The organism is Tardiphaga sp., from assembly GCF_028290495.1.
In the GTDB taxonomy this organism is placed as follows: domain Bacteria; phylum Pseudomonadota; class Alphaproteobacteria; order Rhizobiales; family Xanthobacteraceae; genus Tardiphaga.
Genome location: NZ_JAQGJT010000019.1, coordinates 1 through 89,854, shown reverse-complemented (window position 1 = coordinate 89,854; position 89,854 = coordinate 1). Strand labels below are relative to the sequence as shown.

At 63.7% G+C, this 89,854-nt stretch carries 77 protein-coding genes, 2 tRNA genes and 3 pseudogenes; 39 read left to right on the top strand and 43 right to left on the bottom strand.

What is annotated here, in order from left to right:
• The 4 genes from JWQ24_RS03250 to JWQ24_RS03235 form a co-directional block, all read left to right on the top strand.
• Positions 1-910 (top strand): FAD-dependent oxidoreductase (locus JWQ24_RS03250; protein WP_299804280.1); only part of this gene is annotated, 910 nt, incomplete at its 5' end.
• 99 nt (positions 911-1,009) lie between these two features.
• The gene (gene rsmG / locus JWQ24_RS03245; protein ID WP_299804295.1) at positions 1,010-1,726 is read left to right on the top strand and encodes a 16S rRNA (guanine(527)-N(7))-methyltransferase RsmG; all 717 of its coding nucleotides are present in this window, start codon (positions 1,010-1,012) and stop codon (positions 1,724-1,726) included.
• Positions 1,723-2,571, top strand: coding sequence for a ParA family protein (locus JWQ24_RS03240; RefSeq protein ID WP_299804277.1), 849 nt, complete (start codon positions 1,723-1,725; stop codon positions 2,569-2,571). The genes rsmG and JWQ24_RS03240 overlap by 4 nt, the downstream gene beginning before the upstream one ends.
• A 102-nt stretch (positions 2,572-2,673) precedes the next feature.
• Entirely contained in the window at positions 2,674-3,561 is an 888-nt protein-coding gene (locus JWQ24_RS03235) for a ParB/RepB/Spo0J family partition protein (RefSeq protein ID WP_299804275.1), read from the top strand.
• A gap of 77 nt (positions 3,562-3,638) precedes the next feature.
• Here the strand turns inward: JWQ24_RS03235 and holA are convergent, their stop codons facing one another.
• The 4 genes from holA to JWQ24_RS03215 form a co-directional block, all read right to left on the bottom strand.
• The gene (gene holA / locus JWQ24_RS03230) at positions 3,639-4,667 is read right to left on the bottom strand and encodes a DNA polymerase III subunit delta (RefSeq protein ID WP_299804272.1); all 1,029 of its coding nucleotides are present in this window, start codon (positions 4,665-4,667) and stop codon (positions 3,639-3,641) included.
• Positions 4,668-4,818: 151 nt separating this feature from the next.
• Positions 4,819-5,379, bottom strand: coding sequence for an LPS assembly lipoprotein LptE (lptE, locus tag JWQ24_RS03225; protein WP_299804270.1), 561 nt, complete (start codon positions 5,377-5,379; stop codon positions 4,819-4,821).
• Positions 5,366-7,975, bottom strand: coding sequence for a leucine--tRNA ligase (gene leuS / locus JWQ24_RS03220; protein WP_299804267.1), 2,610 nt, complete (start codon positions 7,973-7,975; stop codon positions 5,366-5,368). The genes lptE and leuS overlap by 14 nt, the downstream gene beginning before the upstream one ends.
• Positions 7,976-8,109: 134 nt before the next feature.
• Positions 8,110-9,807, bottom strand: a complete 1,698-nt coding sequence (locus tag JWQ24_RS03215) for a diguanylate cyclase (protein WP_299804265.1) — start codon at positions 9,805-9,807, stop codon at positions 8,110-8,112.
• 118 nt (positions 9,808-9,925) lie between these two features.
• Between JWQ24_RS03215 and JWQ24_RS03210 the strand changes: the two genes are divergently transcribed.
• Positions 9,926-10,612 (top strand): YggS family pyridoxal phosphate-dependent enzyme, encoded by a 687-nt coding sequence (locus JWQ24_RS03210; protein WP_299804292.1) that lies wholly within the window; start codon positions 9,926-9,928, stop codon positions 10,610-10,612.
• A gap of 167 nt (positions 10,613-10,779) precedes the next feature.
• Here the strand turns inward: JWQ24_RS03210 and JWQ24_RS03205 are convergent, their stop codons facing one another.
• Positions 10,780-11,349 (bottom strand): L,D-transpeptidase family protein, encoded by a 570-nt coding sequence (locus JWQ24_RS03205; RefSeq protein ID WP_299804262.1) that lies wholly within the window; start codon positions 11,347-11,349, stop codon positions 10,780-10,782.
• Between the two features lie 204 nt (positions 11,350-11,553).
• Here JWQ24_RS03205 and JWQ24_RS03200 point away from each other — a divergent pair, with 204 nt between their 5' ends.
• Both JWQ24_RS03200 and JWQ24_RS03195 read left to right on the top strand, forming a co-directional pair.
• Positions 11,554-12,240, top strand: coding sequence for a response regulator transcription factor (locus tag JWQ24_RS03200; RefSeq protein WP_299804259.1), 687 nt, complete (start codon positions 11,554-11,556; stop codon positions 12,238-12,240).
• Positions 12,241-12,308: 68 nt separating this feature from the next.
• Positions 12,309-12,758, top strand: coding sequence for a cyclic nucleotide-binding domain-containing protein (locus JWQ24_RS03195; protein WP_299804256.1), 450 nt, complete (start codon positions 12,309-12,311; stop codon positions 12,756-12,758).
• A gap of 163 nt (positions 12,759-12,921) precedes the next feature.
• On the opposite strand, the gene JWQ24_RS03190 is transcribed toward JWQ24_RS03195, so the two are convergent.
• The 4 genes from JWQ24_RS03190 to JWQ24_RS03175 form a co-directional block, all read right to left on the bottom strand.
• On the bottom strand, positions 12,922-13,737 hold the full coding sequence (locus JWQ24_RS03190; protein ID WP_299804253.1) for an exodeoxyribonuclease III: 816 nt from the start codon (positions 13,735-13,737) through the stop codon (positions 12,922-12,924).
• 127 nt (positions 13,738-13,864) lie between these two features.
• Positions 13,865-14,776, bottom strand: coding sequence for an outer membrane lipoprotein carrier protein LolA (locus tag JWQ24_RS03185; RefSeq protein ID WP_299804250.1), 912 nt, complete (start codon positions 14,774-14,776; stop codon positions 13,865-13,867).
• Positions 14,777-14,958: 182 nt separating this feature from the next.
• Complete coding sequence (locus tag JWQ24_RS03180) at positions 14,959-17,460, bottom strand: DNA translocase FtsK (RefSeq protein ID WP_299804247.1); 2,502 nt, start codon at positions 17,458-17,460, stop codon at positions 14,959-14,961.
• A gap of 25 nt (positions 17,461-17,485) precedes the next feature.
• Positions 17,486-18,709, bottom strand: a complete 1,224-nt coding sequence (locus JWQ24_RS03175) for an aminotransferase class I/II-fold pyridoxal phosphate-dependent enzyme (RefSeq protein WP_299804244.1) — start codon at positions 18,707-18,709, stop codon at positions 17,486-17,488.
• Positions 18,710-18,875: 166 nt separating this feature from the next.
• On the opposite strand from JWQ24_RS03175, the gene JWQ24_RS03170 reads away from it, so the two are divergent.
• Both JWQ24_RS03170 and JWQ24_RS03165 read left to right on the top strand, forming a co-directional pair.
• On the top strand, positions 18,876-19,112 hold the full coding sequence (locus JWQ24_RS03170) for an AbrB/MazE/SpoVT family DNA-binding domain-containing protein (protein ID WP_299804242.1): 237 nt from the start codon (positions 18,876-18,878) through the stop codon (positions 19,110-19,112).
• Positions 19,109-19,516 (top strand): type II toxin-antitoxin system VapC family toxin, encoded by a 408-nt coding sequence (locus tag JWQ24_RS03165; RefSeq protein ID WP_299804239.1) that lies wholly within the window; start codon positions 19,109-19,111, stop codon positions 19,514-19,516. The genes JWQ24_RS03170 and JWQ24_RS03165 overlap by 4 nt, the downstream gene beginning before the upstream one ends.
• Before the next feature lie 152 nt (positions 19,517-19,668).
• On the opposite strand, the gene JWQ24_RS03160 is transcribed toward JWQ24_RS03165, so the two are convergent.
• From JWQ24_RS03160 to JWQ24_RS03150, 3 genes are all read right to left on the bottom strand, one after another.
• Positions 19,669-21,111 carry an ammonium transporter gene (locus tag JWQ24_RS03160; protein WP_299804236.1) on the bottom strand — a complete coding sequence of 481 codons (1,443 nt, stop codon included), beginning with the start codon at positions 21,109-21,111 and terminating at the stop codon, positions 19,669-19,671.
• A 52-nt stretch (positions 21,112-21,163) separates the two neighbouring features.
• Positions 21,164-21,502 (bottom strand): P-II family nitrogen regulator, encoded by a 339-nt coding sequence (locus tag JWQ24_RS03155; RefSeq protein ID WP_299804234.1) that lies wholly within the window; start codon positions 21,500-21,502, stop codon positions 21,164-21,166.
• Between the two features lie 410 nt (positions 21,503-21,912).
• Positions 21,913-22,251 carry a P-II family nitrogen regulator gene (locus tag JWQ24_RS03150; RefSeq protein WP_299804232.1) on the bottom strand — a complete coding sequence of 113 codons (339 nt, stop codon included), beginning with the start codon at positions 22,249-22,251 and terminating at the stop codon, positions 21,913-21,915.
• Positions 22,252-22,489: 238 nt separating this feature from the next.
• On the opposite strand from JWQ24_RS03150, the gene JWQ24_RS03145 reads away from it, so the two are divergent.
• Positions 22,490-23,341, top strand: a complete 852-nt coding sequence (locus JWQ24_RS03145) for a GYF domain-containing protein (protein ID WP_299804231.1) — start codon at positions 22,490-22,492, stop codon at positions 23,339-23,341.
• Between the two features lie 20 nt (positions 23,342-23,361).
• On the opposite strand, the gene tesB is transcribed toward JWQ24_RS03145, so the two are convergent.
• Positions 23,362-24,237 (bottom strand): acyl-CoA thioesterase II, encoded by an 876-nt coding sequence (tesB, locus tag JWQ24_RS03140; protein WP_299804229.1) that lies wholly within the window; start codon positions 24,235-24,237, stop codon positions 23,362-23,364.
• 119 nt (positions 24,238-24,356) lie between these two features.
• On the opposite strand from tesB, the gene JWQ24_RS03135 reads away from it, so the two are divergent.
• The gene (locus JWQ24_RS03135) at positions 24,357-25,577 is read left to right on the top strand and encodes a ubiquinone biosynthesis hydroxylase (protein WP_299804227.1); all 1,221 of its coding nucleotides are present in this window, start codon (positions 24,357-24,359) and stop codon (positions 25,575-25,577) included.
• Positions 25,578-25,743: 166 nt separating this feature from the next.
• Here JWQ24_RS03135 and JWQ24_RS03130 read toward each other — a convergent pair whose 3' ends face one another.
• The 3 genes from JWQ24_RS03130 to trxA form a co-directional block, all read right to left on the bottom strand.
• Positions 25,744-25,941, bottom strand: coding sequence for a Trm112 family protein (locus tag JWQ24_RS03130; RefSeq protein WP_299804224.1), 198 nt, complete (start codon positions 25,939-25,941; stop codon positions 25,744-25,746).
• Between the two features lie 87 nt (positions 25,942-26,028).
• Entirely contained in the window at positions 26,029-26,703 is a 675-nt protein-coding gene (locus JWQ24_RS03125) for an LON peptidase substrate-binding domain-containing protein (RefSeq protein ID WP_299804222.1), read from the bottom strand.
• Between the two features lie 32 nt (positions 26,704-26,735).
• Positions 26,736-27,653 (bottom strand): thioredoxin, encoded by a 918-nt coding sequence (gene trxA, locus JWQ24_RS03120; protein ID WP_299804221.1) that lies wholly within the window; start codon positions 27,651-27,653, stop codon positions 26,736-26,738.
• 317 nt (positions 27,654-27,970) lie between these two features.
• Between trxA and JWQ24_RS03115 the strand changes: the two genes are divergently transcribed.
• From JWQ24_RS03115 to JWQ24_RS03095, 5 genes are all read left to right on the top strand, one after another.
• Positions 27,971-28,045: transfer RNA gene (locus tag JWQ24_RS03115), tRNA-Gly, on the top strand.
• Between the two features lie 140 nt (positions 28,046-28,185).
• Positions 28,186-28,632 (top strand): hypothetical protein, encoded by a 447-nt coding sequence (locus tag JWQ24_RS03110; protein ID WP_299804219.1) that lies wholly within the window; start codon positions 28,186-28,188, stop codon positions 28,630-28,632.
• Positions 28,629-29,567 carry a DUF5996 family protein gene (locus JWQ24_RS03105; RefSeq protein ID WP_299804216.1) on the top strand — a complete coding sequence of 313 codons (939 nt, stop codon included), beginning with the start codon at positions 28,629-28,631 and terminating at the stop codon, positions 29,565-29,567. The genes JWQ24_RS03110 and JWQ24_RS03105 overlap by 4 nt, the downstream gene beginning before the upstream one ends.
• A 310-nt stretch (positions 29,568-29,877) precedes the next feature.
• On the top strand, positions 29,878-31,134 hold the full coding sequence (locus JWQ24_RS03100) for a PQQ-dependent sugar dehydrogenase (protein ID WP_299804214.1): 1,257 nt from the start codon (positions 29,878-29,880) through the stop codon (positions 31,132-31,134).
• A 158-nt stretch (positions 31,135-31,292) separates the two neighbouring features.
• Positions 31,293-31,871, top strand: a complete 579-nt coding sequence (locus JWQ24_RS03095; protein WP_299804212.1) for a c-type cytochrome — start codon at positions 31,293-31,295, stop codon at positions 31,869-31,871.
• Between the two features lie 174 nt (positions 31,872-32,045).
• Here the strand turns inward: JWQ24_RS03095 and panE are convergent, their stop codons facing one another.
• From panE to JWQ24_RS03075, 4 genes are all read right to left on the bottom strand, one after another.
• Positions 32,046-32,966 (bottom strand): 2-dehydropantoate 2-reductase, encoded by a 921-nt coding sequence (gene panE / locus JWQ24_RS03090; protein WP_299804209.1) that lies wholly within the window; start codon positions 32,964-32,966, stop codon positions 32,046-32,048.
• A gap of 149 nt (positions 32,967-33,115) precedes the next feature.
• The gene (locus JWQ24_RS03085) at positions 33,116-33,853 is read right to left on the bottom strand and encodes an SDR family NAD(P)-dependent oxidoreductase (RefSeq protein WP_299804206.1); all 738 of its coding nucleotides are present in this window, start codon (positions 33,851-33,853) and stop codon (positions 33,116-33,118) included.
• 11 nt (positions 33,854-33,864) lie between these two features.
• Positions 33,865-34,479, bottom strand: a complete 615-nt coding sequence (locus JWQ24_RS03080; RefSeq protein ID WP_299804204.1) for a 2-hydroxychromene-2-carboxylate isomerase — start codon at positions 34,477-34,479, stop codon at positions 33,865-33,867.
• A gap of 69 nt (positions 34,480-34,548) precedes the next feature.
• Complete coding sequence (locus JWQ24_RS03075) at positions 34,549-35,169, bottom strand: DUF2239 family protein (RefSeq protein ID WP_299804201.1); 621 nt, start codon at positions 35,167-35,169, stop codon at positions 34,549-34,551.
• 127 nt (positions 35,170-35,296) lie between these two features.
• Between JWQ24_RS03075 and JWQ24_RS03070 the strand changes: the two genes are divergently transcribed.
• Positions 35,297-35,962, top strand: coding sequence for a glutathione S-transferase (locus JWQ24_RS03070; protein ID WP_299804198.1), 666 nt, complete (start codon positions 35,297-35,299; stop codon positions 35,960-35,962).
• 1 nt (position 35,963) lies between these two features.
• Here JWQ24_RS03070 and JWQ24_RS03065 read toward each other — a convergent pair whose 3' ends face one another.
• The 3 genes from JWQ24_RS03065 to ggt all read right to left on the bottom strand — a co-directional run bounded on the left by JWQ24_RS03065 (position 35,964) and on the right by ggt (position 39,972).
• Complete coding sequence (locus tag JWQ24_RS03065) at positions 35,964-36,863, bottom strand: amidohydrolase family protein (RefSeq protein WP_299804195.1); 900 nt, start codon at positions 36,861-36,863, stop codon at positions 35,964-35,966.
• A complete protein-coding gene (locus JWQ24_RS03060; protein ID WP_299804192.1) occupies positions 36,850-38,154 on the bottom strand; it encodes an MFS transporter in 1,305 nt (434 codons plus the stop codon). The genes JWQ24_RS03065 and JWQ24_RS03060 overlap by 14 nt, the downstream gene beginning before the upstream one ends.
• Positions 38,155-38,223: 69 nt before the next feature.
• The gene (gene ggt, locus JWQ24_RS03055) at positions 38,224-39,972 is read right to left on the bottom strand and encodes a gamma-glutamyltransferase (protein ID WP_299804189.1); all 1,749 of its coding nucleotides are present in this window, start codon (positions 39,970-39,972) and stop codon (positions 38,224-38,226) included.
• A 102-nt stretch (positions 39,973-40,074) separates the two neighbouring features.
• Between ggt and JWQ24_RS03050 the strand changes: the two genes are divergently transcribed.
• Positions 40,075-41,475, top strand: coding sequence for an MFS transporter (locus tag JWQ24_RS03050; RefSeq protein WP_299804186.1), 1,401 nt, complete (start codon positions 40,075-40,077; stop codon positions 41,473-41,475).
• Here JWQ24_RS03050 and JWQ24_RS03045 read toward each other — a convergent pair.
• The gene (locus JWQ24_RS03045) at positions 41,472-42,038 is read right to left on the bottom strand and encodes a thermonuclease family protein (protein WP_299804183.1); all 567 of its coding nucleotides are present in this window, start codon (positions 42,036-42,038) and stop codon (positions 41,472-41,474) included. The two genes, JWQ24_RS03050 and JWQ24_RS03045, sit on opposite strands and share 4 nt — an antisense overlap.
• A gap of 215 nt (positions 42,039-42,253) precedes the next feature.
• The gene (locus JWQ24_RS03040) at positions 42,254-42,493 is read right to left on the bottom strand and encodes a DUF1674 domain-containing protein (RefSeq protein ID WP_299804181.1); all 240 of its coding nucleotides are present in this window, start codon (positions 42,491-42,493) and stop codon (positions 42,254-42,256) included.
• 183 nt (positions 42,494-42,676) lie between these two features.
• Between JWQ24_RS03040 and JWQ24_RS03035 the strand changes: the two genes are divergently transcribed.
• From JWQ24_RS03035 to purH, 3 genes are all read left to right on the top strand, one after another.
• Entirely contained in the window at positions 42,677-44,017 is a 1,341-nt protein-coding gene (locus JWQ24_RS03035; RefSeq protein WP_299804180.1) for a transcription antitermination factor NusB, read from the top strand.
• Positions 44,018-44,232: 215 nt separating this feature from the next.
• Positions 44,233-45,948: a heparinase II/III family protein gene (locus tag JWQ24_RS03030; protein WP_299804290.1), complete on the top strand. Its 1,716-nt coding sequence runs from the start codon at positions 44,233-44,235 to the stop codon at positions 45,946-45,948.
• A 112-nt stretch (positions 45,949-46,060) separates the two neighbouring features.
• Entirely contained in the window at positions 46,061-47,653 is a 1,593-nt protein-coding gene (purH, locus tag JWQ24_RS03025; RefSeq protein ID WP_299804179.1) for a bifunctional phosphoribosylaminoimidazolecarboxamide formyltransferase/IMP cyclohydrolase, read from the top strand.
• A gap of 73 nt (positions 47,654-47,726) precedes the next feature.
• Here purH and JWQ24_RS03020 read toward each other — a convergent pair whose 3' ends face one another.
• A complete protein-coding gene (locus JWQ24_RS03020; RefSeq protein WP_299804176.1) occupies positions 47,727-48,242 on the bottom strand; it encodes a L,D-transpeptidase in 516 nt (171 codons plus the stop codon).
• A gap of 388 nt (positions 48,243-48,630) precedes the next feature.
• Positions 48,631-50,580, bottom strand: a complete 1,950-nt coding sequence (acs, locus tag JWQ24_RS03015; protein WP_299804173.1) for an acetate--CoA ligase — start codon at positions 50,578-50,580, stop codon at positions 48,631-48,633.
• A gap of 212 nt (positions 50,581-50,792) precedes the next feature.
• Here acs and JWQ24_RS03010 point away from each other — a divergent pair, with 212 nt between their 5' ends.
• On the top strand, positions 50,793-51,938 hold the full coding sequence (locus tag JWQ24_RS03010) for a DNA topoisomerase IB (RefSeq protein WP_299804171.1): 1,146 nt from the start codon (positions 50,793-50,795) through the stop codon (positions 51,936-51,938).
• Here JWQ24_RS03010 and JWQ24_RS03005 read toward each other — a convergent pair.
• From JWQ24_RS03005 to tsaD, 4 genes are read right to left on the bottom strand one after another with little or no spacing between them, the layout of a single operon-like run.
• Complete coding sequence (locus JWQ24_RS03005; RefSeq protein ID WP_299804168.1) at positions 51,907-52,587, bottom strand: 50S ribosomal protein L11 methyltransferase; 681 nt, start codon at positions 52,585-52,587, stop codon at positions 51,907-51,909. The two genes, JWQ24_RS03010 and JWQ24_RS03005, sit on opposite strands and share 32 nt — an antisense overlap.
• A gap of 31 nt (positions 52,588-52,618) precedes the next feature.
• Positions 52,619-53,032: an EVE domain-containing protein gene (locus JWQ24_RS03000; RefSeq protein ID WP_299804166.1), complete on the bottom strand. Its 414-nt coding sequence runs from the start codon at positions 53,030-53,032 to the stop codon at positions 52,619-52,621.
• Positions 53,033-54,013 (bottom strand): NAD(P)H-dependent glycerol-3-phosphate dehydrogenase, encoded by a 981-nt coding sequence (locus tag JWQ24_RS02995; protein WP_299804163.1) that lies wholly within the window; start codon positions 54,011-54,013, stop codon positions 53,033-53,035.
• An 11-nt stretch (positions 54,014-54,024) separates the two neighbouring features.
• Positions 54,025-55,098, bottom strand: a complete 1,074-nt coding sequence (gene tsaD / locus JWQ24_RS02990) for a tRNA (adenosine(37)-N6)-threonylcarbamoyltransferase complex transferase subunit TsaD (RefSeq protein ID WP_299804287.1) — start codon at positions 55,096-55,098, stop codon at positions 54,025-54,027.
• A gap of 130 nt (positions 55,099-55,228) precedes the next feature.
• Here tsaD and JWQ24_RS02985 point away from each other — a divergent pair, with 130 nt between their 5' ends.
• The 4 genes from JWQ24_RS02985 (at position 55,229) to JWQ24_RS02970 (ending at position 59,238) form a co-directional block, all read left to right on the top strand.
• The gene (locus JWQ24_RS02985; RefSeq protein WP_299804160.1) at positions 55,229-55,987 is read left to right on the top strand and encodes a uroporphyrinogen-III synthase; all 759 of its coding nucleotides are present in this window, start codon (positions 55,229-55,231) and stop codon (positions 55,985-55,987) included.
• Positions 55,988-56,040: 53 nt separating this feature from the next.
• Positions 56,041-57,240, top strand: coding sequence for a hypothetical protein (locus JWQ24_RS02980; protein ID WP_299804155.1), 1,200 nt, complete (start codon positions 56,041-56,043; stop codon positions 57,238-57,240).
• Between the two features lie 7 nt (positions 57,241-57,247).
• On the top strand, positions 57,248-59,014 hold the full coding sequence (locus tag JWQ24_RS02975; protein ID WP_299804152.1) for a heme biosynthesis HemY N-terminal domain-containing protein: 1,767 nt from the start codon (positions 57,248-57,250) through the stop codon (positions 59,012-59,014).
• A 148-nt stretch (positions 59,015-59,162) separates the two neighbouring features.
• A tRNA-Thr gene (locus tag JWQ24_RS02970) sits at positions 59,163-59,238 on the top strand.
• Here the strand turns inward: JWQ24_RS02970 and JWQ24_RS02965 are convergent.
• The 5 genes from JWQ24_RS02965 to JWQ24_RS02945 form a co-directional block, all read right to left on the bottom strand.
• On the bottom strand, positions 59,209-59,508 hold the full coding sequence (locus tag JWQ24_RS02965; protein WP_299804150.1) for a hypothetical protein: 300 nt from the start codon (positions 59,506-59,508) through the stop codon (positions 59,209-59,211). The genes JWQ24_RS02970 and JWQ24_RS02965 overlap by 30 nt on opposite strands.
• Positions 59,498-59,725, bottom strand: a complete 228-nt coding sequence (locus JWQ24_RS02960; RefSeq protein WP_299804148.1) for a hypothetical protein — start codon at positions 59,723-59,725, stop codon at positions 59,498-59,500. Before JWQ24_RS02960 ends, JWQ24_RS02965 begins: the two co-directional genes overlap by 11 nt.
• Positions 59,726-60,050: 325 nt before the next feature.
• Entirely contained in the window at positions 60,051-60,584 is a 534-nt protein-coding gene (locus JWQ24_RS02955) for a tail fiber protein (protein WP_299804146.1), read from the bottom strand.
• 104 nt (positions 60,585-60,688) lie between these two features.
• Entirely contained in the window at positions 60,689-61,222 is a 534-nt protein-coding gene (locus JWQ24_RS02950) for a tail fiber protein (RefSeq protein WP_299804143.1), read from the bottom strand.
• Between the two features lie 103 nt (positions 61,223-61,325).
• The gene (locus JWQ24_RS02945; RefSeq protein WP_299804142.1) at positions 61,326-61,856 is read right to left on the bottom strand and encodes a tail fiber protein; all 531 of its coding nucleotides are present in this window, start codon (positions 61,854-61,856) and stop codon (positions 61,326-61,328) included.
• 440 nt (positions 61,857-62,296) lie between these two features.
• Between JWQ24_RS02945 and JWQ24_RS02940 the strand changes: the two genes are divergently transcribed.
• Positions 62,297-68,188: an IPT/TIG domain-containing protein gene (locus tag JWQ24_RS02940; RefSeq protein WP_299804141.1), complete on the top strand. Its 5,892-nt coding sequence runs from the start codon at positions 62,297-62,299 to the stop codon at positions 68,186-68,188.
• A gap of 585 nt (positions 68,189-68,773) precedes the next feature.
• Here JWQ24_RS02940 and JWQ24_RS28530 read toward each other — a convergent pair.
• Positions 68,774-69,118 (bottom strand): annotated as a pseudogene (locus JWQ24_RS28530) (DUF2399 domain-containing protein).
• A gap of 49 nt (positions 69,119-69,167) precedes the next feature.
• Here JWQ24_RS28530 and JWQ24_RS02935 point away from each other — a divergent pair.
• Positions 69,168-69,368 (top strand): annotated as a pseudogene (locus JWQ24_RS02935) (ATP-binding protein); the annotation flags it as partial.
• Positions 69,369-69,597: 229 nt separating this feature from the next.
• Positions 69,598-70,839 carry a patatin-like phospholipase family protein gene (locus JWQ24_RS02930; protein WP_299804139.1) on the top strand — a complete coding sequence of 414 codons (1,242 nt, stop codon included), beginning with the start codon at positions 69,598-69,600 and terminating at the stop codon, positions 70,837-70,839.
• A gap of 46 nt (positions 70,840-70,885) precedes the next feature.
• Here JWQ24_RS02930 and JWQ24_RS02925 read toward each other — a convergent pair whose 3' ends face one another.
• Positions 70,886-74,245 (bottom strand): adenylate/guanylate cyclase domain-containing protein, encoded by a 3,360-nt coding sequence (locus tag JWQ24_RS02925; protein ID WP_299804138.1) that lies wholly within the window; start codon positions 74,243-74,245, stop codon positions 70,886-70,888.
• 209 nt (positions 74,246-74,454) lie between these two features.
• On the opposite strand from JWQ24_RS02925, the gene JWQ24_RS02920 reads away from it, so the two are divergent.
• From JWQ24_RS02920 to JWQ24_RS02875, 10 genes and pseudogenes are all read left to right on the top strand, one after another.
• Positions 74,455-76,137 (top strand): methyl-accepting chemotaxis protein, encoded by a 1,683-nt coding sequence (locus tag JWQ24_RS02920; RefSeq protein WP_299804136.1) that lies wholly within the window; start codon positions 74,455-74,457, stop codon positions 76,135-76,137.
• Positions 76,138-76,233: 96 nt separating this feature from the next.
• Positions 76,234-77,526, top strand: coding sequence for a glutamate-5-semialdehyde dehydrogenase (locus JWQ24_RS02915; RefSeq protein ID WP_299804133.1), 1,293 nt, complete (start codon positions 76,234-76,236; stop codon positions 77,524-77,526).
• Between the two features lie 60 nt (positions 77,527-77,586).
• On the top strand, positions 77,587-78,198 hold the full coding sequence (locus tag JWQ24_RS02910; protein WP_299804284.1) for a nicotinate-nucleotide adenylyltransferase: 612 nt from the start codon (positions 77,587-77,589) through the stop codon (positions 78,196-78,198).
• A gap of 398 nt (positions 78,199-78,596) precedes the next feature.
• The gene (gene rsfS, locus JWQ24_RS02905; RefSeq protein WP_299804130.1) at positions 78,597-78,968 is read left to right on the top strand and encodes a ribosome silencing factor; all 372 of its coding nucleotides are present in this window, start codon (positions 78,597-78,599) and stop codon (positions 78,966-78,968) included.
• Between the two features lie 168 nt (positions 78,969-79,136).
• A complete protein-coding gene (gene rlmH / locus JWQ24_RS02900) occupies positions 79,137-79,619 on the top strand; it encodes a 23S rRNA (pseudouridine(1915)-N(3))-methyltransferase RlmH (protein WP_299804128.1) in 483 nt (160 codons plus the stop codon).
• A gap of 29 nt (positions 79,620-79,648) precedes the next feature.
• A complete protein-coding gene (locus JWQ24_RS02895) occupies positions 79,649-81,031 on the top strand; it encodes a peptidoglycan DD-metalloendopeptidase family protein (protein WP_299804126.1) in 1,383 nt (460 codons plus the stop codon).
• On the top strand, positions 81,028-82,407 hold the full coding sequence (locus JWQ24_RS02890) for a S41 family peptidase (protein WP_299804124.1): 1,380 nt from the start codon (positions 81,028-81,030) through the stop codon (positions 82,405-82,407). Before JWQ24_RS02895 ends, JWQ24_RS02890 begins: the two co-directional genes overlap by 4 nt.
• 121 nt (positions 82,408-82,528) lie before the next feature.
• Positions 82,529-83,728: pseudogene (locus tag JWQ24_RS02885) on the top strand (divergent polysaccharide deacetylase family protein); the annotation flags it as partial.
• Between the two features lie 84 nt (positions 83,729-83,812).
• A complete protein-coding gene (locus JWQ24_RS02880; protein WP_299804282.1) occupies positions 83,813-84,316 on the top strand; it encodes an RNA pyrophosphohydrolase in 504 nt (167 codons plus the stop codon).
• Positions 84,317-84,318: 2 nt separating this feature from the next.
• Positions 84,319-84,813: an RNA pyrophosphohydrolase gene (locus JWQ24_RS02875; protein ID WP_299804122.1), complete on the top strand. Its 495-nt coding sequence runs from the start codon at positions 84,319-84,321 to the stop codon at positions 84,811-84,813.
• 145 nt (positions 84,814-84,958) lie between these two features.
• Here the strand turns inward: JWQ24_RS02875 and JWQ24_RS02870 are convergent, their stop codons facing one another.
• The 5 genes from JWQ24_RS02870 to JWQ24_RS02850 all read right to left on the bottom strand — a co-directional run.
• The gene (locus JWQ24_RS02870) at positions 84,959-85,366 is read right to left on the bottom strand and encodes a F0F1 ATP synthase subunit epsilon (protein WP_299804119.1); all 408 of its coding nucleotides are present in this window, start codon (positions 85,364-85,366) and stop codon (positions 84,959-84,961) included.
• 88 nt (positions 85,367-85,454) lie between these two features.
• On the bottom strand, positions 85,455-86,894 hold the full coding sequence (gene atpD, locus JWQ24_RS02865; RefSeq protein WP_299804117.1) for a F0F1 ATP synthase subunit beta: 1,440 nt from the start codon (positions 86,892-86,894) through the stop codon (positions 85,455-85,457).
• A gap of 60 nt (positions 86,895-86,954) precedes the next feature.
• Positions 86,955-87,836: a F0F1 ATP synthase subunit gamma gene (locus tag JWQ24_RS02860; RefSeq protein WP_299804114.1), complete on the bottom strand. Its 882-nt coding sequence runs from the start codon at positions 87,834-87,836 to the stop codon at positions 86,955-86,957.
• A gap of 144 nt (positions 87,837-87,980) precedes the next feature.
• Positions 87,981-89,510, bottom strand: a complete 1,530-nt coding sequence (atpA, locus tag JWQ24_RS02855) for a F0F1 ATP synthase subunit alpha (protein ID WP_299804112.1) — start codon at positions 89,508-89,510, stop codon at positions 87,981-87,983.
• Positions 89,510-89,854, bottom strand: a 345-nt coding sequence (locus tag JWQ24_RS02850; RefSeq protein ID WP_299804109.1) for a F0F1 ATP synthase subunit delta, incomplete at its 5' end; no start/stop codon positions are given. The genes atpA and JWQ24_RS02850, both read right to left, overlap by 1 nt.

The window sequence follows — 89,854 nt, the reverse complement described above, 5'->3', positions numbered from 1 at the left end:
GGCGACGATTCCGGGTCTCGAGCGGGTTCGAATGGTGCGGCCGGGCTATGCCATTGAGTACGATCACGTCGACCCACGCGAACTCGATCCAACCTTGCAGACCAAGCGCTTGCCCGGACTGTTCCTGGCCGGGCAGATCAACGGCACCACCGGCTATGAAGAGGCGGCGGCGCAGGGACTGGTCGCAGGGCTGAACGCGGCTCTGGCCGCCAGCGGCACTGAGATGGTCGTGTTCGACCGCGCCGACGGCTATCTCGGGGTAATGGTCGACGATCTCGTCACCCGCGGGATCACCGAGCCGTACCGGATGTTCACCTCGCGCGCGGAATATCGCCTGACGTTGCGCGCCGACAATGCCGACCAGCGCCTCACCGACATGGGCATTGCGCTCGGTTGCGTCGGTGAAGCCCGTTCGACCCGCCACGCCAGCAAGATGGCGTCATTGGCATCCGGCAAGGCTATGGCGCAGGCGCTGTCGATCACGCCGAACGAGGCCGCCAGGCACGGGCTGGCCTTGAACCATGACGGCCAGCGCCGCACCGCGTTCGAGCTGCTGGCCTATCCCGATGTAGGCTGGGCCGAGGTCAGTGCGATCTGGCCGGAGTTGACAGCCATCGATCCTTCGATTGCGGTGCATCTGGAGATCGACGCGAAATACGACGTCTATTTGAAGCGCCAAACGGCGGATGTGGAATCCTTCCGTCGAGACGAGGGCCTGATCCTCACCGACATCGATTATGCCTTGGTGCCCGGGCTCTCGAACGAAGCCCGAGCCAAGCTTGAGGCCGCGCGTCCGCGCACGGTCGGGCAGGCGGGCCGGCTGGACGGCATGACGCCGGCGGCACTGGCGATTCTGGCGGCCTACCTGCGCCGCGAGTCGCGTAAGCGGCCGGCTGCGGGCGGCGCCTGACGTTTCACGTGAAACGTCGGCGCTATTGTTTTGCGCAAAGTCATAGATAGGTAAGGTCCGTCGGCGTAAGACATGACCCTCTCCATTGCAGACCGATTCATGGCCCAACGCTCGCAAAAACCCGCCCCGGCGCCCCGGCTCGTCACCGATAAATCCGCAGCGCTTCGCCTCACCCCTGTTTCACGTGAAACAGAAGCGAGGCTGGATCGCTATGTCGATTTGTTCGTGCAGTGGCAGGCCAAGACCAATCTCATCTCGCCGTCTACCTTGCCGAACCTCTGGACCCGGCATATCTCGGATTCGCTACAACTGCTGAGCCTCGCGCGGTCGGCAAAGATTTGGCTCGATTTCGGTAGCGGCGGCGGGTTTCCCGGCGTGGTGTTGGCCTGCGCGATGGGAGACGTCGAAGGCGGCCATGTTCATCTGGTCGAGCGCAACGCCAAGAAGGCCGCCTTCCTGCGCGAAGCACTACGGGTAACGCAAGCCCCAGGTACGATTCATCTGGCGGACATTGGGGATAACGTGGACAGTTTTCCGCGGGAGGTCGATTGCATCACTGCCCGTGCGGTGGCTCCGCTACACACCCTTATCGGCTACGCGGAACCGTTGATGAAAGCAGGCACGAAGGCCTTGTTCCTGAAGGGTCAAGATGTAGATGCAGAATTGACCGAAGCTACTAAATATTGGAAAATTCAACCGCGCTTGCACGCCAGTCTTACCGGTGGACAAGGCTGGATTGTCGAACTCGATTCCATCGAGCGGCAGATCCCGTCCGCCCCAGCCTCCGCTGGTTCAACCGATGGCACCGCCGAATGACCGTTATTGATGAAAATTATCAAGAAGTTAACGGTGCATCGGGGCATCCGCGGATTCTCGCGCTGGCGAACCAGAAGGGCGGCGTCGGCAAGACCACCACGGCGATCAATCTCGGCACCGCTCTGGCCGCTATCGGGGAGCGCGTCCTGATCGTCGATCTCGACCCGCAGGGCAACGCCTCGACGGGTCTGGGCATCGACCGTCGCGACCGCAGCTCCTCGACCTATGACGTGCTGATCGGCGAAGTCGCCCTGCGCGAAGCGGTGGTGCCGACGGCCGTGCCGCGGCTGCACATCGCGCCCTCGACGATGGATTTGTCCGGCCTCGAACTCGAACTCGGCTCGACCCGCGACCGCGCCTATCGGCTGCGTGACGCGATCGCCGCGCTGAACAGCGACGCGGCCGCCGGCGAGGACTACACCTACGTTTTGATCGACTGCCCGCCGTCGCTTAACCTGCTCACAGTCAATGCGATGGCCGCGTCGGATGCGATCCTGGTGCCGTTGCAGTGCGAGTTCTTCGCGCTGGAGGGTCTGTCGCAATTGCTGCAGACCGTGGAGCAGGTGCGCTCGACGTTGAACCCGAACCTGAGTATCCACGGCATCGTGCTGACGATGTTTGACTCGCGCAACAACCTGTCGAACCAGGTCGTCGCCGATGTCCGCCAGTTCATGGGCAAGAAGGTCTACGACACCATGATCCCGCGCAACGTGCGGATCTCGGAAGCGCCGTCCTACGGCAAGCCGGTGCTGGTCTACGATCTGAAGTGCGCCGGTTCTGAGGCGTATCTCAAGCTCGCCACTGAAGTGATCCAGCGCGAGCGCGAGCTGCGCACCGCACATTGAGTGTGAGGGCGGGGTGGGCAAAGCGAAGTTGCCCAAGCTGCAAAATATCTGAGTTCAAGTGTCTAACGCGGAGTAGCGCGAGTGAGTCCAAGGGAGCTGGCCATGGCCGATGAAGCACGTTCGCGATTGGGCCGGGGGCTCGCAAGCCTGATCGGCGATGTCGGTGGTGAGGCCGCCCATGTCGATCGGCCGCGCGCGCAGCGCAAGGTGCCGATCGAATTTCTGAAAGCCAATCCGCACAATCCACGGCGCACCTTTTCTGACGCCGAGCTCGGCGAACTCGCCGCGTCGATCAAGCAGCACGGCGTGATCCAGCCGATCGTGGTCCGCGCCGTCAAGGGCACGCATGATCGTTTCGAGATCATCGCCGGCGAGCGCCGCTGGCGCGCGTCGCAGATCGCTGGCCTGCATGAAGTGCCGATCGTGCCGATCGAGGTCAGCGATGCCGACGCGATGGAAATCGCGATCATCGAGAACGTGCAGCGCGAGGACCTCAACGCGATCGAAGAAGCGCTGGGCTATCACGCGCTCGCCACTGCCTTCAAACGCAGCCAGGAAGATATCGCCAAGACCGTCGGCAAGAGCCGCAGCCATGTCGCCAACATGATGCGGCTGACGAAACTGCCGGAAGATGTGCAGGCGTTGATTTCCTCCGGCGAACTGTCGAATGGACATGCGCGTGCGCTGATCAGCCTGCCGGATCCCTCGGCGGCTGCGAAGCGCATCATCGCCGAAGGCCTCAACGTTCGTCAGACCGAAGCGCTGGCGCATGAAGAAGGCGTGCCGGAACGCGCGCCGCAGAAGCCCCGTGCTGCTGCCGGCAAGGTCGCCAAGGATGCCGACACCGTGGCCCTGGAAAAGCGTGTCAGCGACGCGCTCGGCCTCAAGGTTTCCGTGGAGCATCGCGATCCCGGTGGTGTGGTGCAGATCAAGTACCGCGACCTCGATCAGCTCGACGAGATCATCAGGAAGCTTGAACTGGAAGTGTAGGGCGCCGCGCGCACTCAGCCGTCATCCTTCGAGGCGCGCAAATGCGCGCATCTCAGGATGATGAGAGTGGTGGACCCCTATCCCCGCCGCCGTGCATTCACGGCGATTGCCATCAGCGCGCGCTGCGCGATCACGGCGCCGAGCACATTCTGCTTGCGGACATCCAGCGCCGCGACGGCCAGCTGCTCGATGATCGCCAGCAGCCGTGTTGTCGAGAAATTCCGCAAGGCTGCTTCCACCGTGCCCTTGCGGGAAAAATGCAGCCGCGGAAATCCGCTCTCCACGGCAGATGAGGCCGACGCGCCTTGCTCGATGGCGAGGCTGGCCTTGTGCAGCAGGGCGGCCTGGCGTTGCGCGGCCATCATGATGACGCCCGGATAGGTGCCGGCGATCATCGCCTTGTTGAATTCAACTTCCACCACGGCAGGATTTCCCGCAAAGGCGCCATCGACGATCGGGTCGATCTTCAGCTCGGAGGCGTCGGCCACCACCGCCATCACATCGTCGAGCGTCACTTCGCCGGTGCCGTGGGCGTACAGCGTCAGCTTGCGGACTTCGTTGCGTGAGGCTTGGCGGTCGCCACCGAGCAGCGCCATCAGGGACGCCCTTGCATCCTGCGCAATGCGCAAATTCGAAGCGCGCAGCTCGTCATCGATCAGCTTGGCGAGATCGCGCTCGGTGTCGGGATAGCAGGCGATGGCGACGGCAGTCTTGGCGCGTTCGCAGGCTTTGCGCAAAGGCGATTCCGGGCGCAGCTCGCCGGCCTCGATCACGATGCGGCAATTCTTCAGCGGCGAATCGGCGAGCACGTCGACGCCGCTGGCAAAGTTCTTGGAGCCCGCGCGGACGCGGATGGCGCGGCGGCCGCCGAACATCGGGATGGTCATCGCTTCCTCGACCAGGCGTGAGGGCTCGGCGGCGAGGTCATCGCCGTCCATTCGGACCAGCGAGAAGGGATCGGAGGGATCGTCGACCGCGGATTTCACCAGCGCTTCGGCGCGCTCGCGCACCAGCCCGGCGTCGGCGCCGTACAGCAGGATGATCGGCCGCGCCGGGTCCGGCCGGGCGAGAAAGGAATCGATCTCTTTTCCGCGCAGCGCGACCATGACCGCTCCTGAAATTCAGTGCTCAGTTGAAGGATACACCGCCCTCATGGTGAGGAGGCGCCGTGGGCGCCGTCTCGAACCATGTGTGATGCGGCACATCCTTCGAGACGCGGCCAAGAGGCCGCTCCTCAGGATGAGGGGTGTCGCAGGCTCAGGTGCCGGCGAAGAAGAACGACGCCAGGCGGGTGTTGATGTTGTCGGCGATCTCCACGGCAGCGCGATCCTCGGCGTCGCGGAAGGCGCGGGCGCGGGCGAAACGCTGGAAGCCGGGGATGTCGTAGGTGACGCGGGCAAAGGTATTGCCGGTCAGCACCTGCTTGCCGGTGACGACTTCGATCAGGGCGTAGTTGGCGTCGATGCCGTAATTCTCGCTGGTCGGCAACGCGGTGGCGGGGTCGATGATCAGCGAAGTCTTGCTCTGATTGAAGCGCAGCACCAGTTTGTAGGTCGGCGGCAGGCCGGTGGCCGAGCCGTACAGCTTGAACTGCAGCGCGTTGCGGATTGCGACGCCGACGCGGGCCTGCGGCGAACCGTTCGGGTAGGACAGCGGCGGCACTTCGACGCCAAGCAGCTTGTCGCGCAGGCCGGGCTTGCCGTCGCTACGTTCGGCGTACATCGGCTGGAAGCAGCCGGCCGTCAGGGCCGCCAAAGTGGCGACGACGGCGAACCGGGCGACGATGCGGGATTTTGCCCCAAACCTAGCCGACGACATTCACGATCCTTTGCGGCACGATAATCATCTTGCGGACGGGCTTGCCATCCAGCGCCTGTTTTACTGTATCGAGCGCCAAAACGGCAGCCTCAATTTCGGAATTCTGCGCGTCGCGGGCCACCACGACTTCGCCGCGCTTCTTGCCATTGACCTGAACCGGCAGGGTCATGGTGTCTTCAACCAGCAAATTGGGCTCGATTTGCGGCCATAGCGCCTCCGAAACCATGCCCGGTTGACCCAGCACGGTCCAGCATTCCTCGGCCAGATGCGGCATCATCGGCGCAAACAGTTGAACAAGGATGACCGCGGCCTCGTGCAGCGCCCAGCACATGTCGGGGGCAGGCGTGCTCGGCCGGGCCAGCGCCTCGCCCAGCGCATTCGAGAATTCCCGTATATGGGCCAGGCAGACGTTGAAATGCAGTTTTTCGATACCGGTCGTGACCTTGTCGAGCGCGCCATGCGTGGCCTTGCGCATCGCCAGCGCGTCCGGGCCGAATTCAGCTGGCCGGGTGGCGGGGGCGGATTTGCCGTGGTCGGCTGATTCGCCGACCAGACGCCACAGCCGCTGCACGAAGCGCGAGGCGCCCTGAACGCGTTCCTCGCTCCAGATCACGTCGCGGTCCGGGGGGGAATCCGACAGCATGAACCAGCGCGCGGTATCGGCGCCGTAAGTGGCGATGATGTCGTCGGGATCGACGGTGTTGCGCTTGGACTTCGACATCTTTTCGATCGGACCGATCGCCACCGGCGACTTGTCGTCGAGCATGGCCGCACGCCGTGCATCGCCGTCGCCGGTGATCGCAATCTCGGCCGGCGAGGCGAAGCTGCCGTCTTCCTTCTTGTAGGTCTCGTGCACCACCATGCCCTGCGTGAACATGCCGGCGAACGGTTCGTCGAAGCCGACGTGGCCGGTGGCCTTCATCGCCCGGGTGAAGAAGCGGCTGTACAACAGATGCAGGATCGCGTGCTCGACGCCGCCGATATACTGGTCGACCGGCATCATGCGGTTGACCACGTCGGGCGTGGTCGGCGCATCCGCGTTCCACGGATCGGTGAAGCGCGAGAAGTACCAGGACGAATCCACGAAGGTGTCCATGGTATCGGTCTCGCGGCGCGACGCGCCGCCGCATTGTGGGCAGGCGATGTGCTTCCAGGTCGGGTGTCGGTCGAGCGGATTGCCGGGGCGGTCGAACTCGATATCGTCGGGCAGCTCGACCGGCAGGTTCTTGATCGGCACCGGCACCACGCCGCAAACTTCGCAGTGGATGATCGGGATCGGGCAGCCCCAGTAGCGCTGCCGTGAAATGCCCCAGTCGCGCAGGCGGAAGTTGGTTTCGCGCGTGCCCCAGCCGGCCTTCACGAAGATGTCCAGCGATTGCTTCATCGCGGCTTCGCATGTCATGACGCCGGGTTCGCCGACCCAGCGCACGTACTTTACCTTTTCGGTCTTGAGCGGCGAATAGGCAACGTCGGTGACGGGTGCGTCGCTGTCGAGCGGCACGAACACGTCGAGCACGGGCAGGTCGTACTTGCGCGCGAAGTCGAGGTCGCGCTGGTCATGCGCCGGGCAGCCGATAATGGCACCGGTGCCGTAATCCATCAGCACGAAATTGGCGATGTACAGCGGCAGCTCCCACGAGGCGTCGGCGGGATGGGTGACCTTGATGCCGGTGTCGAAGCCGAGCTTTTCCGCGGTGTCGATCTCGGCCTGCGAGGTGCCCATGTGGCGGCATTTTTCGTTGAACGCCGCGACCTCGGCATTGCTCTCCGCCAGCGCCTTGGCCAGCGGATGATCGTGCGCGATCGCCGCAAAGGTCGGGCCGTACATGGTGTCGGGCCGGGTTGTGAACACCGGCAAGGTATCAAAACCCTTGGGCGCGCCGACCAGGCCGAACTCGAAGCGCAGGCCTTCCGACTTGCCGATCCAGTTGCGCTGCATGGTGCGCACCTTGTCGGGCCAGCGGTCCAGCCCATCCAGCGCGGACAACAGCTCGTCGGAGTACTTGCTGATCTTGAAGAACCACTGCGTCAGTTCGCGCTGCTCGACCTCGGCGCCGGAGCGCCAGCCGCGGCCATCGATCACCTGCTCGTTGGCGAGCACGGTCATGTCGATCGGGTCCCAGTTCACCTTGGACTGCTTGCGCTCGACCAGGTCGGCATTCATGAAATCGATGAACATGCGCTGCTGGTGTTTGTAGTAGCTGGGGTCGCAGGTCGCGAATTCACGCGCCCAGTCCAGCGACAGGCCCATCGACTTCAGCTGCTTCTTCATCGAAGCGATGTTCTCGTAGGTCCACGCCTTGGGATGCACCTTGTTGGCCATCGCGGCGTTTTCCGCGGGCATGCCGAAGGCGTCCCAGCCCATCGGGTGCAGCACGTTGAAGCCCTTGGCGCGCATCGTTCGCGCCACCACGTCGCCCATCGTGTAGTTGCGCACGTGGCCCATATGGATGCGTCCCGACGGATACGGGAACATCTCAAGCACGTAATATTTCTGCCGGGGATCGTCGTTCTTGGTGGCGAAGATCGCTCTGTCGTCCCACAGGCGTTGCCAGCGCGGTTCGGTTTCGCGGGCGTTGTAACGTTCGTTGATCATGCGATTTGGCAGTCTGTTCCGGGGCTTAAGGCCGGGGACTAGGCCATAGATGACCGTGCGGGGTCAACGCTTTAAGCGCTGACACGGGGCGCAGGAGGGTTGTGGCATCCGGGGCGGTCGGGCCCCGGGGTGGTTTACCCCGCCAGCGACGTCAGCGTTCCGTAGGCCCGGATGAAGCCGTGCTCGACCACGGCGTTGCGGCCGCGGTGCTTGGCGGCGTAGAGCGCGGCGTCGGCGGCTTCGACCAGGTCCATCGGCCGTTGCAACGCAGCCGGGGCTGCCGAGGCGACGCCGACACTGACGGTAACCTGCCGGTGGGCGCTGGTCATGTGCGGGATACTCATTCCCGAGATCGCGATGCGCACCTTTTCGCCGACCCGCATGGCACGGGCGGCGTCGCTGCCCGGCAGCAGCAGGCAGAATTCCTCGCCGCCGTAGCGGCCGGCAAAGCCGGACGTCTCGTTAGCCAAGGCCGCCAGCGCCTCGCCGATCCGTGCCAGGCAAGCGTCTCCTTCGGGGTGGCCGTAGGTGTCGTTGAAAAGCTTGAAATGGTCGACGTCGATCATGAGCAGCGCCACCGCGTCGCCGGATTGCTCGGCCTTCAGCCACTCGAAATCGAGCCGGTTCTGGAAGCCGCGGCGGTTCGCCAGCCCCGACAGCATGTCGATTGAGGCCAGCACGGTAAGCTGCTGGTTGCTGGCGCGCAGCTCGCGCTCGCGGCCGCGCAGTTTGGTGGCCATGCGATACAGCGCGCGGGCCAATGGCACGAACTCCGCCGGCAAACGGTTGCGCGTGGCCCGCACCGACCAGTCGCCGTGGCCATAACGCTGCGCCATGCTTTGCAGCATCTGGATCGGTTTGATGATCAGGCGTTCTGCCGCGACCAGCGCGCCGAGCAGCACGAACAGGCAGACCAGGCCGAGCTGCAGATAGGCGGTGCGGATCTCATGGTTGGCCGTCGCGGACATCACTGTCTCGTCGATGCTGACGATCAGCTCCGCACCGGTGCCAGCAAGCGCGGCGAACGACACCGAGCGCTGTGCGCCGTCTTCGGCGGTAAAGGACAGCGAGCCGGACTGCCGGACGGAATTCAGCCGTTGTGTGGCAATCAATTTCAGCAATGCCAGATCCGGCATGGGTTTGCCGATCTCGGCGGCCTGATCGGACGGCGCTGACAGCACCATGCCGGTGCGATCGACCAGCACCGCGCTGACGCCAGGCCGGCCGCCCAGGTTGTTCATGATCTTCGACATCCAGCCGAGATTGACCGCAGCCAGCACAACGGCGTCGTCGCTGGCGTTGATCCCCGGCGCCAGATAGGCCGCCATCACGGTGGGCTGGTTGGTCATGCGGCTGAAGAGGTAGTCGCTGACGACGAACTCGCCGGTGGCGAGCGCCTCCTGGAAATAGGACCGGTCGGCGAAGTTCAGGCCATGCTCGACGGCGTCGGACCAGGTTGAACATTGTGCCGTGCCGTCCTTGCCGGCGACCGTCAGGCTGCGGATCCACGGCATGTCGCCGCGAAGGCTGGCGCGCATGATGGCGCAGCTGCGATTGACCTGGGCGGCGGTGGTATAAATGTAGGCCGAGGATTTCAGCACGGCCTCGACGGAAGCGAACACCTCGCTCTGGGCGGAGGCGCTGTGCCGGGCGAGGCCGGCGAAATCCTCTGCGGCCGCGGCGATCTGCCGGGAGCGGTTGACTTCGAGCGAGCGAATCCGCTCGGCCATCAACGGGCCGACCACAACCAGCGCCAGCAGCACAAGGCGTGCACGGATGCCGAGCAGCTCTCCCAGCCTCGCTTTGTTGCGGTTAATTCCGATGCGTGACATCTTCCACCCCTGAGCCCCGCGGACATAGATAGTTCAAAGGGTTCAAAAAGCCTTTCCCGGAATTGCTAAAATTTGACGGATCTCACCGAAAGTTCGCGCCTTGGTTGAAAATAATGCAGTGCAGAAGGCGGCGGACGTAACGCCCTCTTTGCCCAATGACGGCCTCTCTTCTGTTGAGTACGATATCTTCCGCGCCTGCAACGAAGCCCGACGCGATCGGGCTTCCGTGACGCTGATTGCGGTCTCCAAGACCTTCGAGGCGGACGCCATCCGGCCGGTGATCGCCGCCGGGCAACGGGTGTTCGGCGAAAACCGCGTCCAGGAGGCTAGGTCCAAGTGGCCGGCGCTGCAGGAGACTCAACCGGGAATTGCGTTGCATCTGATTGGGCCGTTGCAGTCCAACAAGGCGAAGGAAGCGGTGGTGCTGTTCGACGCGATCCACTCGGTCGACCGGCCCAGCATCTGCGAAGCGTTGGCCAAGGAGATCGCAGCGCAGCAACGGACGCCGCAGCTGTTCGTGCAACTCAATACCGGTGAGGAGCCGCAAAAGGCGGGCATTGCGCCCGGCGACGCCGATGCGTTTCTCGCACGCTGCCGCGACGGCTATGGACTGACGATTTCCGGCCTGATGTGCATTCCGCCGGTCGATGACGCCCCGGCGCCGCACTTCGCCCTGACCGCAAAGATTGCCGCCCGCAACGGCCTCGCCGGCCTGTCGATGGGGATGAGCGCCGATTTCGCCATCGCGATCCAGTTCGGCGCCACGCATGTGCGGGTCGGTTCGGCGATTTTCGGGAAACGATAGCCTAAATCACTTCGACCCCGGCAGCCCGATCGGGGCTGCCTGTGGCGGCGATGAGCTTCGCGGCCTTTTTGACGAGGGTGCCTGAGACTTCGCCGGCCGCCACGTACAGGCATGACATGCATTCTCGTCCGGGAAGGACGTAAGGCAATCAGCCTTTTCCTTCACGTTCACCCGATCACGATCCTGGTGCGCACTCCGATCCGCTTCAGCAGCTGCAGCATCGCTGGCTTCTTCATCGCCACGCAGCCTGCGGTGGGCGCGTAGCCCGGGCGCGCCAGATGAAGAAACACCGCGCTGCCGCGGCCGGCGATGCGCGGCCTGGTGTTCTGGTCGATCTCGATGATGAAATCATAGAGGTGGTCGTCGCGACGCAGCCGGTCGGCGCCGGTATTATTGTTCAGCCGGACCGGTCGGTTGTAATGGCGATCGGCCGGATCTTCGCACCAGCCGTCGTCCGGCGTGATGGCGCGGATCGGCAGGAGTGTCTGCGGTCGCGGGTGCCGGTCGGCGCGCCACCACAGCCGCAGCGGGTGAAATGTGCCGCGCGGTGTGGCGCCGTCGCCTTCGCGCTTATTCGCCTTTATCCCGCCACGACCTAGCGCCACGGGTAGTACCCGATCGTCGAGGATCAGCCAGCCGCGCCGCGGATTACCGGCAGATGCGCGGACATGAATCATCGAAGCCGGCCGATCACGCAAGCGTGTTCGATAAGTAACTGTAACTCCAAAGCTTTCCATGCGAATTGCCAAGTCTGTATTGCTCTATTCACCGCAAGTGTTCTATTTCGCGCCGCACGGCACATTCAATGAAGTTGCATTCATGAATACTGCTGGTTTTGCGTTAGGATACGCGGCCATCTGGAACTTCGTCACGACTTCTGACTGATTTGGCCAGCCGGTCGGACAACATTTACCGCAACAGCCGTCCAAAGGATTGTCGCAATGCCCAATGCCCGCAAAATCCTGATTGTGGATGACGATACTGATTTGCGCGAGGCGCTGGTCGAGCAATTGTCGCTGCATGAAGAGTTCGAAGCTTCCGCTGTCGATACCGGCGCCAAGGGCGCGCTGGCTGCCAAGACCAATGCACCGGACCTGGTGCTGATGGATGTCGGTTTGCCCGACACCGATGGGCGTGAAGTTGTGCGCAGCCTGCGCAAGGGCGGCTTCAAGGCGCCGATCATCATGCTGACCGGCCACGACACGGATTCCGACACCATCCTCGGCCTGGAATCCGGCGCGAATGACTACATCGCCAAGCCGTTCCGCTTCGCGGTGCTGCTGGCGCGAATCCGCGCCCAGTTGCGCCAGCACGAGGCCAGCGAGGACGCCGTGTTCACCGTCGGCCCGTACAGCTTCCGGCCGGGTTCCAAGATGTTGACCGGGGCCAATGCCAAGAAGGTACGGCTGACCGAGAAGGAAACCGCGATCCTGCGCTTCCTGTACCGAGCCGGGCAGTTGCCGGTGTCGCGCGAAACGCTGCTGCAGGAAGTCTGGGGCTACAATTCCGGCGTCACCACCCACACGCTGGAAACTCATATCTACCGGCTGCGCCAGAAGATCGAGAAGGACGCCGCCAACCCGGAAATCCTGGTCACCGAAGCCGGTGGCTACAAGCTGGTGCCGTGATACGGTCCGAAGGCCGATTCGCTGGTGCTGTCGGCCTTTGTTAATGCGTCACGCTCTCACGGTTCTGCATGTCGATCGATGATGATGTTGCCCTGCTCGAGCGCGTCCCGACATTGCGCCTGTTGGGCGATACGGCGTTGCGTGTGCTTGCGATCGGCTCCGAGCAACTGGAATTTTCGCGCGGCTCCGTCCTGTTTCGCGCTGGCGACGATTCCGATTGCGGCTTCATCGTCATGCGCGGTTCGTTTCGTATCAGCCTCGATGACGGCACGGGCTACGAGACGACCGCCGGGACGGGCGCGCTGATCGGCGAACTTGCGTTGCTGGTGGCGATGCCGCGGCCCTCGACTGCGGTGGCGCAGGAATTCTCCACCGTTATCCGCATCACCCGCAGCGTATTTCAGCGGGTGCTCGAGAGCGACCCCGCGGCCGCGCGCCGCCTCCGCGACGATATGGCTACCCGCGTCAGCCAACTCGCCAGCGATGTCATGCTGGTGGGTTCGAAACTGAGTTTGTAGTCCCCTTGCTGTCGTTCCAGGGCGCGAGCAGCGATAGCTGCGAGCGAACCTCAACCACTCCAATTGGAGTGGCGGGGAACCTTGACATGGTGATGAACTTCCCTGGATTCCGGGCCTGCGCCATCCGGCTTTGCCGTCTGTCACATCCCGGAATGACAGTGAACTACAGTTCCAGCACCGTCGTTACCGGGACGTGGTCGGACGGCCGCTCCCAGCTGCGTGCGTCGCGGGTGACGGTGTAGTCGCGGATCATGTCCTTCATTGCCGCCGACACCCAGATGTGGTCGAGGCGGCGGCCGCGATCGTTGGCCGTCCAATCCGCGGAGCGGTAGCTCCACCATGTGTAGATCTTTTCCGTCAACGGAATCCGCTCGCGCGCGACGTCGATCCAGTTGCCCTCGCTCTGCACAGCGAGAAGCTTCTCGCATTCGATAGGCGTGTGCGAGACGATCTTTATCAGCTGCTTGTGCGACCAGACGTCATTCTCATGCGGCGCGACGTTGAGATCACCAACCAGGATGTGGCGGGCCTCGCCACGCGGATGCAGTCCTTCGCAGGCCTTCATCTCGTCGAGGAACATCAGCTTGTGGGCGAACTTCGGATTGGCGACCGGGTCGGGAATGTCACCGCCGGCCGGGACGTAGAAATTATGCACGACCAGCGGCACCGACATTCCGGCTTTCTCGCCGAACGAAACCGAGATGTGGCGCGAGTCGGTATTTTCGCAGAATACCCGGACGTCGCTGCTGTCGAACGGCAGTTTCGAGATGATGGCGACGCCGTGATAGCCCTTCTGGCCGTGGATCGCGATGTGCTCATAGCCAAGCTGCTTCAGCCGCTTCAGCGGAAACGCGTCATCCGGCGTCTTGGTTTCCTGCAGGCACAGTACGTCGGGCTGCACCTCTTCCAAGAACTTGGCGACAAGCTCGATGCGCAGCCGCACCGAATTGATATTCCAGGTCGTCAGGGTAAAGCGCATGCGGGACCAGATGTGTTCTTTCCGTCTCCCCGCGCGCAGCGGAGCTGCGCCAGGTGGGGGAAGGGGATCGCACCCGCGAAGCGGGTTTGAGACGGGGGGAGAAGGGAAGAAAGAAGGAGCGCCGCTGTTAGTTCGCGCCGCTGGTGGGATACTTGGTGAAATCGATCTTGAACAGGCCGGCGTCCGGCTTCTTCGTGGTGTCGAGGTTGTAGATCGCCACGGTCGTATCATAACCCTGCGGATCGGTAACGGTCCATTGTTTGAGCTGGCCGTCCTTGGTGCCAATCATCAGCATCAGCCGCGAGGTGCCGACCAGAGCGTTCTTCTCCTCGATGGTGACCGAGGTGTAGAGGTCGTCGCCGGTAATCGCGACCACATTGGTGTCGCGCAGCAGGTCGATGCGATCGGACAGCAGATACCGCAATGGGGTTTGTGACAGCGGGTAGATGTCCTGCGTCGCCAGCTTGGTGTCGCGCACCGCCAGCGACGAGCCGTCGGCGACCATCGCGATGGTGGTCGGCGCGTCATATTCGAACCGCACCTTGCCGGGCTTCTGGATATAGAAATCGCCCTTGGTGCGGCTGCCGTCGGGGCCGACCTGAACGAAATTTCCGACCAGCGTGTTGAGCGACGACAGATAGGCGCTGACCTTGCCGGCCTGCGCCTTCTGGGTGGCGTCGAAGCTGGCGAAGAAATTCGCCGGCACATTGCGCCGCGGATCGGGAATGATCGGGTTCGGCGGTGCTGAATTGGTGGTCGCGGCGGCGATCGTCATCGGCGCTCGGGGCGTCGGGGCCGCCGGAACGGCTGGCGCTGCTGTGACCGCCAGAGCTGCTGTCGCAGCCGGGGGTTCCGAGGCCGAGACCTGGAAGCTTGCGCCGCGTGCCTTCGGCGCCGGACGCGGCAGCGGGATCGTTTCGCCAAATGCCGAAGGCACCAACAGGCCGGTGACGAATGCTACGACAAGCCCGGTCGCGCCGATGCGCAGGCCGCCCTGGAGGCTGAGCCGGTCTGCGGCGTGATGGGTGGCGGGTCTCATCAGGGCGTCGTCCTGTTCGGCGTCAATGGCCCATTTTACCGCGCTTTGCGCCAAAAGGGGTATCGGTTTTACGGTCAGATCGCCGGCGGGTTCTGCCGTGGCGGAGGTGAGCGCTGGCGCTAACCCGGCGCTGTGGCGATTTCGCGACTCTGTCCCCGGATTGTCATGGACGGGCTCGCGCGTCAAAAGCCGCTCTCTTCTTCCTCGATCAGGATCTCGCGCTTGCCGGCGTGGTTGGGCTGGCCGACGATACCTTCATTTTCCATCCGTTCCATCAGCGAAGCCGCCTTGTTGTAGCCGATCTGCAACCGGCGCTGGATGTAGCTGGTCGAGGCCTTGCGGTCGCGCTTGACGATCGCCACCGCCTGCGAGAACAGGTCGCCCGCACCGCCGCCATCGGCGCCCATGCCGGTGGCGTCGAACACCGCGCTGCCTTCTTCGCCTTCGGCCGGCTCTTCCGCCGTGACAGCTTCAAGATATTCCGGCTGGCCCTGGGTCTTGAGGTGGCGGACCACCTTCTCGACTTCCTCGTCAGAGACGAACGGGCCGTGGACGCGGCTGATGCGCCCGCCGCCGGCCATGTACAGCATGTCGCCGCGGCCGAGCAACTGCTCTGCGCCCATCTCGCCGAGGATGGTGCGGCTGTCGATCTTCGACGTCACCTGGAAGGAGATGCGGGTCGGGAAGTTCGCCTTGATGGTGCCGGTGATGACGTCAACCGACGGGCGCTGCGTCGCCAGGATGACATGCAGGCCGGCGGCGCGCGCCATCTGCGCGAGGCGCTGCACCGCGCCCTCGATGTCCTTGCCGGCGACCATCATCAGGTCGGCCATTTCGTCGACGATGATGACGATGTAGGGCAGCGGCTCGAGGTCGAGCTTCTCTTCCTCATAGACCGCCTTGCCGGTTTCCTTGTCGAAGCCGGTATGCACGGTGCGGCTCAGTTCCTCGCCTTTGCCCTTGGCCTCCAGCAGGCGCTGGTTGTAGCCGTCGATGTTGCGGACGCCGAGCTTGGCCATGCGCTTGTAGCGCTCTTCCATCTCGCGCACCGCCCATTTCAGGGCAACGACAGCCTTCTTCGGATCGGTCACGACCGGCGTCAGCAGATGCGGGATGCCGTCATAGACCGAGAGTTCGAGCATCTTCGGGTCGACCATGATCAGTCGGCACTGGTCCGGCCGCAGCCGGTAGACCAGGCTGAGGATCATGGTGTTGATGGCGACCGATTTGCCGGAGCCGGTGGTGCCGGCGATCAGCATATGCGGTGTGCGGGCGAGATCGATGATGATTGAATCGCCGCCGATGTTCTTGCCGAGGCACAGCGGAAGCTTGATGCTGCCGTCGTTGGTGTCCTTCGCCGTCAGCAATTCGCGCAGGTAGACATTCTCGCGGTGGGCGTTCGGTAGCTCGATGCCGATGGCGTTACGGCCGGGAACCACGGCGACGCGCGCCGACAGCGCGCTCATGGAACGCGCGATGTCGTCGGCAAGGCCGATGACGCGCGACGACTTGATACCAGGGGCGGGTTCGAGTTCGTACAGCGTCACCACCGGGCCGGGATGCGCCTTGACGATTTCGCCGCGGATGCCGAAGTCGCTGAGCACGCCTTCCAGCGCGCGCGAATTGGCTTCCAGCTCGGCCTTGCTGAGCGGCTGGCGATCGGCGGCGCGCGGCGCGGTGAGCACCGATACCGAGGGCAGCTCGAAGGTGCCGGAGGTGTTCTTGCGCGAGGACTCCTTTGCGGCAGGCTTCTTGCGCGGTGCTCGCGCGACTGGGGCCTGCTCGATCTCTTCTTCGTCCTCGTCGTATTGTTCTTCATCGTCGCCGTGATGATGGTCTTCCTCTTCCTCGTCGTCGCGGCCCTGCGGCGCGATCGAGGGGCTGGAGCGGCGGCCGCCGAGATTGGGCTCCTGGCGCTCATACGAAGCGGCGCGGGCATCCGGCGCTGATGTGACGAACTTGGCGTAGAGGAGTGCGAGCAGGCGACCGATCCGCGCCTTGGTGCTCATCGCGGCGTGAACGGCCCAACCCAGCGAGACGGATCCGCGGTCGCCGTCTTCTTCCTCGAACGGCGCGTCGTCTTCCTCGATGGGATCGAACGCTTCCTTCGGCTTCGAGCCGAGCCCGCAGGCGATCAGGAAGGTCGCGATCATCGCACTGCACAGGATTGCGCCGAGCACGAAGCGATAGATAAATCCGACCGGGCCGAACACCACGGCAGGCGCGCGGAAGAGGGCATCACCGACCACGCCACCGACGCCTGTCGGCAGTGGCCACGAACCGCCATGCTGCCAGCAACTGGCGAAGCCCGCCGCGATCACCGTGCATAGGATCCAGCACGCGATGCGCAGCGCCTCGCGGTCGAAATGCCGGTGCGTCATCATCCGCCAGCCCCACACCGCGACCGGCAGGATCAGCATGATCGAGCCAAGCCCGATAATCTGCATCAGGAGATCGGCGCCGATCGCGCCGGGATAGCCGGCGATATTGCGGATCGCCCGTGCGGTAGCGTGGCTGAGGCTCGGATCCTGCACCGACCAGGTCATCAGCGCCGCCGCGGCGATGCCGGCGACGCCGATCAGGCCGAAGCCGGCCAGTTCGCGCAGCCTTCGTGCCAGCATCTCGCGGATTGACGCGGGGAGCTGGCCGACCAGGGGAATGACACGTTCGATCGTGGTGCTCATATCGTGGTGCTCAAGGCCCTTGCGATCAATCTAGAATCTGGACGAGCCGGCGCAACGCCTCGGCTGTGGTTTCGCTGTCTTGCACCAGCGCCAGCCGCAGATAGTCGTCGCCGGGATTACTGCCGTCGGCCTGCGCGCGCGCCAGATAGGAGCCGGGCACCACGCGCACGCCGCCGTCGCGATAGAGTCGGATGGTCGCGTCTTCGTCGCCGCCATGCGCGGAGACGTCGAGCCACAGGCAGAAGCCGCCGGCCGGCCTGACATAGCCGTAGCGGTGGCCCAGGATCTGGTCGGCGAGATCGAATTTCAATCCGTACAGCCGGCGGTTCTCTTCGACATGCGCCTCGTCGCTGTAGGCGGCGACGGCGACGTGCTGCAGCGGCACCGGCACCTGGGGCGCGGCGACATTGCGCAGCTCATGGAACATGGCGAGGAACTTCTTGTCGCCGGCCACGAAGCCGACCCGCATGCCAGGCAGGTTGGAGCGTTTCGATAGCGACTGGAATGCAACCACGTTGGCAAAATCGGGTCCTGCGACTTCCAGCATGCTGCCGGGGGCGGTGCCGGTGTAGATCTCCGAATAGCATTCGTCGGACAAAACGATGAAGCCAAAGCGCAGCGCCAGTTCGTGCAGGCGCTTGAAGTAAGCGGGCGTTGCCACCGCGCCCTGCGGATTGGCCGGCGAGGCGATGTACATCGCCACCGTGCGTGACAGTGTCGCCTCGTCGAGCGCGTCGAGATCAGGCAGGAAGCCGTTGGCCACCGTGGTCGGCATGAACACTGCTTCGCAGCCGGCAGCGCGGGCGCCGGCGCCATAGGCGGGATAGAACGGGTTGGGCAGCAGGATCGCCGGCTTGCCATTGCGCGGGCCGACAAAGCGCGCCGCGGTGATGGCGGCGAAGAACAGGCCCTCGCGGCTGCCGTTCAGCACCAGTAGTTCGGTGTCGGGATCGAGCGGCCGCGGCAACTTGAAGCGCTTGCCCATCCAGGTCGTAGCGGTGCGGCGGAACGGTTCGATGCCCTTGGCAATCGGATAACGGCCGAAATCGGCGATGTGTTTCGCCAGTACGGGCCCGACGAAATCCGGCACCGGATGCTGCGGCTCGCCGAGCGATAGCGTGATCAACGGTTGACCTGGCTGGTACGGCGCCAGCAAATCGGTCAGCCGTGCGAACGGCGAGCGCTCGCTGTCGCGGCCAGCGGAATGGCTCGCACCGTGTGCCGCGCGGGAAGAAGCGGTCATTGCCATCCTGGGACGCCAGTTTACGGGAGCGGCCGACCGCCCTGCGATCGACCCAAACATGATCAAACCACCATATGTACGGCGAGGTTAAGACGCGATTAACCATCGACTTTTGGGTGAATTTTGCATAGTGTTACCACGGTAAAATGAAGTGTTACCTCGGGAGCTCGGTATGGCGACGACACTCACCTCCAAAGGTCAGGTCACGGTGCCAAAGCCTGTTCGCGACCATCTCGGCATCGGCCCCGGAAGCCGCGTGGCGTTTCGCATGGCTGACGATGGCAGCATTGTCCTGGAAAAGGACGAGGGGAGCCGACCGAAAAGCCGATTTGCGAAGGCCATTGGTAGCGCCGGACCCGGAATGTCGACCGACGAATTGATGTTGCTGCTGCGCGGCGAACCCGAATGACTATGGTCGACGCCAACGTTCTGCTCGATATTTTCACGGCAGATCGTGAATGGCTGGCCTGGTCGCTTGCTCAGCTTGAGAAAGCAGCCCTCAACGGGCCTCTGTTGATCAACGACGTAATCTACGCGGAGGCCTCGACACGCTATCGAGAGGTTTCGGTCTACGAGGACGCGCTGAGAGAGGTGGGCGTCGCTGTGGCGCCGATCCCGCACGGAGCGCTTTTTCTGGCGGGCAAAGCTTTCGCTCACTATCGGGACGCGGGAGGTGTTCGCACCGGTGTATCGGCTGATTTCTTCATAGGAGCGCACGCGGCCGTCGAACATATCCCCCTTCTGACTCGCGACGTGCGCCGTTACCGAACGCATTTTCCTACGCTGCAGTTGATCTCGCCTGTCGTGAGTTGACGCTCACAATAGAGTCCACCGCCTCTCAAAAGGTGAAGGGCCCCAAGCTTGCGCTGGAGCCCTTCGACGGGTGGAGCATTGCCGGGTATCTGCCCCAACCGATCTCGGAAACCTGGCTGCGGACGACCGGGAGGCCGTCCGCAGCGTGGCGCTTACATGTTGTAGGCGCGTTCGGTGTGCTCGGTGACGTCGAGGCCTTCGCGCTCGACTTCAACGTTGACGCGCAGGCCGACGATGACGTCGACGACCTTGAACAGGATTGCCGAGCCGACGCCGGACCACACCAGCGTGGTCGCGACAGCTTTGCACTGCGAGATCATCTGGGTGACCAGGTCGTAGTCGCCGACCTTGCCGGCGACGTAGTCCATGACGCCCGTGCCGCCGAGGGCCGGGTTGACCAGGATGCCGGTGGCAAGCGCGCCGAGGATGCCGCCGACGCAATGGACGCCGAACACATCGAGCGAGTCGTCATAGCCGAGAGCGTTCTTGATCACGGTGCAGAAGAACAGGCAGACGACGCCTGCGACCAGACCGAGAACCAGCGCGCCCATCGGACCCGAGTATCCGCAGGCGGGCGTGACGGCGACGAGGCCGGCAACCGCGCCGGAAGCGGCACCGAGCAGGGACGGATGACCCTTGGTCATCCATTCCGCGAACATCCAGGCCATGGCCGCCGCAGCGGTGGCAAGGAAGGTATTGACCATCGCCATGCCGGCGGTGCCGTTAGCTTCGAGGTTCGAACCGACGTTGAAGCCGAACCAGCCGACCCACAGCAGGGAAGCGCCGATCATGGTCATGGTCAGCGAGTGCGGAGCCATCAGCTCCTTGCCGTAGCCAGTGCGCTTGCCGATGATCAGGCAGCCCACGAGGCCCGCGATGCCAGCGTTGATGTGCACCACGGTGCCGCCGGCGAAGTCGAGAGCGCCCCAGAGGAACACCTGGCCGGCATCGGCCATGACTTCTTCCAGCTTGGCCTGCGCTGCGGTCTTGGCGGCAGCGTCCGTCGCGGCTGCAACTGCCTTGGCGGCGGCCACGATGGCATCCGGTCCAGCCCAGTACCAAACCATGTGTGCTATCGGGAAGTAGATCAGCGTCACCCAGAGTGGGATGAACAGCGCGATCGCCGCGAACTTGGTACGCTCGGCGAAGGCGCCGACGATCAGGCCGGGGGTGATCGCGGCAAATGTCATCTGGAAGCAGAAGTAGATCAGCTCCGAGATGTTGACGTCAGCGGAGAAGGTCGCGGCCATCGAATCGCTGGTGATGCCGGACATGAAGGCCTTGGAGAAGCCGCCGATGTAGGCCGAACCGCCGGTGAAGGTGATGCTGTAGCCGTAAAGGGCCCAGATGATCATCACGATGCAGGTCGTGTAGAACACCTGCATCAGCACCGAGAGCATGTTCTTGGAGCGGACCATGCCGCCGTAGAACAGCGCTAGGCCCGGAATGGTCATCAACAGTACCAGCACCGTCGAAGTCATCATCCAGGCGTTGTCGCCTTTATTGATCGTTGGATCGGCATAGGCCGCCGTTGCGGCAAACAGGCCAACGGCGAGTGCCGCCAATCCCGCGCCAGAGGGACGCTTAAACGTCATTTGTTTGACTCCTGATTGAATGTGGGTGAGCGCGAAATCCAAGATGCTCGACTTACAGGGCTGCGGCATCGGCTTCGCCGGTGCGGATGCGAACCGCATGGTCGAGGCCAATGACGAATATCTTGCCGTCGCCGATCTGGCCGGTCTTGGCCGCGGTCGTGATGGCTTCGATGGTTTTTTCGACCTGGTCCGAGGCGACAGCCACCTCGATCTTGATCTTGGGCAGGAAGCTCACCGCATATTCAGCGCCGCGATAAATTTCCGTGTGGCCCTTCTGCCGGCCATATCCTTTGACTTCCGTCACCGTCAGACCATGAACGCCAATGGCGGTCAGGGCATCACGGACTTCCTCAAGCTTGAATGGCTTGATGATCGCCATAACAATTTTCATGGGTCCTATCCCCGCTGGGGCCCGGCCGAAAAAACGGTCGGGCGATCTCGACTGAGGTTCACCACGCGGAGAAGTTCACTACGCGGGCACAGCCAGCCCAGATAGAATCAAATGCCGTGCCAGATCGGTGGAATTCTGTAACGGTTTATGAATCCCCACCTTTTCGGGCTTTTCGCGCAATGCAGCGAGATGTGCCATTCCGTCGCGCCCAAAAATTAGACAGCGCCGCTCAAAACCAGCGCATGACAGGCTCTCGACATAATCTTGCTTATGAGGAAGGCAGGGAAGAGGTGCTCAGGTGAGCAAAAACCGACTCAGTTGCCGGGATTTGCGCAAACTGGAGGCCTTCCAACTCCCGCGCGAAACGCGGCGCCCCACAACTGTTGGACGGTGCGCGCGGGCAGGGGTGGCTACAGCGCGTCGCTGTCGGTCTCGCCGGTGCGGATACGCAGCGCGTGCTCGATCGGAGTCACGAAGATCTTGCCGTCGCCGATCTGGCCGGTGCGGGCTCCCGATGAGATCACCTCGACCGCCTTGGCGGCGAGCTCGGCGCTGACCGCGATTTCGAGCCGCAGCTTGGGCAGGAAGTTCACCACATATTCGGCGCCGCGATACATCTCGGTGTGGCCCTTCTGACGACCATAACCCTTCACCTCGGTGACGGTCATGCCGTGCACGCCAATAGCCGTCAGGGCCTCGCGCACTTCGTCCAGTTTGAAAGGTTTGATAATCGCAACGACAAGTTTCATGAGAAGCCTTCGTAAGGTGTTCGATCAAGCCGTCACGCCGCCCGGACGCGACGCCGGACCTTGCCATCTTTCTGAGCAAGTGGGCGAAAAAAGATGGAGGCTGCGTGGAAAGTCATTGCTGCAACCTGTGGTAATTCTGTAGTCCTATCGCCGGGGGCGGTATCCAGACGCGTGGCTACGAACATCGCGGGTGTGATGCGAGCCGGCGCGACCGACCTCCCGGATGTTGGGGGAAGTCATGGCACGATCCTGGTTTGTTGCTGCAGGCGGTCAACAGGATGGCCCTTACGCCGAGCCCCAGTTTCGCGACTTGATTACGCAGGGGCGCGTCACGCCGGATACCTTTGTCTGGTGCGACGGCATGCCGGACTGGCAGCGCGCCGGCGATGTTCCGGGCCTGTTTTCGAACGGCGCCCAGCCGCCGGCCATGCCTCGCCCCGGCATGTCACAAGCAGTGGTCGGCGGTCCGGTCGAATTGCAAGCCGGCATCTGGGGTCTGCTCGGCCGCGGCCTTTTGTTCATGATCGGCATATTGCTGGTGATCCCCGCGCCATGGGTGGCAACGGGGTTCTATCGCTACGTCGTCGAGCGGCTGCGCGTGCCGGGCCGCGGCAATATCGGTTTCACCGGCCAGCCCGGTGATATCTGGTACGTGTTTGTGGCGTTGGGGCTCTGCACTTATGTCTCGGCCAGCGTGGACTACGGTTTTCTGATGATCCCGGCCCAGGGCTTCCTGTCCTGGCTGACGCTGCGCTGGGTCACGTCGCATATCAGTTCGGAAGGTCGCGGCGTGCCGCTAACCTTCACCGGCGACATGTGGGCCTATATCGGCTGGTTCGTGCTGATGAACATATCCTTCATCACCATCATCGGATGGGCGTGGGTGATCACGGCGTGGACGCGGTGGATCTGCCGTCATATTTCGGGCAGTCGGCGCAATATCAGCTTTATCGCCAGCGGCCTCGACGTGTTGTGGCGCACGCTGGTGTTCGCCATCGCGTCGGCCTTCATCATCCCGATCCCGTGGGTGCTCGGATGGTATGCGCGCTGGTTTGCTTCACAATTCGTGCTGACGCCGCGGACTGTCTAACGTCGGCCTGAACGCCGGGCTCAGCCCGGCGTTGGCTTCTGGCGACGCTCGCGCATCGAGCCTTCTTGCGCCACCGAGGCCACCAGCGTGCCGTCGGGCTTGAAGATCAGACCGCGGGCGAGGCCGCGGCCACCCTGCGCGCTCGGGGAGTCCTGGCTGTACAGCAGCCATTCGTCGGCGCGGAACGGGCGGTGAAACCACATCGCATGGTCGAGGCTGGCGGCCATCACGCGGCCATCGAAAAGCGTGCGGCCATAGCGCGCCATCACCGAATCCAGCAGCGAGAAGTCTGAGGCATAGGCCAGTGCGCACATGTGCAGCGCCGGATCGTCCGGCAGCTTGGCCGCGGTACGGATCCAGATGTTGATCTTGCCATCGGGAATTTTGGTGCCGAAATAACGCTGGAACTCGACCGGGCGCAGCTCGATCGGCCGGTCGGATTCATAATAGCGCCGGATGAAGTCCGGCATTTCGATCGTGGGGTGCTTCGCCAGTTCTTCCGCGCTGAGCTTTTCTGGCGGCGGGACGTCGGGCATCTGGTCCTGGTGGTCGAACGAATCCGGCTCTTCGACGTGAAACGACACCATCATCGAGAAGATCGCCTGGCCATGCTGGATCGCGGTGACGCGGCGGGTCGAATAGCTCTTGCCGTCGCGCAGCCGCTCGACCTCGTAGATGATCGGGATGGCGGGGTCGCCCGGCAGGATGAAATAGCAGTGCAGTGAATGCGGAAAGCGGCCCTCGACGGTGCGGCATGACGCCACCATCGCCTGGCCGATCACCTGGCCGCCGAATACCCGCTGCCAGCGCGTCTTCGGACTGGTGCCGCGGAACATGTTCACCTCAAGCGTCTCGAGGTTGAGAATATCCAGCAGGTCGATCAGGCTCTTGGACATCGAAGGTCTTTCCGTCGGCGGCGGCACGGGCAATCGGGCCGCGCCTCGCGGCGCCGCCCTTGTTTCCGTTCCTGTTTCGCCCAGCTATAAGCGCGAGGCAACAGCGGGTACGGAACATCATGGCGGCACAACGAGGCATTGTCATTGGCGGCGGCGCATTTGCCGGTCTGGCTCTGGCGCTGGCGCTGCGCCAGGGCCTTGGCGAGGGCATCCCGATCATCGTTGCCGACCCCGCGCTGGCGTCGCAGCCGAGCCGCGATCAGCGCGCCACTGCCATCGTTGCCGCATGCCGCCGCCTGTTCGAGGCAATTGGCGTGTGGGATGCCGTGTCGGCGCAGGCGCAGCCGATCCTTGACATGGTGGTGACCGACTCCAAGGTCGAAGACGCGACCCGACCGGTGTTCCTGACCTTCGCCGGCGAGGTCGAGCCGGGCACGCCGTTCGCGCACATGGTCGAGAACCGGCTCCTGATCGACGAACTGGTCGTGCGCGCCTCCGCCGCCGGCATCGACCTGCGCGCCACCCCGGTAACAACTTACAAATCCCGGCCCGACGGCATCAGCGTTACGCTCGGCGACGGCAGCGTGATCGAAGCCAGCCTTCTGGTTGCCGCCGACGGCGCGCGCTCGAAGCTGCGCGAACGCGCGGGGATCGCCACCCATGGCTGGGACTACGACCAGTCCGGCATCGTCGTCACGGTGGGCCATGAGCGCGACCATCACGGCCGCGCGGAAGAACATTTCCTGCCGGCAGGCCCGTTCGCGATCCTGCCGCTGACCGGCAATCGCTCGTCGCTGGTCTGGACCGAGAAGCGCGCCGAAGCCACGCGCATGGTCGCGCTGCCGGAGGAGGAGTTTCACGCCGAGCTCGAGCAGCGCTTCGGCCTGCATCTCGGCGAGGTCAAGGTTCTGGACAAGCCGCGCGCGTTTCCGCTCGGCTATTTCGTGGCGCGCTCCTTCATCGGCGAGCGTCTCGCTTTGATCGGCGACGCCGCCCACGTGATTCATCCGATCGCGGGGCAGGGCCTCAACATGGGCCTCAAGGACGTCGCGGCGCTGGCGGAAACCATTGTCGATGCCGCGCGGCTCGGCGTCGATTTCGGCCAGACCGACGTGCTGGAGCGCTACCAGAGCTGGCGCCGCTTCGACACCATGGCGATGGGCGTCGCCACCAACGCGCTCAACCTGCTGTTCTCGAACAAGTCGCCGGTGCTGCGCAGCATTCGCGACATCGGGTTGGGGATCGTCGATCGCCTGCCGCCGCTGAAGAGCGTATTCATCAAACAGGCCGCCGGATTATCCGGCGAAATCCCGCGGCTGCTGAAGGGCGAGGCGCTGTAGCAACGACAAACTGTCGTTCCGGGATGTAGCAGACGGCGAAGCCGGCTGACGGAGGCCCGGAAGCCCGAGATGACGATCACCATCTCCAGGTTCTCCGCCACTCCAACTGGAGTGGCGGAGGTTCGCTCGCAGCTTGCGCTGCTCGCCCCCCCGGAATGACAGAGTGTTAGTCGATCTTTCTGGCTTCTTCCGGCAGCATGATCGGGATGCCGTCGCGGATCGGGTAGGCGAGTTTGGCCTTGCGGGAGATCAGCTCCTGCCGGTCGGCGTCGAATTCCAGCGCGCCTTTGGTGAGCGGGCAGACCAGGATTTCCAGCAGCTTGCGATCGACGCTGGCTTCGGGGCGTTCGGCGGCGGTGGTCATGGCAGCTCCGGCAGGTCGACGATCAGGAAGGTAATTGTAGCAAGGGAAGGCGATGCGGCACAATTGCCGCGGGCATTGGCGCCGCTGCTATTGCAGGCCGGTTTCGCCGCTGTTGCGCTTCTTGGCGAGGTCCATCTCGGTTACCGCGATCAGGATCTCGGCGCGGGTCTTGAGGTCCGGAGCCTCCAGCATCGCCTGCTTCTCCGGCGGGCCATAGGGCGACATCATGGCGAGCGCGTTGACCAGCGCCTCGTTCGGCGCGTTCTCTATGCCGTCCCAGTCGACCTTCAGGTTATTGGCCTCGAGGAAGTCGGTCAGCACCGCCAGCAATGCCGCGCGGTCGACCTGTTCCTCGCCCTTGCGCGCCGTGAAGTCGTCGAGGAACGGGAAATAGTCGACTTTGCACTGCCGATACGCGGTCAGCACCACCAGCTCCTCCTTCACCTGGAAGCGGGCGACGCCGGTCAGTTCGAGGATGTAGCGGCCATCGCCGGATTCGGCGAGCTGGGTGATGCGGCCGACGCAGCCGACGCGGAATAACGCGGGCTTTTCCTCGTCCGGGGAATGCGACGCGTCGGGCTGGATCATGCCGATCAGCCGATGACCGTCGCGAAACGAATCGTCGATCATCGCCAGATAGCGCTGTTCGAACACGTTGAGCGGCATCTGGCCGCGCGGCAGCAGCAGCGCGCCCGGCAGCGGGAACACCGGGATCACCTCGGGGAGGTCTCCGGGCCCGCGATAATCGGCATTGATGGGCATGTCCGGTTCCGTTTCCTGCGAAGTGAAGGCTGTTACGAGAACAGGATCGTCGAGAGACGCTTGCGGCCGTCGAGCGTGGCTTCGTCGGTCGGTCCCCACGCTTCGAAAAACTGCACCAGCTGCTTGCGGGCGCCGTCCTCGTCCCACTTGCGGTCGCGCTTGACGATTTCAAGCAGGTGATTGGTTGCCTCCGCGCGCTGGTTGGCGGCATTCAGCGCAGTGGCGAGGTCGAAGCGGGCCTGATGGTCGAGCGGGTCGGCGGCGACCTTCTGTTCCAGCTCGGTGATCGGGCCGAGCGCGGCGGCCTGCTCGATCAGGTCGATCTTGGCCTGCACGGCCTTGACCACGGCGTCCTCGCGATTGGCGGCGGGCACCAGCTCCAGCGTCTGCCTGGCCTGCTCGATAGCGCCAGTCTCGACATAGCAGCGCGCCAGCCCGGCCAGCGCCGGGATCGAGGCCGCGTCGGCCGCGATGATCTCGGCATAGATGGCAGCCGCGCCGGCCGAATCGCCCTCGGCCAGCACGCCTTCGGCTTCCTGCAGCAGTTCGGCGGTGGTCGGCTCGGCGCCGGGCATGCCGGCGGTCAGCTTGTCGATGAAGGCGGTGACCTGGCTCTCCGGCACCGCGCCCATGAATCCGTCGGCCGGCTGGCCGTTCACGAAGGCGATCACGGCCGGGATCGACTGGATGCCCATCTGGCCCGGGATCTCCGGATATTCGTCGATATTCATCTTGACCAGCTTCACCTTGCCGCGGGCGGCGGTGACGGCCTTCTCGATAATCGGCGTCAGCGTCCGGCACGGGCCGCACCACGGCGCCCAGAAGTCGATCAGCACCGGCTGGCGCTTGGATTCCTCGATCACGTCCTTGACGAAGGTCTGCGTGGTCGTTTCCTTGATGAGATCGCCCGCTGCCTGCGGTGCTGCGCCGCTTTGTTCCAGAATGGTCACGTGAACCTCACCTGATGTCGAAATGTTTGAAAAAATTTGTGCCGCGTCCGTCCGGCGTGATGCTTAAATGGCGCTCGTGGCAGCAATTTGCAATCGGGCGAAATCGCCGCAAACGCGTCGATGGTGTCGCAACGGTGCGGTTTTGCCGTTTTCGGGGCGATTCGCGGTCGATTCGGCGCCGCGAGCGGGGTTAATGGCGATTAACCCCGTAATTCCCCGGGGAAGTCTTTGGTGAAGTCTTGCTGTTGCATTCGGCTCCGGCATTTGGCATAGGTCTGCGCGTTGGCGGCGCGCAAGCGGCGCCCTACTTCTCGGATGCGGGTGTAGCTCAGTGGTAGAGCACGACCTTGCCAAGGTCGGGGTCGAGGGTTCGAATCCCTTCGCCCGCTCCAGAATTTCTTGGCTCTATGTTTGGCACTTCGATGACAGGCCGCCGCAAGGCGGCCTTGTCGTATCTGGGGTGCAAGCGCTCGCTTGAAATCGCCGGGCGTTGGGCAGACAATCCCGGCGCTCACTGGGTGCGGGACTGACGATGCCGGCTAAAACGGATTCCAACCTCGAAATCGCCAGGCGTGCCAATGACGAGGCGCGCGCCGACTTTGCTACCTGGTTGATGATGGCCAAGCTCAACAGCATCGACGCGCTGCCGCAGGAATCGCAAGGCTTCTTCGCCGGCTATCGTGCGCTGGCCGCGCGCGGCAAGTCGTCCGAGGCGACCGCAGCCGAGACCACCATACAGCTCGTGTACCGGAGCTATTATTCCCGCATGGGCGGCACCGGCACGGCCCCCATCATCAAGACCGCGCCGAAAGCCCGAATCATGTCTGACAACCTTGGCGGCGACAACGTCACGCCGTTCCGCAAGATCAAGCCGACCCCGCCGCCGCGCGAAAAGAAGAAGCTGCCCGTGGCGCTGATCTTCATCGGTTTGGTCGCCCTGGCGGTGCTGTACAATTATCTCACCAAGGGGACGCTTTGAGCGCAGCCGCATGGCCTGAGCTGAATTATCCGGCTTGGCGCGAAAGCGCCGAGACGCTGCAGCTATGGACTCAGATAGTAGGCAAGATACGGCTGTCGAAAACATCGTGGCTCAATCACTCCTGGCATGTCGTGCTCTATGTGACGACGCGCGGGCTGACGACGTCGTCGATCCCTGACGGCGCCGGAAGCTTCGAGATCGCATTCGACTTCATTGATCACGTGCTGCGCATCGACACCTCCGACGGCGCGCGCCGGCAACTGCCGTTGCGGCCGCAATCGGTAGCTAGCTTCTATGCCGAACTGCAGGTGGCGCTCGCCGAACTCGGTATCGCCGTCGAGATCGATGACCTGCCGAACGAAGTCGCCGCGCCGATCCGGTTCAGCGAGGATCACAGCCACGCCAGCTATGATGCCGACGCCGTCGGCCGCTTCGGACAGTTGCTGCGGCAGGCCGACCGGGTGTTCAAACAATTCCGCACCGGCTTTCTCGGCAAGGCCAGTCCGGTACATTTCTTCTGGGGCAGCTTCGATTTCGCGGTGACGCGCTTCTCCGGACGCCCTGCCCCGCCGCATCCCGGCGGCGTGCCGCATTTGTCCGATGCCGTCGCGCGCGAGGCCTATTCGCACGAAGTGAGCAGCGCCGGCTTCTGGCCCGGCGGCGGCGCGATCGATTATCCCGCGTTCTATTCCTACGCCTATCCCGCCCCCGAGGGCTTTGCCGACGCGCGCGTGCAGCCGGAAGCCGCGTTCTTCAGCAAGGAGCTCGGCGAATTCATTCTGCCGTATGACGCTGTACGAACCGCCGCCGATCCGGACGCCGTGCTGCTGCAGTTCCTGCAAAGCACCTATGAGGCCGCGGCTACTCTGGCGAAGTGGGATCGCGCCGCGCTGGAATGCACGATGGGAGAACCCGGACGGCCGCGCCCATCGTAGTTCCACTCGCGATATCTGCTGCGCGCCGCCCGAGGGTTCCTGCCTGACTTCGCCAAGATTTGCCAAGACATGGATCGATGGCTGTGTGTGCGCGCCTGACTCGTACCAGCGGATGCGATGAGAAGCTATCCGTTGTCGCAATGCAGCGGATGGCCGCACTATCACTTTGCGTTGCACGCCCTACGCAGCACTTGGCGCGGCAAAAACATGTGGTAGCATTTGACGTCTGCTCAACCGCCGACCAATAAAATCGTCTCGTAGGTTCAAACAAGACATCGCAGCCGCAACGAGCTGCACAGGGAGTGACACGATGACATCGATGTTTCGTCGATCCGTGCTCGCATGCGCCACCGTCCTCGCCATCGCCGGGATAGGTCACGCCAGCGCTCAGGAAAAGCTCAAGAGCTACAAATCCGACACCAAGGACTTCTGGACCAACCCGCCCGATGACTGGTTCCTCGGCGATGAGACCGAAGCCCAGAAGGGGCTGGCGCCGCCGTCCGGGCCGCCGACCGGCGCGTCCGACGCCGAACTTGCGGCGATGATGAAGAAGATCAAACTTCCGGAAGGATTCAAGATCGAGGTCTATGCCTCCGGCGTGCTCGCGGCGCGGCAGATGGCGTGGGGCGATAACGGCACGCTGTTCGTCGGCTCGTTCGGTCTCGGCAACGTCTATGCGATCACCGACAAGGGCGGCAAGAAAGAGGTCAAGACCGTCATCAAGGGCTTGAAGATGCCGACCGGCATCGCTTTCCAGGGCGGCGCGCTCTACGTCATCGATATCGACAAGCTGATCCGTTACGACAACGCCGAAGCCAATCTCGACAAGCTTGGCGCCGGCAAGGTGGTGTATGACGACATGCCGTCTTACGCCGCGCATGGCTGGAAGTATCTGGCGCCGGACAAGGACGGCTGGTTCTACGTGCCGTTCGGACCTCCCTTCAACATCGGCATCCCGCCGACGTCGCTTTCGCAGATCCGCCGCGTCGATCCGAAGACCGGCAATGCGGAAATCGTGGCGCTCGGCGTTCGCAACAGCGTCGGCGGCGACGTCGATCCGCGCACCGGCAAGTACTGGTTCACCGAGAATGCCCGCGACTGGATCAGCGACGACATGCCGAGCGACAAGCTCAACATGATCTCGAAGCTTGGCGAGCATTTCGGCTATCCGCATTGTCATCAGGGCGACATGCCGGATCCGAAGTTCGCGATGGGGCACCAGTGCTCGGAGTTCACGCCGCCGGTGTTGAACCTCGGCGCGCATGTCGCTCCCTTGGGGATGAAGTTCTATACCGGCGATCAATTCCCCGCCGCCTACAAAAACAACATCTTCATCGCCGAGCACGGTTCCTGGAACCGGCATAAGTACCAGGGTGCACGCATCAAGCGCGTGATCGCCGGTCCCGACGGCAAGAACGCCAGGCAGGAGATCTTTGCGTCCGGCTGGATCGAGGGTGACCAGGGCTATCTTGGTCGTCCCGCCGATATCGTGCTGGCCAAGGATGGCTCGTTGCTGGTGGCCGACGACTGGGCGGGTGCGGTGTACCGCATCAGCTACAGCAAGTAAGGCTGCGCACGTGACGTCGGAGAGGCGGCGCACTGCTCTCTCCACGTCATTGCGAGCGTAGCGAAGCAATCCAGTGCTTTCTTCACCTGTCGCCTGGATTGCTTCGTCGCTCTGCGCCTCGCAATGAAGGCCGATGGGTCGGAAATGGAATGCGTATGATGAGATTGCTGTCTGCCGTCGCACTCTGTTTCTTATTTTCGAGTGTGCCGGCGTCGCACGCCGCCGACCTAGCCGCCGGCAAGGAGAAGGCCGAACTTTGCAGTGGCTGTCACGGCGAGAACGGCAATTCGCAGATCGAGAATATTCCGTCGCTGGCGGCGCAGCCCGACGCGTTCATCCAGTGGCAGCTGGTGTTTTTCCGCAGTGGCACACGGAAGAACGAGCAGATGCAGCCGGTCGTGGAGCCCCTGACGAATGACGACATCCGCAATCTCGCGGCGTATTTTGCGTCGCTGCCGCCGCCGCCAAAAAAGCCGGATGACAACCCCGATCTCTCGGCAAAGGGCGCGCAGGCCGCCGTCGGCCGGCGTTGCGCGTCATGCCACGGAGAATCCTTTGCCGGCACCAAGGCGGTGGCGCGCATCGCCGGCCAGCGCGAGGAATATCTCGTCAAGGCGCTGCACGATTACAAGTCCAGCGCCCGCTCCGGCGGCGGCATGGCCGCGATGGCCGATGTCGCCTTTCCGTTGAGCGAAGAGGAAATCACCGCAATGGCGCATTACTTCGCGCATCTGTGAGCTTCGCCAAGCGCTGTCGTCCCGGACAAGTGAGCAAAGCGAACGCCGATCCGGGACCCATACACGCTGGAAAATGTGCTGCGCGGTTGCCGCCTCTGACTAACCATTGCGGACGGAGGTTATGGGGCCCGGCTTGCGCTTGCGCTGATGCGCGAGCTTGCCGGGACGACCACGCTACGCGCGCGCGTTCTCATACGTCTTGAGGTGCGTATAGATTACCCGCAGCTTCGGCACCGGCATTTTGGCGGCGTCGGCGCGGGCGATCAGGTCGCCGATGATCTGGTCGGCCTCGATCGGTGCGCCGATCAAAATGTCGCGGAACATCGAAGCGGTGAGCTTGGAGCCCACTGCAGTCAGCATGCCTACGGTGCGTTCGAGAAACGCGGCGCGCGGCGCAAAGCCGTTGGCAGATGCCACCGAGGCGCATTCGTCGCGGACGCCGAGGATGAAATCACGGCCGTCGGGGGCTGCAATGATATCGCCTATGGCCGCGCGCATCACGCTGGTGGCGCCTGCGATGGTCGCCAGGAATACCCACTTCTCCCACATGTCATGCAGGATGGTGGTGCTGGGCTTGCCGTCGAAATTTCCGGACGCCATGACGGCGGCGAGTTTCTGTAACCGCGCCGACATTGAGCCGTTGCGCTCGCCGAAGCTCAGCGCCTGCATCGGCGTCATCTGCACCACCTCGCGCTGCGCGTTCAGCGTCGCGGCGATCTGGCACTGACCGCCCATCACATGGGCTGCGCCGAACTTCTGCTCCAGCACGTCGAGGTGCCGCATGCCGTTGAGCATCGGGATAATCGCGGTGTCGGGTCCGACCGCGGGCGCGAACGACGCGATGGCGTCGTCGAGATCGAACGCCTTGCAGCTCAGCAGCACGGCATCGAATTTTTCCGTGAACGCGCCGGCCTGCAGCGTCGGCGGATTCTTCAGCGTGATATCGCCATGCGGGCTCTTGATTACCAGACCTGCGCCGGCCAGTTCGGCAGCGCGCTTTGCTCGCACCAGGAAAGTGACGTCATTGCCAGCCTGCAGCAGCCTGCCGCCGAAGTATCCGCCGATCGCACCGGCGCCGACCACGAGAATACGCATGGGTAATGTCCTTGATGGTTAGTTGAAACGATCTTGGCTACGCCCTCATCCCGAGGAGCGGCCACTTGGCCGCGTCTCGAGGGACGCGGGATGAACATCCTCATGGTTCGAGACGGCGCAAGGGCGCCTCCTCACCATGAGGGCATGCACTACCACTTCTCCCCGAACGGGCGAATTTCCAGCTCGAATGTCCAGGCGCTGCGCGGCTGCTGGTAGAGCTGCCAGTAGGATGCGGCGACCGAGGCCGGCGGCATCAGCAGGTCGGGATTGTCGAGCGCCTCCTTGCCCCACATCGCCTCGCGGCGCTCGCGCACCCAGGCGGTATCGACGCCGGAATCGATGATCAGATGCGCGACGTGAATGTTCTTCGGCCCGAGCTCGCGGGCTATCGATTGGGCGATCGCACGCAGCCCGAACTTGGCGGCGGCGAAAGCGGCAAATCCCGAGCCGCCACGCAGACTGGCGGTGGCGCCGGTGAAGAAGATATTGCCCTGCCCGCGCGCCAGCATCAGCCGCGCCGCCTCGCGCCCGGCGAGGAAGCCGGAATAGCACGCCATCTCCCAGACTTTGCGGAATACCCGCTCGGTGGTCTCCAGGATCGGGAAATTGACGTTGGCGCCGATGTTGAAGATGCAGACTTCGAGCGGCGCGTGCGCATCGGCGTCGTTCAGGAAGGCGGTGACCTCCTCCTCCTTGCGCGCATCCAGCGAGCGCGCCACGATGGTGCCGCCCATCGCCTCGATCTCCGCGACCAGAGGCGCCAGCTTGTCGCCATTGCGGCGACCGGCGAACACCGTGAAACCTTCGGCGGCAAATTTTTTGGCGATCTCCGAGCCGATGAAATCGCCGGCGCCGATCACAGCGACCGTGGCGTTGCGTTTTTGCACGGGGTGCTCCGTCATTTGCCGGCGCCGGAAAACAGATCCTCGATCTCGCGGAGCTGTTCCTTGCCGTAATACATTTCGTTGCCGACGAAGAAAGTGGGAGAGCCGAACGCGCCGCGCTCAACGGCGTCCTGCGTGTTGACGACGAGTTTCGCTTTCACCTCCGGCTCCTGCGCGCGCGTGAACAATCTGGCGGCATCAATGCCCGACGAATTCAGCGCGGCAAGCGCGATCTCCGGATCGTCCATCTTTTTCGGCTCGCGCCACATGTGATGGAACGCCGCCTCGACGTACTTCTTGAACACACCTTCGATCTGCGCGGCGATCGCCGCGCGCATCAGGTTCAGCGTATTCACCGGGAAGAACGGGTTCATCACATAGGGGGCGACCTGGAAGCGCTTGACGAAGCGCTCGGTCTCCAGCGCGTGGAATTCGCGCTTGTTCTTGATGCCGGCCAGTGATTCCGCCGGCGACTTGTTGTTGGTGGCCTTGAAGATGCCGCCGAGCAGCACCGGCACGTATTCGAACTTCGCGCCGCTGCGCGCTTCGATCGCCGGGATCGCCTCATGGCTGAGGAAGGCGTTGGGGCTGCCGAAATCGAACAGGAATTGCGGGGCTGGTGCGGTCACGAAAGGCTCCCTTGAATGCCGGCAGCCTCTTCCGGGCAGCCTTATATGACAAGTGTCATTTCAAGGAGCCTATCGGCTCGATGCGGCGGGATCAACCGGCTGTCGCTGCAATGTGATGGCGGAAGTAAGCCGCAAGAGGTGCGCGCGGATATCGCCCGGCCAGTCGGCGATCAGCGCCGCAAAGCGTGCTTCATCGCCGGCAAACAGCGCGCGCGCGGCTTCCTCGAAGTGTGGCCGGTCGCCGGCCATCGCCGACATGAAATGATAGGCGGCATCGCGGGCCGCGCGAATCCGGTCGGCGTCGGCGTGAACGCGCCGGGCCTCTTCGACCAGTTTGCGTAGCGCCACCGACGCGCCGCCGGGGCGTGCATTGAGCCAGTCCCAATGCCGCGGCAGCAGCGTCACCTCGCGCGACACTACGCCGAGCTTCGGCCGGCCGCGGCCGCGCGGCGCAGTCTCCACGGCGCTTTCCAGCGGCGGCTGAGGCAGGCGGGCGACGATCTCGCGGTGGCTGCCGCGAAGGTCCAGGTCGATCGCGCGGCCTGTGCGGTCGTCGAAGATCAGAATCGGCGCGGCAATGGCGCCGCCGGATGCCATCTTCACCGCAATTGCCACCTCGGCCAGTGGTCCGGTCGCCAGCAATCGGTCGCCGGCGAATGCACTAAAGCCGATCGAAAGAGTTCTGGTCATGGTCTGCACCTGTTGTCTAATGACGGTAATAGAGATGCTTATTTATGCCCGGGTAATATTATTGTCAATAATACCCGGGTGATAATATTGCCTGCCGAAACGCCCTTCCCCGAACCTGAGGACCGCCATGCTCACTGTCCATCACCTCAATAATTCCCGTTCGCAGCGGGTGCTGTGGCTGCTCGAAGAGCTAGGCGTGCCCTATGAGATCGTTCGCTACCAGCGTCTGCCGACCATGCTGGCGCCGCCGGAATTGCGCGCGATCCATCCGCTCGGCAAGTCGCCGGTCATCACCGACAACGGCAACACCATCGCCGAGTCCGGCGCCATCATCGAATATATCGTCGGCACTTACGGCGAAGGCCGGCTGATCCCGCCGGTGGGCACGCCGGAGCGGCTGCGCTTCACCTATTGGCTGCATTACGCCGAAGGCTCGGCGATGCCGCCGCTGCTGATGAAGCTGATCTTTGGTTTCATGCCGAAGCGTGCGCCGCTGCTGCTGCGTCCGCTGGTCAAGGCGATCTCGGCCAAGGCGCTGGATACGATGGTCAATCCGCAGCTCAAGCAGCACATGGCATTTTGGGAAGGCGAGCTCGGCAAGAGCGAATGGTTCGCGGGCGGGGATTTCACCGCGGCGGACATTCAGATGAGCTTCCCGCTGGAAGCTGCCGCCGGCCGCGCGGGGCTTGCACAGGGGCATCCGAAGGCGATGGCATTTCTGGCGAAGATCCACGCCCGGCCCGCCTACCAGCGTGCGCTGGAAAAAGGCGGGCCGTACTCGGTGGGCCGCTAGTTCAGACGGCTGGAAAACCGAACAGTTTTTGCGGATTGGTGGTGAGGATGCGGTTGCGAACCGCTTCGTCAGGCACCCAGTCTGCGAGCAGGTCGAGCAGTTCGTTTACACCCATCATGACGTCCCAGTTGGCGACATGCGGCCAGTCGGATCCCCAGACGCAACGGTCCGGATTGGCTTCGACCAGCAGCCGCGCGAAGGGGATCGTGTCGCTGTAGGGCGGCCGGCCTTCGACGCTGGTGCGATAGGCGCCGGACAGACGCACCCATGCGCCGTCACGCACCACGCCGAGCAGGGCCTGGAAGCCCTGATCGTCCACGCCACGCGAGGTTGGGAAGTGACCCATGTGGTCGATCAGGAACGGCACCGGCAGCTTCGCAAAGCGCGACGCCAGCGGCGGGATGTCCTTGGCATCGATCAGGAACTGGAGATGCCAGCCCATCTCGCGACAAAGCGCTGCGTAGTCTTCCAGCTGCGAGAAGCCCACGCCGCCGCCGTACAGCACGTTGATGCGCAGGCCGACTACGCCGGCCTCCTTCAGCGCTGCCTTGTCCTTCTCCGGACAATCCAGCGGAATCACGGCGATGCCGCGCAGCCGCTGCCGGTTGGCGCTGAGCGCGTCGACCAGCAGGCGGTTGTCGGTGCCGTGCACGCTGACTTGCGTCAGCACGCCGTAGGTCGCGCCGGTGGCGTCCAGCATCGACAGATAGGACGCTGCCGTCGCTTCCGGCGGCGTGTAGCTGCGTTCGGCCACGAACGGATATTCCGGCGGCAGGCCGATGACATGGGCGTGGGTATCGACGGCGCCGCGCGGCACGGTGAACCGTGTCGCGCCGCGCTGGATCGGTTGCGGCCCCGGGCAAGCCCGGGGTTCGCCGTGGGATGAATCAGGCGTCTGCATAAAGAATACGTCCGCGCGTTTCAGGCAGCGCAAACGCTGCAATGAAGAACAGGCCGTAGGCCAGCACCGCGAAGATGGCGATGGCATTGCCGAGGCTGGTGGTGGTGGACAGGGCGCCGACCAGGAACGGGAACAGCGCACCGACGCCGCGGCCGAAATTGTAGCAGAAGCCCTGGCCCGAGCCACGCAGACGGGTCGGATAGAGCTCGGTCAGGAACGCGCCCATGCCCGAGAAGTAGCCCGAGGCGAAGAAGCCGAGCGGGAAGCCCAGGACCCACAGCATTTCGTTGGTCAGCGGCACCTGCGTGTAGACCAGGATCACGGCGATGGCGCCGAGCGAGAAGGTCAGGAACAGGTTGCGCCGGCCGATACGATCGGCGAGCCAGGCACCGACCAGATAGCCGACGAAGGAGCCGACGATCAGAGCGGAGAGATAGCCGGTCGACGACACGATCGACAGCTTGCGCTCGGTGGTGAGAAAGCGCGGCACCCAGAAGGTGATCGCGTAGTATCCGCCCTGACAACCGGTCGCGGCGAGCGAGGCCAGGATCGTCGTCTTCAGCATCGGGCCGGCGAAAATCTCGCTCAGCTTCGGCCGGTCGCCGGTCGCCTTCTGTCGCGCGCGGGTCTCGACGGAGATCTTCGGCTCTTCCACGTAGCGACGCAGATACAGCACCAGCAAAGCCGGCAATGCGCCGATCGCGAACATCCAGCGCCATGCGATTTCCGGCGGCAGATAGGAGAACAGGATCGCTTGCGACAGCACGGCAAGACCCCAGCCGATTGCCCAGCCGGATTGCACCGAGCCGACCGCGCGGCCGCGATACTGCGGACGGATCGCCTCGCCCATCAGCACGGCGCCTGCGGCCCACTCACCGCCGAAGCCAAGGCCGAGCAGTGCACGGGCGACCAGCAGCTGGTCGAAGTTCTGCACGAAGGCGCAGACCAGCGAGAAGAACGAGAACCACAGGATGGTGATCTGCAGGGTGCGGACGCGGCCGATGCGGTCGGCAAGATAGCCGCCGAGCCAGCCGCCGATCGCGGAGGCGAGCAGCGTGACAGTGCCGGCGAGGCCGGCGGTGCCGGGATCGACTTTCCACATCACGATGATGGTGCCGATCACCAGCGGGTAGATCATGAAGTCCATGCCGTCGAGCGCCCAGCCCGTGGCGCAGGCCCAGAACGTGCGCCGTTCCGGCTGGTTCATGTCTCGATAGAAAGCAAGAAGGCTGGTGTCTTCGATCTCTGCGCGCTCAATCGCGCCGGGATCGGCCGGTCTGTTATCGCTCATAATAATGTTTCCCCCGTAAGCTGTTGGTGGCCCTACGGCTATTGCCGGGACCTGTAGGATCAACGGACGTCAGTATCCTGATGCCTCTGCGCCACGCGTACGCGGATCAGGTGCGCCGAGCAAGCCGTCAGGTATCACGGCAATCGAATTTGCCGACGTCTGGCCCATCGGCTCGATGACCCGATGGCCCATCACTTTCAACGCCGTCAGCGTCTCCTCGGAAAATCCGCGCTCGATGCGCACCTCGTCCGGCAACCACTGGTGATGCAGGCGTGGCGCGGCAACGGCTGATGTAACGTCAAGGCGATAGTCTAGCACGTTGACGATGACTTGCAGCACGGTGGAGATGATGCGGCTGCCGCCGGGCGAGCCCGTCACCAGAACAGGATTACCGTCCTTCAGCACGATGGTTGGCGACATCGATGACAGCGGCCGCTTGCCCGGACCCGGCAGGTTGGCTTCAAAGCCGACCAGGCCGAAGGCGTTCGACGCGCCGGGCGCGGCGGTGAAATCGTCAAGCTCGTTATTGAGCAGCACGCCGGTGCCCTCGGCGACGAGGCCGACGCCGTAGGGAAAGTTCAATGTGTAGGTGTTGCTCACCGCATTGCCGGCGGCATCGACCACCGAATAATGCGTGGTGTTGCTGCCTTCGCGCGGCGGCACCGCGGACAGCGCATCGGTCCACGGCGTCGCGTGCGCAAGGTCGATCGAGGCACGCTGCTTTGCGGCGTAGTCCTTCGACAGCAGCGTGATGATCGGCGCGTTGACGAAGGCGGGATCGCCGAGATAGCGCGCGCGGTCGGCGTAAGCCCGCTTCATCGCCTCGATCAGGAGATGCAGCGATGGCGCGGCGCCCTGCGTCATCTCCCCCATCGGAAAGCCTTCGAGGATATTCAGCGTCTCGACCAGCACCGTGCCTCCGGACGACGGCAGCGGCATCGAGACGATGTCGTAGCCGCGGTAATGGCCACGTACCGGCGGGCGAATGACCGGCTGGTAGTTCTTCAGATCATCGATCGTAAAAATCCCGCCGGCCGCCTTGATGCCATCGACCAGCTTTTCCGCGACAGGTCCTTGATAGAAACCGCGGGGTCCCTGTGCCGCGATCGCGGACAATGTCGTCGCCAGATCGCCTTGCACGAGCGTGTCGCCGGGACGCAGCGCGGTGCCGTCGGCGCGCGTGATCATGCGTAGCGACTTCGGCCAGCGCGACAGTCGGCGGCGCCAGTCCGGCAGGGTGTCGGCCAGATCGTCCGCCAGCACGAAGCCATCGCGCGCGAGCGCAATCGCCGGCTGCAGCATGTCGGAGAGCGTGAACTTGCCGGAGCCGTATTTCTCCAGCGCCAATGCGAGGCCCGCGACCGTGCCGGGAACGCCGATGCCGAGCGCGGAGTCGCGCGACTTCGCGATGTCCGGCTGGCCGTCTGTGCCCAGGAACATATCGCGCGTCGTCGCGGCCGGGGCGGTTTCGCGGTAATCGATGGCGATGTCCTCTTGGCGGTCGGCGGAGTGGATCACCATGAAGCCGCCGCCGCCGATATTGCCGGCGCGCGGATAAGTCACCGCCATCGCAAAGCCGGTCGCCACCGCGGCATCCACGGCGTTGCCGCCGCGCGCCATCACGTCGGCGCCGACCTTTGCCGCGATCTTTTCCTGCGCGACAACCATGCCGTGTTTGGCCGCGGCCGCACGCGCGTTGCTCGCTGGCGCCGGCGTGTAGATGCTGCGCTGCTCCTGGGCGTGGGCAGTTGCGTAATCGACCACGACGAATAGTGAAGCAGCCATCAAGACGCGGCGGAAAGACATCAATCGGATCATAGGTCGCTCCTGACGGCGGCCGTCTTGATCGCGCCGCCTTGGTGAATCCTATATGCATTGCGAACGAACTGGCACAATCGTGTGATTCGCGGAGACCCCTTGATGGCCATGGCCGCCGCTGCACACGCTACCGATGAATTGCCCGCGACCTACCCGCCGCGTTCCGCGGTGGTCGGTTGGATGTTTTTCGACTGGGCTGCGCAGCCCTATTTCAGCCTGATTACCACCTTCGTGTTCGCGCCCTATTTCGCCACTCGCGTGGCGGCGGATGCGGCTTCCGGGCAATCGATGTGGGGCTTCGCTACCGCCGCAGCCGGGCTGGTGATCGCTTTGGCCTCGCCGGTGCTCGGCGCCATCGCGGATGCCAGTGGCCGCCGCAAGCCGTGGATTGCTGCATTCGGCGCGATTTTCGTGATCGGCGCCAGCATCATGTGGATCGGCAAGCCGGGAAATCCCGATGTCATCCTGCCGCTGTTGATCGCCTACGGCTTTGCGACCATCGGCGTCGAATTCGCGACTGTGTTCAATAACGCAATGATGCCGCAACTGGTGCCGCCTGACAAAATAGGCCGGCTGTCCGGCTCCGGTTGGGCGCTGGGGTATGTCGGCGGCATTCTCAGCCTGATTGTGGTGCTCGGCTTCATGGCCGCCAATCCCATCACCGGCCGTACGCTGTTCGGGCTGATACCGATCCTCGGCCTCGACCCCGCGAGTTTCGAGGGCGACCGGATTACCGGGCCGCTGAGCGGGCTGTGGTTTGTGGTCTTCGTGCTGCCGATGTTCCTGCTGACGCCGGATTTTCCCGCCAAGCTGTCCGCGCGTCGCGCGCTTCAGGAAGGACTGGGCGATCTCCGGGAGACGTTGCGCGAATTGCCGCGGCATCGCTCGATGATGGCGTTCCTGATCGCCAACATGATCTATACCGACGGTCTGGTGTCGTTGTTCGCGTTCGGCGGCATCTACGCCGCCGGCACCTTTGGCTGGAACACAATTCAGATCGGCAGCTTCGGTATCACGCTGGCGGTGGCCGGCACGATCGGCGCCTTCATCGGCGGCCGGCTCGACGATGCGCTGGGACCGAAGCGCGTGATCGCCGGCAGCATGTCGCTGCTGCTGCTCTCGATCGTTGGCATCCTGATGATCGACAAGACCACGATTTTGTTCTGGAGCGTGACGCCGCCAGTGCCGGGTGGTGGATTGTTCGCGGCCCCTGCGGAGAAGGCCTATCTGCTTTTGGGATGTCTGATCGGCATGGCCGGCGGCCCGTTACAGGCGGCGTCGCGCACGCTGCTGATCCGCATGGCGCCGCAGGACCGCATCGCGCAGTTCTTTGGGCTGTTCGCGCTGACCGGCAAGGTCACGTCCTTCATCGGCCCGCTGCTGATCGGCATCGTCACCGCTGTCACTGCGAGCCAGAAGGCCGGCATGGCCGTGCTGGTGTTGTTCTTCGTGGCCGGGCTGGTGTTGCTGGCCCGGGTGCGCGAAGAGCCCGTCGAAATCTAGCTGCGCGCGCCGCACCAGCCACTGCGCCGGCCACCGGTGTAGCCGCGGGCATGGCCGCTGCCGAGCAGCGCTGCTGATACGTTCGGCGAGCGCTTCGTCGCGACATCGGCAACCACGCGGCCGGGATATTTGTCAGGTCCGATATTGTAGATCGTCACCGCGCCCTCGCGTAGCAGCGTGTTGAGCGCGTCTCCTGCTGCTTCCGCGAGCCGTATTTCCTGCGCGCATTGCCCCTTCAACTCCGGCGCGTCGATGCCGCGCAGGCGAATTCGTGTGGTGAGGTTGATGCCGGGCTCCAGGTGCACGCGTGCGGCAAAGGTGTCGCCGTCGATGCCGTAGAGGACGTCGACCGGATGCCGCCCGCTGGCGTTGCCGGTGCGTTTCACGATGGTCTCGGCGTCGCGCGCTTCCGGCGTATTCCATTCCCCGGCGGGTGGCCAGTTCACCCAGCGCTTGATCGGCAACATCGTGCCGGCGGCCATGCCCAGCACGAACACCCACGGCAATGCGGCAGAGAACCTCCTGCGCCACGGCGACGACGAATGGATGTGTGTTCGAGCCATCGTCACAGCATCAATGTGAGTCGCGGTGCGGTGCAAGCGATTGTTGTCGTCATTCCGGGGCGCGAGCAGCGAAGCTGCGAGCGAACCTCAGCCACTCCAATTGGAGTGGCGGGGAACCCCGAGATGTTCATCGTATCATATCGAGGTTCCGGGCCTGCGCCATCCGGCTTCGCCGTCTGTCTCATCCCGGAATGACAGACAGTTCTCTCTCTCTCTCAAAAATCCGATGCGATGCCCTTGCGTTCCCAGTCGCCGAATCGGGTCGGCTCGAGACCGTCGGGGCCCTGAAACTCTTTTGCCGTGGTGGCAGTATTTATGGCCGCAGCGGTGCGGCGCGCGTCAGCCTCGGCGAGTGCGCGCTGGGCGGCGGGCGACAGAATTTTTTTCGGTGCCAGCGCAGGCACGACCGCCGGAGTTGCCGGGTCGGCGGACGGTTCAAGGGGAATCTCGCTCATATCGTTTCCTGCTGCACGCTGTGCGTGGAATTATTGCGGCACTGATTTGATAAGACCAATGCGGATGATGAGTATATAAAATCGATTCTTACATTTGGCATATTCGCGTGCGAGTAAATTTTTTGCCCGATGGCGCGCGCAAGCCGGCCGCGCCGACGATGATCCTCTTTCGTGAAGTTTCCCATGTCGCAAGTCAGATACGCCCCGCCCACCGAGGTGCCCGGCCTCGCCGCGCGTCGCATTGCGGCCGATATTCTGGATGGCGTGTTGCACAAGCGCCGCACCCTCGACGATCAGCTTGAAGGCGCCGCCGCGCATCCCGGCCTGAAGGCGCTGTCCGACCGCGACCGCGCGCTGATGCGCCGGCTGGTGGCGACGATTCTGCGCCGCATGGGCACGCTCGGTCATGTGCTGTCGCGTCTGCTCGATCGTGGCGTGCCGACCGACGCGCCGCGCGCGCAGAGCGCGTTGCTGATCGGCGCCGCGCAAATTCTCTGGATGGATGTTCCTGATCACGCCGCCGTCGACCTGTCGGTGCGAATGGTACAGTCCGACCGTCGTGCAGCGAAATATGCCGGCCTCGTCAACGCCGTGCTGCGCCGCTGTGCCCGCGAGGGCCAGCCCCTGATCGACGAGGTGGCGTCGCAGACGCTCGACGTACCGGCATGGCTGATGACGCGCTGGAACGCGAATTACGGCGAAGCGACCGCGCGCGACATGGCGCTGGCGCTCGGCCATGAGCCGTCGCTCGATCTCACCGTGAAATCCGAAAACGATGCCTGGGCGACGCGGCTGCACGGCGAGGTGCTGCCGACCGGCTCGGTGCGGACCTTGCTGCAGGGCTCGGTGACCATGCTGCCCGGCTTCTCCGACGGCCAGTGGTGGGTGCAGGACGCCGCCGCCGCCTTGCCGGTGCGTTTGTTCGGCGACATCAAGGGCAAGCGCGTGCTCGACCTCTGTGCCGCGCCCGGCGGCAAGACCGCGCAACTGGCGCAGGCCGGCGCAGAGGTTACCGCGGTGGACCGTTCGCAGAACCGGATCGCCCGGTTGCGCGAAAACCTCGCCCGGCTGTCATTGCAGGCCGAGACCGTAATTTCCGACGGGGTCGAATATCCCGGCGAAGGCTTTGACGGCATTCTGCTCGACGCGCCTTGCGCCTCGACCGGTACAATTCGCCGCCATCCCGACGTGGCTTGGCTGAAGCAGGAATCCGACATCATGCTGCTGACGACGCTGCAGCGCCGGCTGCTGCAGAAGGCCGTGACCATGTTGAAGCCCGGTGGAACCCTGGTTTATTGCACCTGCTCACTGGAACCCGAAGAAGGCGAACAGGCTGTCGCCGCCCTGCTGGCCGGCGATTCCGGAATGAAACGCGCACCGGTGGACGCCAGCGAGGTCGCGGGCCTGTCGGAGATCATTAACGCCGACGGCGACCTGCGCACCCTGCCCTGCCACCTCCCCCATGCCGATCCGCGGCTGTCCGGGCTCGACGGCTTCTATGCCTCGCGGCTGGTTAAATCCTGATTCTGCAGGATTTTTCGTCGATTTAGGCGTCTTCCACAGCCGACCGGCTTATAGTGTGCGCTTGGCGCGTTTCCGGATAAAAGGATTCGCTACACTTTTAACCGTTATCCAAGAATTCTTGGTCCAAGAATCTCTGGTTCAAGAATCCCTGGTGCAAGAATCCTTGCCTAAAGGCGCGCGTGGTCGCTCATCGCAGACGTATCTCGAAGCTGATCCTGCGCCGCTTCGCGCGGACGGCGCTGTCGCGCGCCACCGGCGGCTCGGTGGCGCTGTCGCGGCTGTGGCCGGGCCGCACCGATCGATTGATCATCGCGCCACATGACCTGCGTACCGCCGACGCCACCCGCGCCGCTGAAATCTATGCCGGCCGCTTCGTGTTCGCCGGCAAGATCGTCACCTGCCATGGCCGCTCGATCTTCGATCTGGAGCCGCCGTCGGAAGACTGGGAAGTGGCGCTGCTCGGCTTCGGCTGGCTGCGCCATCTGCGCGCCGCCGATACCGCGATCACCCGCGCCAATGCGCGCTCGCTGGTCGACGACTGGATCTCCAACCCGTCGCGCAGGCGCCCGGTGGGCCGCCGCGCCGATGTTACCGCGCGCCGCGTCATCTCGCTTTTGTCGCAGGCACCTCTGGTGCTCGGCGACACCGACGGCAAGTTTTACCGTCGTTATCTGCGTGCCCTGACCCGCGAGATCCGCGGCCTGCGCTACACATTGTCGGATGTGCCGGACGGTGTGCCGCGGCTCCAGGTGCTGATTGCGCTGTGCTACGCATCCTTATGCCTCGCCAACCAGGCGCGCCACATCCGCACCGCGACGAAAAAACTGTCCGACGAATTGCAGCGCCAGATATTGCCCGACGGCGGCCACATCTCGCGTAATCCCGGCGCGCTGATCGAACTGCTGATCGACCTTTTGCCGCTGCGCCAGACCTTTGCCGCGCGCAACATCGCGCCGCCGCCGGCGCTGCTCAATGCGATCGATCGCATGATGCCGATGCTGCGCTTCTTCCGTCACGGCGACGGCAGCTTCGCTCTGTTCAATGGCATGAGCAACGCGCCCTCGCATCTGCTGGCGACGCTGCTGGCCTATGACGACACCCACGGCACGCCGATGGTGAACATGCCGCATACCGGCTTCCAGCGGCTCGACGCCGGGCCGATGACTGTCATCGTCGATACCGGCCCGCCGCCGCCGGCGAAGCTCAGCCCGGAGGCGCATGCCGGCACGCTGTCGTTCGAGCTCTCTGCGGGCCCGAGCCGCATCGTGATCAATTGCGGCATGCCCGCCACTGGCCGCGACAACTGGCGCGTTTTTGCGCGCGGCACGCCGGCGCATTCCACCGTGACCTATCACGAGACCTCGTCGTGTCGCTTCGTCGAGCGTTCGTCGATGAAGAAGTTCCTCCTCGGCTCGCCGATTGTCGACGGGCCGCGCGTGGTCGAGAGCTACCGCGAGATCAGCGAAAACGGCACCGTGCTGACGACCTCGCATGACGGCTACCAGAGCCGCTTCGGCGTGGTGCATCGCCGGGTGCTGATGATGGCCGAGGACGGCTCGCGGCTGGATGGCGAGGACACGCTGCAACTGGCGCCCGGCGCCCGCCTCAAGGGCAGCAATACCGACTATGCGGTGCGTTTCCACCTGCATCCCTCGGTGAAGGCCAGCCGGCTGTCCGACGCCCGCGGCGTCATGCTGGTGCTGCCGAACCGCGACGTCTGGACCTTCGAGGCGCTCGACGACAAGGTCGAACTTGAGGACAGCGTGTTCCTGGCCGGCAATGACGGCCCGCGCCGTACCGCGCAGATCGTGATCAAGCAGAACTCGAAAAATACCGCCAGCGTGCGCTGGAGCTTCGCCCGCTCCGCCTCGTCGCCCGCGACCACCAATGCCCGCCGCAACGCCCGCAAAGAGCCGGAATTGCCGCTTTAGGTCTGCCCCGCGGACCCGCTTCCTGTGGCCAACAGCCATGCGCGGCTTCTCCCAAGGTTCCGCGAGACGCCAAAGCGTGCTACGCGGCGGCCTTGCTCACAGGATCCATCTCATGACCGACCATTCGCGCCCGATCACCCGGGCTTTGCTGTCCGTTTCCGACAAGACCGGACTGATCGAATTCGCGCGCGCGCTCGCCGCCCATGGCGTCGAACTGGTGTCGACCGGCGGTACCGCCAAGGCGATCGCGGCGGCCGGGCTGAAGGTCTCGGACGTCTCCGACCTCACCGGCTTCCCGGAGATGATGGACGGCCGTGTCAAGACGCTGCATCCAAGGGTGCATGGCGGGCTGCTGGCGATCCGCGGCAATGCCGAGCATGTGCAGTCGATGAAGCAGCACGGCATCAAGCCGATCGATCTTTTGGTGGTGAACCTCTATCCGTTCGAGGCGACCGTCGAGAAGGGCGCGTCCTACGAGGACTGCATCGAGAACATCGACATTGGTGGCCCCGCGATGATCCGCGCCGCCGCCAAGAACCACGACGACGTCGCGGTGGTGGTCGAGGCTTCCGACTATCAATCGGTGCTCGACGAACTCGCAACCAACAAGGGCGCGACCACGATAGGCCTGCGCCGCCGTCTTGCCGCCAAGGCCTATGCGCGCACCGGGGCCTATGACGCCGCGATCTCCAACTGGTTCGCCGCGCAGCTCAAGATCGAGGCACCGGATTTCCGCAGCATTGGCGGCAAGCTGGTCGAGGCCTTGCGCTACGGCGAAAACCCGCACCAGAGCGCTGCGTTCTACCGCACGCCCGAACTGCGGCCCGGTGTTGCTTCGGCGCGCCAGGTACAGGGCAAGCAATTGTCCTACAACAACCTCAACGACACCGACGCCGCCTATGAGTGCATCGCCGAGTTCGATGCCAGGCGCACGCCGGCCTGCGTCATCGTCAAGCACGCCAATCCCTGCGGTGTCGCCGAGGGCAGCGATCTGGTTGAAGCCTATCGCAAGGCGCTGGCCTGCGATTCCACCTCGGCGTTCGGCGGCATCGTCGCGCTGAACCGCACGCTGGACGCGGAAGCCGCGCGCGCGATCACCGAGATTTTCACCGAAGTGATCATCGCGCCCGACGCCACCGACGAGGCGATCGCCATCGTCGCGGCGAAGAAGAACCTGCGCCTGCTGCTGGCCGGCAGCCTGCCCGACCCGCGCGCGCCCGGCCTGACCTATAAGACCGTCGCCGGCGGTCTGCTGGTGCAGAGCCGCGACAATGCGGTGGTCGATGACATGACGTTGCGCGCAGTGACCAAGCGGCAGCCGACCGAGGCGGAATTGCGCGACCTGAAATTCGCGTTCCGCGTCGCCAAGCACATCAAGTCCAACACCATCGTCTACGCCAAGAACCTCGCCACAGTCGGCATCGGCGCCGGCCAGATGAGCCGGATCGACTCCGCGCGCATCGCGGCGCGCAAGGCGCAGGACGCGGCGCTCGAGATGAAGCTCGCCGAGCCGATGACCAAGGGCTCGGTGGTGGCGTCGGACGCTTTCTTCCCGTTCGCCGATGGCCTGCTGGTGGCGATCGAAGCCGGCGCCACCGCGGTGATCCAGCCCGGTGGCTCGGTGCGTGACGATGAAGTGATCAAGGCCGCCGACGACGCCGGCATCGCCATGGTGTTCACCGGCGTCCGCCACTTCAAGCACTGAGTCCGGTACCTGCCGCACTGACAAAAAAGCCGCGCATCTGCGCGGCTTTTTTTTATAAGTGCAAGGGGACGGCTCAGCGTTGCGTCACGACCACGGGGGTGCCGACGGGGACGCGGCCGAACAGGTCGCTGATGTCCTCGTTGTACATTCGCACGCAGCCATAAGAGACGAAGCCGCCGATCGAGCCCGGCCGGTTGGTGCCATGAATGGCATATTCACCGCCGGCCAGCGTCATTGCTGCCACGCCCATCGGGTTGGACGGCGAGCCGCCGGCGATCACGTCGGGAATTCGGGGATTGTCGCGCTTCACTTCGGCCGGAGGCGCCCAGGCCGGCTCGCGATACTTGCCGTCGATCTTGGTGACGCCGGCCCACTGCTTGCCGGGCTTGCCGACGCCGACCGGGTAGCGCATCGCCTGGCCCTGCTCGAGTACCAGATAAAGCCGGCGTTCGCTGGTCTTCACCACGATGGTGCCGGGCGCGTAATCGCCGTGGAAGCCGACGAGCGCTGGGCTGGCTTGCGCCGGATGCGAGGCCAGCGTCCCTGTTGCGAGTGTGGCGGTTAGCGCGACAGCGAGTTTCAACGACATCCAACTCTCCAATGAACCAGTACCGACGGCCTCGGAACTATCAACCGATAGCCTTAAGCATCCGGTAGCACCTGGAGCGGGCGGCGACCGAACGGCCGCATCAAGGGGAAATCCCGCGAACAAAGTAAATGACTTGGAAACAACACAAGCGGCGAAACCGCCCGGAGGGGCGGCTTGGCGACTGATACTTGTGTGAGGATGCGCGAACGGCCATTACGCCAGCGTAAAGGCCTCATGCAGGGCCCTGTCTCCACGTCATTGCGGGGAGCGAAGCGACGAAGCAATCCAGTCTTCGTTTGATTTCTGGATTGCTTCGCTCAACGAAATTGGATCTGCCAATTTCGCCAGGGGCTCGTAATGACGGCTGATAATCTGCCGTGCGTCGCCTCTACGCCACCGGCCGCTTGTTCTGCCGGTGCTCGACGAGATCATCGACGACGGCGGGATCGGCCAGCGTCGAGGTGTCGCCCAGCGTGCCCGGTTCGTCCTCGGCGATCTTGCGCAGGATGCGGCGCATGATCTTGCCGGAGCGGGTCTTGGGCAGGCCCGGTGCGAACTGGATCAGGTCTGGCGAGGCGATCGGGCCGATGTCCTTGCGGACCCAAGCCACCAGTTCCTTGCGCAACTCTTCGGTCGGCTCGGTGCCGGTCATCAGGGTCACGTAGGCGTAGATGCCCTGGCCCTTGATGTCGTGCGGATAGCCGACCACCGCGGCTTCCGAGACCTTGGCATGCGCCACCAACGAACTCTCGACCTCGGCGGTGCCCATGCGGTGGCCGGAGACGTTGATGACGTCATCGACGCGGCCGGTGATCCAGTAGTAGCCATCGGCATCGCGGCGGCAGCCGTCGCCGGTGAAGTACTTGCCGGGATAGGTCGAGAAATAGGTCTGCTCGAAGCGGTCGTGGTCGCCATAGACGGTCCGCATCTGGCCCGGCCAGGATTTGGCGATGCACAGGTTGCCCTGCGTCTCGCCGGTCTGGACCTTCCCGTCGGCATCGACGATCTCCGGCTGCACGCCGAAGAACGGCCGCGTCGCCGAGCCGGGCTTCAGTCTTGTTGCGCCGGGCAGCGGCGTGATCAGGATGCCGCCGGTCTCGGTCTGCCACCAGGTATCGACGATCGGGCAGCGCCCGTCGCCAACCACGCGGTGATACCATTCCCAGGCTTCGGGATTGATCGGCTCGCCGACCGAACCGAGCAGTCGCAGGCTGGCTCGCGAGGTGCGCAGCACGGGATCGTCACCGGCCTGCATCAGGGCACGGATCGCGGTCGGCGCGGTGTAGAAGATGTTGACCTTGTGCTTGTCGATCACTTCCCAGAACCGCGATGTCGACGGATAGGTCGGGATACCCTCGAACATCAGCGTGGTCGCGCCGTTGGCCAGCGGCCCGTAGAGAATGTAGCTGTGGCCGGTGACCCAGCCGACGTCGGCGGTGCACCAGTAGATATCACCCTCATGATAGTCGAACACGTAGTGGTGCGTCATCGAGGCGAACAGCAGGTAGCCGCCCGAGGTGTGCAGCACCCCCTTGGGCTGGCCGGTCGAGCCCGAAGTGTACAGGATGAACAGCGGATCTTCGGCGTTCATCGGTTCGCACGGGCATTGGGTGGTGACCATCTCGGCGGCTTCGCGGTACCAGAAGTCGCGCACCGGATCCATGTTGATCGCACCGCCGGTGTGCTTGACCACCACGACCCAGTCGACATTGCCGGCCTTTTCGACGGCGGCATCGACATTGGCCTTCAGCGGCACCTTCTTGCCGCCGCGCAGGCCTTCGTCCGCGGTGATGACGATCTTCGACTGGCAGTCGGTGATGCGCTGCGCCAGCGAGTCCGGCGAGAAGCCGGCGAACACCACCGAATGGATCGCGCCGATCCGCGCGCAGGCCAGCATCGCGTAAGCCGCCTCGGGGATCATCGGCAGATAGATGGTGACGCGGTCGCCCTTCTGGACGTTGCGAGTGCGCAGGATGTTGGCGAAGCGGCAGACCTCGTCGTGCAGTTCCTGATAGGTGATGTGGCGCGATTGCGAGGGATCGTCGCCCTCCCAGATGATAGCGGTCTGGTTGGCGCGCGCCGGCAGATGCCGGTCGATGCAGTTGTAGGCGACGTTGAGTACGCCGTCCTCGAACCATTTGATCGAGACATTGCCCGGCGCAAACGAGGAGTTCTCGACCTTGGTGAATTTCTCGATCCAGTCGAGGTTTTCTGCCTGCTCGGCCCAGAACGCATCGGAATCGCTGACCGATCGCGCGTACATTTTGGTGTATTTGGCGTCATCGACGAAGGCGCGCGTGGTCCACTCGGCCGGCACGTCGTAAATCTTCTCGGACATCGTCCCCTCCACCATCTGCGACCGCTGCGGCGTATTTGCCGCACCGGTTCTCGTTGTTCCCGCGATTATGCGCTTGTGGGGGGTACCGGGACAAGCCGGCCGGGGCTAGGCCTTTTGTCGACCTGCCGCTCGCTGTCGACAATTCCGACCGGAACCAACTCATAGCCATCGGCATTACAGAGAGGAAATCGCGCGAGGCGGGTAACGTTATGATGGGACAGCCAAATCTTGCACCTGCCCGGCGCAGGCCCGCGCCCGTTGACGTCGCGGCGCGAGGCAGCAAGCTCTCGGTCGCCACGGTGGAAGCGCTGGCCCGTGATCTTGGCCTCAAGCTCGGCGATCAGTCCGAACTGACGATCCGCCGGCGCAAGCGCGGCAAGTCTTATTCTTTCATTCGCGCCAACGGCACCGCGATCCGCCATGCCGGCACCATCAAGCGGCTGAACGCGATGGCGGTTCCGCCGGCCTACGAAGAGGTGCGCTACGCCGTCGATCCTGCCTCGCATCTGCAGGCGGTCGGCCGCGATGCCGCCGGCCGGCTGCAATATCGCTACCACGCCGATTGGGAGAAGGTGCGCGAGCAGCGCAAGGCGCGTCGTCTCGCTCGCCTCGTGGGGGCGTTGCCGAAGATCCGACGCAGCGTGTCGATGCACCTGTCCGGCAAACTGCCGACCCGGGAATTCGCGCTGTCGGCGGTGATCGAGCTGATCGCACGGACCGCGATCCGGCCCGGCAACGAATCCTGCATGAAGCTCAACGGCACGCGCGGCGCCACCACGCTGTTGAAATCCAACGTGCTGCTGGAGGACGATTGCCTGATCCTGACCTTCAAGGCCAAGGGCGGCAAGGCCGTGCGCAAGGAATGCGACGCCGCCCGTCTGGTCCGCGCCATCGGCATCCTGCGCACGGTGCCGGGCAGGCGCATGTTTCAGTATCAGGACGAGGCCGGGCGCGCTTACAATGTGAATACTGCGGCGGTGAACGCGTTTCTGCGCGAGATCGCCGGCCTCAAGATCTCGCTGAAAGACTTTCGCACGTTGATGGCCTCGGCCGTCGTGCTGGAGTCGCTGTCGCGCATCACGCCCGCCGAAAGTGTCCGCGGTCGCAGGAAGCAGGTGCAGGACGCGGTGCGCTCGGCCGCGGATGAGCTGTCCAACACACCGGCGATCTGCCGCAAAAGCTACGTCTACGACACCATCGTCACGGCGTTCGAGGACGGCATTCTGGAACGCTTTGCGGAAAAAATGACCGGCTATCGCTCGCAGTCGAAGCGCGAGCAGCTGCTGGCGCAGGTGGTAGCAAGTCCTCCTCGCGATGATGAGCGTCTCAAATCAGTGTCCACACCGCAGTCTTCTTGATGTCGGTATCCTCAAGCTCGCGCGAGACAGGCACGCTGTATTCGGCAATCTTGCGCAGTCTGTCCCTTGGCAGGAAGCTGCGGCCGGGATCGCCGATCAGCACGCTCGCGCCTTGAGCAGCTTTGGCGCTCAGGAAGTCGAAAGCCCGCTGTGCGGTATCGCGCTCGTAGAAAATATCTCCGGCCAGAATAACCCCGGCCACCGGCGCTGCGGCTCCGGCCAACAGGTCATCGCCGCAAGCCTCGATCGTCACGCCGTTTTCGCGCGCATTCAGCAGGATCGCCGTGCGCGCAAAGCCATCGATGTCGTAGGCGATGACGCGGCTGGCGCCGGCTTTCATCGCGGCGATGCCGACCAGGCCCGATCCCGAGGCCAGATCGATGACGGTTTTTCCGGCAACGCTCAACGGGCGATCGAGAATGTAGCGGGCCAGCGCCTGACCGCCCGCCCAGGCAAAGGCCCAGAACGGTGGCGGCAGGCCGATTTCGTTGATTTCGTCTTCGGTCTTGCTCCACAGCGGCACGGCCTCGCAGGCGACGTGCAACAGGATTTCGTGCGCCAGCGGCACGGGCAGCAACAGGGTATTGGCAATGATGAAGGCGGCCGGATCGCCGGCGGCCGGTAGTGTGGGCGCGTCCGCGGCGCTCACGTTGAACGATGAAGCGTGCGGGATCGCACGCTCACAATCCGCCGAGCTTGCAGATCATCTTCCATTCTTCTGATGTCACCGGCTGCACCGAGAGTCGCGAATATTTCAGCAGCGCCATTTCCGAAAAACGCAGATCGGCCTTGATCGCCGCCAGCGTCACCGGCGTCTTCAGCGGCTTGTCGGCCTTGATGTCGACGCATACGAACTTTGCGGATTCATCGGTCGGGTCCGGATAGTGCTCCTTGATGATCTCGGCGATCCCGACGATCTCCTTGCCCTCGTTGGAATGATAGAAGAACGCGCGGTCGCCCTTCTTCATCTTCATCATGTATTGCTTGGCAGTGTGGTTGCGCACGCCGGTCCAAGCTTCGCCCTTGGCGCCCTTGGCGACCTGCTGATCCCACGACCAGGTCGAGGGCTCCGATTTAACCAGCCAGTGTGCCATCTATCCCTCTGCCTTGAACGGCCGCGTCAGCAGGCCTTCGATTGCCTGGTCGATCGTCGCCGCGCCGCTGAGAATAGCGGCGACGGCATTGGCGACCGGCATATCGACATGTTTGGAAGCCGCCAGTTCGACCAGGACCGGGGCTGTGAATTCGCCCTCGGCGAGCTTGTCGCGCGGAGGCGTCTCGCCGCGGCCGAGCGCCGCGCCGAGCGAAAAGTTGCGCGACTGCGCGCTGGAGCAGCTCAGGATCAGGTCGCCGAGCCCCGACAATCCCGACAGCGTCTCGTTGCGCGCGCCGCAGGCGCGGCCGAGCCGCAGCAATTCGCTGAAGCCGCGCGTCGTCAACGCCGCCAGCGCGGAGGCGCCGAGCCGCTTGCCGGCGACGATGCCCGCGGCAATGGCCAGCACGTTCTTGGCGGCGCCACCGATCTCGACGCCGCGCACGTCGGTGGTGTGATAGGGCCGGAACGTCGCGGAGCCCAAGGCCTGCACGAGATCAATCGCGACGGCCTCGTCGGCGCAGGCCAATGTCACCGCGGTCGGTAATCCCCGCGCGACGTCTTCGGCAAAGTTCGGTCCCGACAGGATCGCTGCCATCGCTTCGGGCGCGACGTCCTCGATCACTTCGGTCATGAACTTGTGCGTGCCATGTTCGATGCCTTTGGCGCAGGCGACCACCGGCTTGCCATCGGCCAGCAGCGGCGCCAGCGCGGTCAAAGCGGCGCGTAACTGCTGCGAAGGCACGGCGAGCAAAATGATATCGGCGCGTGCCGCGAGCGCCAGATCGGCGGTGACGAACACTGCGGCATCGATCGCTACGCCCGGCAGCCGCGGGTTGTCGCGCGTGGTCTGCATCTGTTCAGCGGCTGAAGCGGAGCGCGCATAGAGCACGACCTCGCGCCCCGCGCGCGCGGCGACATCGGCCAGCGCCGTGCCATAGGCACCCGCGCCGATCACCGCCACTGAACTGTAGTTCGCCATTGGCTCCGATCCTAATACGCTGCGCGGGTCTTGCCGTAGCCGGCGGGCGCTGTAGCCGAGGCGTCGAGCAGCCAGCGCGCGCGGGGCGCCGCTTCCATCGTGTCGGTCAGGCCAAGCGCCATCCGCTCGGCGCCGGCCCATGCGATCATCGCGCCGTTGTCGGTGCACAGTTCCGGCGGCGGCATGATCAGGATGGTGCCGGCCTTCGCCGCCACTTCCAGCAGCGCGCCGCGGATGGCTTTGTTGGAAGCGACGCCGCCCGCGGCGACCAGCGCCTGCGGCTCGCCAAAGCGTTCGTGGAACAGCCGCAGCCCGACGCTCAGGCGGTCCGCGGTGGCGTCGAGCACGGCGGCCTGGAATCCGGCGCAGAGATCGCTGACGTCCTGCGGCTGCAACGGCGCGATGCGGCCGGCCTCGTTGCGCACGGCAGTCTTCAGTCCCGACAGCGAGAAGTTGGCGTCCGGGCGGCCCAGCATAGGGCGTGGAAACGCGAAGCGCTTGGCGTCGCCATCCATTGCGGCGCGCTCGACCTGCGGGCCGCCGGGATAGGGCAGGCTGAGCATCTTGGCGACCTTGTCGAAAGCCTCGCCCATCGCGTCATCGACGGTGGTGCCGAGCCGGACATAGTCGCCGACGCCGAGCACGGCGACGATCTGGGTATGGCCGCCCGACGCCAGGAACAGGCAATAGGGAAACGACAGCGCGTCGGTCAGCCGTGGCGTCAGTGCGTGCGCCTCGAGATGGTTCACCGCGATCAGCGGCGTATTGTGCACCATCGCGATCGCCTTCGCTGTGGTGAGGCCGACGATGACGCCGCCGATCAGGCCGGGGCCGGCGGCGGCGGCCACCGCGGAAAGATCGGCAAATTTCGTATCGGCATCAGCCATCGCGCGGCGAATGATGCCGTCCAGCAGGTCGATATGGGCGCGCGCGGCGATCTCCGGCACCACGCCGCCATAGGGCGCGTGGTCGGCGATCTGCGAATGCACGATGTTGGAGAGGATGCGTCCGCTGCCGTCGGCCCGGCGTTCGATCACGGCCGCAGCGGTCTCGTCACAGGTCGTCTCGATCCCCAGCACGCGCATCGGTTCGTTCGTCAAAAATTCAATCCTTGCACAATCCGCCAGACCGGGCTTTCCCTGCCCCGGCGTAGCATTGCGGGGTTGCACGGTGCAATCTCCCCGGCTCTGCCGACGCCCCGGAGCGCATACCTGCATGGCTGTTCTCGTCACCCGCCCGCAGCCCGACAATGACAGCACTGCCGCGGCGCTCCGCGCGCGCGGATTCGACGTGCTGTCGGCGCCGATGTTGCGGTTCGAGCGGGTGATGGTGCAGGACGATCACGAGTTTGAGGCGGATTCGTTCTATGGCGCGGTGATCGTCACATCGGCCAATGCGCTGCGCGCGATCGATGGCCAGCCGATGCAGGCAGCCCTGCTGAAGCTGCCGCTCTACACGATCGGCGAGCGCACGGCGGAGGCCGCGCGCGCGGTCGGCTTCACCAAGGTGATCTCTGCCGATGGCGACGCCAACGCGCTGCGCGACCTCATCGTCGAGCGCGTCAGGGCGAAGAAACTCAAGAAATCCGCCCCGCTGCTGTATCTGGCGGGGGCGGACCTCGCCCGCGATCTCGCCGGCGAACTCGGCGAGCGCGGTTTCAGCGTCGTCACCCACACCACCTACCGGATGGTGCCGGTCCTGCATCTGCCCGCCGAGGTCTCCGAGGGCTTTGCCGCGGGCGGCATCGAGGCCGTGCTGCATTACTCGCGGCGCAGCGCGCGGGCCTTCTTTGCGGCGGCGCGCGTCGCGGGCGTCGAGATCTCGGCGCTGGCGGTTCCCCATGTCTGCCTGTCCGATGCGGTGGCCGGAATCGTCCGCGACGCCGCCGCGACGCAGGTGCTGCTGGCCGCCACGCCGGACGAAATTGCCCTGTTCGCGGCGCTGGACCGTGCCATCGCGCCGTTATCGCGCTAAGAGAGGGCGGCGAATCCGACAAGGCTTCGCGGTTGCCAGGAGGAACGCGCGCAATGGTCGATGACAGCACGACTGGTCCGCAGGACCCCAACCGGCCGCGCCGCGCGCCGCCGACCATCGATCTGCCGGCATCCGACGTAACCAGCGCGACCTCTGGCCCGGAGGTCTCCGAACCCGCCGAAGAAACGGCCGCATCGGCTGAGCTTCCCGAAGAAACCGCGGCTGAATCGATTGCCGATCCGGTTTTGCCCGATCAGCCGCAGCCCGCCCGCGAGAAGCGCCCGTCCGTGTTGGTTCCCGCGGCGACGGGCGCGCTGGCCGCGGCGCTGCTGCTCGGGGTCGCTTCGTTGGCCGGCTGGCCCGGCCAGCCCGCGCCGCAGCCGCCGGATACGGCCGCGCTCGACGTGCTGTCCGCCCGCTTGGCCAAGGTTGAAGCCCAACCGGCCCCAACGCCGGCCCCGTCAGCGCCGGCCGTCGCCGGGCCCGATCCCGCAATGGCCGCCCGCCTGGATACACTGGAGAAATCGCTGGCAGCGCTGCGCGGCGATCTCGCGGCAGCGAAAACCCAGTCAGAACGCGCGAATGCTGCCGTCGTCGAACTGAAATCCGCACCGCGCGAAGCCGTCGCCGCGGTCGATCTGTCGCCGATCACCGAGCGGCTCGGCCAGGTTGAACGCGCCGCCGGCGCCCTGAAGACCGAGGCGGCGCAGCAAAGCGCCAAACCGGCCGATGACAGACCCCTGCGCCGCATTGTCGCCGCCTCGCTGCTCGACACCACCGTCCGGCAGAGTGAGCCCTATGGCGCGGCGCTGGCTGCCGCAAAGCCGCTGGCGGACGACGCCAACCGGCTGAAGCCGCTCGAGGCCTTTGCCACGACCGGCGTGCCGAATGCCGCGACGCTCAGCCGCGAGTTGCTGGCGCTGTTGCCGAAGCTTGCGCCTGCGGCCGAGCCGGCCGCAACCACCGGCGGCTTCGTCGATCGCCTGCAGGCGGGCGCCGCCCGGCTGGTACGCATCGAGCGCACCGATGCGGCGGCCGGCGATGATCGCAGCGCCATTGCGTCGCGCGCGGCGGCTGCGGTGCGGCGTAACGATCTCGCCGAGGCGAAGCGCGAACTCATGACCCTGCCGGCGGCGGATCGTGCCGTCGTGCAGCCGTGGCTCGACCGCGTCGACGCCCGCGATGCGGCGCTTTCCACTTCCCGTCAGTTCGCTGCCGATGCGATGGCGGCGCTCTCCAAACCGGCGCCATAGGAAATCAATGCTGCGTATCATTTCGTTTCTCGTGTTGATCGCGCTGGCTGCCGCCGGCGTGGCCTGGGTTGCCGAGCAGAGCGGCGACGTCGTGCTGTCGTGGGGCGGCTGGCGTGCCGCAACCTCGCTGCCGGTGTTCGTGCTGGTGCTGGGCCTCGTCCTCCTCGTGGCGATGCTGGTGTGGTCGCTGCTGCGCGGCGCGTGGCGGATGCCGGCGCGGGTGCGCCGCAACCGTCGCGAGAAGCGCCATGCGCGCGGTCGCCACGCCGTCACCCAGGGCCTGCTGGCGATCGGCCACGGCGACGGCGCCGCCGCGCGCAAGCACGCCGATGCGGCGCGCCGGCTGGTCTCGAACGATCCGTTGGCGCTGCTGCTGCAGGCGCAATCAGCGCAGCTCGAAGGCGACCGCGACGGCGCCAACTGCGCATTTCGCGCAATGGCGGAGCGTGAGGACACCAGGCTGCTTGGCCTGCGCGGCCTGTTCATCGAGGCGCAGCGCAGCGACGATCCGGTCGCGGCCGTGACGATCGCCGAGGAAGCGCTGAAACTGGCGCCGGGCTCGACCTGGGCGTCGCAGGCGCTGCTCGGTTTCCGCTGTGCGCAGGGCGACTGGAACGGCGCGCTGTCGATCCTCGACAACAACCTGTCGTCCGGCCTGATCGACCGCGCCGTATTCCGCCGCCAGCGCGGCGTGCTGCTGACGGCGCGCGCCCAGGAACTGGAAAACATCGATCGCGATCTCGCCCGCGAAAGCATCGCAGAGGCCGTCAAGCTGGCGCCCACTCTGGCGCCGGCCGCGGTGCTCGCCGCGAAATTCCAGAGTGAGGCACAGCAGATCCGCCGCGCCATCAAGATTATCGAGACCGCCTGGCTGGCACAGCCGCATCCCGACCTCGCGGACGCCTATGCCCACGTGAAGCTAGGCGATTCCGCCCGGCAGCGGCTGGTGCGGACTGAGACGCTGGCGGCCAAGGCCCCCGGCCATATCGAGAGCGCGCTGGCGGTCGCCCGCGCGGCGATCGACGCCTCGGAATTCGGCAAGGCGCGGGCGGCGCTGGCGCCGTTTACCGCCGATTCGACGCAGCGCGTGGCCATGCTGATGGCCGAAATCGAGCGCACCGAGAATGGCGACAGCGGCCGTGCCCGCGCCTGGACGATCCGTGCGGTGCGCGCGCGGCATGACCCGGTGTGGACGGCTGATGGCTATGTCTCGGACCGCTGGCGCCCGGTGTCGCCGGTGACCGGACGGATCGATGCGTTCCAGTGGCAGACACCGCTGGCGGCGTTGCCGTCCGACAAGATGTCGACCATCGAAGCCGACGTGCTGCGGGAAACCGTGCTGGCGCCGCCGCCGCGCGCGATGCCGCGCCCGGCCGGCCCCGCGGAGGCGTTGCCGGCCGAGGTCGCGTCGCCCCAGCCCGGACATGCCCTTGAAGTCGTGCCGGAGCCCGGATCGGCGGCTTCGACCACCCCGGTGTCCGCGGTCGTTTCGGAGCCCTTGGCCAAGGCGGACGAAGCGTCTGGCGTCGATTCCGGGCGTGACCCCGCCATCGAGCCGCCGCGGCCGGCGCCGCCCGCTGCGCCTGTGCCGTTGTTCCGCGCCCGGCCGGATCTCGCCGGCAAGCCGCAGCCGATACCGGCGGTGATCCCGATCCTGCGTGCGCCTGATGATCCCGGGGTCGATGAGGAGGACGTCCGCGACGAATTCGCCGAGCTGAATGCCGGGCAACAGGCCGGCGGCTGGCGCGGTTTTCTGGGTCGCTTCGGCGGCTGAGCGCCGGTTTTCGCCGAAAACCGGGCCCCGGCCGGCACCGGCCCTTCATTTGCACGCTGATCGGCTCGGGGTTCTTGCAAAGCGCCGCCCCGGACGATATCAGATGCCCCAGCGTTTCCGGCCGCAAAGCCGAATCGCCGCTTGGTTCGCCGCAATAGCTCAGTTGGTAGAGCACGTCATTCGTAATGACGGGGTCACAGGTTCGAGTCCTGTTTGCGGCACCATTCATGAACAGATTTACGAACCACATGCGTGGGTCGGCCATTTAGGCCAAGAGCCGCCCGGATATTGTCATTTGAGCCGATGATGCGGATGGTGGTGTCGGATACGACGATCGTATCGATGATGGCACTCAGATAGGCCTTCCGGGCCGTAACGTCGCCGGATACGAGCTGTTCACGCATCAAACGGGTAAAGCGTTCGATGGCGACTGGATCAATCTCGACGGGCAGCACGCTGGAGTTTTTGGCATATTCGAGGGCCTCAAGGGTCAAGGGCGCGGTTTCGGGTCGCCTTCAGGCCGGCCACGCGTTCTTTCAGCGTTGGGTCCGTGCCGTCGATGGTGCCGGTCTCGATCGAGGCGTAGAGGCGCGACAACCGCTCTTTGGTATCGGAGACCTGCCGGGGCCAGATCGCATGTTCAAGGCTGTCGAGGCCATCCGTGCCGATACCGCGTCCGCGGGCCGGGACCGATAGAAGAATATCGATCACATGCAAGGTTTTGGCTGTCGCAAAATGCCGTCACCAGCTGGCCGACGGCCGTGCCGGCATTTGCGATGATATGGTCGGCGTCGGCAAAGGCGTGACGATAGGCCGATTGTTGCGCTCGAAATTGCTGATCAAACAGCATGTTCAACAACCCATCGTCGAGGTTTAACCACGCAAATTCCGCGCCACGTTCCTCATGAAACAAGGCTCGGCAGAATGCCTGATCTGATCCGGTGATCGGGTGGACGGTGATATCCGGACGGACGAACGCCAGCAGCCCGGCGATCGAACCCTTGCCGGATCGGCCGATGACGGCGTCCGCGATGCGTCAGGCATCGCCGAAGCTGGGGAAGATGCCGTTGACGCAGATGCAATAAATCATCGCCAGCGTCGGCTGCGCGTTGGGATGCGGCTGCGAGTTGCCTGCCATGGTGACGGCATTTTTCGCCAGTGTCGTCAACACGGGCGGTGGCATGAAGCCGTTAAAGCCAGGATCGATCGCCACATTCGATGTCGCCGATGGTCCGGGCGTGCCGTTCGGCGATGTCTTGTTGCCCAATTGCAGACCATGCGAATGCGACGGCATCTCATTGAGACCGAGGGTTACGGTCATTTCGCCGGGCGCATCTCCCACGCTGTGTGACGGAAGACCCGGTCCAGAACCCTGGTTCATGGCGACGCGGCCAACAAGGTTCGGCATTAGGAAGGTTGTCGTGCCGTCGCCGCCATAGGATGTGCCGATCAGACTATAGAGTGCCGCATTTTGCCTGATTGCCATCGGGCGTCCGTCGCATGGCAACCAGTTGTTTGGATAGTAGCCAAAGGCGAAAGCCTGGATTTCGCCGAGATAGGAATCCGTCATGACAATCTCCCGAAGGCAATACGTGTTGTTTTGTTCTTGAACCCTCGACTTCGACAGGCCAGCGGCGCGAAGGAAAAAGCCGGAATGACACGAAGCGGATTGACTTAGCCGGGCGAGGGATAACTGCCAGAATAGGCGATACAATAGTTGCAGGTCAGCGTCGGCATCATATTGTCATGGTGCAAGCTGTCGCCACTGCTGTGGAGCGAGGGTGCCATGACGCTGTAGCCCGAAACACCGGCCTGCGGTGCGTAAAGCGGTTTGGTGCTGGTACTGGAGGTGGCGAGATGAACGGACTGGGCCGGCGTCGCGGTCGTACCTGGATTGGTTGTCGAAAGCAGCGCATGGCTGTGGGACGGCATTTCGGTCGAGAGCAGGGTATGGGTCGCTTCGCCGAAGGATTGTCCCATCACGCGCGGCGTCAAGTTGGGGCCGTTGCCCTGCGAGAGCGGTACCCGCCCGCGCAGGTCCGGTATTCCGAACGTGCTGATACCGTCGCCGCCAAAGGCCGTTCCTATCAGCGTATAGAGAACGTCGTAGTTCGCGATGGATTGCAGCGAGCCATTGCAAGCGAGCCAGCCGTCGGGGATTCGCGGAAAGCCAAAGAGACGTATCTCGCCGATAAATTGATCTGACATCAGACTCCCCTTTGGGCCTTACGCTTGTGGCAGCGGCTTTTTTTGACGAATGAGCCGATCTGAAGAATGAACTCACGAGTGAGCCGCGCCGGCAGATCTATCGTTACGGACGTGACGGAAAGATCCCCGTCAGCGCGATCATGTAGCTGATCACAAGAGACGGCTGCATGTTGTTATGCGGTTGACCGCCGCCGACGTTGGTCACGTTCGTACCGATCGACAAACCGATCTCCGAGAAGCCGGCCAGTCCAAAGATATACTCGTCGGCCGGCGCTGTGTTTTGTGCAAAGAGGTTGTTTGCGGGTGATCCACCTCGTCCTGCTCCCGGCTTCACCGTCGCCTGAACGATGTGATTGTGGCTGGGCAACTGGGTGGTTGTCACCGTCGCGGTTTCCGAGCCGCTGACCTGCCCCCATGGCACTGTCGCGAAGTTACATCCCATGACAGCGCGGCCGCGTAAATCCGGCACAGCGAATGTGTTGCGACCGTCGCCGCCGTAGGCCGTCCCGAGCAGTGAGAACAGCGCCTGATTGGTACTGATCGCGTAAAGCGCGCCGTTGCAGGGAGCCCATCCCTTCGGAATGACACCGAAGGCCGCGGGCATGATTTGTCCGACGAAGGGAGTGACGGGCATGGGTGTCCTTATGGGTATGGAGGACGACAATCATCCATAGGTTCCATCTCGGGCGGCCGTCAAGTAAATACAACTACAGAGAAAAGATATTTGTTTCACAACCTCCCAGCCGCGGCGATGTTTCGCCTACAGATTGTAGTTACCAAATTGTTACACTTTCCCGGTTTCTTTTTGGTTGAGCTTAACCGCGCTTGCAATCTTGGCTAAATGCCGCCCACCTTGAGAAAATTGCATGAGGCGGCCGCCGCAGTTGTCCCTCACTCTTTTTATTTGCCCCATTGGTCACAGCTTATTTCGGGTCTCGGATGTCAGCTTTGGTAGGACACGGCGCAAGGCGATGCGATGCGGCGTGTGGCGAGAGCAGCTGCGCTGCCGCGCTTCAGGGCCGAGAATGTGCTGCGGTATTTCAGTTCGGAATGGGCGGCGCCATCATTGCGAGGATGGCGCGGTTTGCAACCGCGCAGATGTACAACAGCCTTTGCCTGCTTATTGGCCTGGTGATGTTGATGTTCGTCGCGGCCGGCAGCGCTTTCGCATGCACCGTGCCGAGCACCGGCAGCGGCACTAGCATTGCATTCACATCCGTGGGCCAGACCATCTCCATCTGCATCACCGACGATCAAGCTAAATGGGGGCTGTTTCCGCAGTTGAATGTCCAATCCAATTTCAATTACCCGATAGGCAATACGACGGGCACGAAGAGCAATTCGCTCTTTAGCTATGCCGACTATACGTACACGACATCAAAAGCCGTCTATTTGCTGCACCCGGTTCAGGGGGCGGCGTTCGCCGGTGCAGATGAAGTCAAGGTGACTTTGCAGTCGCTGTCCGGTACCGGATCGGAGTCGCTAAGCCTGTATTCGTCCTCATATTGTACCGATGTGGGTAATTGCACATCCGGGCCGCAGGACACCGGAACTTACATCGGTCCGACCGATACGCTGTTCGCCATCGGGGTGACGTTGCCCATTCCGCCGACCCTGGCATCGATCGCGCCGACCAGCGGCACGACGGCGGGCGGCACGACAGTCACCTTGACCGGTACCAATTTCGTGACAGGGACGACGGTGACTATCGGCGGTGTCGCGGCCACGGGCGTCACAATCAACAGCGCCACATCGATCACGGCGACCACGCCGGCCTACGCGTCCGGCGCGCTGGCAAAAGACGTTGTTGTGAACAACGGGGCTGGCACGGCAACGCTTACTGGCGGCTTCACCTATACGGCGGCAGCACCGACGTTGACAGCGATCTCGCCGACCAGCGGCACGACGGCGGGTGGCACGACAGTGACCCTCACCGGTACAAACTTCGTGCCGGGGACGACCTTGACCATCGGCGGTATCGCGGCCACGGGCGTCACGATCAACAGCGCCACATCGATCACGGCGACCACGCCGGCCTACGTGTCCGGGGCTCTGGCGAAAGACGTTGTGGTGAACAACGGCACTGGCACGGCGACGCTCACCGGTGGCTTCACCTATACGGCGGCGGCGCCGACGCTGACGTCAATCTCGCCGACCAGCGGCACGACGGCGGGCGGCACGATTGTAACCCTCACCGGCACCAGTTTCGTGCCCGGCACCACAGTGACCATCGGCGGTGTTGCTGCTACGGGCGTCACGATCAACAGCGCCACATCGATCACGGCGACCACGCCGGCCTATGTGTCCGGCACGCTGGCGAAAGATGTTGTTGTGAACAACGGCGCTGGTACGGCGACGCTCACCGGTGGCTTCACCTATACGGCGGCAGCGCCGACGCTGACGTCAATCTCGCCGACCAGCGGCACGACGGCGGGCGGCACGACAGTCACCTTGACCGGTACCAATTTCGTGACAGGGACGACGGTGACCATTGGCGGCATCGTAGCCACGGGCATCACGATCAACAGCGCGACCTCGATCACGGCGACCACGCCGGCCTATGTGTCCGGCGCGTTGGCAAAAGACGTTGTGGTAAACAATGGCGCTGGCCCGGCAACGCTTACTGGCGGCTTCACCTATACGGCGGCAGCATCGACGCTGACATCGATCTCGCCGACCAGTGGCACGACGGCGGGCGGCACGTCAGTGACCCTGACCGGCACAAACTTCGTGCCCGGCACCACAGTGACCATCGGCGGCGTCGCGGCCACGGGCGTCACGATCAGCAGCGCTACATCGATTACGGCGACCACGCCGGCCTATGTGTCCGGCGCGTTGGCAAAAGACGTTGTTGTGAACAACGGGGCTGGCCCGGCAACGCTTACTGGCGGCTTCACCTATACGGCGGCAGCACCGACGTTGACAGCGATCTCGCCGACCAGCGGCACGACGGCGGGTGGCACGTCGGTAACCCTGACCGGTACTAATTTTGTGCCTGGGACGACGGTGACCATTGGCGGTATCGCGGCCACGGGCGTCACGATCAGCAGCGCCACTTCGATCACGGCGACCACGCCGGCCTACGTGTCCGGGGCTCTGGCGAAAGACGTTGTGGTGAACAATGGCGCTAGTACGGCGACGCTCACCGGTGGCTTCACCTATACGGCGGCAGCGCCGACGCTGGCATCGATCTCGCCGACCAGTGGCACGACGGCGGGCGGCACGACAGTGACCCTGACCGGTACAAACTTCGTGCCCGGCGCCACAGTGACCATCGGCGGTATCGCGGCCACGGCCGTCACAATCGGCAGCACCACATCGATCACGGCGACAACGCCGGCCTATGTGTCCGGAGCGCTGGCGAAAGACGTTGTTGTAAACAACGGCACTGGCACGGCGACGCTCACCGGTGGCTTCACCTATACGGCGGCAGCGCCGACGCTGGCATCGATCTCGCCGACCAGCGGTGCGATGGCAGGCGGCACGACAGTGACCCTCACCGGTACGAACTTCGTGCCGGGGACGACCTTGACCATCGGCGGTATCGCGGCCACGGGCGTCACGATCAGCAGCGCCACATCGATCACGGCGACAACGCCGGCCTATGTGTCCGGCGCTCTGGCGAAAGATGTCGTCGTCAATAACGGTGCTGGCCCGGCGACGCTCATCGGTGGCTTTACTTATTCGGCAGCAGCGCCGACGCTGACATCGATTGCGCCGAACACTGGCCCGACGATGGGTGGCACATCAGTGACCCTGACCGGCACCAATTTTGTGCCGGGGACGACGGTGACCATCGGCGGCGTCGCGGCCACGGGCGTCACGATCAACAGCATCACGTCGATCACGGCGACAACGCCGGCCTATGCCTCCGGCGCTCTGGCGAAGGATGTCGTCGTCAATAACGGTGCTGGCACGGCGACACTCACCAACGGCTTCAACTATACTGCGGCGGCGCCGACGCTGACATCGATCGCGCCAAACGCCGGCGCGACGGCAGGCGGCACGTCAGTGACTCTGACCGGAACTAATTTTGTACCGGGGACGACGGTGACCATCGGCGGTGTTGCTGCGACAAGCATTGTTGTTACGAACGTCACGACCATCACGGCTGTGACGCCGGCCTATGTCTCCGGTGCTCTCGCGAAGGATGTTGTCGTCAACAACGGCGTCAGCAACGCGACGCTCACGGGCGGCTTCACCTACATTGCGGCGGCGCCGACGCTGACGTCGATCACACCGAACACCGGCACGACGGCGGGCGGCACATCGGTCACCTTGACCGGCACTAGTTTCGTGCCGGGGACGACGGTGACCATCGGTGGCGTCGCGGCCACGGGCATCACGATCAACAGCGCCACGTCGATCACGGCCACGACGCCGGCCTATGTCTCCGGTGCTCTCGCGAAGGATGTTGTCGTCAACAACGGCGTCAGCAACGCGACGCTCACGGGCGGCTTCACCTACATTGCGGCGGCGCCGACGCTGACATCGATCGCGCCGAACACCGGCACGACGGCGGGCGGCACGTCGGTGACCCTGACCGGTACCAGTTTCGTACCGGGGACGACGGTGACCATCGGCGGTGTCGCGGCCACGGGCGTCACGATCAATAGCGTCACGTCGATCACGGCGACAACGCCGGTCTATGCCTCCGGCGCTCTGGCGAAGGATGTCGTCGTCAATAATGGCGGCGGCAGTGCAACGCTCACCAACGGCTTCACCTACATTGCGGCGGTGCCGACGCTGACATCGATTGCGCCGAACACCGGCTCGACGGCGGGCGGCACGTCGGTGACCCTGACCGGTGCCAACTTCACGCCCGGGGCCACGGTGACCGTTGGCGGTGTGGCGGCGACCAGCGTCGTCGTCGTCAGTGCAATCTCCATCACCGCTGTAACGCCGGCAGGATCGGCCGGCGCCAAGAGTGTGCTGGTGACGGCGTCTGGCGGCACCAATGCAGCAAATACCCTGTACACTTACGTGGCGCCACCGCCGACAGTCACGGCGGTCAGTCCTAATTCCGGGCTGACAGCTGGCGGCACCAGCGTGACGATCACTGGCACCAATTTCACCGGTGCGACGGCCGTCACGATCGGCGGAGCTTCGGCGACGGGCATCAGCGTCGTCAGCGCGACCACGATCACCGCCGTCACGGCAGCCCATGCCGCAGGCGTGGTGGATGTGGTGGTGACGACACCTGCCGGCAGCGGGACGGGCATCGGGCTCTTCACCTATTCGTCCGTGCCGACGGTTGTCTCGATCACACCGAGCACCGGCACCGGGGCAGGCGGCACAAGCGTGACGATCTCGGGCACTAATTTCACGGGTGCGACGGCCGTCACGATCGGCGGAGCTTCGGCGACGGGCGTCAGCATCGTCAGCGCGACCACGATCACCGCGGTCACACCGGCGCATGGTGCGGGCGTGGTCGATGTAGTGGTGACGACGCCGGGCGGCACCGGCACGGGATCCGGCCTCTACACCTATGCCGTGCCGGCCACAACGACCGCGGTGGCATCCTCGAAGAATCCAAGCGAGGTCGGACAAGCCGTCACATTCACGGCGACCGTGAGCAGCAATGCGGGCACCCCCATCGGCACGGTGGTCTTCAACGATGGCGGCACGGCGCTCGGAACTGCGACCCTGGCCGGGGGCGTTGCGACGCTGACGACATCGGCGCTGACGCTCGGCGCCCATACCATCACGGCGGTGTTCACCGGCAATAGCAGTTTCTCCGGCAGTACGTCGTCTGCCCTGCAGCAGGCAGTCAATACGCCGCAAGACAGTTTGAATCTGCGGGCCTTGCAGATAGCGGCCACCAAGACGATCGCGCAGAATTCCGGCGCCGCGATCACAGGCGCGATCGACACGGCGATCTCGGACGGCTTCAGCGGCGGCAGCAGCAGCTTCATGACGCCGTCCGCGGGTGGCATGCGCTTCAACTTCTCGGCCGATCCGGATCAGTCGGCTTCGCCGACATCGGGGCCGACGATGAGCAACGCCATCCGTGACCGCGCGACGGCGATGAACGGCAATGGTCAGTTCGGACGCGGTCGCTCGTCGGGTGACAAATCCCGTGTCGATGATGCCTTCGCTGCGATCGACCGCAACGCGCCGCCGACCAAGGCACCGCCAAAGCGCGTGAGCGAGCCGCCGGACTGGCTGTTCTGGGCTGACGTCAAAGCCACGGGGGTCGGGCGCTGGGGATCGGCAAATGCCGGGCCGTCGCCGCTGTATGGCAACCAGTTCAACTTCCTGATCGGCGCCACGCGCCGCGTCACGCCGAATTTGGTGATTGGTGCGGTCGGCGGTTATGAAACCTTCGATTACAGGTCCGATACGTTGAACGGGCGTCTCAAGGGAGACGGCTGGACGATCGGCTCCTATCTCGGCTGGAAATTCGCCGAAGGCCTTCGCTTCGATGCGGCGGCGGCCTATTCGGGGATCGGTTATGACGGCACCTCCGGCAGCGCGAGCGGCAATTTCAGCGGCCATCGCCTTCTGGTGTCGGGCGGTCTGATCGGCAACACGAAATTCTATGGGCTCGACATCGAGCCTTCCGCGAAGGTTTATGCGCTGTGGGAAAACGAGAACGCCTACACCGACACGCTTGGCACGCTGCAGGCGGATCGCACCTTTTTCACCGGGCGGGCTTCGGCGGGCGTCAAGGTGGCCTATCCCTGGCTGTACAGCGCGAACGTCGCGCTCTCGCCGTTCGCCGGCCTCTATGCCGATTATTACTTCACCGGCGATAATGCCGACATCGTGGCGCTCGCAGGCGGCGCACCTCTGGCCTCCGTTCCGCTCCTTGATGGCTGGTCCGCGCGCGCGGTCGGCGGCGTGGCTGCGCGGTTCGCAGGCGGCGCGTCCGTGGCATTCGGGGCCGAACTTGGCGGCTTCGGCAGCGACGTGCAGATCTGGACCTTCCGGGGCCAGGCTTCGGTGCCGTTCTCCGCGCAGTGATGGCAACATGGATGAGCGCTGGTCACGATTAACGACAGGTTGAACGGTGGCGCCCAAGTTTCCTAATGAACTGCCTCGCAACCGTTAACGCGCATGGTAATGGGACGCATCACGTGCTGCGTCGGCGCGCACTGCCGCTCAAGCTGTTGGAATACCGACGAACTGGCTGTCGCCTCCAGAAGAGACGATCGTTGAGCAATGCGTTCGATTCTCCAATCACACCTAAATGGCCACCATCAGCAAATGTCTGTATCGATGGTTGCGAGTCTATGATTTGAACCTACTCACGATTGTTTTAGATGGCGACGGATCGCGCACGAACGGCAGCTTTGGCGGACTGTCAGGACATCGCCTTCCGAGTTAGCTGTTCTCCCGGTGGGAAAGCAACGCTCCTGTGATAGCGCTCTCGCGATGTAGCAAACCAGTGACTCGCCCCCACAAGTGCCCTCAACAGTTGGGGACAGATCTCTCCGAGTCTGCGGTGAGATCTAGCATTATACAGCAATTTCAATCATATAAGAGTTCGTAGCTTTGTTCTGGATGGCGCGCCATTCTGCTTCCATTCAGAATAAAACCACGAACCCGTTATCTTGCCGATCTGAGATCCTTCAAGGAAGAAGCCGCAAGAGCCTCCTCAGCAACAGAGAGACGGTGCTGCTGCATCGTTGTCATCACCCCGTCGGCCCAAGACGCGCGTGCAGCCTTTCCCGTGAGCGCCTGTCCACGGTCAGATGCTCCTTCAACGGCGGACTCGTCGTCGTCGGTGTTAAAGCGCCAGGATTACGCTCCATGCTTGCGCATCGCATGGTTGCCAATTCGCACTCCCGCCTGATCGAAATCGCCGTGATAGCAAAGCCTCGCACCTGCCTTAGCCAATTGCGGCAACAGGCACCGCTGTGCCGCGGCGGGCATGTCGTCAGTGCAGACCAGCGACTCAGGCGTTGCATCATCACATTCACTTCGTCAGACATAATGGCCTTCCGAGCGGCTCACCGGCGCGCTCCCCGACCGCCTCACGCATCACGTCCATATCCTCGAAATGAACGGCGACAGCTTCAGGCTTGCTGACTCCAGGCGCCGGTCACGCCGAGTCCGATCAGAGCCGCTGTCGGACGCGGCCCTTCAAATACTGAAACGCGACAAGCAAGAAGGCCCCCGACATCGGGGGGCTTCTTGCTAGTGTCCGTGCCGCACTTTTACTCCGGCCGGCCGCTGCAAAACCTCTCCGGCATTGATGAGCGGCTTGTTCGATAAACGACGTCTCTGTCAGTGCTGCTGTCATATGTGAATTGACGTGCAGTCGGCCGCTTTCCAAAAGTCCAAAAAAGAACTAGTCTTTCCTCATCCTCAAAACTCAAGAGTTCGGTCAGGCACATTTAATATCAAAAGCATATTAAAGGGGCGGGCGAATGAAGGAACCTGCGAAGCCTCGAATTCCAAAGAGAGCAATTACGCTTGGCGGTGGTGGACCTGCAGCAGGTCTGCACATAGGCGTTCTGAAAGCTCTTCGCGACGCCAACATAACGTTCGATGTGTGGTCTCTGTCTTGCATCGGCGCATGGGTCGGCATCGTCTACAACCAGTGCGACAAGGGCAAGGAAGTCGAACAGACATATGAATTCTTCAGGAATGGCGTGTTTCGCGATGATGAGAGCTATGAACGCTTTCCCATAAATACGGTATTTGGACCAGACTGGTTCAGCACCACGCGATCATTGATGGAGTTCGCGTCCAAGCGTGAAACTTACGATAACCTCTGGCTACCGCACCGAATGATGGATGCCTTCAAGGAGTCCATGTCGATGCTATACGACCACCTTCCTGATCGTGAGCGAGGATTCAAAAAGTGGGACGAGGGAGATATCAATAAATGGGTTCTCAATCAGGTGATGGCACCTAATCCCTTCGTTCGTTATCTTACATCCATGATGTACCTGTCCAACGTGACCGGCCTGTCCAGGATCAACTATCCGAACAGCGATTTCATGAAATCCATCAAGTTCGAAAGGCTGTTCGGGGATGAGAAGCCGTGGATCTTTCACAACGCCTGGAATCTTGATGAGCAGACACTCGCGTTCTTTTCCAACTATTCAATGAAGGATAGCGGGTACAGGGGAGACGTCAGCGCATCCACTTTATGTGCGTGTTCGGCTCTTCCTTTCATCGAAGAAACGGTGAAGATCGACGGCAATACGTATTGCGAAGGCGCGCTGGTCGATACCGTCAATTTCCGTAGCCTTCTCGAAGAACATCCTGATCTGGACGAAATCTGGGTGAGCAGGATTGTCGACGTCAAGCAAATTCGAAAACCTGAAAACCTTCACGATGCGATGGCCAATCTGTGCCAACTGTTTGCAGCCACCGTCGGCGAAGATGACGTCAAGCTGTTCAAATACCATGTGCAGTATCCTCAACCTGGAGAGCAGCCGTGGAAAGGCACGGTTGTCGAGATTCAGGTGCCCGCCACCATCGATTTCAAATGGAATCACAGCAATCTCGATCGTGGGCGAAGGCTCGGAGAAGCCGCAGCCGAGAAAGCGATCGGGGCGTATCATGCCGCGGGCGAAAATAAGACTGAAAAAGTACGGTTTATAAACGAGCGCCAAGCCGAAGATGGAAAAAAGCGATCGAGCAGGCGTGGCGCAAAGTAACGCATATCTTTGATCTAAGGCTCAACGACCTGTGGCCAGGTTCAGTTCACCGCAACTGGTCGAGCAATGCCTTCGCCTGTCTCAGATCTTGCGTGTCGAATCCTTCGGTGAACCAATTGTAGATGGGTGCGAGAAGGTCGTGGGCTTCCTTACGTCGACCTTGATCGGCCCATAGCGCGGCCAAATCTCTCGCTGCCCGAAGTTCAAGGGCATTGGCGTGCTGGTTTCTTGCCATGGTCAGCGCCTGGTTGAGCAGTGACGCCGCCTCGGCCGTGGCATCAGGGGCGTCGCGGACGAGCAGCGCATGCGCCTTCAATCGATACAGTTCTGCCTCGAATATCTGTTCGCTGTTGCGATTTGTTGTAGCGAGCCCTTGCTCGATCAGATCCAGCGCAGCCTCGCATCCGTGACTTAACAGCAAGGCCGGACACAAGAGTACATACAGCGCCGTGATGCCGAGCTGATAGCCCGCGCGGCGATATTCATCCAACGCACTCCGGACTTCCTCGATCGCGCTGGATGAAGGGTCGAGTAAAGTCACGCAGATTCCCCGGACGGCGTGCGCCAGGCCGCGCCACTGCCGAAATCCGTGTTCCTCCGATAGAGCGATACAGCGTTCTGCATATTCCTGCGCGTTCGACAGCTCCCCCCGAAGGGCGTGGAGAACAGACGCATAGTAACAAGCATAAGCTTGCGAATGCGGATGATCGATGCCGTCAGCGCGCTGAATCGCGGCGACCATTCGGTTGATTGCAGTATCGGCATCGCCGAGCAGCCAGAGAGCCCACGACATCAGGGCCAGGTCAGCCACTCCGGCGTCCTGGCCGGCCGCGCGAGCCGCCAATCTCTCCTCCTCGCTACTTCCGTTGAACGCCGCGATCGCTCGTTCGAGCACTTCGCGGGCACTGGTGAGATGTCCCATGAAAAGGCGGATCATAGCCTGCCCGCGCGTCGCGTTGAGCAACGCAGGACGATCGCCGCGCGCTTCGGCGAGATGAAGCAAGACCGCAATCGCTTCCTGGGCCGCCGGCAACTCACCGCGAATAACGCTCGCGGTGGTAAGCCAGAACATGACCTGGAGATGCTCGGGGGGATCTCCGAGGCGCTCGCACAACTCACGAGCGCGGGCGAACGTCGCGACCGCGTTGTTCGAAGCAGGTCCCTGGGTTGCGATCAGGCAGGGCCCCAGGGCGAGGTGAAAATCAAGCTCCCACCTGTCCTTTCCTCCGCTGTCGGCCAGGTGTCCCAAGGCTTCGATGCCTCGCTGCGAGTGTGCGATGGCCTCAAGGTTGGCGGAGCGCATGGCTGCTTTCTTGCTGGCCTTTAGCCAATAGCCTTGCGCCTTTTCGATGAGTCCGGCCTCGGTGAGATGGTGCGCGAGAGTTTCGGGTTGAGCCTCCACAATTTCCGGGAACCGTTGTTCGAATGCGTCCGCGATTGTGGCATGTAGCGCTGCGCGCTGGCTTTTCAGAAGTCCCGAATAGGCTGCGTCCCGCACAAGCGCGTGCTTGAAGGTATAGACCGCCTCCGGCGCCTCACCCCGACAGAATACCAGCTCTGACCGAACCAGTTGGGTAAGCGCGCCCTCAAGCTTCTCTTTAGACAGCCCCGCTACGGTGTTCAGCAGTTCGTAGGAGAATTCCCGGCCTACCACTGCACCGATCTGGGCTACTTCCCTCACCGGCGCCAACCGGTCGAGTCTTGCCACCAGCGATGCGTGCAATGTTGTCGGAATCGCCATCGAGGGCAGTGGACGGTTGAGCGCGTAATGACCGTCCCGCTCCTCCAGGAATCCGGTTTCCAGTACCGTCTTGGTTAGTTCTTCGACGAAGAGGGGCACGCCATCGGTACGCGCGAGGATCTGGTTCATCACCTCCTCCGGAAGCGTTTTTCCAGCGGTGACGCGACCGATCAATGTCGCCCCGTCGCGTCGGCTTAGTCGCGTTAGCGAGACCGTCGTCACATGTGCATGACCTGGCCAGGGTGCCGTGAACTCCGGTCTCGCGGTGATGAGCAGCAGCACCCGAAGCCGGGGCACCTGGTCCAGTATAACCGTGAGTAGCTCCAGCGAGGTCGGGTCCGCCCAATGGACATCCTCAAAAAGGATGAACAGTGGCCGCCGGGCTGCCAGGTTATTGAACTGTGCCAAAAGCGCCGCCAACGTCATTTCCTTGCGCTTTTGCGGGCTCAGCTCTGGTAGGCGATGGCGGTCATCGGGTGGTAACGACAGAAGGTTGGCCAGGAGCGGCATCGCATGGTCCGCGTCAGCGCCGGGTGGGACGAGCAAAGCTTCGAGCTTGCCGAATTTCTCCGCCGTTGAGTCACTTCGCTCAAACCGGGCGGCCCGTTCGAGTTGGCCGATGAATGGAAACAGCGCACTGTTCGTGTGATGCGCTGAGCAGAAAAAGCGCAACGGAATGTGTGGTTCGGCTTGAAGTCGTTCCTGAAGCGCGAGGGAAATGTGCGACTTGCCGATGCCCGGCTCTCCTGTCAGCACCACAACGCAGCCGTCGCCCTGCGAGGCATGCCGCCAGCGACGTACTAATAGCTCGATCTCCTCGTCGCGACCGATCAGTGGTGTCAATCTGGCCGTGTGTTGCGCCTCGAAACGGCTTTCCACTCCACTGGTTCTCAGGACCTGCCAAGCCGGTACCGGGTCCGCCCAGCCTTTAAGTGTGATAGGGCCGAGATTGCGGAATTCGAAATACCCCTCAGCGAGCCGGTGTGTACTCTCGGAGATTAGCACCATACCAGGCTCGGCGAACGTCTGCAGGCGCGCAGCTAAATTTGGCGTCTCACCGATGACCACCTGCTCCTTGGCGGCACCTTCACCGATCAAATCGCCGACGACGACTGTGCCGGTCGCGATGCCAACCCGAACTTGCAGCTTGCCGCCGATTTCTGTCGGGAGGTTGGCCACGGCGTCGACCAGCGTCAGCCCTGCGCGCGTCGCCTGCTCGGCATCATCCTCGTGCGCCAGGGGATAGCCGAAATAGGCGAGCGCGCCATCGCCCAGGTACTTAACGATAACGCCCTCATTCTGCTCGATAACCTCTGCGATACATCTGTGAAAGGCGCCTATTACCGCTCGCAAGTCCTCAGGATCAAGGCGGACCGAAAGGGCCGACGAGCCCACCAGATCGCAGAACATGACCGTAAGCTGGCGCCGCTCAGCGGCGTCTCGCGGCAACAGTTTGGCCCCTGTTTCGGGTGTTATGTGGATGCCGCCCTTAAACTCTGCAATCGCGCGCAGCATCTTGCGGCGATGCCCAAGCAGCACGCCGAGATCCTTTAGATCCTGCTCCGTCAGATCGCGGACGACCGAGAGGTCAATGGCATTCTCGCCGAAGCGCTGGGCGTACTCTCCCAAGCCGACCGATGCTAGCCATTCTGCAATCCCAGTCATGGCGGAACTCACGGTTCACGCTTGACAATAGCAGGTACGGAAGGCGTGCGAAGCCGCATCAGTCGATCCAGGCGGCGGTCTCCAGGAATTATAAAGTAATTTCAATGATATGAGAGTTCGCAATTTTATTCTGAGTGGCTTCCAATTAACGGTATCTTCGTCCATGCCGTGCCACACCCTGCGGTAATTTCCGCGCAGGGGTCGTTGCCATGATCAATAAAATCCGCATCCGAACCAAGCTTCTGCTGGTTCTGGCCCTGACTGGCATTTCATTGACGGCGGCGATCGGCGCAGCGACTTCTATTCTGCATGAGCGGATGCTGCAGGACCGCGTTGCCAAGCTGAAGGGCGTTGTCGAAATGGCGACGGAGCAGGCCAGCGCGCTCGAAGCCCAGGTCCTTGCCGGCAAGATGACGCGGGACGACGCCATGGCTCGCTTCAGGGATGCCGGCCGGGGCATGTGGTTCGATGATCACAAGGCCTATGTGGCGATCGTCAATTTCGACGGCATTTGGTTCACCAATGCCGGCGTTCCGAAGATCGAGGGTGGCCGCGGCTCGACCATGCCGGACGGCCGCTATGTTTCGGACAACCTGACGGCCGCCGTGAAGTCCAGCGACGAAGGTGTCACGACCTATGACTATCCGAAGCCCGGCACGACCGAGGCCTTGCCGAAAATGACCTTTGTCAAAAAATTCGTGCCGTGGAAGCTGATCATCACTGCCGGTGTCTGGATCGATGACCTGGAGGCAGACTATCGCGCGGTCGTGTATCGGCTGGCCGGCTACGGCATGGTGCTGCTACTCATCACCAGCGGACTGATCCTGCTGCTCAGCCGCAATATCAGCCTTTCGCTGACGGGGTTGAAAGACAAGATGGAGCGGCTGGTCGGTGGCGATCTGTCGGTTGATATCTCTGAGGCCTCGCGCAGCGACGAAGTCGGCGAGATGGCGAAAGCAGTGCAGGTGTTCAAGAACAATGCGGTCGCGATGCAGGCTATGCAGGCCGAACAGAAAGAGCTCGGCGCCCAGGCCGAGCGGCAGAAGAAACAACTGATGCGCGAAATGGCGGATGGCTTCGAGGCTCGTATCGGCGGCATCGTCGGCGCCGTGTCCGGCGCCGCAGCGGCGATGCAGAGCACCGCGCAGACGATGTCGGTCAATGCCGAAAGCACCCAGCAGCGTACCAGCGCGGTGGCCGCCGGCGCCGAGGAATCCACCGTCAATGTGCAGACCGTCGCCGCCGCATCGGAAGAGCTGGCGGCCTCGATCTCGGAAATCGGCCGCCAGGTGACGCAGGCCTCGGTGGTGGCGCGTAAGGCCAACGAAGAGAGCGAGAAGACCAATGCCAGCGTTGCCGGCCTCGCCGATGCCGCGCAGAAGATCGGCGAGGTGGTCGCCTTCATCACCCAGATCGCCAGCCAAACCAACTTGCTGGCGCTGAATGCCACCATCGAGGCGGCGCGCGCAGGCGACGCCGGCCGCGGCTTTGCGGTGGTTGCCTCCGAAGTGAAGTCGCTGGCGACCCAGACATCCAAAGCCACCGACGACATTCGCGCCCAGATCGAGACCATCCAGGCCGAGACCGCCGACGCCGTGGCGGCGATCAAGCGGATCTCGATGACCATCGTCGAGGTCAACGACATCTCCACCACCATCGCGGCCTCGATGCACCAGCAGGGCGCTGCGACCCAGGAAATCACCCGCAACGTCCAGGAAGCCGCGGATTCCGCCAAGCACGTCTCGGAAAACATCAACGGCGTCAGCGAAGCCGTCGAAGCCACCGGCCAGGCGGCCTCCGGACTGCTCGGCGAGGCCGACCGGCTGGCGGCGCAGGCCCGAACGCTGCAGGCCGAGGTCAGCGACTTCCTGGCCACGGTTCGGGCGGCTTGACGCGCTTTCGCGCGCCAGCCATCGCCGAACACGCTTTGACCTCGGGCCTGGGAGCCCCTATTTTGCGTATAGAGCTTCCTGCCGCCTGGGCCTGACATGACCGCCTCGCTGAAATCCATCGACGGCACGGCTGATTTGCCGCTGCTGATGAACGCCCTCGCGCAAGACGCGCGCGCTGCCGCGCGGGCGCTGGCGATTGCGCCGGCCGAACAGAAAAACCGGGCGCTGGCGGCGATGGAGCGGGCGATCCGCGAGGGGGCGCCGGCTATCCTGGCCGCCAACGCCGAGGATGTCACCGAAGCCAGTGCGTCCGGCGCGACTGCCGCCTTCGTCGACCGCCTGACCCTGACCGCGGCCCGCGTCAGCGCGATGGCCGACGGTATCCGCGTTATCCAGGATATTGCCGACCCCGTCGGCCTTGTCACCGAAACTTGGCAGCGGCCGAACGGCATGACCATCGAGCGCGTCCGCGTGCCGCTCGGTGTTGTCGCGGTGATTTTCGAGAGCCGTCCGAACGTGGCGGCAGATGCCGGCGTGCTCTGCATGAAATCCGGCAATGCCGTGATCCTGCGCGGCGGCTCCGACAGTTTCCGCTCCTGCCGCGCGATCCATGCCTGTCTGGTGCAGGGGCTTCGCGAGGCCGGGCTCCCGGAGGCCGCGATTACGCTGGTGCCGACCCGCGACCGCGCCGCGGTCGGGCTGCTGCTGAGCGGCCTCAACGGCGGCGTGGACGTGATCGTGCCGCGTGGCGGCAAGAGCCTGGTCGCGCGCGTCGAAGCCGAGGCCCGGGTGCCGGTGTTCGCGCATCTCGAAGGCGTCAATCACGTCTATGTCGATCGCGCTGCTTCGCTCGATATGGCGAAATCGATCGTGTTGAACGCCAAGATGCGGCGGCCCGGCGTCTGCGGCGCGACCGAGACACTGCTGATCGACCGCGCGGTGGCCGCAACGCATCTCAAGCCGCTGGTCGAAATGCTGATCGAGGCCGGCTGCGAAGTCCGCGGTGACGTCGCCGTGCAGGCCGCGGATGCGCGCGTGAAGGCTGCTACCGACGAGGACTGGGACACCGAATACGAGGACGCCATCATCGCGGCGAAGATCGTCGACGGTCTCGATGGCGCGCTCATCCATATTCACGACCACGGCTCGCACCACACGGATGCGATCGTGACCGAGGATGTCGCGGCCGCGACGCGCTTTCTCAACGAGGTCGATTCCGCGATCGTGTTGCATAACGCCTCAACGCAGTTCGCCGATGGCGGCGAGTTCGGCTTCGGCGCCGAGATCGGCATCGCCACCGGCAAATTCCACGCCCGCGGTCCGGTTGGCGCGGAGCAGCTCACCAGCTTCAAATATCGTATCCACGGCACCGGGCAGACCCGGCCGTGATCAACACCGTGTGCGCGCGTGGGGACTGAGTCGGATCACCCTTCAGTCTTCGGCCACAGCATTTCGGGCCACGACATTCCGTTTCACAGTGACGGCATGCGGATCGGGCTGCTTGGCGGCTCGTTCAACCCGCCGCATCAGGCGCATCGCGCGATCTCGCTGTTTGCGATGAAGCGACTGCAACTCGATCGCGTCTGGTGGCTGGTGTCGCCCGGCAACCCGCTGAAGGATTCGCGCAACCTGCACGATCTCTCCGAGCGCGCTGCCGCCGCACGCGCGATGGCCGATCATCCGCGCATCGACGTGACGTGCCTCGAGACCGTGATCGGCACGCGCTATACCGTCGACACCATCCAGTACCTGCGCAAGCGCTGCGCCACGGCCCGTTTCGTCTGGATCATGGGCGCGGACAACCTCGCCCAGTTCCACAAATGGGAAAACTGGCAGCGAATCGCGGCGGAAGTGCCGTTTGCGGTAATCGACCGACCGCCGCTTACGTTGCGTGGCCTCGCGGCGCCTGCGGCGCAGGCGCTGGGGCGTTACCGGATACCGGAGGGCGAGGCGGGGTCATTAGCTGATCTCGATCCGCCCGCCTGGGTGTTCCTGACCGGGCTGAAGCTGTCGCTCTCCTCGACGAGGCTTCGCAATGCCGATGGCAGCTGGAAAACGTAATTCCACAACACCGCCGCGATAAGTGCTATAGGGGCGCTCTGGAATATTGAATCCACGACACCCTCATGCATACTCTTTCCACCGGGCGCCGGATCAGGCGCCCCGTACCGTGAAAGGAATGGTCCCTGGCCACTTCTGTATCGACGAAAACCGGCGCCGCTAAAAAGAAGGCCCCGGCCAAGGCAACTGCCAAAGTAGCTGCCAAAGCTTCAACCAAAGCTGCCGCTCTCAAACCCGCTGTTGCGAAGAAGGCCGTCGCACCGAAAAAGGCTGTAGTCGCCAAGAAGGCCGCTGCGCCGAAGAAGGCCGCAGTTGCCAAGACTTCGGTTGCCAAGACTTCGGTCGCTAAGGCTTCTACCGCCAAGGTAACGAAGGCGAAGAAAGCCGCGCTCGCTGGCTTGCAGGTTCGCGACAGCGCCACCGTGGTGCTCGACCTGATCCTCAAGCGGCTCGATGACATGAAGGCGGAATCGACCGTCACCATCGACCTGCGCGGCAAGTCGGCGTTCACCGATTACATGGTCGTCACCACCGGCCGCTCGAACCGCCATGTCGGATCGCTGGCCGAGACTGTCGCCAAGGGTCTGAAGGAAGCCGGCAACAAGAAGCTCCATATCGAGGGGCTGCCGAATTGCGACTGGGTTCTGATCGATACCGGCGAAGTGATCGTTCACGTCTTCCGTCCGGAAGTGCGTGAATTCTACAATCTCGAGCGGTTGTGGACGCAGAGTCCGGGCGACGAAGCCAAGATAGAACTGAAGGCGGTTTAGCCTTCGCCCCGGACGCGGCGCGGCATCTCTGTGCCGCTCCGCGGAGCGGGGTGTCAGCGAACTCCGGCGTTCGTTACGGCCCGGCTTGCGACACAATACTTCACTGCGTCTTGCGTCGCGACCCGGACAGGCAGCCGGCTTACCCTCGAATGATGATATCTTGCCCCGATGCATCTGGTTTTGATTTCGATCGGCAAGCTCAAGCAAGGGCCCGAGCGCGAACTGGCGGAGCGGTATCGCGATCGGTTCGACGATATCGGTCGCAAGCTCGGCTTTCGCGGCCTGGCGATTCATGAAATTTCGGAAAGCCGTGCCCGTGACACGGCGACCAGAATTGCCGAGGAGGCTGCCGCGATTTCGGCGCTGATTCCGGAAAAGGCGGTGATTGTCGCGCTGGACGAGCGCGGCAGCAGCGTCGACAGCCCGACCTTCGCCCGGCATCTCGGCCGCTGGCGAGACGAATCAGTGCCGCATACAATTTTCGTGATCGGCGGGGCGGACGGACTTTCGCCCGATTTGCGGCGCAGAGCCAAGTTAAGTATCGCATTCGGCGCGGCGACTTGGCCACACCAGATGGTTCGCGTCATGCTTCTGGAACAGATTTACCGGGCCGCGACGATATTGTCCGGCCACCCGTATCACCGCGTTTAGAACTCCCAGTGAAGGCGACGACCCGCTTGATGCAGTCACCGCGGCCCAATCTCTGTCAAACCCACACCGTTCGCCGCGGCGGGATGTATGCGTCGTTATTCTCGATTGCTTTGCTGTCGGCCGGCCTGATTGGCGCGAGCGCGAAGCCTGCGTGCGCGCAGGTCAATGCGGCGCCGACGCAGCAGGCCACTGCGCCACCCGTCGATATCATCCGGCAGCGCGAGCAGGAGCTGGAAGCTGCCCGCGCGCAGCAGAAGGCCGCCGCCGAACTACAGGAAAAGCTGAAGGCCGATATCGCAGCCCTCGGACAGGACCGCGGCAAGCTCAGCCAGCAGCTGATCGACATCGCAGCCCGGGTGCGCGACGTCGAGACGAAGATCGACGATTCCGAAGCCCGCCTCGGCCCGCTCGATGCGCGCGAACGCGAGATTCGCTTCTCGCTGCAATCGCGCCGTTCCGAGATCGCCGAAGTGCTGTCCGCTCTGCAGCGCGCCGGCCGTCGCGCACCGCCGGCTTTGTTCGTGCGTCCGGAAGACGCACTGAAATCGCTGCGCACCGCGATGCTGCTCGGCGCCGTGGTGCCTGACATGCGCGTGCGCGCTGACAAGTTGATTGCCGATCTCGGTGAACTCGTCGCTCTGCGCAAGAACATCGGCGCCGAGCGCGACAAGCTCGCGGCCGACCGCGACAAGCTCAAGGAAGACCAGGTCCGGCTCGCCTCGTTCACCGAGGAACGGCAGAAGCAGCAGAGAGCGGCTGAAAAGGACATGGAGACCGAGGCGGCCCGCGCGCTGGCGCTGTCCAAGCAGGTCGACAGCCTGCAGGGCCTGATCGCCAAGATGGAACAGGAATCCAGGGCAGCGGCCAAGGCCGCTCAGACGGCAAGTCTGCAGGGCGCGCCTGCCGCGCTTGGTAACGGCAAACCGAATGTCGGCGCCTTCAAGGATACCGCACGTTTAAGCCCGGCGATCGCCTTTGCCTCGGCCAAGGGACTGTTTGCGCTGCCAGTTAACGGCATCAAGATTCGCAATTTCGGCGGTTCCGATGGCGTCGGCGGTGTCGAAAAGGGCATTTCGCTGGCCGCGCGCGGCGGCGCTCAGGTCACAACCCCGTGTGATGGCTGGGTTGTCTATTCCGGCCCGTTCCGCAGCTACGGACAACTCTTGATCCTCAACGCGGGTGGCGGGTATCATGTGTTGATTGCCGGAATGGAACGCATTTCGGTCAACATCGGCCAGTTCGTTTTGACGGGTGAACCGGTCGCCATCATGGGATCGACATCCCGGGTAGCGTCCGTTCTGGCGGCCAATGCCAGCCAGCCCGTGCTTTATATCGAGTTCCGTAAGGACGGGACTCCAATCGACCCTGGTCCATGGTGGGCCGCAAACGAAGGCGAAAAGGTTCGCGGATGATGCGCAAGACTTCGATAATCCTGCTCAGTGCTGCCACCGGCGCCGCCCTGACGCTCTTCGTGACCCAGCCACGCGCGGTGTTCATGGGAACCAGCGCCCGCGCTGCGACCTCCGACACCTACCGCCAGCTCAATTTGTTCGGCGACGTATTCGAGCGCGTCCGCTCCGACTATGTCGAGAAGCCCGACGACAGCAAGCTGGTGGAGTCCGCCATCTCCGGCATGCTCACCGGCCTCGATCCGCATTCCAGCTACATGGATGCCAAGAGCTTCCGTGACATGCAGGTGCAGACCCGCGGTGAATTTGGCGGCCTCGGCATCGAAGTCACGATGGAAGACGGCCTGATCAAGGTGGTGTCGCCGATCGACGACACGCCGGCGTCGAAGGCCGGCATCATGGCCAACGACATCATCACAAGCCTCGACGATGAAGCGGTGCAGGGCCTGACCCTGAACCAGGCCGTCGAGAAGATGCGCGGCCCGGTCAACACCAAGATCAAGCTGAAGATCGTCCGCAAGGGCAGGGATGAGCCGCTCGACGTCACGCTGGTGCGCGATAACATCCGTGTCCGCTCGGTGCGCGCGCGCGTCGAAAGCGATGACATCGCCTACATCCGCGTCACCACCTTCAACGAACAGACCACCGAAGGCCTGAAGCGCGAGATCGCCAACCTGACGTCGCAGATTGGCGCCGACAAGATCAAGGGCTTCATCATCGATCTCCGAAACAACCCCGGCGGCCTGCTGGAAGAAGCGGTGACGGTGTCGGATGCGTTCCTGGAGCGCGGCGAAATCGTCTCGACCCGCGGCCGCAACGCCGAGGAAACCCAGCGCCGCACCGCGCATGCCGGTGATCTCACCAAGGGCAAGCCGGTGGTCGTGCTGATCAACGGCGGCTCCGCCTCGGCGTCGGAAATCGTCGCCGGCGCATTGCAGGACCACAAGCGCGCCACCACGATCGGTACGCGCTCGTTCGGCAAGGGCTCGGTGCAGACCATCATCCCGCTCGGTTCCGGCAACGGCGCGCTGCGGCTGACCACGGCGCGCTACTTCACGCCGTCCGGCAAGTCGATCCAGGCCAAGGGCATCGTGCCCGACATCGAGATCGTGCAGGACGTGCCGGATGAGCTGAAGTCGCGCACCGACACCAAGGGCGAAGCCTCGTTACGTGGCCATCTCAAGAACGACGGCGACGAGAAGACCGGCTCGCAGTCCTACGTGCCGCCGGATGCCAAGGACGACAAGGCGCTCAAGGCCGCAGCCGACCTGCTGCACGGCATGAAGGTCACCGCCAACACGACGGTAACCGAGGACAAGGCCGCCGCGAAGCCGGAAGCCAAGCCCGAGGCGGCCAAGCCCGAGACCAAGCCGAACTGATCGTTCGAGCGAAAGAAGTTGAGGAAAGGGCGGCCTGTGGGTCGCCCTTTTTCGTGGCCCCAATCGGTGCTGTCGCCTTGACGTGGCGTGGTATCCTCCGGCCACCTGATTCGGGAGGTCCATGACCGTGTCGAGCGACGATCTGAGCGCCCCGCTTGGACAGACAGAGGTCCGCAAGCGCCGCTTCCGGCTGCCGATTTCGGCGCCGCAGGCAGTTGCGGGCGTGCTCGGTGTGGTGCTGCTCGGCTTTCTCGGCTTTGCGATTTTCGGTGATAATCCGCTCGGCGGCGAGCCGGTGTCGCGCGTGGCGCTGAAGCCGCCGGCGCCGGCTGAAGAAAAGCCCCCGATTGAAATCAAACGCGGTCCCGCCAAGGCGGCGGAGAAAGCGCCCGAGGTCACCGGCCAGAAGACCATCACCATCATCGACGGCTCCAGCGGCGCGCGGCGCGATGTCGTCGTCTCCAGCGACGGCTCGGAGACGGTCGAACCCGGTGCGCCGGAAGCCGCGCCCCCGGTGATCTCTGGCATCAATCCCAAGCTGCTGGAGAAATCACGCTACGGCATGGTGCCGATCGCCGCTGACGGCCTCAAGCCGGTGTCGGCCTATGCGGCCGGCTCCGATGCCGAGCGTGCCAAAGCGATGAAGACGCCGAGCATTGCGATTGTGATCGGTGGCCTCGGCGTCGGCGCGGCCAAAACCGCCGATGCGATCATGAAACTGCCCGCCGCCGTCACGCTCGGCTTCACGCCCTACGGTTCCGATCCCGGCAAGCTCGTCGAGCGTGCCCGCGCGCAGCGCCACGAGGTGCTGCTGCAACTGCCGATGGAGCCGTTCGACTATCCCGACAACGATCCCGGCCCGCAGACGTTGTTGGCCACTGCCACGCCGGAACAGAACCTCGATCGCCTGCTGTGGCACATGAGCCGATTCCAGGGCTATGTCGGGGTCGCCAATTTCATGGGCGCGCGCTTCGTCGCGGCCGATGCCGCCATGCAGCCTGTGATTCGCGATGCCGGCAAGCGTGGCCTTGGCTATTTCGACGACGGCACGGCGGCGCGCAGCGTCGGCCAGGCGGTCGCCGAGGGGCAGGGGATGCCGTTCGCGCGCGCCGATCTCGGCATCGACACGGTGCCGACCTCGGCGGATATCGACAAGGCGCTGGCGAAGCTCGAGAGCCTGGCGAAAGAGCGCGGCTACGCCGTCGGCTTCGCCTCGGCGCTGCCGATCTCGATCGAGCGCATCGGCGCCTGGGCAAAAGCCTTGGAAAGCCGCGGCGTGATGCTTGTGCCATTGACAACCGCGATGCTGAAATCAAAAACAGGCAAGCGTCTTTGGTCTAGGGTGAATTCGGCACAGCCGAATCGCTGCGTGAACTGCGTACGAGACGCGAGAGGCATTGACGGAATGGCGCGCTACGAAGACCTGCCCTATCGAACCTGCGTCGGAATGATGTTGATCAACCCGGAAGGGCTTGTCTTTATCGGACGTCGTGCCGGCGGCATCGAACATGTCGATGAAACCCATGTCTGGCAGATGCCGCAGGGTGGCGTCGATCCCGGCGAGGATACCTGGGAAGCCGCCAAGCGCGAGCTTTATGAAGAGACCAGCGTGCGCTCGGTCGAAAAGCTCGGCGAGGTGCCGGACTGGCTGATCTACGACATTCCCCGCACCGTCGCCGGCCGCAGCTGGAAGGGCCGCTACCGCGGTCAGCGCCAGAAGTGGTTCGCGGTGCGCTTCACCGGTCGCGACGAGGAAATCAACGTCGTGGCGCCGGGCGGCGGCCACAAGCCGGAATTCATCAAATGGCGCTGGGAGCCGATGAAAAACCTGCCCGACCTGATCGTGCCGTTCAAACGCCCGGTCTATGAGCGGGTGGTGAAGGAATTCTCGAAACTGTCCGGCGAATAGACGTGGCGCCGGACAAGCCGTACCGCCCCAATGTCGGCGTCGCGTTGTTCAATGCCGAAGGCAAGGTGCTGATCGGCCGTCGCTTCAAGGACGACGGGCCGGAGATCATCTTGCCGGGGCTGGAATGGCAGATGCCGCAGGGCGGCATCGATGCGGACGAGGATCCGCGCACGGCCGTGATGCGCGAACTGTGGGAAGAGACCGGCGTGGTCCATGCCGATTATCTCGATGAGACGGACTGGCTGACCTACGACTTCATCGCCTGTGAAGACCCGACGCACCGCTTCGCGCAATTCCGCGGCCAGCGTCAGAAATGGTTCGCCTTGCGGTTCACCGGAGAGGATGAGGAAGTCGATCCACTGACGCCGCGCAACGGCCAGCCGGCGGAGTTCGACGCCTGGCGCTGGGAGCGGCTCGATCGCGTCGCCGACCTGGTGGTGCCGTTCCGGCGCGAGGTCTATCGCGCGGTGGCCAGCGATTTTGCGAAATATGTGTGAGGTGCGCGCCGGCCAAGCCGCGAACTCCGCGGTCGTCACCCGGCTTGACCGGGTGATTCAGCAGACGCAGACGTCACGGCTTGATCTTCGATGGCAGTGATTACTGGGTCGCCCGGTCAAGCCGGGCGATGACAGCCAGTGGACGTTAATGCATCGCCGTCGAGTTGATGTGCTGCTGGATGACCTTGAAGTGGTCGAGGCGCTCGATGGCGCGGTCGAGGACGGAGCCCTCTTTCTCGGCCAGTTTCTCTTCCATCGCCGTGATCTGGTCGGCAAAAGCGCTGCGATCGAGATCCTGCAGCGAGGTCGCGACATCGGCCAGCACGGTGAGGCCCTTGTCGTTCACTTCGGCGAGGCCGCCGAGCACGATGATCATCTGCTTGGTGGCGCCTGTGGTGATGGTCATGATCCCCGGACGAAGGGCTGCGACCATCGGGGCGGCACCAGCCAGCACGCCGAAGTCGCCTTCGAGGCCGGGGACGTCGACCTGATCGACTTCACCTGCGAAGGCGAGTTTTTCCGGCGAGACGAGATCGAAGTGAAAGGTGGCCATGGTGGTACCTGCGGGTCACGAATAGCGAATAGTCAGAAAGAGCGGAGGAAGCAGCGCGACTCGCGGGCCGCGCTGCTTCCGTTGTTTCTTAAGCGGCTTCAGCAGCCAGCTTCTTGCCCTTTTCGACGGCCTCTTCGATGGCGCCGACCATGTAGAAGGCGGCTTCCGGGAGGTGGTCGTACTTGCCTTCGCAGATCGCGCGGAAACCCTTGATGGTGTCGGCGAGGTCGACGAACTTGCCCGGCGATCCCGTGAAGATTTCGGCGACGAAGAACGGCTGCGACAGGAAGCGCTCGATCTTGCGGGCGCGGGCGACGGCCACCTTGTCCTCTTCCGACAGTTCATCCATGCCGAGAATGGCGATGATGTCCTGCAGCGACTTGTACTTCTGGAGAACCTGCTGAACCATACGTGCGGTCTGGTAATGCTCCTCGCCGACGATCAGCGGGGACAGCATGCGCGAGGTGGAATCCAGCGGATCCACGGCCGGGTAGATGCCCTTTTCCGAGATCGCGCGGTTCAGCACGGTCGTCGCGTCCAGATGGGCGAACGAGGTGGCGGGCGCCGGATCGGTCAAATCGTCGGCCGGCACGTAGATGGCCTGCACCGAGGTGATCGAACCCTTGTGCGTGGTGGTGATGCGCTCCTGCAGCGCGCCCATGTCGGTCGCCAGCGTCGGCTGATAGCCCACCGCCGAAGGAATGCGGCCGAGCAGCGCCGACACTTCCGAACCCGCCTGGGTGAAGCGGAAGATGTTGTCGATGAAGAACAGCACGTCCTGGCCCTGATCGCGGAAATGTTCCGCGACGGTCAGGCCCGACAGCGCTACGCGCATGCGCGCGCCCGGAGGCTCGTTCATCTGGCCGAACACCAGCGCGCACTTCGACTTCACCGACGGGTCGGGATTGTGCGGATCGGCGTTCACCTTGGACTCGATGAACTCGTGATAGAGATCGTTGCCTTCGCGGGTACGCTCGCCAACGCCGGCGAACACCGAGTTGCCGCCGTGCGCCTTGGCGACGTTGTTGATCAGTTCCTGGATCAGCACGGTCTTGCCGACGCCGGCGCCGCCGAACAGGCCGATCTTGCCGCCCTTGGCGTAGGGCGCGAGCAGATCGACGACCTTGATGCCGGTGACGAGAATTTCAGCTTCCGTAGACTGCTCGGTGTACAGCGGTGCTTCCTGATGGATGGCGCGCAGGCCTTCCGAGGCGATCGGACCGCCTTCGTCGATCGGCTCGCCGATCACGTTCATGATACGGCCGAGGGTACCCACGCCGACTGGGACCATGATCGGGTTGCCGGTGTCGCTGACCGGCTGGCCGCGGACCAGACCTTCGGTGGTGTCCATCGCGATGGTGCGGACCGTCGATTCGCCGAGATGCTGGGCAACTTCGAGCACCAGACGGTTGGAACCGTTCATGGTCTCAATGGCGCTCAGAATCGCGGGCAGGTGGCCTTCGAACTGCACGTCGACGACGGCGCCGATGACCTGGGTGATGCGGCCGGTCTGGTTGGGGGTAGCCATGAAACTTCTCCTTGAAGTCCGAAACTTGAAACGACGGTCAAACGGGACCGAAATGCTGAATTAGATCGCCTCGGCGCCGGAGATGATCTCGATCAGCTCCTTGGTAATCATCGCCTGACGGGTGCGGTTGTAGATCAATGTCTGCTTGCGGATCATGTCGCCGGCGTTGCGCGTGGCGTTGTCCATCGAGCTCATCTGCGCGCCGTAGAACGAAGCGTTGTTCTCCAGCAGCGCGCGGAAGATCTGCACCGCGAGATTGCGCGGCAGCAGGCCCTTGAGGATTTCGTCTTCCTCGGGCTCGTATTCGTAAACCGGCGCCGGGCCGTCGGTCGCGGCGGCCTTGGCCTGCACCACCAGCGGGATGATCTGCTGAGCGGTCGGGATCTGTGCGATCACGGTCTTGAAGCGCGCGAAGAACAGCGTGCAGACGTCGAATTCACCGCCCTCGAAGCGCGCGAGCACTTTCTTGGCGATGTCTTCGGCGTTGACGAAGCCGAGCTGCTTCACCGAGCGCAGTTCGAGATGCTCGACGATCTGCTTGTCGAAGGTGCGGCGCAGCTGCTCGTAGCCCTTGCGTCCCACGCAGAAGAACTTGACCTCTTTGCCCTGGTTCATCAGCGCCAGCGCGCGTTCGCGCGCCAGACGGACGATCGAGGAGTTGAACGCGCCGGACAGGCCGCGTTCGCCGGTGCAGACCAGCAGGAGGTGAACCTGGTCCTTGCCGGTGCCGCCGAGCAGCGCCGGGCCGGTGCCGGAACCGGCTGCCGCGCCTGCGATGCTGGCAATAACCGCATCCATCCGCTCGGCGTAGGGCCGGGCGGCTTCGGCGGCCAGCTGCGCGCGGCGCAGCTTGGACGCCGCCACCATCTGCATGGCCTTGGTGATCTTCTGCGTCGCCTTGGTGGAGGCGATGCGGACACGCATGTCTTTAAGTGAAGCCATTCTCAGTCCACCCCGGCGATCAAGCGCTTGGCCCGATCGCAAACCTCTCGTTGGTCATGCCCGGCCGTGTGCCTGACATCCACGTTCTGAATTGTATCAACGCTTACGGTGATGGCCGGCGCGAGGCCGGCCATCACCGCAGAATCAAACGAAAGACTTGGCGTAACCTTCGACAACAGCCTTGAGCTTGCCAGCGGTATCGTCGCTGAGATCGCGGCTGTCGCGGATGGCGTTCAGGATGTCGACGTTCTTGCCGCGCAGCAGCGACAGGAGACCATCTTCAAAGCTGCGCACCTTGGCGACCGGCAGGTTGTCGAGGTAGCCGTTGACGCCGGCGTAAATCACCACGACCTGCTCTTCCATCTTCAGCGGCGAGAACTGCGGCTGCTTCAGGAGTTCGGTGAGGCGGGCGCCGCGGTTCAACAGGCGCTGCGTCGAGGCGTCGAGATCGGAGCCGAACTGAGCGAATGCCGCCATTTCGCGGTACTGCGCCAGCTCGCCCTTGATCTTGCCGGCGACTTTCTTCATCGCCTTGGTCTGCGCGGCGGAGCCGACGCGCGAAACCGACAGACCGACGTTCACGGCAGGGCGGATGCCCTGGAAGAACAGGTCGGTTTCGAGGAAGATCTGGCCGTCGGTGATCGAGATCACGTTGGTCGGGATGTAGGCCGACACGTCGTTGGCCTGGGTTTCGATGATCGGCAGCGCCGTCAGCGAACCCGAACCCTGCGAATCGTTGAGCTTCGCAGCGCGCTCGAGCAGGCGCGAATGCAAATAGAACACGTCGCCGGGATAGGCTTCGCGGCCCGGCGGGCGGCGCAGCAGCAGCGACATCTGGCGGTAGGCGACAGCCTGCTTCGACAAATCGTCATAGATGATGACGGCGTGCATGCCGTTGTCGCGGAAGTACTCGCCCATGGTGCAGCCGGTGAACGGCGCGATGTACTGCATCGGGGCCGGATCGGAAGCGGTGGCGGCGACGACGATGGAATATTCCAGCGCGCCCTGCTCTTCGAGCACCTTCACGAACTGCGCGACGGTGGAGCGCTTCTGGCCGATCGCGACGTAGACGCAATACAGCTTCTTGCTCTCGTCCGGCTGCGAGTTCAGCGGCTTCTGGTTGAGAATGGTATCGAGCGCGATCGCGGTCTTGCCGGTCTGACGGTCACCAATGATCAGCTCGCGCTGGCCACGGCCGACCGGGATCAGGGCGTCGATCGCCTTGAGGCCGGTTGCCATCGGCTCGTGGACCGACTTGCGGGGACTAATGCCGGGCGCCTTGACGTCAACGCGCATGCGCTTTTCGAACTGGATCGGGCCCTTGCCGTCGATCGGGTTGCCGAGCGCGTCAACGACGCGGCCGAGCAGACCCTTGCCGACCGGCGTATCCACGATGGCGCGGGTACGCTTGACGGTCTGGCCTTCCTTGATCTCGCGGTCGGCGCCGAAGATCACGATGCCGACGTTGTCGGTTTCGAGATTCAGCGCCATGCCGCGCGTGCCGTTCTCGAACTCGACCATTTCGCCGGCCTGGACGTTGTCGAGGCCGAAGACGCGGGCAATGCCGTCGCCGACGGACAGAACCTGTCCAACTTCGGAAACTTCAGCTTCCTGGCCGAAGTTCTTGATCTGATCCTTGAGGATCGCGGAAATTTCCGCGGCGCGGATGTCCATCAGCCTGCCTCTTTCATCGCGTGCTTAATCGAGTTGAGTTTGGTGCGAAGCGAACTGTCCACCATGCGGCTGCCGAGCTTGACGACAAGCCCGCCGATGATGGCCGGATCGATCTTCACGTTGAGCGCGACATCCTTGCCCGTCACTGATTTTAGTGCGGTCTTCAGGGCGTCGAGATTCTTGTCACTGAGCGGCTCGGCGACGGTGACGTCGGCCGTGGCTTCGCCCTTGAATTTTGCCACTAGCGCGCGAAAAGCGCGGATCACGTCGCGGACCGCGAACAGGCGGCGGTTAGCGGTCAGAACTTTCAGAAACTTGGCGCTGATGCCGCCGATGCCGGCGTC

Excerpts from the sequence above, each read along its gene's own strand:
- rsmG (WP_299804295.1), top strand. The coding sequence starts at position 1,010 with ATGGCCCAACGCTCGCAAAAACCCGCCCCGGCGCCCCGGCTCGTCACC.
- JWQ24_RS03240 (WP_299804277.1), top strand. The coding sequence starts at position 1,723 with ATGACCGTTATTGATGAAAATTATCAAGAAGTTAACGGTGCATCGGGG.
- JWQ24_RS03235 (WP_299804275.1), top strand. The coding sequence starts at position 2,674 with ATGGCCGATGAAGCACGTTCGCGATTGGGCCGGGGGCTCGCAAGCCTG.
- holA (WP_299804272.1), bottom strand. The coding sequence starts at position 4,667 with ATGGTCGCGCTGCGCGGAAAAGAGATCGATTCCTTTCTCGCCCGGCCG.
- lptE (WP_299804270.1), bottom strand. The coding sequence starts at position 5,379 with ATGTCGTCGGCTAGGTTTGGGGCAAAATCCCGCATCGTCGCCCGGTTC.
- leuS (WP_299804267.1), bottom strand. The coding sequence starts at position 7,975 with ATGATCAACGAACGTTACAACGCCCGCGAAACCGAACCGCGCTGGCAA.
- JWQ24_RS03215 (WP_299804265.1), bottom strand. The coding sequence starts at position 9,807 with ATGTCACGCATCGGAATTAACCGCAACAAAGCGAGGCTGGGAGAGCTG.
- JWQ24_RS03205 (WP_299804262.1), bottom strand. The coding sequence starts at position 11,349 with ATGGAAAGCTTTGGAGTTACAGTTACTTATCGAACACGCTTGCGTGAT.
- JWQ24_RS03200 (WP_299804259.1), top strand. The coding sequence starts at position 11,554 with ATGCCCAATGCCCGCAAAATCCTGATTGTGGATGACGATACTGATTTG.
- JWQ24_RS03195 (WP_299804256.1), top strand. The coding sequence starts at position 12,309 with ATGTCGATCGATGATGATGTTGCCCTGCTCGAGCGCGTCCCGACATTG.
- JWQ24_RS03190 (WP_299804253.1), bottom strand. The coding sequence starts at position 13,737 with ATGCGCTTTACCCTGACGACCTGGAATATCAATTCGGTGCGGCTGCGC.
- JWQ24_RS03185 (WP_299804250.1), bottom strand. The coding sequence starts at position 14,776 with ATGAGACCCGCCACCCATCACGCCGCAGACCGGCTCAGCCTCCAGGGC.
- JWQ24_RS03180 (WP_299804247.1), bottom strand. The coding sequence starts at position 17,460 with ATGAGCACCACGATCGAACGTGTCATTCCCCTGGTCGGCCAGCTCCCC.
- JWQ24_RS03175 (WP_299804244.1), bottom strand. The coding sequence starts at position 18,709 with ATGGCAATGACCGCTTCTTCCCGCGCGGCACACGGTGCGAGCCATTCC.
- JWQ24_RS03170 (WP_299804242.1), top strand. The coding sequence starts at position 18,876 with ATGGCGACGACACTCACCTCCAAAGGTCAGGTCACGGTGCCAAAGCCT.
- JWQ24_RS03165 (WP_299804239.1), top strand. The coding sequence starts at position 19,109 with ATGACTATGGTCGACGCCAACGTTCTGCTCGATATTTTCACGGCAGAT.
- JWQ24_RS03160 (WP_299804236.1), bottom strand. The coding sequence starts at position 21,111 with ATGACGTTTAAGCGTCCCTCTGGCGCGGGATTGGCGGCACTCGCCGTT.
- JWQ24_RS03155 (WP_299804234.1), bottom strand. The coding sequence starts at position 21,502 with ATGAAAATTGTTATGGCGATCATCAAGCCATTCAAGCTTGAGGAAGTC.
- JWQ24_RS03150 (WP_299804232.1), bottom strand. The coding sequence starts at position 22,251 with ATGAAACTTGTCGTTGCGATTATCAAACCTTTCAAACTGGACGAAGTG.
- JWQ24_RS03145 (WP_299804231.1), top strand. The coding sequence starts at position 22,490 with ATGGCACGATCCTGGTTTGTTGCTGCAGGCGGTCAACAGGATGGCCCT.
- tesB (WP_299804229.1), bottom strand. The coding sequence starts at position 24,237 with ATGTCCAAGAGCCTGATCGACCTGCTGGATATTCTCAACCTCGAGACG.
- JWQ24_RS03135 (WP_299804227.1), top strand. The coding sequence starts at position 24,357 with ATGGCGGCACAACGAGGCATTGTCATTGGCGGCGGCGCATTTGCCGGT.
- JWQ24_RS03130 (WP_299804224.1), bottom strand. The coding sequence starts at position 25,941 with ATGACCACCGCCGCCGAACGCCCCGAAGCCAGCGTCGATCGCAAGCTG.
- JWQ24_RS03125 (WP_299804222.1), bottom strand. The coding sequence starts at position 26,703 with ATGCCCATCAATGCCGATTATCGCGGGCCCGGAGACCTCCCCGAGGTG.
- JWQ24_RS03110 (WP_299804219.1), top strand. The coding sequence starts at position 28,186 with ATGCCGGCTAAAACGGATTCCAACCTCGAAATCGCCAGGCGTGCCAAT.
- JWQ24_RS03100 (WP_299804214.1), top strand. The coding sequence starts at position 29,878 with ATGACATCGATGTTTCGTCGATCCGTGCTCGCATGCGCCACCGTCCTC.
- JWQ24_RS03095 (WP_299804212.1), top strand. The coding sequence starts at position 31,293 with ATGAGATTGCTGTCTGCCGTCGCACTCTGTTTCTTATTTTCGAGTGTG.
- panE (WP_299804209.1), bottom strand. The coding sequence starts at position 32,966 with ATGCGTATTCTCGTGGTCGGCGCCGGTGCGATCGGCGGATACTTCGGC.
- JWQ24_RS03075 (WP_299804201.1), bottom strand. The coding sequence starts at position 35,169 with ATGACCAGAACTCTTTCGATCGGCTTTAGTGCATTCGCCGGCGACCGA.
- JWQ24_RS03070 (WP_299804198.1), top strand. The coding sequence starts at position 35,297 with ATGCTCACTGTCCATCACCTCAATAATTCCCGTTCGCAGCGGGTGCTG.
- JWQ24_RS03065 (WP_299804195.1), bottom strand. The coding sequence starts at position 36,863 with ATGCAGACGCCTGATTCATCCCACGGCGAACCCCGGGCTTGCCCGGGG.
- JWQ24_RS03060 (WP_299804192.1), bottom strand. The coding sequence starts at position 38,154 with ATGAGCGATAACAGACCGGCCGATCCCGGCGCGATTGAGCGCGCAGAG.
- ggt (WP_299804189.1), bottom strand. The coding sequence starts at position 39,972 with ATGATCCGATTGATGTCTTTCCGCCGCGTCTTGATGGCTGCTTCACTA.
- JWQ24_RS03050 (WP_299804186.1), top strand. The coding sequence starts at position 40,075 with ATGGCCATGGCCGCCGCTGCACACGCTACCGATGAATTGCCCGCGACC.
- JWQ24_RS03045 (WP_299804183.1), bottom strand. The coding sequence starts at position 42,038 with ATGGCTCGAACACACATCCATTCGTCGTCGCCGTGGCGCAGGAGGTTC.
- JWQ24_RS03040 (WP_299804181.1), bottom strand. The coding sequence starts at position 42,493 with ATGAGCGAGATTCCCCTTGAACCGTCCGCCGACCCGGCAACTCCGGCG.
- JWQ24_RS03035 (WP_299804180.1), top strand. The coding sequence starts at position 42,677 with ATGTCGCAAGTCAGATACGCCCCGCCCACCGAGGTGCCCGGCCTCGCC.
- purH (WP_299804179.1), top strand. The coding sequence starts at position 46,061 with ATGACCGACCATTCGCGCCCGATCACCCGGGCTTTGCTGTCCGTTTCC.
- JWQ24_RS03020 (WP_299804176.1), bottom strand. The coding sequence starts at position 48,242 with ATGTCGTTGAAACTCGCTGTCGCGCTAACCGCCACACTCGCAACAGGG.
- acs (WP_299804173.1), bottom strand. The coding sequence starts at position 50,580 with ATGTCCGAGAAGATTTACGACGTGCCGGCCGAGTGGACCACGCGCGCC.
- JWQ24_RS03010 (WP_299804171.1), top strand. The coding sequence starts at position 50,793 with ATGGGACAGCCAAATCTTGCACCTGCCCGGCGCAGGCCCGCGCCCGTT.
- JWQ24_RS03000 (WP_299804166.1), bottom strand. The coding sequence starts at position 53,032 with ATGGCACACTGGCTGGTTAAATCGGAGCCCTCGACCTGGTCGTGGGAT.
- JWQ24_RS02995 (WP_299804163.1), bottom strand. The coding sequence starts at position 54,013 with ATGGCGAACTACAGTTCAGTGGCGGTGATCGGCGCGGGTGCCTATGGC.
- tsaD (WP_299804287.1), bottom strand. The coding sequence starts at position 55,098 with ATGCGCGTGCTGGGGATCGAGACGACCTGTGACGAGACCGCTGCGGCC.
- JWQ24_RS02985 (WP_299804160.1), top strand. The coding sequence starts at position 55,229 with ATGGCTGTTCTCGTCACCCGCCCGCAGCCCGACAATGACAGCACTGCC.
- JWQ24_RS02980 (WP_299804155.1), top strand. The coding sequence starts at position 56,041 with ATGGTCGATGACAGCACGACTGGTCCGCAGGACCCCAACCGGCCGCGC.
- JWQ24_RS02975 (WP_299804152.1), top strand. The coding sequence starts at position 57,248 with ATGCTGCGTATCATTTCGTTTCTCGTGTTGATCGCGCTGGCTGCCGCC.
- JWQ24_RS02955 (WP_299804146.1), bottom strand. The coding sequence starts at position 60,584 with ATGACGGATTCCTATCTCGGCGAAATCCAGGCTTTCGCCTTTGGCTAC.
- JWQ24_RS02950 (WP_299804143.1), bottom strand. The coding sequence starts at position 61,222 with ATGTCAGATCAATTTATCGGCGAGATACGTCTCTTTGGCTTTCCGCGA.
- JWQ24_RS02945 (WP_299804142.1), bottom strand. The coding sequence starts at position 61,856 with ATGCCCGTCACTCCCTTCGTCGGACAAATCATGCCCGCGGCCTTCGGT.
- JWQ24_RS02940 (WP_299804141.1), top strand. The coding sequence starts at position 62,297 with ATGGCGCGGTTTGCAACCGCGCAGATGTACAACAGCCTTTGCCTGCTT.
- JWQ24_RS02930 (WP_299804139.1), top strand. The coding sequence starts at position 69,598 with ATGAAGGAACCTGCGAAGCCTCGAATTCCAAAGAGAGCAATTACGCTT.
- JWQ24_RS02925 (WP_299804138.1), bottom strand. The coding sequence starts at position 74,245 with ATGACTGGGATTGCAGAATGGCTAGCATCGGTCGGCTTGGGAGAGTAC.
- JWQ24_RS02920 (WP_299804136.1), top strand. The coding sequence starts at position 74,455 with ATGATCAATAAAATCCGCATCCGAACCAAGCTTCTGCTGGTTCTGGCC.
- JWQ24_RS02915 (WP_299804133.1), top strand. The coding sequence starts at position 76,234 with ATGACCGCCTCGCTGAAATCCATCGACGGCACGGCTGATTTGCCGCTG.
- rlmH (WP_299804128.1), top strand. The coding sequence starts at position 79,137 with ATGCATCTGGTTTTGATTTCGATCGGCAAGCTCAAGCAAGGGCCCGAG.
- JWQ24_RS02895 (WP_299804126.1), top strand. The coding sequence starts at position 79,649 with ATGCAGTCACCGCGGCCCAATCTCTGTCAAACCCACACCGTTCGCCGC.
- JWQ24_RS02890 (WP_299804124.1), top strand. The coding sequence starts at position 81,028 with ATGATGCGCAAGACTTCGATAATCCTGCTCAGTGCTGCCACCGGCGCC.
- JWQ24_RS02880 (WP_299804282.1), top strand. The coding sequence starts at position 83,813 with ATGGCGCGCTACGAAGACCTGCCCTATCGAACCTGCGTCGGAATGATG.
- JWQ24_RS02870 (WP_299804119.1), bottom strand. The coding sequence starts at position 85,366 with ATGGCCACCTTTCACTTCGATCTCGTCTCGCCGGAAAAACTCGCCTTC.
- atpD (WP_299804117.1), bottom strand. The coding sequence starts at position 86,894 with ATGGCTACCCCCAACCAGACCGGCCGCATCACCCAGGTCATCGGCGCC.
- JWQ24_RS02860 (WP_299804114.1), bottom strand. The coding sequence starts at position 87,836 with ATGGCTTCACTTAAAGACATGCGTGTCCGCATCGCCTCCACCAAGGCG.
- atpA (WP_299804112.1), bottom strand. The coding sequence starts at position 89,510 with ATGGACATCCGCGCCGCGGAAATTTCCGCGATCCTCAAGGATCAGATC.